Below are 115,343 nucleotides of genomic sequence, written 5' to 3' on the forward strand. Positions count from 1 at the left end.
ACGGGAACCTTTGAGGGGAAGATATCGACGGTCATTGATGAGGATGGGCAGCGGAGGGAAGTGATTATGGATGGAATACGATCATTTATCGTTCGAGCCGAAAGAGGGGCGATTGAATTCGGTCATCAACAAGGAGGCTTCGACGTAGCCGTCTATGTTGATGGCGAGAAAGTAGAAGAAACCAAGGAAGATATCCCTCTCCATAGCGGCTCTTATGCCTGCCATGGTGACAAGCTCACCTTGGCGCCCGTGGGGGATCGTAAATTTGAGATGGCTCGAGTGGCCACGACCCTGTGAGCTTGCGGGGCGCCGGGCAGTCTGTGGGCCTGCCCGGCAAAATGCGAAGGTGTAGGTAACCGGCCTCCGCGTTTCAGCAGGTGACCCGTCCCAGCGTGGTGCGTGCGGAGTAGGGAACGAACTCGATTCGTACAGAATCATTGCGCGGCAGGATAATTGCGACTCCTGTGGATGGCGTCCACTCCTGGGGGAGTAACACGTACTGGTTCGCTGATTGCATAAGGAGGGTGAGACCTTCGTAGCGATAGGGGTAGGCAGATTTTGTGTCGCGGCAGGAGATCTCGCGGACGCCAAGTGCTCCGATGCTGAGTCGGAGCTTGCTGTACACCACAGCGGTAGGGGAGCTAGCGAGCTGTGATGCCTGTTGTTCAGCGCGGCCACGGCCCACAGCAGCGGCGTAGTCGTTGGCAGCCCATATAAGGCTCAGCCCGACCAGTGCAAACACCACCCCATACTCGGCGACAGCGACCCATTCAGGGCGGCGGACTGGTGCTGCGGCGGGCGATGGCGGGGGCTGATTGCTTTCGTTGTCCGCGGCGTCGACTGTTTCGTCCTCGGATTCTCCATCGTCCTGAGCGGGCCGTGCTTCCTCCGATGGAAGTGCACGGTATAGATGAAAAGCGTAGGCGAGCAGAATTACTCCGAACGCGAGGCTCAGTGGAGCGGCCACGAGGTGGTGGCGGAGAAACACCCGCTCGTCGAGGGCGCTCCAGATGCCACCCAGAGCCAGCAGGAACCCTACGCCGGCCACGACAGGCATGAAGATCCGTAGTGCCAAGGGCCAGGCTTCGGACGTGAGGCGCGCACTGAGTAGCGCGTGACTCCAGAAGGCGATCAGGCTGCCCGCTGCTACGACGACCAACGGGACGAAGAGGACGTCCAGACTGCGCATCAGATAGTCGACCGTACCGAAACCCAGCATCGTTGAGTTGACACCGAAGTAGTCGAAGAACCAGTAGACGTGCCAGTAGCCAAAGTAGTAGAGCAAAGCGGTCACGAAACTGCTCGGGGCAACGACGGCACCGAAGAGGGTGCCGAGTCGTGCGAGACGATGGGACCCGGTAGAACCGGCTGTGTCATCAGTCATGACGGAGAGGGGGTGAGTGATTCTCCACTGCCTGGCGCTTCTGTGCTCCCACCGTCTAAGCCGCTTGAACCACTCGTCGTAACTCCACCTCCAGAGCTGGTTTCCCCTCCCGAAATGGTCTCACCTTCGGGGCTGTTCACGGGTGGGCAAGGGGCGCCGCCAATGATGACGACGGTGCCTCCGCGCTTGAACGGCTCTCCTGCAGCCGGTTCCATTTTCATGTACCCACAGGGGTTGCCGCTGGGGTCACTGAATTCGCGCTCTAGCGTGACGCATCCCGACAGCGTTCCACCACACTCTGTCTCGAATTGGCCTACCAGTTCCGGCCATACGCTCGGGGCATCTATGACGCCGTCGCCGTCGGTGTCGACGCCCTCGTCGTTGATGGGAAGCCCGTGCCGTCCCCATGGCGGGACGTGGAGCGGTGAGCCCGGCGCCTTTGGACGGCCACCACTTCCCCCGCCGCTGTCACTTCCTTCACCCTGTTTGCTTCCGTTGCCAGTGCTGCCGCTGCTCCCATCGCTCTTTCTGCTGCTCTCGTCAGTCTGTCCACCAGAACTTCCGGCTCGTGCTCCTGGGCTTACAGTGTTGCCGCTGCCTGGGTGATCATTATTGTTAGAGTTGCAGCCCACTAGTGCTAGGGCGAACAAGGGAATTAAAGCAAGACGTGCAACGCGTGTCGATGTCGACATATCTCCCCCGCTGGATCCAAAACCCGCCGCGGCTGGAGGATGGCATGCAAACCGTGCGACGTCGACGGTTTTGACCACCTTTTCACCTGAGGGATGCCGTTCTCCAGTAGGCGATCAGGATCATGGTCAAGCTCTTTCGGTCCAGGTCAGTGATGCTCCTTGCTTATTGCTGATACGGTCAAAACCGGAAGTCATTTCCGGCGCCTGCGCTCATCGAAAGATCGGCTTCGCCGACAGCTGTAACACCCGGGGGGTATGTCTTGGTCGAGGTGGTCAGGTGGCAGTGTGGCTGTCATGAGTGATGACGTGCCTGTTCGAGAGTCGGCGGGCGAGTGCCTGCGTCCGTGCGATTTATGCGGTCGGTCCGTCGTAATGGACTTGGTTGACGAGCGGGACTGCCTCGTGTGCGGCGAGGCAGCTGAAGATCAGCTGGCGAAGGCGTAGCGCAAGGTTCACCGGTAGGAGTGATCACCAGCATCTTGTGCCGTTTCGACGGAGAGGTCGGCTACGTCGACGGGCTGTCCCCCCGAGGTGTTGCAGCCGGTCTGCGATCGGACAGCCCGGACACCTGCACTTTGAGCTGTCCGGTCTATATGTGCAGGTGAGAGCCCTAAGCGGACAGCCGGACACGTGGGACACTGCTGTCCGTCGATGCGCCATGGGGCCCGGTGGCACTCTTGACAGTGGGCCATTGAGTGGAACGAGGGGAGCCGAAGTGCCGGAAGCCAGTCCGCGCGGAACCTACCTGGTCATTGCGGAGGCGCTGCGAACCGAGATCGCAGCGGGGCAGGGCAGTGACACCCTGCCGTCCGAGGCTGAGTTCATGGACAGGCACGGCGTCTCCCGTAACACGATCCGGCGCGCTCTCAAGGTTCTCGAAGCCGACGGTGTTGTCGAGTCTGCTCCCGGCATTGGGTGGCGTGTTGTTCGGGGAGGGGACCGCCGGTCTCTCGCGGAGCGGATGGCCGATGTGATCACGGAAGACTCACTGGCCGTGGGCGACACGTACCCGTCTGAGGCGAAGTTGTGTGAGCGGTTCGGAGCGTCCCGTACCGCGGTACGTCGTGTCCTAGCTCAGATGGAGGGAAACGGCCTGCTCGCCACGGTTCACGGCAAGGGGCGAACGGTGCGCGCACTCCCGACTGCAACTGTCCGGTCGTAGCCTTAGCCGCCATGGGACTGACTGAGTGGGCGTACTCGCTCTCCGAATCGCTGCTGTCCGATCCGCTTCCGCGTCGGTGGGAGCACTCGCTAGGGGTCGCCAAGCGCGCCCGCTCCCTGGCCCCGATTGTGGGTGGCGACGCTGAGCTGCTGGAAGTCGCGGCGGTACTGCATGACATCGGGTATTCGCCAGCCATCGCCGCTACAGGCTTCCACCCATTGGATGGTGCGCGGTTCCTCCGAGAGCAGGAAGGGGCAGACGAGCGGGTCGTTCGTCTTGTGGCTCACCACTCTTGTGCCCTGCTGGAAGCCGAAGAGCGCGGGTTGAGGCGGGAGCTGGAGGGTGAGTTCGAGCTGGAGCGCCCAGAGCTGGTCGATGCCCTGCTCTACTGCGACATGACGACGACGCCCGACGGGACGCAGACCACGCCGGCCGAACGGCTGGACGAGATCGTGCAGCGGTACGGCCCAGACACGATTGTCGGGCGGTTCATCCAGCGCGCGGCTCCCGAGATCCAAGCAGCGGCGAGGCGCGTCGATGAGCGGTTGGCGCAGGTCTCTGCCGACAGTCAGCCGATGTAAGGGGCTGGCCGTGCTTCGTCGAGGCCATGCTGGATGCGCAGCATCATCGACGGGTGAATATCCAGACCTCCGAGGTCCGCTGGGTCGACCCAGCGGACCTCTTTTGACTCGCTACTCGTGCGCAGGGAACCGCCGATGGCGTGGGCTCGGAAGCAGATGGAGAACTGTTGCCGGACCTCACCGTCGTCGTACGCCAGCACGTGTTCAGGGTCGGTGTAAAGACCCACGATGCTGTCCACTTCGACGTCAATGCCGGTCTCTTCCGCGACCTCCCGGACGACGGTGTCACTGATGCGCTCGCCGATGTCGTGGCCACCACCGGGCAGTGCCCACAGATCGTTGTCCGTCTTGTGGATGAGCAGCAACCGTCCCGAGCTGTCCGGGGGTCTGCCGCACGATCGGGTGACATCTGAACTGGCTTGCCCTGTGGGGCGGGTGGGAAGGATGTCGCTGTGCCCAAGCCTTATCCCGAAGAGTTCCGTGAGGACGTCGTGCGGGTCGCGAGGAACCGTGGCCCGGGGGTGACGGTGGAGCAGGTGGCCAAGGACTTCGGTGTCCATCCGATGACGTTGTGGAAATGGATGCGCCGGGCGGACATCGATGACGGGGCCAAGCCCGGGGTGAGCAGCCAGGAGAGCGCGGAACTGCGGGAAGCACGTCGGCGGATCAAGCTGCTGGAGCAGGAGAACGAGGTCCTGCGCCGGGCGGCGGCCTGTCTGTCGCAGGCGCATCTGCCGGGAAAAGGATCTACCCGCTCGTGAAGGAGCTGGCCGTGGACGGGGTGCCCGTCACGGTGACGTGCCGGGTGCTCAAGCTCGCCAGACAGCCCTACTACCGCTGGCTCGACAAGCCCGTGACCGACGCCGTGCTGGAGCAGGCGTACCGGGCGAACGCGCTGTTCGACGCCCACCGCGAGGATCCCGAGTTCGGCTACCGCTTCCTGGCCGATGAAGCCCGCAGCTCGGGGGCCGCGATGGCCGACCGGACCGCATGGCGGATCTGCCGGGACAACCACTGGTGGAGTGTGTTCGGCAAGAAGCGCGGCAGGACCAAGAAGGCCGGCCCGCCGGTGCACGACGACCTGGTCCGCCGCGACTTCACCGCCGACGGCCCGAACCGACTATGGCTCGCCGACATCACCGAACACGCCACCAACGAAGGGAAGTTGTACCTCTGCGCGATCAAGGACGTCTTCAGCAACAGGATCGTGGGCTACTCCATCGACACGCGGATGAAGTCCCGCCTGGCCGTGACCGCCCTGGACAACGCCGCGGCCCGGCGGGAACACGTCGACGGATGCATCCTGCACAGCGACCGCGGATCGCAGTTCCGGTCCCGGAAATTCGTGCGCGCGCTCGGCCGCCACCGGATGGCTGGCTCGATAGGGAGAGTCGGGGCAGCCGGCGACAACGCGGCCATGGAGTCCTTCTTCAGCCTGCTGCAGAAGAACGTCCTGGACCGCCGGAGCTGGACCACCCGCGAGGAACTGCGGATCGCGATCGTGACCTGGATCGAGCGGACCTACCACCGACGTCGCAGACAAGCCGCACTCGGCCGGCTGACCCCCGTCGAATTCGAGACCGTCATGACCACACCGGCCTTCCAGGCCGCGTGATCAAACCTGTCACCCGAACCTGCATCAGACCCGAGGGCGATGCCAGGTAGGACACGGTCTTAGTAAGGGGGCAGCGGAGGCTGCCCCCCAGAACGTTGAAGAGACCCCCTGCGCGGGGCGGTCTCTTCAACTGTGCTCGTTGAGCGCGCACGGCACCGGGGCCTCTTGGCGCTCGCTCCTCTCCCTAGTCGCTACGGCGAAACGAACATCGACTGGCGCGTAGCCTTCTGTGGTGAGTGGTACTAGCGAGGTGGTTGCGTGCCGGGATACAGCTCTATGCGCACGCTGTCGTCATCATCGATGACATACGTAGGGCCAGTGCGGTGGTCCCAGCCCATGGGAATCAGGTAGTAGCGCTTATCCCGTTCAACGAGAAGATGCAACCTGCTGTACCTGTATCGGTAGTGCTGACCTGCACCCAGGTCCTGGACAAGCGGGCCGGGGGACCCCGCCATAGTCAGGCGCTCGGTACTGAGAAGCACCACAGAAGTGCGCTGCACCAACTGCCTGGCCGTGCGTTCGGCGGCCTTTTCGCCCTGCTGGCTCCCCGCCATTCCGACAGCCCAGATCAGCAGCAGCGCTGCCATGGTGATGCTCGCACCTCGCTTCCAGGGCTGTCGCTGGGTGGGTGCAGCGAGGCTAAGGAGCAGGCCGCAGTCAACAACGAGGGGGGCCACCCAGCCATAGGGCTGGATGTGCGGCCACAGAGCCATGAGGCCCACTCCGAAAAGGACAAACAGAAGGCGCCCACGGACAACCGCCTTACCAACTCGTCGCATGTCGCGAGTGACCCGCGAAGGCAGGCCCAGGGAACTTAGGACCTCAGGGATTTGGGGAGCGACCGCCACCAGGATCATGGTGATGAGGACTGGCATTGTGAACAACTGCAGGCTCTTGAACGCAATCTCGGTGAAGCTCAGACCGAGCGAGAACGACTGCAGGCGGAAGTAGGAGTAGAAGGCGTTGTTGTACATCGCGCCGGCGTAGAACATCAGAGCTGTAAGTACGGACCCGGCGGCGACAACGGTGTTGATCCATTCGCTGGAGCTGGTCTCGGCAGGCTCTGGTGGCGGAGCGTTCCGCTGCGGCTGGGGCAACTGCCCGCGTGAAGCGAGCAGCTGCCGTCGACGGCGAACCCTTTGCGAAGTCGCCAGTGAGGCTGCGGGTGGCTCGTCAGCTCCTGAGAGCCTGTCTGTGCCGTTAATCTGCACACCTCGGCGGCGCGGAGCGGGTAGGGAAGATCGGTTTGGAGCAGGAGGGGTTGGCACGACGCCTCTAGAAAATTGGTGGAGAGGACGTTAGGCCAGACGAACTGATGCTCGGAGGATGGCTTCCAGGCTCGACTGAGTTCGTTTCGGTCGGAGGTTTGGAGCAGTTAGATCCCATGCTGCAGCCTCCCCCGCTGGGTTCCCCGCTAGGCCCCACATTTGGACCCGGATCGACCGGTCCTGTGCCGGTCGGCGGCGAGGACACCGGCAATACGCTTGGATCACCTGTGCTCACGCCAGTAGGGTCAGACGATTTACTACTCCCTAGTGTTGGCTCTGGCTTACTTCCGTGCTCCTCCTCGGTCGAACCTGAGGGGCGACCGGAGGGCATGTTGGAGCCAGTTGGGGCAGGGAGCTCTTGTTGCTTTGCGCAGCCAACTATTAGGGAGGCGATCAGTGTAATGCTGGCGGCCGTAAACGGAATTTTCCGTACTTTTAAGTGCATGGATTCCCCCGAAATCACAAGTCGAGCGTAGGGGGTGGAGTCCGAGGCGACCAGCGGTGGGTGCAAAACTACGCCATCGTCGCTACACCTTGAAGCGCGATCTGAGCGATGTGTGTACATTCGGGCGTCCCCCGCGTACTACGTAACCAAGGCGATCTTGGTGTAGTGGTGGTGCTAGTGGCTCGCATCGCTTGCCGGGGGATCGATGTGCCACCTTGCCGTCAGTAGACCGTTGTCCGCGGCAGGGCGGTCACTTGAACAGACTTCCGATGAGCGAGACATGTAAAGATCGGCGGATGATGCGGGTGGATGAGTTCTTCCCTGCCGGAGACGATGAGTCCGCAGTGCGGGTAGGCCATCGCAGAAGTCACGATTTTGCCGCCGTGCCTTGCGGCGGTATCTACCCAGATGACGCGGTTCCGAGGTGGGAGAGCGCGCTGACGGGCACGGAGAGCCTTGTCCGAGACGTGGTGCCCATGGTCAACGACGGCTTCACCGTTTTCGCTGTTTACGAGCGTGTCGGAGGTGCGTCGCGTGTATCGCAGATAGTGCGCGAACAGTGAGAGAGAACGAGAAGGAGCGGGAGTCAGTGAGACTGACTCCCGCTCTTTCGTCTAGACATCCGCCCAGCTCAGCGCGTGTTTCTTGCTGGCTGTGTGGCGAGTGCCCCCGGCAGGATTCGAACCTGCGCACACGGCTCCGGAGGGCCCTTCAGGCTTCGGTAAAGGTGCTGGTCACACGGACAAAACCAGTGTGTCGAGCTCATGCCGTCCACGGATGGTCCACGGCCTGGCGCTGCTAGCTGCGCCAGGCCGTGCGCTCCACCACGGTTCGTTCTCAGAGCAGGAACCAGTAGTTCCCGCCCGCGACACCGACGGTCGCAGCCAGGAGCATGAGGAAGGCCGGCGACACCGACAGAGAAACGGACAGGTCGAAATGCTTGCCGACGGACACGCGAACGTGCCGGGGAGTGGCAGCCTGGCGAGCCGGGGCCTGGAGACCGGCCTGGCTGTTCTGGCCCGCGTTGACGGACGTGACATGCTGGTGGTTCATAGGTAACCCCCTTCGTGGTGGGGCGTCGCCGCTCTCGCGGCCTAGGAACCTGATGACGGCGACGCCCCCGCCCACCCCGCCTGCTTGTGCAGAAGAGGACAAAAAAGGGGCCCCACTCCGGTAAGCCGGAGTGGGGCCCTCAATGCTACTGAGACGGTAGCGAGTTACCGAGAAGTAGGTCAACTCGCCGCACTTCCGCCGAAGTTGCTGACCCTCGCCTGCAACTACACGGCCTCTGCGACGACGCAAACGCCGGGAACTCCCTTCTCCCGCAGGGCTGAGCAAAGGCGATTGCGTTGAGGCTTCCTGCCGTGCGTGGAGGACAGGTTGTGACGGTCAGGCGATAACGCGTGAGCGGCGGCGCAGTAGCGCCAGGACTGCGACGGCCGCGAAAGTCATCCACGCTTTGCCGAGGATTTGTCCAGGCAGGTAATTGAAGGAGCCGAAGGCAAGGTGGAGGAACAAGAGGCTGTCGGCCAGAAGTCCGACGGCGTTCGAGGCCAGTATCGCGACCAGTAGTCCTCGCTTGCGCAGGGGTTCGTAGACGACGAAGTCCATGGTTTCAGCGACGGCGAAGGCGACCGCTGACGCAGTGGCGAGGCTGGGGTCAGCGAGAAGGTAGGAGAGGACGGTGCCGATGGCTATGGCGGCGAGGACGGCGCCTCGGCCGACCGCCTCCCGTGCAAGGTCGCGCAGGACAAGCGCCAGGCCTACGAGGTAGACGCCGGCAGGCGCCACGTAACCGAAGCCGACGGGTACCGCGCCGAAATGAGTGACGGCCAAGTTGGCGGCCGGAATAGTGGCGATGTAAGCGATGAGTGTGGCAATACCGGCAGGAGCGGGAGACTTCACGATCTACTTTCTGTCTCGGTGATGGGGTGCTGCGCTCGGCTCCAGCGGGGAACGGGCGGTGGGGCGAACGTGCAGACAGCACAGCACACGGCACTGACATTCCTAAGACGTCGGTCCGTGCTGCGGTGCTGGGGCAGCCCCTGATTCCGGCGGTGCAAGGTCTGCGTGGGGCAGGCGGCAATGCCGCGCCGAGGGGCTCGGGTGGGTCCCCCTACGGCGGGCGCCCCAGACAGGGGGGCCGGGCCGCTGTAAGGGTTGCCGGGCGCGTGCGTAACCGCCAGCGGAGGCGTCCCACGGGCTCGGGTGGAACCAGGCGCCTTGCCTACGCAGGCGCGGCGCGGGAAGGGGGATGGCACCCCCCTTCCCGTCCTGGGGCGCGTGCGTGGGTTCAGCCAGAGAAGGTCAGGCTGGCAATGGCGTCGTGGCTATGAATGCTTTCCAGATTCTTCGCCCTGATCACATGCTTTAGACCCTTTTCGCGGCATGCCAGGCTTATGTCGCGGATGATGTCTTCGACGAAAACGGGATGGTCGTAAGCCTGCATAGTGACGACGCGTTCGTCGGGCCGCTTGATGAGGGGCAGGACGGGGGCAGAACCGGAACTGCGCAGCAGATCGACGATTTCGTGGATCGCCAGGGGGTAGGGCGCGTCGGCGGTCCCAGTGACCGTGAGGGTGACTTCGCTGCGTTGGTTGTGGGCCCCGTAGTCGGAGATGGCCTTCGAACACGGGCACAGGCTGGTGACGTCGGTGGTCACTGTGGTCGCGACGGTGCAGGTGTCGGCTGTGATGCGGCCGGCGATGGTGACGTCGTGGGTTTGCCACGACTGCCGCTGACTTGCGGGTGCGGTCACGGCCGTGGCGACGGGCAGGGACAGAGCGATGGCCAAGGTCGGGGCTTCGAGCAGAGCGAGCCCTCGTTTGAGGGCGATGGGCAACTCCTGCGGGGCGAGGGTGGCCACCTCCTCGTGCACCAGGGCGATCATGCGGCTCATGTGGGTGCCGCGCCGGTCGGCCTGCAGGCCGACCGTGACGCTGATGTCGGCGATGCCCTGCTGGCGCGTGTGGCCGTCATCGAACGTGACGGGGTAGCGCAGGCCGCTGATCCCTACTTCGTCGATGGCTACGCCGCGGTGGTCGACCTCGTTTTGGATGTCGTGCATCCTGCTACTCGCCTCGGTAGGTGCAACCGGAGGTGCAGGTCTCGCGCACGGTGATCGCCGACAGGTCGGGGAGTTCTGCGGTCATCCGGTCCCAGATCCAGCGGGCCAGGTTCTCGCTGGTGGGGTTTTCCAGACCTTCGATGTCGTTCAGGTAGAAATGGTCGAGTTGTGCATCAATCGGCTTAAAAGCCTGCTTGATGTCGCCGAAGTCCATCACCCAGCCCGCCTCCGGATCGACGGGTGCCTCCACGTGCACGGTGACCTTGTAGGAGTGGCCGTGCAGTCGGGCGCACTTGTGGCCCTCGGGCACGCGCGGCAGGCGGTGGGCTGCTTCGAAGGTGAACTCGCGAAAGATTTCCATTACTGAATTCCCAGATACTTGTGCGTCTGGAGAGAGAGTGTCCAGCGCGGGTTCTTCATGCAGTACTCGACAGCGGCGCGGGTGTGGTCCTCACGGTGCGCGTCATCCAGCGGCTGCAGCCGGAGGTGCTGGAAGTCGAGCCCCTCGAACTGGGCCGGGTCGCCGCCGGCCTGGGGGTAGACCAGTTTCAGTTCATCCCCGCTGGTCAGGACCAGTTCGGAGCCGATCTTGGGGCTGACGCACAGCCAGTCGATGCCGCGGGGAGCCGGCCGGGTGCCATTGGTTTCCACCGCTACTTCGAAGCCACGGGCGTGCAGGGCGGCGATGGCGTCCTCGTCCAACTGCAACAGGGGCTCGCCACCGGTACACACCACGAACCGGTGGGCACGGTCGGTGCTGGGCCAGGCGGACTCGACGGCATCGGCGAGATCCTCCGCAGTGCGGAACCGGCCGCCTCCTTCTCCGTCGGTGCCGACGAAGTCGGTGTCGCAGAACTGACAGATGGCACGGGAGCGGTCCGCTTCCCGGCCGGTCCACAGGTTGCAGCGGGAAAAACGGCAGAAGACCGCCGGGCGCCCGGCGTGGCTGCCCTCTCCCTGCAGGGTGTAGAAGATCTCTTTGATCAGATAGGTCATGTTCAGGCGCTCTGGTACCGGACAGGGTCGGTGACGCCGGCTTCGGCGAAGCCCTTCAGGCGCAGCAGGCACGTGTCGCACTTGCCGCAGGCCTGGCCCTGGTCATCGGGGTCGTAGCAGGAGGACGTGAGGGAGTAGTCCACGCCCAGGCGCAGGCCTTCGCGCACGATGTCGGCTTTGGACATGGCGATCAGGGGGGAGTGCAGCGTCATCCGGGAGGTGCCCTCCACGCCGGCCCGGGTCGCCAGGTTCGCCATGGTGGCAAAGGCGTCCATGTACTCGGGGCGGCAGTCGGGGTAGCCGCTGTAGTCCACGGCGGTGACTCCCGTGAAGATGTCGCTGGCGCCTACGGTCTCGGCGAAAGCCAGTGCGAACGACAGGAAGATCGTGTTGCGGGCCGGCACGTAGGTGATCGGCACCCCGCCGTCCTCGACGTCATCCAACGACTCGTGCTTGGGAACCTCGATGTCGGCGGTCAGGGCAGAGCCACCGAAGACCCGCAGATCGATGTCGGCGATGACGTGCCGGGCCACCCCCTGGACCTCGGCAACGCGCTTGGCGGCTTCCAGTTCGATGCTGTGCCGCTGGCCATAGCGGAAGCTGAGCGCATAGGGAGTGAACCCCTGGTCCTTGGCGATGGCCAGCACCGTGGTCGAGTCCAGGCCGCCGCTCAGCAACACGATCGCGGGACGGTCCATGCTGTCACTCCCTTATCCGAAGTCCAGTTGCCTCAGTCGAGGCAGACGCAGCCTACCCCTCTAACTAGCGGCTACAGTAATCACAACAACAAACGAGTTACCGGAACCCAGGGGTCTAGCCGCAGTGAACGAGTTGCCGATCGTGGTCACCTGCACGGACCGGAAAGCGTCCCCTCCCACGGCAGACCTGCAGGCCCGCACTCTGATGGCTGCCGACCTGCCCCAGCGGGCCGAGGAGTGGGCGCACCGACTGCGCACCACACCGAGCAGGCATACGGCGCTGGAGGACCTGTACCGGGGAGACCAGTGGAAACGCGCCCTCGCGCTCACCCGCGCTGCATCCCAAGCAGGCTTCACCCCCCGCCTGTATGCAGCCTCCGCAGGCCTGGGCCTACGTCCAGTGTCTAGCTCTGCCCCCTCCTACGCCGCGACTTTCCTGCCCCGGCATGCAGATTCCGTGGCTTCCTCCAACGCCCAGACCTCCCAGTGGTGGGATCATCTGCAACGCTTGGACGGCACCCGCGACCTGCCCCAGATCGCCAGCGCCGCAGGACGCGCCCTCGTCGTGCTGTCTGCGCCCTATGCCCAGGCCATGCACCACGACCTGCTGGCCCTCGCTGATACCGCTACCGACGTCGTCCTGATCGGTGGCGCCACCGACATCGAGGGCATACGGCGCGTGCCCGCCAACGCTGGCCTGCGCCACGCCCTGGGCGGCACCCTGACCAGCCTCAACGTGCGCATGGCCGCTTCCTGGCTCGAGCACTGCACACCCGGACGCCTCACCGACCCCCCCGCCCGGCTGCGCTGGGAGAACTGGGTCGCGCAGACTGCCCGGCCTGAGCGCTACGACCGCAGACCGGTTACGGACGAGACCGTCATCGCCTTCATCGAAAAGGCGAAGATCACCTCTCCCGGCGCTTCCCGTACCGGCCTGCTGCGCCAGTTTCGAGACGAGGGGATGGCCTGCGAACAAAAGCGTTTCGCAGGCCTGTACGAATCAACGATTGGCCGCTGATGACTTCCACTGTGCTGAAACGCCGAGCCCTGCGGATCGAGCAGCACCCCACGATCCCGCTGTACGTGTTCACGCTGGCGGCAGAAGAGGTCCATGAGGTCGCCGATGTCGCCCGGATCTCCCGCGACGAGGCCGGCAAGCTCATCGGCTACCAGCGCCCCGAGAAGAAGCAGCACGTACGGCAGATCCTGGAATACCTCGACGGCGACGAGGTCCTCTTCCCCAACGGTCTGATCATGGCTCTGCCCGCCAGTGTGCGCTTCAAATCGAGCCCCGGCCCCAGCAGCAGCGACGGCCTGTGCACCTCCGGCACGTTGGAGATCACGTTGCCCGAGTCCCCCGACGCCCCCCGGCCTGCCTGGATCGTCGACGGCCAGCAGCGCAGCCTCGCTCTGGCCCGCACCCGCAACACCCGCCTGGCCGTCACCATCGCCGGCTTCGTTGCCGAAGACCTCGAAACCCAGCGGGACCAGTTCCTGCGGGTGAACACGGTCTCACCCCTGCCGACCAACCTGGTTACCGAGCTGCTCCCTGAGGTCGGCACTGCTCTGCCCACCAAGCTCTCCGCCCGTAAACTCCCCGCCGTCCTGGTCGAAGCCCTTAACCATGACAAGGACTCACCGTTTTGCGGACTGGTGCGCCGCCCCTCCACCACCGCCGAGCAAAAGGCTGACGCCGTCGTCACCGACAACAGCCTCACCACTGCCATCCAGGAGGCCCTCAACTCCCCGTCGGGAGCCTTCTTCCCCTACAAAAACCTCTCCAACAACACCGTGGACACCGCTACCATCCGCCAGATTCTCGTCACCTACTGGACTGCGGTACGCGACACCTTTCCTGACGCCTGGGGCCTGCCGCCCACGCAAAGCCGCCTCATGCACGGCGTCGGCATCCGCTCCATGGGACGTCTGATGGACCGCGTGATGATGGCCATAGACCCCGCCTCCCCCCGTGCACTGCAGCAGGCACGCGACGAACTCGCGCTGATTGCCCCGCACTGCTACTGGACCAAGGGGCGCTGGCCCGACCTGAACATCCCCTGGAACGAACTCCAGAACAATCCGCGTCACATCAGCACTCTGTCGAACTACCTCCTCCGTATCTATGTGCAGGAAAAGGCAAAAGCCGCGTGAAATTCTATTTCCCTGACAGCCAGGACCTGGTGAGCCCCACCTATGACTTCGTCAACGACGAGTACTCGCCTTACCGAGTCCGTCAGCGCGACGACGTCTACGCCCACCAGGCCGTGACGCCGATCCCATATGACGGGATCCTTGTCAGCAAGGCGGTTGTCGACGGATCCATGAAGGGTGCAGGGAAATACTCTACTCCGCAACGCGAGCGGCTTTACCGCCTGGGTGTGCGGAACTTCTTCCGCCTTCCCGAAACCTGCTCCACCATCGGTGACTGTGGCGCCTTCAACTACATCGACGAAGAACGTCCTCCGTACGAGGTCGATGAAGTCATCGATTTTTACGGCCGTTGCGGATTCGACGCCGGCATCAGCATCGACCACATCATCTTCGGTTACATCCCTCAAGAATCTGATACAGAACCAGAACCGGCCTGGGTGGAACGCCAGCAGATCTCCCTGGAGCTCGCCGAGAACTTTCTCGCTGCGACCAAAAAGAACGGCGCCCGCTTCGAACCTGTTGGCGCTGCCCAGGGATGGGGGCCGGATAGTTACGCCCACTCCGTCGCGCAACTGCAGAAAATGGGATACCGGCGTATCGCTCTCGGAGGCATGGTCCCTCTCAAGTCTCACGAGATCCTGGCCTGCTTGCGAGCCATTGATGAAGTACGCAATCACGACACCGAACTGCACCTGCTCGGCATCAACCGCGTTGACAGCATGGAGCAGTTCGCCCGCCACGGTGTGACCAGTTTCGACAGCACCTCGGTCTTCCGCCAGGCCTTCATGGACGACCGCAACAACTACCACACCGCCACCGACGCCTACACCGCCATCCGCGTTCCCCAAGTCGACGGGAACCCTGCCCTCAAACGCCTCATCCTCTCGGGAAGCGTCTCCCAGGCCGAGGCCATCACCGCAGAACGGGCCTGCCTGCGCGCCCTGCGGGAATTCGACGGCGAGGAAACCTCCCTTGAGGACGTCCTGACCGCACTCCAGGCGTACGAGTCCCTTGTGCTCGGCCCGAAGAAGAAGAGCTATCTCGCGCTCTACGAGCGCACCCTCAGCGACGCGCCCTGGCGCGCCTGCCCCTGTGCCCTGTGCGAGAAGCACGGCATCGAGATCGCCATATTCCGTGGAAGTGAACGCAACAAGCGTCGCGGATTCCATAATCTGACCGTACTCGAGGCCAAGATGCGCTCCCTCACCTTCGGGTAACCCCCTACTTTTCGTTTTTTGATATGTCTGGAGAGGCAATGGCCGACCGCTACGAACTCAGGCTCCCGGCGCTCGAAGTGCGCCAGGGTGACAGAAAAATCTACTGTTTCGCCGTTGACGGCAAGAAAATCCACAGCTTCGCCGCTGTTTCCCGCGTCCGACGCGACGACGACAGCAACCTCCAGGGTTACCAGCGCCCCGAGGTCCTCAGCCACATCCGCGGCATCCGCCGCTACCTCGAGTCCGACAACGCCATGCTCCCCAATGCCCTGGTCCTGGCCTTCGACGAGAACGTCCGCTTCGAGACCGGAGCGCGGCGCAAGGACGGCGTCGACTACTCCGTCCCCGGCGAACTGGTCATCCCCGTCGATGAATCCCTTCCCGACGAGGACAAGCCCGCCCTAATCGTCGACGGCCAGCAGCGCAGCGCCGCCATCCGCGACGCCGACCTGGTCGAATTCCCCGTCGCCGCCGTCGGGTTCATCGCCGACAACCACGACGATCAGCGCTCCCAGTTCATCCTGGTCAACTCCACCAAGCCGCTGCCCAAGGGCCTCATCCACGAACTCCTGCCTGAAACCAGCGGCCACCTCCCGCCCGCCTACGTCCGCAAGCGCCTGCCCGCCCAGTTGATGACCCGCCTCAACACCGACGGTCAGGGCCCCTTCTACGGCCGCATCGCCAGCCCGACCTCACCCGACGGCAACATCAAAGACACGGCCATCCTGCGCATGCTGGAGCACAGCCTCTTCGAGGGCGCCCTCTACCAGTACCGCAACCCCGAAGATGGCTCCGGCGACGTGGACCGCATGCTGCTGCACCTGCGCTCCTTCTGGACCATGGTCAAGGACACCTTCAGCGACGCCTGGAAACTGCCGCCCCGCCAGTCCCGCCTCACCCATGGCGCCGGCATCCAGGCTATGGGCTTCGTCATGGACAGCCTCACCGACGGCATGCAAGCAGAAGAAGTCGACTGCGACGCCGTACGTAACGCTGTTCTGGGCCTGATGCCGGTCACGGCCTGGACCTCAGGCCTGTGGCGCTTCCCTGACGGCGAACAGCGCCGCTGGAACGGCCTGCAGAACACCCCCAACGACATCCGCCTCCTGACCGACCTGCTCGTCCGCGCCGTACACAACTGACCTGACGTTCGCGGCGCCTGACTCCGGGGCACCTCGAGGGACGGCAATTCGCCCGCTACCGGTATCCGGTGGCGGGCGAATCCGTTTTCCTGGCCGCAGTGGCCCACTACTCCTGCGGTGCTGCCGCCGGTTCTCCACCGTCGTACACCAGCCTATGAAGATGCCGATTGACCCTGACGAGTGTCGGCCCGGGCTGTCGGCGGGACCGAGGCCCTGGGCGCTGGTGTTGATGAACCTGCAGCAAGATCTGGTAGCGATCGTCAACTCGATGACGGGCAGTTGGGTCACTCGAACGTAGCTGCCGACAGGTTGACGCCTCGTCCTGCCTCGCTTGTATCTATCCGTACGGCAGGTGTTGCGCTACCCCTTCTTCTGCCGGTCCCGCTGGACGGGGCCGGTCAGGTCTCCTCCTCGGCCCGGAGTCCCTGCAGTGTCACGGCATCGCAAGCGTCGCGGCGTTCCCGCAGCGTCAGTTGCTGATCACTTGCACTCGGTATTGACCGGACTAACCGTATGGGCTATGAAACTAAATGATCATCTTTATTGTGATCTCATTCCCGGCATCCCGGCATCCCGGCGGGACGGCATGGAAGGGTGGCGGCAGGGCGGCACCGGATGGAGTGGTGGCAGGCGGCCCGGGGTGTGGCTGCGGTGCGGTGACCCGGCGTCGACGCATCGAGATCGCCCAAGATGGTCTACCCGGCGGGGTCGTTGTCAGTGGTGCGGTTTACGCTTCAGCCGGCTGGATGTGAGCATCTTGTGAAGGAAGTGCGATGTCGGGGCTGAGGGTGGGGGATTTCGTCTGGTTCGCCAGCTGTTCGGCGTGCAGGTGCAACGCAATGCCCGTGGGAGGGAAGGGCATATTCATCCGCTTTGAGGTGATGGCGGAATATCTCAGGTGGTGGCGACGCGCGGTTCTCCATGGGGGATTGGCAATGCAGAGGCGCCACATGCCGCTGCGCGCCGCGTCAGGCGGCAGGCTGCACGGCGGAGTCGACCCGTGCTCAAGGGTCCTACCGTCGCGGTCCGCAGGCAGCACCTTGAGCCTCTGGGGCCGAGCCCACCTGCCGGCACTGCTGCTGCGCACCACTGGCCGAGAAGGGGGTGCGGCATGACGGACGAAGCTGTCGTGTGCCCCCGGTGCGGCGCCAATATGGTCATGCAATTCGCATCGCGGGGCGCCAACGCAGGCAACTGCTTCTGGGGCTGTTCACGGTTCCCGCAGTGCCGCGGATCGCGAACCATCGACGGCAGCCCGGGCAAGGCGGCGCCGGCCCGACCCCGCACGCCCAAGGCGAGCCGCCCGGTTCGCAGCAGCGACACCTCCCGCGGCCCGTCGCTGAACCGGGGTGACCTGTTGGTGTCCAGCGCCAACACGCTCGGGGCGGGGAAACTCGTGGGCAAGGACGGCGATGGCCTGATCCTCGAGTACTTCGATACCCCAGGACAGCATCCGGGCGAGCGCCGTCGCCACACCGTCCCGAGGGAGGGGCTCAAACGGTTCGCGCTGGCACCCGAGACGCGGGTGTTCTGGTCCACGGGCACCGCATGGCGCTCGGGACGCGTCATCGCCACCTCGGCCCATCGGGACATCCACGTACGGGCGCGCAACTGGGAGGGATACCTTCCCGAGAAGGACCTGTATGTCCGCTGGGACGAGCCGCTGGCAGACCCCGTCGGCTTTGCCAGCGCCGGACTGCTGGAATCGCCTCTGCTGGCCGACATGCGGCGCCCCTTTCTGCAGAGCACCCTGACGCAGCGCTCGGCGGCTCACGGCATGCGCGGTGTGCTCTCGAGCGGTATCGAGTTGTACGAGCACCAGGTCGAGACTGTGTGGCGTGTGTTGCAGGACCCGGTGCAGCGCTACCTCCTGGCCGATGAGGTCGGTCTGGGCAAGACGATCGAGGCCGGCCTCGTCGTGCGGGAACTTCTGCTGGATCAGCCCGACCTCACCGTGCAACTGATCCTCCCGCCGTTTCTCTTGGAGCAGTGGCGCCGCGAACTGTCGGGCAAATTCCGCACCGGCGACTTCCCGGGCGCCCGCATCGTGTACTCCCGCGACGACGCACCCGACACGTGGGAGCCAGCGGATCTCGTCGTGGTCGACGAGGCGCATCATCTGGCCCGCCTCGCGCACAGCGAGCAGCCCGAACTGTCCGGCCGCTACGCGCGCCTTGCCGAGGTCGCCGGGGCCAGCCCGCGCCTGCTGCTGCTGTCCGCGACGCCCGCGTTGCACAACGAACGCGCCTTCCTGGCCATGCTCAAACTGCTCGACCCGGCCGTGTACCGGGACACGACGCCCGAGGACCTGCGCCGGCGCATGCAGGCGCGTTCCGCGCTGGGCCGGCTGTTCCTCGGACTGCAGCCCCACTTTCCTGGCGTGCTGCTGAACAAACGCCTCACCGAGATCGGCGCCGCGTTCCCTGAAGACGCTGAAGTCGCCGCCCTGATCGACGAGGCCAGGCAGGCAGTGGGCGGACCGGACCGGCGGGTGCTGGCCGTGGCGATCGGCGCGCTGCGCACCTACGTGTCCGAGGTGTACCGGGTCCACCGCCGGATGCTGCGCACCCGCCGTACTGCTGCGCTGCACGAGTCGTACCGGGTCACCGGGCGTCTGCGCCCCCAGCAGGTTGTTCTCCCCTCGTCCGCTTTCGCCGGCCTTGCCTCCCTCTTGGACAACTGGCGCCAGGAGGCCCTTGCCGCGTGCGAGTTCGACGAGGAGGCCCGCCGCGAGGCAGCGTCGGCGTTCGCGACGGCCGTGGCTTTGTCCTTGGACCCGGACGCCCTGTGCGGGTGGGCCCAGTCCAGGGTGGCCGCCACGCCGGGCGAGCAGGACGCGCTCGACCGCATCGAGAGCGACCTGCGGTTCGTGGACCGTCGCCGCGACGTGACACGCCCGCTGGCCGATGCACTGACCTATCTGTTCAAAACACGTGAGCGTGTGGTCGTCTTCTGCCCGACACCGCAGTTGGCAGGGGAGCTGGCCAGCGCATTCAAGGAGCTGCTGCCCGGGGCGGTCTACCAGCACCTGGCGAGCGACTCGCCCGCAGTGTCCGAGCAGGCAGTCCGTTCTTTTGAGCAGAGCCGGACAGCAGCCGTCCTCGTTGCTGACCACTCAGCAGAAGAAGGACGAAACCTCCAGTTCGCCGATCTCCTCATTCACGTGGGCCTGCCGCCCAGGGCAAACCGTCTCGAGCAGCGGATCGGCCGATGCGACCGGTGGGACGCGCATCGCGAAGGCGGCGCCTGGCGCTCCTACTCGGTGGCGGAGACGACCGACACGAAGTCGTTTGCCGCAGCATGGATGCGCATCCTCAGCGAAGGGTTCGCCGTCTTCGACAAGTCCGTAGCCAGCCTGCAGCACGCGGTGGACGCCGCCACAGACGCTGCCTGGGACATGCTGTTCGAGCACGGCGCTGAGGCGGCACCCGAGGCCATCCGCACGGTCCACACCATGCTCGAGGACGAGGTCAAGCGCGTACAGGAACAGGACGCCCTGGACAGCATCGAAGCACCTACCGATGAGCGCTCCGTGTACGGCCGGATGATGGCCTCGGAGAGCGAGGCAGCCTCGTTTGCCGACGTCACAGATGCGCTGCTGTCCGCGCGGCGGGAGGCCGGGAACCTGCGGTTCACACCTGCCGGCGACCCCGCCCATGCGATCGGTAGCTACGAACCCATCAGCCGGTCGACAGCCGGACAGGTTCAGATCCCGCTGATACCCGCGGCGAGACTGCAGCGTGACTTTGTGCCGCTCACAGGACACCGCGGCACCTTCGTACGCAAAGTAGCCGTCGAGCACGAAGACGTCCGCCTCTACCGCTACGGCGATCAGTTCATTGATGCCGTGTCCGACTTCCTGTGGAACGACGACCGGGGCAGAGCCTTCGGCATGTGGCGATGGATCCCCACCTGGCCCTACGCAGAGCGCCTCGCCTACCGTTTCGACTACGCCGTCGAAGCACAACCGCTGCAGGCCAGTCCGGAAAGCGACGTACTCGATCAGTTGGCTGCAGCCTGGAGCAGCGACCTGGTGGACCTGCCGTCGCTGCGACGCCGGGCCGACGCGCTTTTCCCGCCGCTCATCGTGACCGTGTGGACTGACGCAAACGGCACCCCGATCACCGACGAGCGCCATCTCGGCGCCCTGCGGGCACGCTATGCAAAGCCCGCACCCGGGCAACTGGGAGGCGACTACGCACTCAACTCCGAGCGCATCACACACGCATACGAACTCATTCCGGCCAGACACTGGGAGCCGCGCTGGCGTGCCGCTGAGCACAGTGCTCAGCGCCTGGCCCATAGCGACGACGCCGTAAGCGAGACCCGCACACGGGCTCTGGCCCTCGCCGAGACCGACATAGCCACCCGACTGCGGCAGTTGCAACTGCGCGCCGCGCGGTCAGAGGGAAACGAGCGCGCCGAACTGGAGGAAGAAGTGGAAACGGAAGCGCTGGCGGGCCAGGAATTGCTGACAGCCCTCCAAACGCCTTCGCTCCGCCTGGACAGCACTGGTGTGGTCGTGGTCTCGGGCCGCAGCCTGGAGCAGGACGGCAGCGCGTGACCGCTCAACTCGACATCGTCCAGCGCATCGTTCTGGGAAAGGAAGCAGCAGCGGATCAGCTCACCGGCCCCCACCGGCGCTTCGCCGACGCCTGGCGCTCCGGCCTTGCCGGGCCCGCCCTCAGCGGCGACATTGCCGCTCTCCTGGCTCAGATGCTTCGCCACCAAGCTGGCGTGACGGGCCAGCGCCATCACAAACTGGAGATCAACCTTCACGAACGCGGAATCGAACTGCAGGCGCTCAAGCGAGCACACCTGCATGTCGAACGGTTCGGCGCCACACGACACACCGTGCGACTCGGCGACGCCTGGACACCTGACTGGCTTCACGGCGACCCCCGCTGGATCGATCTCGCCTGCGCAAGCCCCGGGCCGTTCATCGGCACCGACAACACGATGGTGGAGACCAGCGCCCGCCCGAACAGCCCGGTACCCGTCGATCCAGCCCTGCACGCGATCGCTCCCGACATCGACCACTACCGCTCACGCAGCCAAGCCAGCGCAGTGCGCACCGCCTCGCTGGCCGATCCAGCCTCCACCCTCCACGTCGTCCTGCCCACCGGCACGGGCAAATCCCTCGTCGGTCTGGCCCCAGGGCTGCTCCGTGCACGCGGAACCACCATCGTGGTGCTGCCCACCATCGCCCTGGCGCTCGACCAGGAACGCCACCTGCGCAAGCGATTCCCGACCTCGGTACTCCCTCGCGAACTGGCCTACCACAGCGACCGCATCAGCGAAGAACGCGCAGCCATCAAGGAACGCCTGCGCGAGGGAACTCAGCGGATCCTCCTTACCTCACCCGAAGCCCTCGTACGCGGATTCACCGCGACGCTGCGCACCCTTGCGACGTCCGGCCAACTCACCAACCTGGTCATCGACGAGGCGCACCTGGTGCGCCTGTGGGGCTTGAGTTTCCGTCCCGAGTTCCAGATCGTCGCCTCGCTCGTGGGCGAATTGCGAGAACTCGCCACCGGGGCCGGGCACCCTCCGCCACGCATCACACTCTTGTCCGCAACGCTGTCGGCGCCCAGCCTCCAACTCAACGATCAACTCTTCGCAGGCAGCGCCGAGTCACTGTTCGTCGGCTCGACCTTCCTGCGCTCCGAACTGCGATACTTCCTGGGCACCACCACGTCACCCGACGTCCGGATGGAACGCCTCATCGAAGCGATGCACCACCTTCCGCGGCCAGCGATCATCTACACCACCAAGAAGGAGCCCGCCAGGATCATCGCTGAGCGTCTGCGAACTGCCGGGTTTGCACGCACCCGCGTTTTCCACGGAGACCTCGGTTCTGCCGAGCGTCTTGGCATCATGCGCGGATGGTCCGGCGACGACGGGTCGACCACGACCGACATCGTGGTCGGCACCAGTGCCTTCGGCCTGGGAGTGGACCAGAGCGATGTACGAACCGTGGTGCATGCGTGCGTCCCGGCCTCAGTCGACCGCTTCTACCAAGAAGTCGGCCGCGCGGGACGCGACGGCCACGCGGCGCTGTCAGTCTGGCTTCCCGCTACGCCTGACGCGGCCGAAGGCCAGCAAGTCGAAAACGCGACCGTGATCGGGAACGTCAAGGCGTGGAACCGCTGGGAAGCCATGCGGGACCACCGCCTTCCCCCGCAGCCGGGCAAGGGCCTGATCCTGGACACCACAGTCGTACCCGGGCACGGCGATGAGCCCTCGGACGCCAACGAACTGTGGAACCGCAACACGCTCGTCCTCATGGAACGCGCCAACCTCATCACTATCGACAGGCCGGACCCCCCGGTCGTCGAACGCATACCCGGCGAGCCCGAGCAGGCCTGGCAAGCACGGTTCAGCAAGGAGTGGACTGCCTTCGTCAGCCACGTTCCGGTACGGCTCAGATCGCACGTGGCCAACCTGGACCGACAGACCCTCGAGGCTGCCCTGCAGCGGACCCGCACGGAGATCAAGAACGCCGAAGCCGCCTCAACGGCGCGCATCACCCGCCTGCTGGAAAGCAGAGAATGCTGGGGACGCGTACTGAGTGAGGAGTACACCTACACGGACATCGGCGCGATGCGGGCCAGCCAGAACGTGGCGCCCGCGTGCTCCGGATGCCCCGCAGAAGCGCACGTGCACCAGCCCACCTTGCACACCGCGCGTCCCCTCGTCGCAGAAGCGCTCATGCCCGATCTCGGCAGAAAACCCAGCACAGCCCTGGCGAACCTGGCCGCCGGCCACCGCAGCATCGTGGTCACCTACCCCAGCGGACGCCTCAGAACTGCCCTGAGCAACCTCATCCAGTCATGCGTCACCAACGGCGTACGCGGCATCGTCGCCTCAGCAGCGCTGCTCGGGCTCCCCGCCATCCGTACGGCCTCACGGTTCGCCGACGAGGGCATGGTGGCCGTGGACCCCCTGCGAACCGGCGGGATACCTGCGCGCCTCTCGGTACCGAGTTTGATCTTGATGGACCACGGGGAGACACCGCCCCTCTCATGGCTCGCCCCCACCAGCGGGCCACTACGCGTCGTAGTCGTCCCGGAAGACATGCCCGACCCGGCCTATCCAGATGCACTCATCAAGAGCATCCGCAGCCCTCACTGGACCATTGACGACTTCCTCAGGAGACTCTGATGGCTGTTTTGAACCCCCCGCGCACCCTCCCGGGCCTTGGCCGCGCCGTCATCAACTTCCTCACCGGATCCAAACGGGCCTGGACCGAGAAGGAGTTGATCGAGGCGTTCAGACCGCCAGGCCTGAACGAGGCCGCCTCCTCCTCTGAAGGTGTCGCGGACACCCTCTACACCTTCCGGGCGATCGGGATGCTCTGCCTTGATGCGGACGATGCCATTACCGTGAGCGACAGCGTCGCGGCCAGGGGCACCACGCTGGCCCCGGCGGCGTTCCGCCGGGCACTTCAAAGGCATGCCCTCGATCTGGACCGCGACGGTGACCCGTGGCAGACGGGCCCGGGGGAGAGCCTCACCGGTGGGGCACGTGATCTGCTGAGGGCGCTGTCGTGGTTCCTTGCACAGGATGCGCTGGGGCGCCCCGTGGCGTGGACCACTGGCGTTCAGGCCCTACAGCACGCGCAATTCCCGAACCCGGACCGTGAGACCTGGGCCATCACCAACGACACACGCTGGGGTTCCGCCGCCCGGTGGGGACAGGCACTCGGCCTCACGGCGCCTTCGCTTCTACAAGCCAAATCGGGACTCGTGCCCCTACCCGTTGTGGCGATCAATGACGTCCTGGACGAACTGCCCGCCGGACAGCTACCCATTGGTGACTTCCTGAACCAACTGGCGGCCAAACTGCCGGTGCTGCACGGTGGCCTCGTCCGCGCCTCCCTCGTGGCATCCCTTCCTGGCGGAGACCCCGACCCGGGCATCGCACAAGACTGCGCCGACAGTTCGGTGGGCCAGGCACTGCGCGTCCTGCAGGACCGCGGCCGGCTTGTCTTCGACACCCTGCCGGACGCCGACGGCATTCGGCTGTCGCGATTCGACAGCCAACGCCAAACGCACGTCACCCTGGTTCGAGGAGGAAAGCGATGACTTGGCGGGGCACTCTTCCTGCCGCCTGCTGGGAGGCCCGTGAGGCCCCGGCAATCATTCCGGTCGAGGCAGAGAGCACCTCCAACGGAGTGTTCCTCGCCACGCACACCTCGATCCCGATCGTCCTGCGCGACCAGGTGGACAGCGCCATCGGCGGCACCGTCGTCGACGAGCACGGCCTGCGGCGCGCCGTCGAGGAACTGCCCGCGGACCAGCCCATCATCCCCATCCTCGGGAAGTCGGGCACAGGCAAGTCACACCTGATCCGCTGGCTTCGCATCAACCTGAAGCCCGATGACTCGACCCGGCTGATCTTTGTCCCCAAACACCGCATGTCGCTACGCGGGATCCTCGAACTCATCCTGGAGCACGCCACCAGCGAACGTGCTGCGGAGTTGCGTGCCAAGGTTGCCGCTGCCACGGACGCCGCCGCGGACGAAACCACAGCACAACTTCGCCTGCGCAACGAGTTGGCCGTCCTGGTCGAGACCCGCGGAGCAGACAAAGACGGCACACCCGAGGAGAACGAACTCCGCGCCTTCCTTGCTTCCGCGGAGGGCCTGCCCGCACTGCTGGGAGACCCGGTCTTCCGCAGGCGGTTGCTCGCCGACAACGGCCCCATCGCACGCCTGGTCCGGGAAAAGCTCTCCGGCAAGGGATCGGAGGACAAGGAGGACGCGTTCGGTTTCAGCGCAGCAGACCTCGACCTCTCGGTCGATGATGTCAGCAAGGCCGGCGTCGACGCTGCCAGTGTCGCCAGCGCACTCGCCAGCGATGCTCCCCTGCGGGACCTGGCAGCGAAGATGCTCAACGAGCAACTTGGACCGGCGGTCAGCGAGGTCTTCGGCATCGGGGGAGACGACCTCAAGCAACTCCTTGTCGAACTGCGTCTCGACCTGCACAAGCAGGGACTGGACCTTCTCCTCTTGATCGAGGACTTCTCGATCTTCCAGGGCATCCAGGGTGGCCTTATCGACGCAATCACCTTGCTGCCCACCGAGACCCTGGCCCTGTGCCCGATGCGCGTCGTCATGGCCGTCACCACCGGTTACTTCGTCAATCAGATGCCGGAGACGGTGTACACGCGGACCTACAAGGTCTTCGACCTCGAACTCCCCGCCGACAAGACAGCCCCGTTCGATCCCGCAGGGTTCGCCGCCCGATACCTCAACGCGGTACGCGTCGGCTCCAAAGAGATCGACAAGCACCACTTGGAAGATCGAGAAGTCCTTGATCAGGAGACCGACGAACGCCCGGAGCCCAACCACTGCCTGCAATGCCCCGTCCGGGACAAGTGCCACCAAGCGTTCGGGGAGATTGGAGGCATCGGTCTGTTCCCGTTCAGCAAGACTGCACTGGACCGGGCCATCCGCAGCCAGTCCAAGGGCGACGCCTTCGTCGCGCGCGATGTGCTGACCCGCGTCCTGCGCCCCGTCCTCCAACGCGACCAGCTCGAAATCGACGAAGGCCGCTTTCCCAGCACCGGATTCGCGAACGACTTCCACACCGGTGCGCTGGACGTCCTCGACAACGTCGAGGACCACGTTCAGCTGAGCACGCCAGGTGATCCCGCACTTTCTGAGCGCCGCATTCGGATGGTCCGCTTTTGGGGTCCGGGCCACGGACCCCAGAACCTCCACCCGACGATTCACGAAGCATTCGCCATCCCGCCCCTGCCTGACCTCACCACCGATCAGCACACCCTCCCGCAGTCGCCGGCACGGCAAGAGCCCAGCCGACCCTCGGACAGGCCGCAGACTCCTCTTGGCGGGGACGTTGTATTCCCGCCCCCGCCCCCGGCTCCGGCTTCGGCTCCGGCTTCGAAGCCGTCTTTGGTCCAGGCGGTCGACGACTGGCACAAGACCGGCGAACTCATCCAGAGACACCGCACTGAACTCCGGAAGATCGTGCACGCCGCCGTCATCGGCTTTCTGGGACTCGAAGACGGATACGGAGGTGACAGCGGAGACTGGACCAAGGGAAGGGTGGAATTCACGCCGAGCTTTGTTGTGGACACCTCGATTGCACTGGACGGCAGTGGCCTGCAGACGGCCCTGGTCTCGATCGATCACCGCAACGTAGATGACGTCCGAGTTCTTCGTGCGCTCGCCTGGGTGAACGCAGAGGGGTCCTGGGAGGACGTGCCGCAAGGAGACGCGCTGCAGAGCCTGTGCATGAACAGGGTCCAGGAATGGGCGGACAGCGTGTCCGCTTTCCTCCTTCCTTCGGAAGATGACGACGCCGAACTGGGCCGGCTCGCGCACGCTCTTCTGACCGTCAGTAAGGCCCTGGGGGTCGCCGACTCGTACAAGAGCGATGCACTCAGCCGGGTCAAGGCGCTCTTCGTCAGTCCGCGGAAACTCGCTGATGCTGCGGAACGGCCCCTCACGCGACGATGGCAGGACCGCTTTATCGGGGCTGAATCGAAGGCGGATCGAGACCTTCTCCAGCAACGACTGCTGCGCCTGACGTCCTATCGTCAGGGCGCCGGCAAGCCGTTGGCTATTGATTTGCCCCGCCTGCTGCGAGCAATGCGCGACGATGCCGCTGCGGCGGCCTGGCCCGAGCACGTCCCCGAGCCCATCAGGAACGTGGTGGGCAACATCGAGAAGCGCATCACAATGCTGGATCCGCTGCTCGGCGAGACCCGACGGCTGGTACCCGACGTGAGCGATCTCGGCGGTGATGTCGCCGAGGTGGCTCATGCCCTCAACACCTTGCTCTCCGACCTGGCGGCGCTTGGCCAGTCAGCCAACTCGATCAACCCGTCCGCCCTCCACGACGCGGCGAAGTCGGTGAAAGCCAGTGATCTGAAGAAGGTGACGGACCTGAACGCGGGCCTTGACGCTTGGCCCACCCTCACCGCCGACCAGCGCCTGCGCCTGATGACCCTGGACGAGGGGCCGGCTCTGCGCATCCGCGCCTGGCTCGACCCTGCGCTGGAAGCGGTGAAGGTGCTGGAGCAAAAGCTTCAGGCCGGACCCGCCTCGGAAGCTCAGCGTGAGTACGACGAGACCCTCCAGCGGCTCGTGGCCGGGCTGGAGACCTTGAGCCGTGAGGTCATGGACGTGGCCGGACCTGAGGGGGGCGCATGACGCTTATTGAACAAGTTCAGCGTCTACGTGTGGCAGCGGTCGCTGCCCACGACGAGGACAAGATCAACCGCCGCACCGGCGAGTTGGCCGGACAGGCCGGGAACGTCGAGACCCTCATCGAGACGATCCAGCGCCTCAGCCGGGGCGTCGCCGAACTGCGCGCAGCCCATGCTGCCTTGGACACGGACCTCGGTCCGCAGGCCCCCCAACTGGCCGCAGACCTGCACGCGCTCGCCGAAATGCTCCCCAGCCAGGACGCCGATGCCCCACTGCAAGCGCTGAAGGTGCAGGTCAAAGCAGCCGATGGCTTCGTGAAGGGCCTTCGTAAGTCCGTTGAGCAGGCATGGACTGCTGAACGCGAGCGTGAAGTAGCGGTGATCAATGAGGAGCTCGTCGCTACGCTGAGCAAGAGCGGGATCGACGTGGAAGAGATCCGCATCAAGATTGAGAAGGCGCAAGGCGTGCTCAATGTCCTGAACAACCGCGCCGTCCCCGAGTCGGGTGACGTCGCCAGGCTGACCGCGGCGCTGGAGAGCCTCCAGGCATGCGGCCAGCAGATCGCCGCACTCGTTGACCCGGTCCTCGCCCGAGTGATCACGGGTGCCCAGGAAGCCGCCGGGACGCCCTTGAACTCCTTCACCCCCGAGGTCCTTGCCGGGCTGTCGAGGCTGGGAATCCTGGACCGCTTCTGGGTGAGGCTGCGGTGACTCCTGAGACCGAGAGCGAAATCCTCGGCGTCCTCGAAGCACACGAGGACCCCCTGCTGTCCTGGGGCGTTGTTGACGGCGGATTCACCGACGACGAACTGCACACCCACATCGATGACGTCCTCATGGAGCGCGGCGAACTCGACACCGCCCAGGAGACAATAGAGGCCCTCGAGGACAAGGGCCTGATCATCCGCGATGATGCGGTCTCGCCGTCACGGTGGCGTACCCGCAACGGCGAGACGCTGCGCCTGCTGGCCCGACTGCGCCAGATCTTCCCCTCCAACGACCCCGCGGCCTGGCGCCAAGGCGCCGCGCTCGTCTCGGACTTCCGCTACGCGCGGCGCCCGCGTGCCTACCCCCGGCGCGACCAGTCCAGACACGCCGTCATCGACGGCACCGATGCGCTCCACGACCTCTACCGCCAGGTCATCGATGCCATGACGTGGCGGGATCCCCAACACGCCGACCTCAGCGGGTTCCAGGTCCGTGCCAGCCGCCAGATCTTCACTGCCCTGCAGTCCAACATCACCACCGCCACCGTCGTGGGTGCCGGCACCGGTAGCGGCAAGACACTCGCCTTCTACCTGCCGGCCTTCGCCTACCTGACGGGACTCCAGGACAAGTCGGCATGGACGCGTGCGCTCGCCGTCTACCCGCGCAACGAACTCCTCAAGGACCAACTCAACACCGCATTCGCGAACGCCCGGCGGCTCGACCACCTATGGACGAAGACCAACGGCCGGCCCATGACCATCGGGGTACTCAACAAGGACACCCCAACCAGCACGAAGAGCCTGACGGCCTCCTACTCCGCATGGACGAAACGGGCCGAAGGCTTTCAGTGCCCTCACTTCACCTGTCCCGGTGACGGATACACCGTGTGCGGGGGCGCACTGTTCTGGTCCGAGCAGGACGCCAGGGCCAGAACGGAACGCCTGACCTGCAGCACCTGCAAGCGCGTGTTCGACGACTCCATGCTGGTCCTGACCCGGAACCGGATGAGCCAGCGGCCTCCGGACGTGCTGTTCACCACCACCGAGATGCTCAACCGCGGTCTGTCCGACCTGTCCCTGGGCGCACTGTTCGGTGTCGGCGCGGCCAAGAAGCCCCGCTTGATGCTGCTCGACGAGATCCACACTTACAGCGGTACCACCGGCGCCCAGGCAGCCCTCGTCCTGCGGCGCTGGCACCACTCTCTGCGCAGTCCGGTCACCTTCGTCGGCTTGTCCGCGACGCTGTCGAACGCCGTTCGCCACATGGCCGATCTGACGGGCGTTGACGACGGACTCGTCACCAACATCGAGCCGGGCGCAGACGAGATGGAGTACGAGGGCGCCGAATACATGGTCGCCGTACGCAGCGACCCGACCAGCGGTGCCTCCGTGCTGTCCACCACCATCCAGACGGCGATGCTCCTTCCGCGCGTCCTCGATCACCCGGCAGAGCGCACATCCCAGGGACTTCTGGGCACCAAGGCGTTCGTCTTCACTGACGACCTCGACGTCACCAACCGGCTCTTCTTCTACCTTCTCGATGCGGAAGGCCAGCGCTACCGCGCCCCCCGTACCCAGCAGTTCAAAGACCCCTTGGCATCCCTGCGACGTCCCGGGCAAGACGGCGTCCCCGACCAGCGGCGCGCCGGCCAGGTCTGGGACCTGCCGGTGAAACTGGGCCACAAACTCGACCGCCCGGGCCTCAACGTGAGCCGGACCACCTCGCAAGACGCGGGAGTCGACACCGCCTCCCAACTCGTCGTCGCAACTGCCTCGCTTGAGGTCGGCTTCGACGATCCGGACGTTGGCGCCGTGCTGCAGCACAAGGCGCCCCGCGGTGTCGCCGCATTCCTGCAGCGCAAGGGCCGTGCCGGGCGAAGCCGCCGCATGCGCCCGTACACCGTGGTGGTGCTCTCCGACTACGGACGCGACCGTGCCACCTACGAGGCCTGGGATGCGCTGTTCGATCCCGTCCTGCCCGAACTGGTGCTTCCCATCCGCAACCGGGCAGTCCTGCGCATCCAAGCCACCCTGGCGATGCTTGACTGGCTGGCAGCACAACTGCAGTCCGATTACCGGTACGCAAAGCTGTGGCGTGATTTGAAGGGTCTCGCCGATCCGAAGTACCCGGACAACCGCAAGGTCCAGCAGACAGCCGTCACCATTCTGCGCGATCTACTGCGCGATCCCGGCCGCCAGCGCAGCCTCCGTCTGTGGATCGAAGGCGCACTTCAGGTCTCCGAGGAGTTGGCCGCCGAGATTCTGTGGCATCCCCCTCGCCCGCTCATCCTGGCGGCCGTACCCACGCTGGCCCGAAGGCTGGACAGCGAGTGGGCTGTCGCGGAGGACTACACGTACGTCAAGGGCAAGGATTTGATGGGCAAGAATCCGCTGCCCGACTTCTTCCCCGAGAACCTCTTCAGCGAACTCGCACTTCCCGAAGGGTACGTGGTCATACCCCCGCAGCAGCCGTGGGAGAAGGAACCTGAACTGCAGGCGATGGGCCTGGCTCAGATGCTGCGCGAGTACGCGCCAGGACGAGTGTCACGGCGCTTTGCCACCCGCAACCTCGAGCACCGGCACTGGATCCCTGTGCCCTACGGCCAGCGCGAGACCGTCATGGATCTCGCCCCTGCCCTGCAGGCGCACCATCGGGAGGAGACCGCCACCGTCGAAGTCGGCGGTTTCCCTACCCCCATCCCCATCGTCCGCCCCGACAGGGTGGACCTCCAACTCGCACCGCCAGAACTCAAGGATGCTTCCAACGCGTCCCTGGTCTGGCGATCCCAGTTCCTGGAGAGGGGCCTCGGCCTGGTCGCCCGCCTTCCCCTGTCGGATCCTATCGGCAGCCTCATCGACGAAGCACGCTTCTTCCTGCACGCTCAAAACGCCCACGTCGAGGTCCGCCGTCTTGCCATCCAGAGCGAGGCCAGTTTGGTCTTCGCCCGCGGCGGCGAAGCCCGGGTCAAAGCACAGTTCTCGCTCGATGACGAGCGGGTCGGTCTCGGAGCCACCTACGACGTCGATGGCCTGCGCCTGACCATCACGGTGCCGGACGTGATTGCTCCACCGGGCGACCTCGACCCGGCCCTGCGCAGCGCCTGGTTCCAGCATGTTCTGACGAACGACCCCGAACTGCTGGAACAGATGAACAAGTTCCAACTGGAATGGCTGCACCAGACCATCGAATGCATGCTGCTGATGTCCGCCGTGAGTGACGGCACGTCGCTTCCCCACGCCTACCAGATGGTGCGGGAAACCTTCGCCGACCGGTTGACGGACACCCTGAAGGCGATGTTCCGCAGTTCTGACGTCGAAGAGAGCGAAAGCGCCACACTCGGCCGGGTCGGTGAGCGGCTGCGCCAACTCCTTGCCGACAAGGACATCATTGCCCGCCTGGACCACCTGACGGACCAGGTCTGGAACCCTGACCCCGCACAATTCCAAGCCTGGCTGCGCCAACGCGTCCTTGCCACCCTTGGACAGGCGGCCCTGTGGGCTGCCCGGGAGATCTGCCCCGAGCACGACCCCGAAGGCATCATCGTCGACATAGAACCCGGCTACGCCCCCGACGGCACATGGCGCCATGGCCAGGTCTGGCTCACCGAAGCCTCGATCGGCGGTGGCGGCTTCATCGAAGCGCTGGCCACACGCGTACGCCCCGACCCGCGGCGGTTCTTGCGGCTGATCATGAGAGCCGTCCAGCCTTCCACCACTGAACTGGTCGACGCGCACATGCGGCGGATCGTGCGCTACACGACCGAGCGCAGTGACTGGATCGACCTCGTTGCTGAATACCGGGGCTCGGCGACACAGGCGGACCGGGTGAAAAACCTTGACCGCATACGGGCGCAGTTGCGCGCCTCAGGCATCCACGGCGCGGAGCAGTCCGTCGTCTCGAGCCTGGCGAACCGCCTGCTCCGGCCCGGATCGACCGCACAGACGGATCAGGCACTGCGTACCCTCATTGACGAGTGGGAGATCCAAGAGCAACGCCTGGGTCTTGAAATCTCGCCGCGTACCTGGGCTTACCTGATGCGCCAGAGGCACGACCTGGACGCCGGACTGAGCCTGTCCGCGAACTCCTCAGACCGCCAGCGCATCGACGCCATCCAAAGCGCACTGTGGCCACGCGGATGGGCCATACGCGCCGGAGCACTGCAGTCGTGGAACCCCTACTTCGACAATCCGCCGGCCGCACCCGATCTCATCCGGGGACTGTTCACGTCCACAGACGACCTCATCAGCGTGACAGATCCCGACGCGGACAACCTGGTGCGCACGCGCCTGGCCCAACAGGGATCCGCCCAGCTCATCGCGCCTCCCGAGGACGTACCCGCCCTGGCAGACATGCTGGTGGATCTGTCGATCCGCGCCATCGAAACGGACTTCCTCCAAGTGTTCCCACGAGTCGTCGAGATCGACCACCGCTCCGAGGGCAGCGTCGTGGCCACCCTCGAACTTGCCGAGGTGTCCGCATGAGAAGGATCACCACCGCCGGGGCCGGCGAGACCCGGCAACTCACCGATCTGCTGCAGAACCTGCTGGTGTCTGAACTGCTGGCTCCGTCAAATCGCCTGTGGGTACTGTCTCCGTGGATCTCCGACATTGTCGTCATCGACAATGCATCCGGACAGTTCAAGAGCGTGCTCCCCGCCTTGCCGGCCCGGCCCATCCGGCTGACGGAGGTACTCATCGAACTCGCCCGCCGTGGCTCGGATGTCCGAGTGATCATGCGGGACGAGCCGCGCAACACCGTCACAGGACAACGCCTCACCGACCTCGCCCCGGTGGGGCCGCGGCCGACCCTGCTCATCCGGAACACCCTGCACGACAAGGGCATGGTGAGCGACAGATTCCACGTTCATGGTTCGATGAACTTCACCTTCTTCGGCCAGAGAGTGAACCAGGAAGGCGTCACCGTCGTATCCGACCCCGACCAGATCGCCCGCGCTTGGGTCGAATACCAGAACAGGTATCAATTGCCATGAGCGTTGATTTCAAGGAATTCTTCGGTCCAGGCAACGACATCACGCCCACACGGGTAGGACCGGACTTTCAACTCATACTCGATAATTTCATGGCAGGTATCCAGAAGCGCCAGATCGGATTCCTGCCGCGAAGTTCTCAAGGCCGCCTGTGGTGGTACGGCTTCGCACCCACCCCGCGCCAACAGCGCGAGACACTCGCTATCCTCGACAGTTGGATCGGCCCTACCTTCAGCGATCTGCCCCGCCACCGTGGTGCCCTCAACCCGACTGATCCATTCGACGCCGTACTGGAAAACGTATCTGTCAAGCCCCTGCGCTTTGAAGTACTGCCCCGCCGGACAGCGGACTCGGAGGAGTGGAAAGACGCGCGAGGCCAGGTACGCGACGCCCTGCTGGTGCTCACTAGACTCCTCAACGGTCGGCCGCCCTCGGAGTTCGATGCCCCCCGCACGACTGTCGAGGTTCTCGACGACCTCGGACACGCCATCGCTGCCCGCGACCGTACCGTCGCCTTGGCCTGCCTGCGCGAACTTGAGGCGACCGCCGATCTCGACCAGGCGAACCTAGCCTTCCTGCGACTACGACTTTTCGCCGGGCTCGAAGACTGGAAGGCCGTTCTCGCGGACCGGGACCTCGACCACGTCCTTGCCATGCGCCGCCCCCTGAGCGTCACTCAAGTGATCCAGCAGGCGGCCTATGCCAGCTGGTTCGCCCCGTACGACGCAGCAGGCAGAGAGGAAGAACTACTCGGTGCCGTTACTGCGCTCCCTGCAGCGTTCCGGCCGCTGTTCTCGGGCATGCCGAGAACGAGTCGGGCGCAGGCTGTCGTGGAGTTCCTCATCGAGGTCGAAGACGACGCCGGAGAGGACACACTCAACCGACTCCTCGACGAAGCCGGCACGATCGAACCCGGTTTGCCCGCCCACCTGCGCAATGTGCTGCACCTGCACCGAGAACAAAGTCCTCAGCACACTGACCTGTCCGTGCCGTCCGCTCCTGTGGATCAGCTCGACGCCCCAAGCGAATCGCCCCTGGAGCGCGCGACCGGGATGATGGCCCGGGGCGAACTTCAGGCAGCCATCGAACTCGTGCTGACACTCGAACCGAGCCTGCACGCGGCATACCTGCTCCTGACCTGTGCACGCGATCTGCAGTCACCACAGCAGGCAGCGTTGGCACTTGAGTACATCTCCACGCATCACCTCCAAGGCTTGATCGACGGAGCGAGCGCACGCCTGCGCGATGATCTCGCCTGGTTGGAGCAGTTCACCCAGGCCGGGCCTCGCTTGGACTGGCGCACCTGGCTGGATGCTCTGGACGGAGACCATGGCAGCGCAGCGCTGGCTGCCGGACCCGAAATCACCGATGGCTGGACGCCACTGAGCAGCAGTGCGCTGACCGCGTGGCTTCACGACGCGTCCGACGAGACACTGGGCAAACTCGGTGAATTCGGAGGCCAGTTCATGGCAGCGCACCGCGACATCTTTGCTGAAGACGGAGCGGCCGAACTCAGTGAACGCATCCTCGCCGGTCTCGCACTCAGCGGTAAGAACTCGGCCGGCGTCCGGGTGCAGACCCAAGCCCTGCTGGACTATCTACTGTCTGCCAACCCTGCCTCCGCGGTGTTCGCGTCGGCGGTCGAGTGGACCGAGTTGATCGTCTCCGCGAACGTCTCCGCTGTGACCACGACGTGGGCGATCGACATACTGCAGGCGGCGACAGCTACATCGGCAGCAGTAACGAGCCCCGCCGCCGTTGAATTGTTCTACAAAATCACCGACACGGTCAGGCCGTTCAAGACAGCACTGAACCCAACCGACCTTGAGGCCATCAAGCTCATAGCTGGCGAACTGGGAGCCGGTGTCCCGGAAGACTTGCTCGCCGACCAAGTACAGGACGCCGACCCCGGAGCGCCCTACCGCTACCTGCAAGACTCAAAGGTGGTGCTGTACTCCCTCACCGAGTCAGCCACCACCCGGGCTGCACAGATACTGCGCATCTTGGTGCCCAAGATCGACATCGAGACGAGCGCCGAACACGATGGCAGCAGCAAACTCGCCGCACAGGCAGCCAACGCTGACGTCTTTGTCGTGGTGACCGCATCGGCAAAGCATGCCGCCACTGATTTCATCGCTGCCAAGCGTGGGACACGGCCGGTAGTGCTCGTCAACTCGCGTGGCTCATCAGCGATTTTGCGTGAACTGGCGGAAGGGTAACCTTCCGCAACGCAGTGGGCTAACGCCTCTCCCGCAACGTTCGAGAAGTCCAGTCCGAGGCGACCGCCTCGGACTGGACTCCGGGGTCATCCCAGGAGGGCTAACTTGTGCAGGCGTGCGATGCCGAGCATCGCCGATGGACTTGCAGTTCTGGGACACGTGTCCGGAGGGCGCTTGAGTCTCAATCAACCGTGCTGGTCAGAGCAGTGCAAGCAGGTACTTGCTGTCACCTCGTCCACGGGTGGTCCACCGACTTTGCTCTCCATCGAAAGGCCAGTGGTGGCCTTCTGCGGCCAGCGCACGTCAGAACGGAAGGTCTGACAGGTCATAGCCCCAGTCCTCTTCCAATTCCATGTCAAGGGCTCCCTGGCCCATGGGGAAACGTGACTGCGTAGCTCTTACCAGCCAGTCGTACGTGCGGATCTGAATGTCCTCTGCCTCCGCGTACTGACTGCGCATGACACCGGTACCTCTTGCCCCATCTTCCCGCCCGATAATGATCAATCCTGGAGGTCTAGTCCGGATGCCGGGCAATCCGAGTCCTCCCTGGCTGACGCTCTTCTGCGCATTGTCGAGGTTGTTGGAAAGCCACTCGCGCCAATCTCTGATTTGCTGGATTGCTTTGCGTAGCGTCTCTGATGCTTGACGTGCATCTTGAAGAGACAACTCCGCAGTAGGCCGCTCAAGCTCTACCAGCAGCCAGCGCATACCCAAAGAGTTTTGACTTCCAATGAAGAAGTCGGCTACGTATTGTGTCCCGACCTGCACCTGTGGTCGTACGTACGTGCCATGATTTCCTCGAATTAGATGTCCAAGGATTTCAGGGTGCTGCTCGAGCGCGATCTGCATGGGGCGTTCGTGTCGCTTACGGTCTCCACCATCTGCCTTTTCCAAAGCAGCGACTAGCGCCGTTTGGGCTGCGAACGAAGGGTCGTCTTGAACCTTCCACTGATTCAGTGCCGCCAACTGTGCGCCGCCAATCAATTCTGGGGAAGAATTCCGAGCTGCCGCCTCCTGTCGCGCCTGGTAGGCAACTCTTTTATGTTCGCTATCAGAGATCCGGGTGATCCTGATAATTTCGTGCGGCCAGGCGCGCTGACCACGCCCGCCACGGAAATTAAGCTGCCCAGAGGTGCCGATTGAGGAGATAATATAGGAGCGTTCCTTGCCTGATTTACCAATGACGACGACGTCATCCCGCGATGGAGTCCACTTTTCGAGATATTCGGCAGCTCGTTTGGCTTGCATCGCCTCAAGCCATCCGTCGAGAAGGTCACGTTCACGAACCTCGGCAGGGAAGGCGACACCGGTCTCCGCTGCGACAGTACGCAGTAGTTCGATCTCGTTCTCGGTGGCCGCTTGAGTTCGCGGCAGCCCCAACGGCTCGCGCAAACGGGCTCGAAGCAAGGCCGCGGCCACTGGCGCCGGGACGTCTTGCCCAAAGCCGAGAGTGAGTAACCGGTTGAGTTGATTCTGCTCGTCGCTAGGACCAGCCCACTTCTGGCGAAGTTGGGTCGCCACCATTTTCCACTCTGCTGTAGCCATGAACGGTCCTTGTATAAATGGGGATGGTGCAGCGCGTTGTCCCCGGCCCCCCTGGTGAACCTGCTGCGCCAGCCTCCTGGCTCGATCAGCAGAAGGCTCTCATATGAGGACCAACTCATGGGCCTGATCCGACAATGCTGGATTCAGTGAAGACCCACCCGACAGGACGGGATGGACCGCCTGCAGCCCAGTAGCGACTCTTCCCCCTCGACCTGCCTGCGAAGTGGCAGGCCGAGTCGGGAGCGGACGCCTGAGCCGGCGGACAGGGCAGTGGGGGACAGCAAACGCGCTGCTGTACGACGGAGTGGGAAGGTGCGTGTCAGCCGGGCAGATGGCGGCAGCACTCGCAGGCGAGGGTGCCGAGGCGTCCTCCCGGGAGCCCCCTCCCCTCAAGGCATCATTCTTTTGGATCTTCCGGCTCGGCCTCCGGCTCCGTGCGCGCGCGCCGGGACTGGTACAAGTAGGCACCGATCAGCTGGATGAGCTCTTCGGCTCGCTCATTCTCGCCGGTCAGCGCACCGGTCAGCTTCCCGAAGGCCCCCTCGTTGAGCACGGCCGCGTCGGTGAGGGCCTCGCGCAGGTTGGGAGAGATGAGGAACTGGTCCTGGGCGTTGTTGTCGATCTGTTCGGCGATCAGCGGGTCCTCCTCGGCCATCCCGGCCGCGGCCGTGACGAAGCCGCCGATTTGCGGGTCCGCGAACTCGCCGCCGAACAGGCTGTTGATCTTGGCGATCACCTCTGACAGCAGCACCTGCTGTGGATCGCGGGCCACGGCGGTACCGATGCCAGTGACGCCTCGCAGCCCTGGCGTCTCCTGCTCTCCGGACAGGGCTATGGCCGCCTTGCCCTGGTCAATGTGCCGCACCCGCTTGAGGACTATCCCGGACAGGTCTACGTCGGCGCGGGGATCGTTGACTGCGAGCAGGCGCACCAGCTGGCGCAGGAACTCGGCGAGCTTCTCCAGGTCGGTGGTCGCGTAGTCGACGACCTGGGACATGAAGTCGTAGAGACGGACATAGGAGCCGCAGTCCTTGCGGAAGGTCCGCAGCTCGTTCAGTGCCTCGCTGTCGTCCCTCTCGGTGGCGTCGGCCCATCGGTTGGTGAACTCGTCGCGGGCCGGCGCGATCGCCGCCGCCAGTGCCGAGTGCCGCTGCTGGCCCCACCAGGCTTCGGCGTAGCGTTCGACGTCGGCGCGGGTGTAGATGCCGGGCTGGGCGAGCTTCGTGGCGAGCTGGTGGACGAGGTTGGGGTCGGTGGCAGTCTCGACGTGGGCCTCGGTGTAGTACTGCAGGAATGCATTCTGGATGTCGACGGGGTCGTTGACGAAGTCGAGGACGAACGTCTGGTCCTTCGCCTCGCCAGATGGGGCACGGTAGGTGCGGTTGAGGCGGGAGAGTGTCTGGACGGCGTGGACGTCGGGGAGTTGCTTGTCGACGTACATGGCGCACAGCAGCGGCTGGTCAAAGCCAGTCTGGAACTTCTCCGCCACCAACATCAGCCGGTAGTCGGGGCGCCGAAATTCCCGGGCGAGATCGGGTCCGAGGCCCGGGTTCAAGGACGCTTCGGTGGCATTCTCCAGGCCGTAGTCCTCATCGGTGATGTCACCGGAGAACGCGACGATCGTCTTGAGCTTGTAGCCCTTGGCGCGGATGAACTTGTCCGTCTCGATCTTGTAGCGGACGGCTGCTTGGCGTGAGGAGGTGACGACCATGGCTTTGGCCTGGCCGTCGAGGAGGCGCGCGACGTTCGCCCGGAAGTGCTCGACGATGATCTCGACCTTCTGCCCGATGTTGGACGGGTGAAGGTTCTTGAACCGCATGATCTTCTTGGTCGCGACCTTCGGGTCGACCAGTTGACCCTCATCGTCGCTGCTGATCGTGGTAACGACGCCATCGGCGCCGCGCTCCTCGATCTCGAACGCGGTCTTGTACGTCTGGTAACCACGCAGCACGTCGAGGATGAACCCCTCCTCGATGGCCTGCCGCATTGTGTACACGTCGAACGACTCGGGCTTGCCATCGTCGCTGGGACGCCCGAACAGCGTCTTCGTTCTGTGCTTCGGCGTGGCGGTGAACGCAAGGAACGACACGTTCGGCGACGAGGCTCGGGCAGCCGTCTCGGCGGATATCCGGTGCTCGCGCCTGGCGTGCTCGTCGTCGGCGGAAAGAAGCTCGTTGACGACGTCCTGGGTGTCGACCGCCTCGTCCTCGGCGACCTGCCCACCCTCGGTGAGGACCTTCTTCAGGGCGTTGGCCGTCTTGCCGGACTGGGAGGTGTGAGCCTCATCGACGATGACGGCGAACGCCTTGTCGTTGAGCGTCGTGTCGATCAGGCCCTTGACGTAGGGGAACGTCTGGATGGTGACCACGACGACCAGAGCAGGCCCGGTCAGCGCGTCGAGTAGGGCCCTGGACTTCGAGCCGCCGGAGCGGCGCACGGCGGCGGAATCGATGACCGCCACCGAGTCACCGGAGTCGTCGACCTGGCTTACGGCCTCCTGGAGCTGCCGGTCGAGGACCTTGCGGTCGGAGACAATCAGGACCTTGTCGAAGACCTTGCAATCGTCACCATCGTGCAGTCGGGCGAGGCGATGCGCGGTCCAGGCGATCGTGTTGGTCTTGCCCGAGCCGGCCGAGTGCTCGATCAGATACCGTCGCCCCGGCCCGCCAGCACGGACCTCGTCGACGATCCGCCGCACCGCACGCCACTGGTGGTAGCGGGGGAACAGCAGCGTCGTCGTTCGCTTGATCTTTCCTGTGGCCGGGTCCTCGTCCTCGTTCTTGCGCAGGAACATCAGCGAGCCGAGGATATGGAGCCAGTTGTGCCGATCGAGGACCTCCTCCCACAGGTAGGAGGTGGCCGCGCCGTTCGGGTTTGAGGGGTTGCCTTTCGCGCCGTCGGCGTGGCCCCGGTTGAACGGTAGGAAGTGGGTCTTGTCGCCTGCGAGCTTCGTGGTCATCCATACTTCGTCGTCGTCGACGGCAAAGTGGACCAGGGCGCGAGTGCCGAAGCCGAGGAGCGGCTGGCCCTTAGGTTGGCGATCCTGCTTGTACTGCTTGATCGCTGTGCGCCACTCTTGCTTAAAGAAAGACTTGAGCTCCAGCGTTGCCACCGGCAGCCCATTCACGAAGAACACTAGGTCGATCGACCGATTGTCGCCACGAGCCGACGAGAAATGCACCTGCCGCGCTACCCGTAGTCGTACCGACTCGTACGCCTTCGTCACCGTCGGATTCAGGGTGGTCGCCGGCGCGAACTGGCACATCCGGAAGTGCGCTGTAGCACCACGAGTGTGTGAGAATCGCCGCCGAAGCACGTTTAGCGTGCCGCCGCCCGAACCCATCGGAGTATCCAGACGCGCCACGAGTGCATCGAGCAGTGCGTCTTTATCGGCCTGCTCCGTCGAGGTACCGGCTTTGACGACCTTCTCGTACTCCTCGGACTGCGTGGACCTCAACCACCAGTGCACGTCCTCGGGCCACAGGGCGCGCTTTGTGTCGTATCCGTCATCCGACCTGCTGTACGCCCAGCTGTGGACGGCGAGATATTCGGCAATTTCAGTCTCGAACGCCTCTTCGCGAGTCTGATCTGCAGTCGCCATGCGTCAGCCAGCCTTCCCGGCGGTGCGTACGTCGAGTTGTCCGGCTACAGCGGCTGTGATGAGCGCAGCACGACGCTCCTTGGCGAAGTCGATGTGCTCCTGCGCCTTGGCGATGAGGGCATCAATCCGTGCGGTCTGGGCGTCCAGATGAGCGAGGATCCGACGCTGCTCATCGACCGGCGGGAGCGTCATCGGAAGGTTAACGATATCGGACTGACTGATATTCAGCATCGAGGAGCTTGCGCCGGTAGCTTGCATCTCTATCAGATCACGCCACTTGCGGCTTCCGAGCACGGCGGCGACGAATTGGGGGAGTGCCTGATCCTCGTTAAGGGTGAAGGCATAAAGCTTGTCACTCAGCATTAGCCGCGGGAAATCTCCTTCAACGACCGCTGCGCTTCCAACGAGGTCGCGAGTATTAGCGCGAGACACAATGAGGTCACCACGTTGTACGACGGTTCCGGGTCGAGGAGTTTCCTCTGCGGGGAGCTCTTTGTTCTCCATGGGGCGGAAGACTCCGCCGTTCACGGAACCGACCTTGAGAACAGCCCAGGAGTTGATTCCATCAGCAGGCCAGGAATAGCACTGCGGGCTCCAACCTTGACGCACCGACCGAACAACGTGCTTCAGCCTTGGACCGCTTGTGGCAACTTCCGACACAATGACATCGATCGCGGCACTTCGCCGTTCTCCGAGGAACTCTACCTCCCGCAGCATCTCCATGATTTCACCGGCGACGCGGCTGAGATCGGTGTCGATCTTCTCGAGCGGTCGGGGCGGGATGTACTGGTAGAAGTGTCGGGTGAATGGGATCTCGTAGCCGGTCTTCGTCTTGGACTTGTCAATCCAGGCATCGGTCACGTGTGGCTTGACCTCGGCCTCGAAGTAGGCGTCGATGGTTTCCTCGGCGGCATCGTGGGTCTTCGGGCGACCGCCCCAGCCGAAGGGAATTTTCTCGGTGTCGCGCAGAGCAGGGTCGGGTTCGATCTCGCCCTTGTGCGGGCCGGAGGTGTAGCGGCAGACGTCGGCGTTGTCATCGTGTTCACCGATCGTCTGCCACAGTGTCTTGCGCTGAGCCGCGGTCAGCGTGATTGGGCACTCACTCAGATGCTTGCCGAGGTCGTTAAGAAACTCCTCCCTGTTGAGGTAGACCTGCTCGCCGAAAGAGCCGAGGGCCTCAACCAAGCCCGCGATCTTGCCAAGGGTTTTATGGTTGGCGGCGTCAGTGATCCGATCGGCGGTGCACTGGAACCTGAGGCGTAGGGGGCGCTCGACGGTGGTCGTCCAATAGGCGAAGTCGCGGTTCTCGAAGATCTTCGAGGTGGCTGAAGCTTCGCGGGAGGCGAACGCCTGCACGATCGCGGCGCGAGCGGCGTCAGAGATTTCGACGCGCTTGGAGCCGATCGACTTGCCCAACTTAGAGCCGAGCCCGGTCGCGTCGATGAGCTGGACTGTGCCCATGCGCTCGGTAGGCTTGGCGTTCGAGAGGATCCACAGGTAGGTGGGGATGCCGGTGTTGTAGAACATGTCGTTGGGTAGAGCGACGATCGCTTCGACCAGGTCATTCTCGAGCAAGTGGCCGCGGATTTTGGATGGCCCGGATTCAGCGCCGCCGGTGAAGAGCGGCGAGCCGTTGAGGACGATGCCTGCCTTTCCGCCGCGGCCGTTCTCGTCCACGTCGCGCATCTTCGAGGCGACGTGGAGCAGGAACAGCATCGAGGCGTCCCCGACGGCGGGGAGGCCTGAAGCGAAGCGTCCTTGTCCGCCGCGTCCGTGTTCGGCGGTCACCTGGGAAGCGATTGCCTTCCAGTCGGTGCCGAACGGCGGGTTGGACAGGACATAGTCGAACTTGTGGTCCTCGAATCGGTCTACGACGAGAGTGTCGCCCTGCCGGACGTTGGTCGGATCTTGGCCCTTGATAAGCAGGTCGGCCTTGCAGATCGCGTAGGTCCGCGGGTTGATCTCCTGGCCGAACAGGGCCGTTGAGGCGGACGGGTTTAGGCCGTGGAGATGCTCGTCGGCGACGGTCAACATGCCGCCGGTGCCGACGGTTGGGTCATAGATGGACCGGACCTGGCCTCGGTCGCGCAGTGCCTCAGTGTCCTCGGCGTAGACGAGGTCGACGAGGAGGCGGACGACGTCGCGGGGTGTATAGAACTGTCCGGCGCCATCGTTGGCGGACTCGGCGAACCGGTAGATAAGGTTCTCGAACAAGTCGCCCATGTCCGCGTTCGAGACGGTCTCAGGGCTCAGGTCAACCCCCTGGAAGTGCTTGACGACAGGCGAGAGGCGGTCGCGGGCGTCGAGGGTGCGCAGAACGTTCTCGAAGTCGAAGGACTTAAACACGTCCAGGTTCGAAGAGAAGCCAGAGACGTAGTTGATGAGGTTGGCCGCGAGGTTGTTCGGGTCCTGCAGAGCCTTCTTCAGGGTGTAGTTGCTGGTGGTCCAGAAGTTCAGGCCCGGACTATCCGGGGTGCGCGTCTTGAGCTTCAGGTAGGTGCGACGCTGCTGATCACCGGGGTACTGGCTGATGATCTCGGCCATCGCCTCCCGGTGCGGTTCCATCACGCACTCCAGGCGACGCAGCACGGTGAACGGCAGGATCACCGAGCCGTATTCGGCTTCCTGGTAGGGGCCGCGCAGAGTGTCGGCGACGCTCCACACGAATTGGCTGAGGACGCTCACGCAGGTCTTCTCCGGTCTAAGGCTCGGGCGGTCACAGCTCTGCTCGACGGGAGCGTGCTGCGTTACCCGAACCCTATCCGCCGGGACCTGTACGAAGCAGGGCGATGGTCCAGGCGCCTAAAAGATGCCACCGCCGGCTCACGACGCCCGCTTGGCTGGCTCGTTGCTGTGATCGACCGCTGATGGCCACCACCCTCCGCCGTCGTTGCATCAGTACTGCCGTCACTGCCATCGATGTGTACGGCCCAGTAATGCCCGGGGGTGCAGCCTGTACTTCCTGACGAGAGGGGGCTGGTGTCGGCGTTCGAAGCTCAGCCGACGATAGTCAGCCACCCGCCGACGCATAGGCGTAGGCGAGCTGGCTGCGGCTAAGAAGGCTCGCTCTCCGTAATGTCGCGACCAGGTCTGTATGTCGACCCTCCTTGACCACAATGAGCCATGTCATTGTCCGGGAGGCCCAGAAGGTGCTCGCTGCGCCTCAAGAGCGTGTAGATTCCGAAGACTTTGCGCAGGAGTCCCCAAAGACGAGAAGAGGTATGACGATGCAACTGGGTAGGCGTCCAGACACTCTGTATGCGTCCCCGCCGGCCTAGGGCTGGTACAGACAACCCCTGGCGACGGCAGCATCTCGCAGCCTACGTCCTATCTGCTTCCTCCGGCCCTTCGAAGGAACTGAAGTGAAGTCCACGGAGGCATGGTCGGGCTGAGAAGTTGCCTCCGCGTCATCTATCGCGACGAGGCTCTCGTTCTGTATCTCTGCGACTGATAGGCCATATGTTCCGACAGAAATGAACTCCAGGTCCTCTGTCCAGCGCCGGTATGCTTCTGCAGGACCGACCCTCTCGCGCAGAGTAGACAGCAAATACTTGTCTCTTTCAGAGGGGACAAAGGCCTCGCTCGACGGCGACCCGTTAGGGAATTGGGACGGATGGACCTGTCGAAAGAGAGTCTCGTTCGCGTCCTGGAGAATGGAGGTCTCTGAAGACTGGGTCAATTCATACTCCCACTCTCAAGGAAGCGAACAAGTGTAGTCTCGTTGAACTCCATCTGCCTTTCGTGGAGTTCGTCCGTTACAGTATTGTCGGCACACAAGAACAATTGATCATCCGGCTCAATGGCGGCGCTCATCTCGACATCCCCACGCCGCCACTCCAGGACAATTGCCCCCTCCGAATTGGGGACGATGGCGACTTCCATTCCGAGTGCGACGAGGCGAGGGATGAGGTGCTCGACTTTCCTAGCCACCTCATGACTGGGCGCCTGGCTATCGGGACCCAGCCACGTGTCCGTCAGCTCGCGGATTTTCTGCAGCTGGAATAGTAGGGATTTTTCCTCAATCGATCGGATGGCCGTGATGGCGTCGACATTGAAAAGGTGGACGTTCTTTTGAGCGGCGTCAGGGGTCTCTCCCTCCACTAGGACATCAGGGGCGGTGACGCCGTCCGTAGCCAAAAATTCTTTGGCGGCCACAGCGAGATCGTGGCGAACCTGGTCTAGTTTGCAGATCGAAATGCCGGAGGAAGTCTTTAGCCGGAAACTCATGGCGGAACCGTCGTACTCGACGATTACCCCTTCAAGCTGAACTCGCTGGGGGGCTGGTACAAGCTCCTCTATTTCCTCAAGAATCTCACGTACTGCGAAGTCGACGGTTGCGCGCCTTGAGTCCTGCTTAGGGTCGCCTAGAATAATCGCTTCAGAATCTTGCAGGCTAGAACCAACTCGACGGATTGCCCTCATCGAATCAGCCGAGAAGTTAACGGGGGGCTGTCGAGTGCGTGCGATACTCTGCAAGGAGTCTGTAAGGGCATCGCGTGCTCTCGCATAGATGCCCGACCACTCATCCCAGTCCTCATCGCTGATTTTCCCTGCAGGGCGATGGAGAACCATTCGAGGTCTTGCACTGCCACTCAGGACGGCGATTAGGCGAAGGTCAAAAGCTTCGTTGAAGCCGTTAGGCAAACGGCGCCGGTCCGGGTTGCCTTCCAGCCACAGATCACGCGCCACCTTCAGTACGGCTTCACGAAAAAGCCCGACCTCGCGAGCCGTGTCAGCCGGCATACCAGGAGCGTCAAATCGGTCGCCAGTCAGCGAGAAAAAGGCGAAGTAGTCCTCTTCGCTTGCATCCATGATCGACTCCGTCCCCCAACTCACCCTCCTGCAGGGAGACGTCTGAAGTTATCAGGTTCCTCTGACAACGCCCCCCGCCAGTCACTCTGTACTAGCCATGGCCCCTAGGCAAGCAGGTTGCCACAAGCAATTGGTTCGGCGGCACACCGGTCAGCCTGAGGGCACGAGGGCGGTGGAGCGGCTTTGGGCTGGAGCTGCTTTGGCGCGAGTGATCATGGCCCCGTAAGCTTGCGGCGCGTCGGGCAGTCTGTGGACCTGCCCGGTAAAGCACGACGTTGGGGCCATGATCTTGGAGGCTCGCGCCAAAGTGGCTGCGTAAAGCCGCGGAGCCGACCACCCTAGCCACGACGTACCCCTTCTCTGGCATCAGGCGGCTGATTGCTGTGGCCGCGGCGCGGGCGCCGGCCGGGCTGGAGCGGGGCGGAGACATGAGCGCAGGCCCGGCCGGGGGCCGGGCCGCGCGCGGTGAGCGGAGCGAGCCGCCTTGAACCAGTAGAGAAAGTTTGAATCACGTCGTCCTCGTAGGGCTGCTGTGATCGTTCCGCTGGGTGCTCGCTAGCCGTTGGTGTAGAACGCTGGGTATGGGGAGCGAGCGGCAGGAACGAATGCGGGCGCTGGGGGCACAGCTTCGGGCTCTGCGTGTGGATGCCGGCCTGACGGGTGCCTTGTTGGCGCAGCGGGCAGGGGTGGGTCAGCCGACGGTTTCCAAGGTGGAGAACGGGCGGATGGTCCCCAGCCATGATGTTCTCGATCGCCTGTCCGGAGCTCTGGGCCTGGATGCTGCTGCCGTTGCGGAGTTGAGTGCTGCCCTGGCCGAAGTTGAGTCGGCTCCCTCGGCCGGTCTGGGCGAGACGCCGTTGGGCTCGAACGTTTCCGTAGATGCCGCTGTCGACCTGGCGGTGCGTGGAGCCCGGCTCGTTCGGTCGTTCCAGTGCGTTGTCCTGCCGGCCATGCTCCAGAGTGCGGAGTACGCCCGGCATGTCTTCGCGAGCACGCCCGGTGCGGATGCGGTTGAGGTGGGCAAGGCTGTTGCGGCTCGCGTGGAGCGACAGAGCGTCTTGTACGAGCCGGGGCGAGAGTCCGTCTTCGTCGTGACCGAGGGCGTGCTTCGGACGTGGCCCGGCAGTCCTGCCCTGATGCTTGCTCAGCTCGACCGGCTGCTTGCTGTGGAAAGCCTGACCACTGTGCGGTTCGGCGTAATCCCCTGGGACCGTCCGGTACCGGTCATGCCGCGGCACGGCTTCACCTTGTGCGATCGAGAGGCGGTGGTCGTTGAGACCTTCAGGGGCGAGCGGGCAGAGAAGGACCCGGACGTAGTCGCGTCGTACGAGGAGACGTTCGCTCGGTTCGAGGGGGCGGCTGTCTTCGGCGATGAGGCACGGGAACTGCTGATGCGGATCATGGGCGATCTGCGGGTCCTGCCCGAGGACGTCACTCCGTAGAGGAATAATTCCTCTGAATGCCTAGAAGCTTGGCTTCCCTAGGAATACTCTGCCTGCGTGCTGTCTAGCCCTCTAGACGAGGAGTGTTCCTCTTGCTTGCGAAGTGGTGCCGTCCGTTCCCTGGCCTGCCCCAACAGGTCGCTGAAGCCCGTTACTTCGTCGCCGCCCTGATGGAGGCTGAGGGGCCCCGCATGGTGGAGAGCGCCGTCCTCATCGTCAGCGAGCTGGCGTCCAATGCCGTTCGCCACTCTCGGAGCGGTCGCAAGGGCGGCTGGTTCCTCGTGATCGTCGTGCTCGACGACGACCGAGTACGAATCGAGGTGATCGATGAGGGGGGCTTCGACAGGCCCCAACTCCTCGCCGCCAATCACTGGGAGGAGGAGAGTGGGCGCGGACTGTTGCTGATGGCGGCCTGTGCCAAGGACTGGGGAGTGAAGGAACGGACGCACGGCCGGTCGGTCTGGGCCGAGCTCGCGCGAGCCGGGGAATGATCCCCGTAGTTCTGGCCGGCTGCGCTTCCTGCCTCCTGGGCGGCTGAGGGTGAGTCCTCGCGGGGTCCCCGGTTACCGGTCTGGCTTCTATGTGGTTGATGTTCGTACGGGACAGCGTCTCCCGCCCGAATCGTCTAGGGCCCTAGACTCCTGGGTGCGTCTAGGAGGTGTGGGCATGTCGGACGAGTTGCAACGGATCGCGGCCATCGATGATCCGTACTTGTTGCTGCGTGAGGTCACTACAAGGTTGGCCGATGCTCAGCAGGAGGTTACGGAACTCGCCCGGCTGCGTCGGCGCGTAGTGCAGGACCTGCATGCGCAGGGGCTGTCGTACGCGCAGATCGCGGGGAAAGCCGGCCTGAGCCGCGGGCGCATCCATCAGATCCGGCATACGGGACCGGCCCCTGAAGGGGCCTTCCTGGGGCGCGGCGCCGTCACTGTGGCCACCCCTCTGCGTCGCGATGATGAGCGTGGACGCACGGTGGTCGCTGTGGACGACGTCAGCTCCGGTAAACGGCTTGAGGATCTGGCGCGGTCGTACGGGCTCGACGTCCTCTCCGAGCACGTGTCGGTGAGCGGTGACATCGACCTCAACCGTGACGGCCTGGTCGTGGTCTGTGGCCCCCGGATGTCCCAGCAGATGTGGGACACCTATGGCCAAGATCCGGTGTTGAGCTGGCAGCAGGCGGACGACGGGCCGTGGACGGTGGTCGACGGGCGCACGGGCACCGTGTACCGGTCGGGGCAGGACAGCGATCCGGCCCGCCCGTACGACGTCGGATACCTCGGTAGACTGCGCCGGCCGGACGGAGCTGGCTCGTTGCTGGCCATCGCCGGAATCCATACGCAAGGCTCCCTTGGCGTCGTCCAGTTGCTCTCCTCTGACCTGAACAGCTTGTGGGGGCAGGTAGGCGAACAGCGCTTCTCCACGCTGGTGGGAGTCGAGTACGACCCCGAGACCGGCGAACCCCGCAGCGTCGAACTGCTCTGCCCGCTCTACCGCCACGACGAGGAGTCGGCGGCGTGACTATCGGGTTGGTCTCGTTCCCTGCCACGCCCGATGCTCCGAACGAGGACTTCGCCGCTGCCTCGCCAGGGGCCGCGGTCCTCCTTGACGGCGCAGGAGTGGCCGGGGGGTGGACCGGCTGTAAGCACGGTGTCGCCTGGTTCTCGTCGACGCTGGGCGGCGTCCTGCTCGGCACGCTCGTCGCGCAGCCTGGCCTCTCGCCGGCTGAGTGTCTGGGGCATGCGATTCTCGCTGTCCGGTCCCTGCATGAGGGTGACTGCGATTTGCACCACCCTGCCAGCCCAACCAGCACTGTCGTTGCCGTGAGAGCCCGTGCGGGAGCTCTGGAATACGTCGTCCTGGGAGACTCGGCGCTCCTCCTGGCCAGCCGTGACGGCATGGTCGACGTCGTCACAGATCGACGGTTGGACGAGGTGGGCAAGCGGCTGCGCGGTCCTGTCGACGCGTTGCCCACCGGTTCGTCCGAACATGCTGCCGCGCTCGCTGAGTACAGGAGCGCCCTGACTGGAGTGCGTAACCGGCCTGAGGGCTTCTGGATTGCAGGCCCGGACCAGGAAGCGGCTCAACACGCGCTCGCCGGTTCTGTCTCGCTGGACTCGTTGGCGTCCGTGGTGCTGATGAGTGACGGGGCCACCCGTCTCGTCGACCGGTTCGAACTCGCCACCTGGGATGAGCTGTTCGCGCTTGTCGCTGATTCCGGCCCTGCCGAGGTGATCCGTCAGGTGCGTGACGCGGAAGCCGAGGACCCTGCTGGTCAGCGCTGGCCGCGGGGCAAGGCGCGTGACGACGCCACGGTGCTGCACTGGGCGTTGCGATAGTCGCTGCGACCCGTCGTTTGTTTACCCCCCTAGACAGTTGACGGGTCGTCGGCTTACAGTTGCCGTCAACCCCCCTAGACAGTTGGGGAGACTCCTCCTCGTACTGTCTAGGGGGGTATCCAACCGAGATGGGCGCCGGAAGCGGCGTCACCGACTCAGTGAGGTCAACAGAATGCGTGTCATCCCCGTGGACACTTCGGCCGCGACGCTCCTCGTCACCAAGCTGCCCGAGGTGAAGGTGAAGGACCGGCAGACGGGCGAGATCGCCGTGGACCCGGTGACCAACGACCGGCTGATGGTGCTGGAGGTGGTGTTCATCGCCCAGGGCGGCTCGGACATGGTCAAGGTGACCGTGCCGGCCAAGGGCATCGGCGAGGGCCTGGTCATGGGTACGCCGGTGATCCTTTCCGGCCTGGTCGCACGGCCGTGGGAAAGTGAGTTCGGTGGTCGTGCGCGACACGGGATCGCCTACCGGGCCGATGCCGTCATGGCCAACGCCCCCGCCGCGGTGCAGGGCTGAACGCCATGACCGACTCCGTGTGGACGCTGCTCTTAGGGCTGGTGGCCCTGGCCGTGATCTTGCAGGTGCTGCGGCACCGCTTGCCGGTCGTCTTCTGGTGGCTCATCGGCTATCCGGTCGTCGCGCTGCGCGTGCTCGCCACTTACCGCGCCACCATGGACGCGTGCGGCCTGACCGTCCCGGCATCGGCTGTACGGCGAGCGACTGCTCGGATGATGGGGCGGGAGGCGTCCCCCGTCCCGCCGCGCCGGTCGCTTCCCCTGCCCACCGGCTCGGGGCTCGTGATGCGACTGCGCATGGCGACCGGGCAGGCGCCGGAGGACTTCACCGCTTCCGCCGATCGGTTGCGGCACGCCTGGGCGGCCCACGCCGTCCATATCCGCCCCACCAAGCCCGGACGCCTCGAACTGCGACTCATCGGCTGGGATGTACTCGCCAACGTGCGTCCCGCCCGGCGCCGGTTCTCCAGTGGACTGCTGACTCTGCCTCTCGCCCTGCGGGACGACGGGAGCTGGCACGTACGGGACTTCCGCACCGTGCCGCACGAACTGATCCTCGGTGCCACTCAGTCCGGCAAGTCCGTCTACCTGCGCAACCTGCTGTGCGGTCTGGCCCGGCAACGGGTCGTCCTCGTCGGCATCGACTGCAAGTGGGGCGTTGAACTGGCGCCATTCGCACCCCGGTTGTCCGCGCTCGCCGATACATCGGACCGAGCGAACGAACTCCTGGACGTCCTCCTAGAGGAGATGGAGGAGCGGTTCCGGCTGATCGGTGTTACCTCGGGAGCGGGCCCGGACGCCGTGCTCACCTCCGACGTCTGGGGCCTGCCCGACGCGGTCCGGCCCGTGCCGATCGTGGTCGTCGTCGACGAGGTGGCGGAACTCTTCCTCGCCGCGAGCCGCGATGACGAGAAGCGCCGGGATGCCATGGTGACCAAGTTGATCCGCATTGCTCAGCTCGGCCGCGCCGCGGGCATCTACCTGGAGGTGTGCGGACAGCGCTTCGGCTCCGAGCTCGGCAAGGGCGCCACCATGCTGCGAGCCCAGCTCACCGGCCGTATCTGCCACCGGGTCAACGACGAGTCTTCCGCGAACATGGCCCTTGCCGACATCTCCCCGGAAGCCGCGCTCGCCGCGACCGGCATTCCCGCCAACCGCCCGGGTGTGGCCGTCGTCGGCGACTCCTCGGGCGGCTGGTCCCGCGCCCGCTCTCCGCACCTGACGCTGGGCGACGCTGCGGCCGTCTGCCGAGCCACCGCGGACCTGGTCCCGGCCCTGCCTCGCCTTGCCGCCTTCCGGCCGGCCGTTGCTCCGCAGGCCGTGGAGAAGCCCACGCACTCCACCGCTACCGCCCCGCGCCCGGTGACCGAGTAGCGACACCTTTTCCCCCGGTCGGCGTGACCGCCTCGCGCCGCGTCCCTACCCCTCCCATGCCTCGAACCGGAAGGAGTCCGTGCCGATGCGTGCCTTCCTGGCCCGTGTGGACGCCGTGATCATCCAAGCCGTCATCGCGGGCGCCCTGTCCTTCTCCCACCTGCACGACCTCGCCGAGGCGGCCGGACAGGGCGGCTGGAAGGCGTGGGCTTACCCCGTCTCCGTCGACCTGCTTCTCGTCGCTGCCTGGCGGCGGATGCGTGATCAGCAATGTGCCGGGCTCCCGACCGGTGGTTCTCGGCTTTGGTTCCTGGTCGCCCTCGCGGCGTCCCTCGGCGCGAACATCGCCACCGCCGGACTCCTCGACCTGGCCGACGTCCCTGCCCTGCTCCGCGTGGTCGTCGCGGGCTGGCCGGCGGTGGCCTTCTTCGGCGGCACGTTGCTGGCCCACACGCCCCGCACTGCGGAGGGCGCCGACCGCGGTGCGTCGACTGGGTCCGAGGTGGGGGAGTCGATGCCGCTCGTCCCCACTCCCGCGATCGTCGAACCGACAGTCAGCGGCCCGGCGGAGCCCGATCTCATCCCGGCCTTGCAGCCCGCGGCTGACTCGGGCCCGCCACCGGTACCCGCCGCGACCTTCCACCTTCCGCCCGTCCTCGTCGACCGTGCCCAAGCGGTCGCCCGAGAGCTCCACTCCAGCACCGGCGAACCTGCCGACCCCGACACCGTCCGTGCCCGGCTCGGCCTGCCCGCGTCCATGACGTCGGCCGTCGCCGCGCACCTCTGACCAGGGAGACGCCCGCCATGACCTCGCGCTTCCGAGACGTCCGCCGCATCGGCCCCGTACAGGTCGCCTCGTACCTCTCCCGAGGCCGTACCCGACACGTCGCCGCTTGCACCGCCCCGCGCTGCGACTTCTCCGTCGAGTACGACAGCCGCGCCGCCGCCGAACTCGCCGCCCGTATCCACCGCTGCCGCGCCTGACAGGAGACGACTGACATGCACGTCCCGCTCTGGCTCGCCCTCCTCGCCGTCGGGGCCCTCGGGGTCCGGCTCGCCCGCCCGCCGTGGTGGCTCGTCGTCGTGCTCCTCCTGGGCGGCTACCTCGCCGCCGGGAGCTTCCTCGCCCCCGCCATCGACCCCGCCCTCAAATAGCACCCGCACGGAAGGGAGTCAGTTCCATGTTCAAGCCCAAGTACCCGCCCATGGACACCGCCCCGGTACCCGCCGCGCCGCCTTCGACCGTCCACACCTCGATTCCCCTCCAGCGCGCTGCGGCGCCTGCTCCCACAGAGGTGGTTTCGAACCGTCCTGCCGTGCAGCTCACCCCGGGAAGCGCGCTGACCCTCGTGGTGGGCGGCTCCGCTGTCGTCCTGGTCGTGGGAGCCGTCCTGGTCTCCATGCTCCTCGCCGTCGCAATCACCGCCGCCTCCGTAGCCGTCTGCGCGGTCACCGTCCGCTCGATCCTCAAGAGCGACCGCCGCTGATTTCACTTCGTCCGCGCCCTGGCTTGCCTGTGGTGTCTAGTCCCCTGGACAAGCCAGGCGCGGTCTCGGACTCGTTCCCTCAAGGAGGAACCCGCACATGCGCACCGAGGCTCCGACCGGAGCCGTCCGCCAGCTGGCGGCCCTCGCCCAGCTCGGCGACCTGAGCAACTACGCGCACCAGATCCAACGCCTTGGCGGCTGCGAGCGGCCCGTACGGATGGAGGGTCACCGCCTGGACGTCCTCGCCGCTACCGGCGAAATCGTCCGGGAGATCGCCGACCACGAGCTTCCCGCCGGACAACTCCTCATCCGGTGCAACAACCGCCGCGCGACCCGCTGCGCCGCCTGCGCCGAGGTCTACCGCAAGGACACCTTCCATCTCGTCACGGCGGGCCTCAGTGGAGGCAAGGGCGTCGGTCCCGCGGTCACCGAACACCCCCGCGTCTTCGCCACCTTCACCGCGCCGTCCTTCGGCCCCGTCCACAACCGGCCCGGTGGCGGCCGCTGCCGCTGCGGGCGCTTGCACGCGGACGGAGACGCCGAACTCGGCACCCCTCTGAACGCGGACCGCTACGACTACCGCGCCGCTGTCCTGTGGAACGCCCACGCCGGTGCCTTGTGGGCCCGCTTTGTCACCTACCTGCGCCAGCAACTCGCATCCCGAGCGGGCATCGGGCGCTCGGAGCTGCGCGACTGCCTCAAGGTGTCGTACGCCAAGGTTGCCGAGTACCAGCGACGGGGCGCCGTTCACTTCCACGCCGTGATCCGCCTCGACGGGCCGGACGGAGCCGAGGACGCCCCGCCGGCCTGGGCCACCACCCAACTCCTCACCGACGCCATCCGCTCGGCCGCCGCCCTCGCCGAGACGCCCGGCCCGCTCCTGGACGGCCGTGCCCACACCTTCCGATTCGGCGAACAGCTCGACGTCCGCCCCATCCAGTCCGCCGACTTCACCGGCCCCACCAACCTGAGCAGCCGCGCCGTCGCCGCCTACATCGCCAAGTACGCGACCAAAGGCGCCGAAAGCGCGGGCACCCTGGACCGCCCCATCCGCAACCCCGTCACCGACCTCATCGGTGCCGAAGTCAGCGACCACGCACGGCAGATGATCCTCACCTGCTGGCGCCTGGGCGCCCTGCCCGAGCTCGAAGAACTGCGCCTGCGTAAGTGGGCTCACATGCTCGGCTTCCGCGGCCACTTCTCCACCAAGTCCCGCGCCTACTCCGTCACCCTCGGCGCCCTCCGCCAGGAGCGGGCCGACCACAACGAGGCACGGACCCGCGAACGCGCCGCCGAGGCGGGCCACCCGCTGCCCGACCCGGACACCGTCCTCGTCCTCTCCCACTGGCGCTTCGCTGGCACCGGCCTGACCGCCGCCGAAACGTTGTTTGCCGCAGCACGACACCCCGCCCCCGAGACAGAAGGAGAACCGACGTGAGCCCGCATCGAGACGAGTTGATGACTGTTCGCCAGGTCCTGAACGAGCTGGGTGGGGTCTCCCGCCGGACGTTTTACCGCTGGCGTGAGCTGGGGCATGGACCAGCCGCATTCAAGCTGCCCAACGGGGAGCTCCGGGTGTGGCGGAGTGACTTCGCCACGTGGTTGCGAGAGTTGGAGGCCGCGGCGTGAAGTCTCTCGATGTGAAGGTGTGGGGCGTTCGTAAGCGGAACACGAAGAAGTCGTCTTATGACGTCCGATGGATCGTCGCTGGCAACGTCTTCTCCGAGCAGTTCCGAACCAAGGGGCTGGCGGACCACTACCGCTCCAAACTGCTTCAGGCCACCCACGGTGGCGAAGGGTTCGACACGGCCACTGGCCTTCCCGACTCGATGGTCGAAAAGGCGGCCTCGATGAGCTGGTACGCCTTCGCTCTGCGGTACCTCGCTATGAAGTGGCCTCACTCGGCTCCCAACACGCGCAGCGGGATCAACGAGTCTCTGACGGCAGTGACCATGGCTCTCCTGGACGACCGGCCGGGACAGCCTCCCGAAGAGCTGATCAGGAAGACGCTCCGCAACTGGGCTTTCGTCCTCCCCGGGCCGAGTGAGAGGGAGTTGCCCGACGACGTTGCGAACACCCTGAGCTGGGTGTCGAAAGCTTCGCGACCTCTGGCAGACCTCGGCGATGCCGCCCTTGCCAGGGCGGTTCTGGATTCTCTGAGGCTGAAGCTCGACGGGACTGCTGCGTCCGCGGAAACCGTCCGTCGCAAGCGTCGAACGCTGGTCAATGCGCTGCATTACGCGGTGGACCTTGGGGAGTTCAAAGAGAACCCGGTGACCCGGATTCGGTGGAAGAAGCCGAAGGTTGCTGGCGAGGTCGATCCGCGGGTGGTTGCCAACCCCGAGCAGGCACGGGCTTTGCTGACGGCCGTGTCGTACATCGGCGGGTATGGCCGGGCCCGCGGTCGTCGGCTCGTCGGTCTGTTCGCCTGCATGTACTACGGAGCCTTCCGGCCGGCCGAGGCCGTGGCGCTCACCGAGGCGGACCTGAAGCTTCCCGAATGCGGCTGGGGTACGGCGCTTTTGAACCGGACGCGGCCCAGCGTCGGCAAGCAGTGGACGGACTCGGGTGAGACTCACGATGACCGGGGTCTCAAGAATCGCCCTGCGGAGGAGGTCCGACTCGTTCCGATTCCGCCTCAGCTCGTCGTCATTCTCAAGCAGCATCTCGACACGTTCGGTGCCGCTGAGGACGGGCGGCTGTTCACGAACGAGCGCGGGGGAGTGGTCGGCTCGTCGACGTACTACCGCGTGTGGCAGGAGGCTCGGGCGCTGGCACTTTCGCCGGCTGCGGTCGCATCGCCGCTCGCTGCTCGACCGTACGACCTTCGGCACTCGGCTCTTTCGACCTGGCTCAACTCAGGGGTAGACCCGACGGAGGTGGCCGAGCGGGCTGGAAACAGCGTTGAGGTCCTGCTCGGCCGCTATGCGAAATGCATCGATGGGCGCCAGGAGATCGCCAACCGGAAGATTGAGGACCTTTTGAGCGAGTACGAGTGAGTGGACCGCTCGGCGAACAGCCCCCAGCCTTTTCGGGTTGGGGGCTTCGTCGTGTACTGGCCGTATCTCTTATGTCGCTGGTTGCTGGATACACCTGTCGCGTCGATTTCTCTTTCACTGGCGAGCGGGCGCCTCAGGAGTCCCGTCCGATTCGCCCTCTACGCATGTACGGGCGGAGTGCTGACCCTCGCTGTATGGGGGCTGCGAAGAAGTCGACGCGTCGGTTAGGCGGGGCACGGCTGATGTGCCCGTACTGCGGTCTGCCGCAGGAACGGGTACCGACGCTTGAACACGACTGGGTGTTGTTGGAGCCGGACATGACTCCGCTCGCTCACGTGGTGCCGGCGGAGCACCGGTGGATCGAGACGTTTGACGGGCGGGTGACGGTGTATGGCGTCTGTCCTCCCGATCCGTTTCAGCGGTGCCGCATCGAGCATCGGCTGGCCTGTCCCGAACAAGTACTGCCCGACATGTGGCCGTGGCTGACGAGCCTGCGAGGCGAGAACGCGCGCCAGGCCGAGCGTCTGAACGAACCCGAGCCGCCCCGCCCTCCCGAGGAGTGGCCGGACGCCGGATGACGAGCATCGGCTGAATTGCTGGGCTGACCTGGGGCGACGCTCCAAGATCCTGTCCACAAATAGTCCACAGACCCCGACATACGGCGGCTCTGGGTGGCATCCGCCTGCACATACGCGAAGACCCCGGCCTCAGCGTTTCCGCTGGTGACGGGGTCTTTGGGCACCTCATGATGGGTGCCCCCGGCAGGATTCGAACCTGCGCACACGGCTCCGGAGGCCGTTGCTCTATCCCCTGAGCTACGGGGGCGTGTCGGGCGCTTTGTGTGCGGCGACGGGTAGAACCCTACCAGCTCTTTCGGGGGTGATCGCCACGTGTTTTGGTCGGGGACGGGTGGTGTTGCGGAGAGTGAGGGGAGGGAGGGCGCGGGAGGGGCGGGGGAGTGTCGAACCGGTGGGTGGGGCCGTGGTGGGTGCCGGGGGCTGCACGGGGTGGAAGTGGGGAAAACCCGGACGCGGCGGTGGGCGCGGACCTACTCTCGAGTTGTGCAAGGCGCGTCCGGCCGAGTGCTTGTTGTGGACGACAACAAGGTCATCCGGCAGCTGATCAGGGTCAACCTCGAGCTGGAGGGTCTCGAGGTCGTGACCGCGGCTGACGGTGCCGAGTGTCTGGACGTCGTCCACCAGGTCCAGCCCGACGTGGTCACCCTCGATGTCGTGATGCCCCGGCTCGACGGTCTGCGCACCGCCGCTCGGCTGCGTGCCGATCCCCGGACGCGGAATCTGCCCCTCGCCATCGTCAGCGCCTGTACGCAGTACGAGGTCGAGAGCGGGCTCGACGTCGGTGTCGACGCCTTTCTCGCCAAGCCTTTCGAGCCTTCCGAACTCGTCAGTCTCGTGCGGCGGTTGATGGAACGACGCAAGGTGGGCGGCGTCATGGGCGGCGCCGTCGAGGAGGGCGAGCGCGCGGGGCGCACCGGGCATTGAGCCGACCGTAGTGGGCACGCGGGGCGCTCCGGGCATTGAGCCGACCGTAGTGGGCACGCGGGGCGCACCGGGTATTGAGCCGTGACGGGCGCGCTGGGCTTCAGCCGTAACCAGGTGTACTGGGTGTACCGGGCGTACGAGGCGGGCGGTCCGACCGCCGTTCGCCGACCGCCGTTCGCCGACCATCGACCGGGTCACCCCACGCCGCCGACCAGGTCACTGTGCACCGCCAACCGCCAACCGCCAACCGCCAACCGCCAACCGTGGACCGGGTCACTCCACACGGCTGACCGCCGACCGGGTCCCCCCACACCGCCGACCGCCCACCGCCGATCACCCCCGCCCAGGCCCGTCGCCCCCGCGCCGCCCCCGTCGAACCCCGTCCCACATCCCGGACCATCGTCCAAATGGGCTCGCATACCCACCCCCCTCCTCCCCTAGGCTTGTCCCGTGACCCCCGTCGAGCTCTCCCGTACCGTGCTGTGCGCGGTGCGTCGTGCTGTCGACGTGGGGGAACTGGGCGGTGTCTCCGTGCCCGGGAGCGTGGCCGTCGCGCCGCCGGGGCCGGGCGGGTGCGGGGACTACGCGACGAACATCGCCCTGCGGCTGGCCGGGCAGGCCCGCCGGCCCGCGCCGGAGGTCGCCGAGATCCTGCGGGCGCACATCGCCGCCGATCCCGGTGTCGCCGACGTGGCCGTCACCGGACCCGGTTTCCTCAACATCACCCTCGCGGGCGGCGCGTCCGCCGGCCTGGTGGAAGAGGTCCTGGAGCAGGGGCCGCGGTACGGGTACGGCGACACCCTCGCCGGGCAGGTCGTCGAGCTGCGCGTGCCCTACGACACCAGGGCCGAGGTGGTCGCCGACGCCCTCGTACGGATCGTCGCCACCCAGGGCGGACGTGCCGAGGTCCGTCACGCCGAGCCCGTGAACCTACGGCCCGTCCCCGCGCCCGAGGACCCCGCCCCCCTCGGCCACGACGCCGCCCGCTGGGCGCTGCTCCATCCCGCGCCCCACGACCGGCCCCGGATCAGCGCCGACCACCTCCTCCAGCGCGAGAGCAATCCCCTCTTCCGGGTCCGTTACGCCCATGCCCGCACCCGGGCCCTGCACCGCAACGCCGCCACCCTCGGCTACACCGGTGCCCCTTGCGGCGTTCCCGGCGGCACCCGTCGTGCGGACGCCCCGCCGCGGACGCCCGCCGCCGCTCCCGAGGCCTCCGGCGAGGCCGGTCTCCTCGCCGCCCTGGCCGGATACCCGCACGCCCTGCGCCTCGCCGCGCGGCACCGGGCGCCCGACCGGCTGGCGCGGCACCTCGTCGTGACCGCTGACGCCCTTCTCGGTTTCCAGCACGTCGTGCTGCCGCTCGGCGACGAGAAACCCTCGGCCGCCCACCGTGCCCGGCTCGCGCTCGCCGAAGCCGCCGGGGCGGTGCTGGCCGGCGGCCTGTCCCTGCTCGGCATCAGCGCACCCGAACATCTTTGACGAAGTAGAGAGAACCGCAGACATGAGCCGTTCCGCACACCCCGCCGGGCCCCGTCACGCCGACGTCCTCCCCGAGGGCCACTACAGCGCCCCGCCCGCCGACCTGAACGCCCTCGACCCGAAGGTGTGGTCGCACACCGTCAGTCGTACGGAGGACGGTGTCGTGACCGTCGGCGGTCTCGAAGTCACCGCGTTGGCGGAGGAGTTCGGCACTCCGGCCTACTTCCTCGACGAGAGCGACTTCCGCGAGCGGGCGCGTGCCTGGCGCACCGCGTTCGGGCACGACGCCGACGTCTTCTACGCGGGCAAGGCGTTCCTCTCGCGCGCCGTCGTGCGGTGGCTGTACGAGGAGGGGCTCAACCTGGACGTGTGTTCCGGGGGTGAGCTGGCGACGGCCCTGTCCGCCGGGATGCCCGCCGACCGCATCGCCTTCCACGGCAACAACAAGTCCGTCCACGAGATCCGTACCGCCGTCGAGGCCGGGGTCGGGCGGATCGTGCTCGACTCCTTCCAGGAGATCGTGCGGGTCGCGCACATCGCGCAGTCCCTGGGCAAGCGGCAGCGGGTGCAGATCCGGGTGACGGTGGGCGTGGAGGCGCACACGCACGAGTTCATCGCCACGGCACACGAGGACCAGAAGTTCGGGATCGCGCTCGCCGACGGGCAGGCCGCCGAGGCCGTACGGCGGACGCTCGCGCTCGACGCGCTCGAACTGGTCGGCATCCACTCGCACATCGGATCGCAGATCTTCGACATGGCCGGTTTCGAGGTCGCCGCCCGCCGCGTCGTCGCGCTGCTGGCCGCGGTGCGCGACGAGCACGGGGTCGAGCTGCCCGAGATCGACCTCGGCGGCGGTCTGGGCATCGCGTACACCAGTGACGACGACCCCCGCGAGCCGCACGAGATCGCCAAGGCGCTGAGCGAGATCGTGACGCGGGAGTGCGAGGCCGCGAGGCTCAGCACTCCGCGCATCTCCGTGGAGCCGGGGCGCGCCATCGTCGGGCCGACCGCGTTCACGCTCTACGAGGTCGGCACGGTCAAGCCGCTCGACGGGCTGCGCACCTACGTCTCGGTGGACGGCGGCATGTCGGACAACATCCGCACCGCGCTGTACGACGCCGAGTACAGCGTCGCCCTCGTCTCGCGCACCTCCGACGCCGAGCCGATGCTCGTGCGCGTCGTCGGCAAGCACTGCGAGAGCGGGGACATCGTGGTCAAGGACGCCTTCCTGCCGGCCGACCTCGCGCCGGGCGACCTGATCGCGGTGCCGGCCACGGGCGCGTACTGCCGGTCCATGGCCAGCAACTACAACCACGCGCTCCGCCCGCCGGTCGTCGCCGTGAAGGACGGCGCGGCGCGGGTGATCGTCCGTCGTGAGACGGAGGAGGACCTCCTGCGCCTCGACGTCGGCTGAGAGGAAGCCGGCTGAGAAGGAGTCGGCCGAGAGGAAGTCGGCCGAGAAGAAGAACGCAAGAAGAAGAACGCAAGAAGAAGAACGCAAGAAGAGCTCAAGGGCCGAGAGAAACAGTGCGTGCCCCGGCGATCCGGGGGCGACGGCAAGTGACAGGAGGTGACGTCAGGTGATCGGATGGACCGGATCGGCACGGTGTGGACCGGGACGGAAGATCTCCTGTCGTCACCTATCAGAAAAATGAAATGGACGTCTCACGATCCGGACGAAGGGTAGAAAGTCCCGTTCGGTGAGTGAGACTGGTCCAACCGAACACGGTATGAGGAAACGAGGTCGGATGATGCGTACGCGTCCGCTGAAGGTGGCGCTGCTGGGCTGCGGGGTTGTCGGCTCAGAGGTGGCGCGCATCATGACGACGCACGCCGACGACCTCACGGCCAGGATCGGTGCCCCCGTCGAGCTCGCGGGCGTCGCCGTCCGCCGGCCCTCCAAGGTGCGCGCGGGCATCGACCCCGCCCTGGTCACCACCGACGCCACCGCCCTCGTCAAACGCGGGGACATCGACGTGGTCGTCGAGGTCATCGGCGGCATCGAGCCCGCCAGGACGCTGATCACCACCGCGTTCGAGCACGGCGCCTCCGTCGTCTCCGCGAACAAGGCGCTGCTCGCCCAGGACGGCGCCGCCCTGCACGCGGCCGCCGTGGAGCACGGCAAGGACCTCTACTACGAGGCCGCCGTCGCCGGCGCCATCCCGCTGATCCGGCCGCTGCGCGAGTCCCTCGCCGGAGACAAGATCAACCGGGTGATGGGGATCGTCAACGGGACCACCAACTTCATCCTCGACAAGATGGACTCCACGGGGGCGGGCTATCAGGAGGCCCTCGACGAGGCCACCGCGCTCGGGTACGCCGAGGCCGACCCCACCGCCGACGTCGAGGCGTTCGACGCGGCCGCCAAGGCCGCCATCCTCGCCGGGATCGCCTTCCACACGCGGGTGCGCCTCGACGACGTCTACCGCGAGGGCATGACCGAGGTCACCGCCGCCGACTTCGCCTCGGCGAAGGGGATGGGCTGCACCATCAAGCTGCTCGCCATCTGCGAGCGGGCCGCCGACGGGGGCTCGGTGACGGCGCGCGTGCACCCCGCGATGATTCCGCTGACCCACCCGCTCGCCTCCGTGCGCGGCGCGTACAACGCCGTGTTCGTCGAGTCGGAGGCCGCCGGCCAGCTCATGTTCTACGGGCCGGGCGCCGGCGGCGCCCCGACCGCCTCCGCCGTCCTCGGCGACCTGGTGGCCGTCTGCCGCAACAGGCTCGGCGGCGCCACCGGTCCCGGCGACTCCGCGTACGCGCAGCTGCCCGTCTCGCCCATGGGCGAGGTCGTCACGCGGTACCACATCAGCCTCGACGTGGCCGACAAGCCCGGTGTCCTCGCCCAGGTCGCCACCGTCTTCGCCGAGCACGGGGTGTCCATCGACACCGTGCGCCAGTCGGGCAAGGACGGCGAGGCCTCCCTCGTCGTCGTCACCCATCGCGCGTCCGACGCGTCCCTCGCCGGTACGGTCGAGGCGCTGCGCGGCCTCGACACCGTTCGGGGTGTCTCCAGCATCATGCGGGTTGAAGGAGAGTAACCAGCAATGACCCACCAGTGGCGCGGAATCATCGAGGAGTACCGGGACCGGCTTCCGGTGTCCGACAGCACGCCGGTCGTGTCGCTCCGCGAGGGCGGTACGCCGCTCGTGCCCGCGCAGGTGCTCTCCGAGCGCACGGGCTGCGAGGTCCACCTCAAGGTGGAGGGTGCCAACCCGACCGGGTCCTTCAAGGACCGCGGCATGACCATGGCCATCACGCGGGCGAAGGAGGAGGGCGCGAAGGCCGTCATCTGCGCCTCCACCGGCAACACGTCGGCGAGCGCCGCCGCCTACGCCGTACGCGCCGGGATGGTCTGCGCCGTCCTCGTGCCGCAGGGCAAGATCGCGCTCGGCAAGATGGGCCAGGCCCTCGTGCACGGCGCCAAGATCCTCCAGGTCGACGGCAACTTCGACGACTGTCTGACGCTGGCCCGCTCGCTGTCCGACAACTACCCGGTGGCGCTGGTCAATTCGGTCAACCCGGTGCGCATCGAGGGCCAGAAGACGGCCGCCTTCGAGATCGTGGACATGCTCGGCGACGCGCCCGACATCCACGTCCTTCCGGTGGGCAACGCGGGCAACATCACCGCGTACTGGAAGGGGTACACGGAGTACGCCGCCGACGGTGTCGCCGGGAAGACCCCGCGCATGTGGGGATTCCAGGCGTCCGGTTCCGCGCCCATCGTGCGCGGCGAGGTCGTCAAGGACCCGTCGACGATCGCCACCGCGATCCGGATCGGCAACCCGGCCTCGTGGCAGTTCGCGCTGGCCGCGCGGGACGAGTCGGGCGGCCTCATCGACGAGGTGACGGACCGTGAGATCCTGCGCGCCTACCGGCTGTTGGCGGCGCAGGAAGGCGTCTTCGTCGAGCCCGCGTCCGCCGCGTCCGTCGCCGGTCTGCTGAAGGCCGCCGAGCAGGGCAAGGTCGACCCGGGGCAGCGCATCGTCTGCACGGTCACCGGAAACGGTCTCAAGGACCCCGACTGGGCCGTCGCGGGCGCTCCGCAGCCGGTCACGGTCCCGGTGGACGCGGCGACGGCGGCGGAGCGGCTCGGTCTGGCGTAGCGGCCGGATCCAGGTCCGGTCCGGCGCGAGAGCAGGAACGGTCCGGCACGGGTCGAGGAACGGTCCGACGCGAGTCGAGGGGCGGTCCGGCACAGGCCGGGGAGCGGTCCGGCGGACGTGCGGGCCGGTTCTCGCCGGAGCCGGGCTCGGAAAGGCGCGAAGTCAGGCCATATATGGCGTGAATCCGCCGGTTCCGGAGGGGTGAACGCCAACCCGCCGAACGGGGTCGGCGGCCCCGACGAGGGCCGTCCGGCCGGGGAGGACCCGCCGTGAGCGGGCGGAAAACCGTCTGAAAACAGATGGAAACCGTCCGCCCGTGAGGGTCATCCCCCTGCCGACCCGGCGGGGGGTGCACGAGGGGCTTACGACACGCATCGTGCGCCTCCTGTGCGCCCTATGTCGCCACAGAACCTTCCTTCGATAGGCTGTACCGAACCCGCCCGCCGCATATGCCGCGGTGTCGCGCCGTCTTCGCGGACTCCGGGTCCCGGTGCCCGTCCGTCACAGTTCATCTCGCAGTTCTTCGGAAATCCCGTACATCACGCAGCTCAAGGAGAGTCATCGAGCGATGGCCGGTCCAGCGTTCCGCGCCGCCGCCGTCCGGGTGCGCGTCCCCGCCACCAGTGCCAATCTCGGCCCGGGTTTCGACGCCTTCGGCCTGTCACTGGGGCTCTACGACGACGTGGTCGTCCGGGTGGCCGACTCAGGACTGCACATCGACATCGCGGGTGAGGGCAGCGAGACGCTGCCGCGCGACGAGAGGCATCTCCTCGTACGTTCCCTGCGCACCGCCTTCGATCTGCTGGGCGGACAGCCGCGCGGCCTCGAGATCGTCTGCGCCAACCGCATCCCGCACGGCCGGGGTCTCGGCTCCTCGTCGGCCGCCATCTGCGCCGGCATCGTCGCCGCCCGCGCGGTGACGATAGGCGGGGACAGCAGGCTCGACGACACCGCGCTCCTGGAGCTCGCGACCGAGATCGAGGGGCACCCCGACAACGTCGCGGCCTGTCTGCTCGGCGGTTTCACGCTCTCCTGGATGGAGTCCGGCGCCGCGCGGGCGATCAGGATGGACCCCGCGGACTCCATCGTTCCGGTGGTCTTCGTCCCCGGGAAGCCCGTGCTCACCGAGACGGCGCGCGGTCTGCTGCCGCGCACCGTCCCGCACGTCGACGCCGCCGCCAACGCGGGCCGTGCCGCACTGCTCGTCGAGGCGCTGACCAGGCGCCCCGAGCTGCTGCTGCCCGCCACCGAGGACCGGCTGCACCAGGAGTACCGCGCCCCGGCGATGCCGGAGAGCGCCGCGCTCGTGGAGCGCCTGCGCGCCGACGGCGTCCCGGCGGTGATCTCCGGCGCGGGACCCACGGTCCTCGCGCTGGCGGACCGCGCGTCGGCCGACAAGGTGGCCGATCTCGCAGGTCAGGGCTGGGCCGCCAACCGTCTGGACCTCGACGCCCAGGGGGCGTGCGTACTGCCCCTCGCACCTGTCGAGGTGGATTGACGACGCACGGTTGCCGGATTTCGAGAGGGGGAATGTTTGTTGGATCCGGTAGTGTTAACCTCAAGTCTGCACCCGACCCCACCATGGCGAGGTGCTTCGCGTCCCTGTCCGGGACACCCATTCTTCCGGGAGCCTCCCAAACTGCTACGTGCCTTGCATTGGGTGCCATGCGCTGAGCAGTGCTGAGCACGCTCCGGAACCGGCGTGACCGAGCCGATGACACCGAACCTCAGTGCCACGGCTCCGGAACCGTCATCATCTGCAATGTCTTCCGCCGCTTTGGCGGACCACCGCCCCGGCACGGTCCACACAGCAAGGGCCAATGCCGGACAGCACAACCGGTCGCCGAGCCAGACAGGCCGACGTCCGCTCCAGGGAAGGACCCTTCGTGAGCGACACCACCGATCTGATGGGCGCACGTGTCGAGGAGACCGCTGCCGCGCCCGCCACGGACGCCTCCGCGCCTGCCACCGGTGCCGGCTCCAGGCGACGCCGCGGTACCGGCCTCGAGGGCATGGTGCTGGCCGAGCTGCAGCAGGTCGCATCCGGCCTCGGCATCAGGGGCACCGCGCGGATGCGCAAGAGCCAGCTGATCGAGGTCATCAAGGAGGCGCAGGCCGGCGGAGGCGCTCCGGCCAAGGCGGCGTCCGACGCCGTCGAGACCAAGCCGAAGCGCCGGGCCACCTCGAAGGCCCGTACGGGTGACGAGGCCGCGGCCCCGGCCCCGGCTGCGGACAAGGCCGCCGAGAAGGCCGTCGCCCAGCAGCAGATCGAGATCCCCGGCCAGCCGGCCGGCGGTCCCTCCGGGGGAGAGGACGCCCCCGTCGAGCGCCGCCGTCGCCGTGCCACCGCCGAGGCGGGCAGCCCCGAGACGGTCACCGCCGAGGCGAAGAACGAGCCGAAGGCCGAGACGCAGGGCGAGGCCGAGGGCGCCGAGGGCCGTCGTGAGCGCCGCGACCGCCGTGACCGCGACCGGGGCGGCCGTGACCGCGACCGCCGTCCGGCCAAGGGCGACGAGCAGCAGGGCGGCCAGGGCGCCGGCCAGCAGCGCCCGGACCGTCAGGAGCGCCAGGACCGCCCGGACCGTCAGCAGCAGGGCGGCGGCCGTCAGGACCGCCAGCAGCCGCGCGACAACGGGCCGCAGGACGACGACGACTTCGAGGGCGGCCGCCGTGGCCGTCGCGGCCGTTACCGGGACCGCCGTGGCCGTCGTGGACGCGACGAGATCGCCGAGCCGCAGGTCGCCGACGACGACGTGCTGATCCCCGTCGCGGGCATCCTCGACATCCTCGACAACTACGCGTTCATCCGTACGTCGGGCTACCTGCCGGGTCCCAACGACGTGTACGTCTCCCTCGCCCAGGTCCGCAAGAACGGTCTGCGCAAGGGTGACCACGTCACCGGCGCCGTCCGTCAGCCCAAGGACGGCGAGCGCCGCGAGAAGTTCAACGCGCTGGTCCGCCTGGACTCGACCAACGGCATGGCCCCCGACTCCGGTCGTGGCCGTCCGGAGTTCAACAAGCTGACGCCGCTCTACCCGCAGGACCGGCTCCGCCTGGAGACCGACCCGGGTGTGCTGACGACCCGCATCATCGACCTCGTCGCGCCCATCGGAAAGGGCCAGCGCGGTCTGATCGTGGCCCCGCCGAAGACCGGCAAGACCATGATCATGCAGGCGATCGCCAACGCGATCACGCACAACAACCCCGAGTGCCACCTGATGGTCGTCCTGGTCGACGAGCGTCCGGAAGAGGTCACCGACATGCAGCGGTCGGTCAAGGGCGAGGTCATCTCCTCGACCTTCGACCGTCCGGCCGAGGACCACACCACGGTCGCCGAGCTCGCCATCGAGCGCGCCAAGCGCCTGGTGGAGCTGGGTCACGACGTCGTCGTGCTGCTCGACTCGATCACGCGTCTGGGCCGTGCGTACAACCTCGCCGCCCCGGCCTCCGGCCGCATCCTGTCCGGTGGTGTCGACTCGACCGCGCTGTACCCGCCGAAGCGCTTCTTCGGTGCCGCGCGCAACATCGAGGACGGCGGCTCGCTGACCATCCTGGCCACCGCGCTCGTCGACACCGGCTCGCGCATGGACGAGGTCATCTTCGAGGAGTTCAAGGGCACCGGCAACGCCGAGCTCAAGCTCGACCGGAAGCTCGCCGACAAGCGCATCTTCCCGGCGGTGGACGTCGACGCGTCCGGTACCCGCAAGGAAGAGATCCTGCTCGGCAGCGACGAGCTCGCCATCACCTGGAAGCTGCGCCGGGTGCTCCACGCGCTCGACCAGCAGCAGGCGATCGAGCTGCTCCTCGACAAGATGAAGCAGACGAAGTCGAACGCCGAGTTCCTGCTCCAGATCCAGAAGACCACGCCGTCGCCGGGCAACGGCAACGACTGACGTCCTCTCGACGAGGTCCTCGACGACCGGAGTTCGCAAGGCGGAAACGCAAAGGGCCGCCCCCGTCACCCAGGTGACGGGGGCGGCCCTTTGCGCTGTCTCGGACACGTGTACGATCGCGCCCTTGAACAACTGCTGATGCAGACCTGAACTCTTGAACTCTGAGGGGGGACTTGAGTGGATACGTCCACGTCCGGCGGCGGTCGGCACAGACGGCGGATACGGATCGCCGTCCCGGTCGCCGCGGCCGGCCTCGCCGCCGCCGTCGCCGGTGCGCTCCTGGTGTCGTCCGCGAACGCCGCGCCCAGCTCGTCGCTGCCCACGCCGACCGTGCGGCCCACCCACTCGACGCCGTCCCAGGCCGAGTTGGAGAAGCGTGTGGCGGGTGCCGTCGCCGGTGACGACGTCGCGGGCCGGACGACCCAGAAGGCGTCGCTGAGTGCCGGTACGAGCACGGCGAAGGTCGACCCGAAGATCATCGGCGGCACCACGACCACCATCTCCACGGCTCCGTGGATGGCGCAGCTCTGGTACTACGACGAGGCCAACGACATCGGCTTCTTCTGCGGTGGCTCCGTCGTCTCCCCGACGAAGATCCTCACCGCCGCGCACTGCGTCAAGGGCTACAACTGGAGCGCCAACGGCGCCGTCGTCACCGGCACCGCCCAGCTGGCGAGTGGCAGCACGCTTCCGTCGGGGGCCACGGTCACCGCTCCCCTGCGGCAGTGGAACCACCCGTCGTACAGCTCGACGACCATCGACAACGACATCGCGGTCATCACCCTGGCGAAGCCCGTCACGGCCAAGCCGATCCGCATGACGACGTCGGGCGACACCGCCTCGTACGCGTCGGGCACCGAGGCGACGCTCTACGGCTGGGGCCGCACCTCGTCCACCAGCCAGGACATCTCCCAGACGCTGAAGACGGCCAAGCTGCCGATCAAGTCCGACAGCACGTGCAACACGGCCATGAAGACGGTCCTCGACGGTGAGGACGCCTTCGTCGAGGGCCACATGGTCTGCGCGGGCACCGGGGCGACCGGCGCGAACGCCGGTACCACCACGGCCTGCAACGGAGACTCCGGCGGTCCGCTGATCGTCAACGACCGCATCGTGGGTGTCGTCTCCTGGGGTGTCGAGGACTGCGTCAAGAAGGGCGCGTACAGCGTCTTCTCGAAGGTCAGCACCTACGTCGGCGCCGCCTGGCCGCGCGTCGAGGACACCAACCTGAACGGCGACCACAAGGCCGACCTGTGGGTGCGCAGCTCGTCGACCAAGACCGGCTGGGAGAAGGACTCCAACGGCACCTCGTTCGGGGCGCGTCAGTCGTGGGGCGACTGGGACGGCGTGAACGTCGTGCTCCAGACCGACCTCAACCGGGACGGCTACCAGGACTTCGTGGTCCGCGAGAGCGCCACCGGTGACGTCCACTGGATGCACTGGCTGCCGTCGCTCGATGACTGGGCCGACGACAAGATCTTCACCAACTGGAAGACCCGCACCCGGATCATCGCCCCCGGCGACCTCACCGGCGACGGCCTGCCCGACATCCTCTCCGTCGACTCCTCCGGAGCGATGTGGGAGTACCCGGGCAACGGCAAGGGATCCTTCCCGACGCGCGTCCAGGTCGGCACCGGCTGGAACCAGTACAACTCCGTGCGCGGACACGGCGACTTCACCGGTGACGGCAAGGCCGACCTGCTCGCCCGTCAGTCGAGCACCGGCGACCTGTACCTGTACAAGGGCACCGGCAAGACCGGGTCCGGGGCGTTCTCCGCCCGGATCAAGGTGCGCAGCGCCTGGACCGGCTACAACGCCTTCGACGCCGTCGGTGACATCACCGGCGACGGCAAGGCCGACTTCCTGGCCCGCTCCTCCGGCAGCACCGGCACGCTCTACCTGTACGCCGGGACCGGAAAGGCCACCAGCGAGATCTTCTCGACGAGGAAGTCGGTGGGCACCGGCTTCCAGGCGTACGACATCTTCGGCTGACCGCGAGGGTGAGCGGGTCCTCCCCGCTCGCGCCGAACACACGGAGTGCCCACCACGTGACGTGGTGGGCACTCTGCGTCGTGCAACCCTTTCCCGGGTTTCCCCGTCTGACCGTACGGAGTGACCATGGAGCGGTACGCCTCGTCACGACCGGAGGGGCCTGGCCCTGAAAGCAGGGGGTAACCGACCGAGGACGCGAAGAGGAAGCCGAGGAGTCACATGCCCGCCGAGAGCACGCCGGAGCCCGCCATACCCGGGGATCCCGGCAGCAGCACCCCGCGCCGCCCGGAGGGCGGCCGCCGCAGCACGCGGAGCAAGGCCCTGATGATCACGGCCTGGACCGCGGCGGGTGTCGTGGCGCTCGGCGGCGCCGGAGCCGGCTACCTGTTCTTCAAGCTCAACGGCAACCTCAAGAGCGTCGACATCAACCAGGCGCTCGGCAGCGACCGGCCCCTGAAGATCGACAACGGCTCGCAGAACATCCTGGTCCTCGGCTCCGACACCCGCTCCGGCACCAACGGGAAGCTGGGCGGCGGCACCGACGACGGCAGCGCCCGCTCGGACACCGCGATGATCGTCCACGTGTACAAGGGCCACAAGCGGGCCAGCGTGGTCTCCGTCCCCCGTGACACCCTCGTCGAGCGACCCTCCTGCACCGACTCCGAGGGCACCGTCCACGGAGCGGTCTCGAACGCGATGTTCAACTCCGCCTACTCCACCGGCGGCGCCGCCTGCGCGGTGAAGACCGTCGAGTCCATGACCGGCATCCGCATGGACCACTACATCGAGATCGACTTCAGCGGCTTCCGGAAGCTGGTCGACGACCTCGGCGGCGTCACGGTCACCACGACGAAGGCCATCTCGGACAACGAGAGCCACCTGCGTCTGCCGGCCGGGTCGCACAAGCTCGACGGCAAGCAGGCGCTCGGCCTGGTCCGCACCCGGCACGGCGTCGGCGACGGCTCCGACCTCGGCCGCATCCAGCTCCAGCAGGCGTTCACGAAGGCGCTGGTCGACCAGGTCAAGCACATCGGGCTCCTGTCCAACCCGAAAAAGCTGTACGACCTCGCCGACACCGCGACCAAGACGGTGACCACCGACTCCGACCTCGGCAGCGTCACGAGCCTCGCCTCCTTCGCGGGCGGCCTCAAGGGCATCGGCTCGTCCCACATGACGATGGTGACGATGCCCGTCCAGTACGACCCCGCCGACGGCAACCGGGTCCTGGTCGACAAGGCCAAGGCCGAGCTGGTCTGGAAGGCGCTGGAAGCCGACCGGCCGATCCCGGCGGCCGCCACCGAGGGGACCGCCACCGGCGCCGCGAAGGGCGTCGTCAACCCCGGCTGACCTGCGCGCGGGCCCCGCGCCACCCCGTCCGCGGCCCCGGGGAATAGATCGCCGTGCCCCCTCGTTTTGGGGGATACGGCCAGTCCTGGCAGACTGGTACGTCGGCCCCGGTTCACGCGCCCGCATCCAGCGGAGGCGACCCGGCGCCCTCCCGAAACTAGGAGACACCTTGAAGCGCGACATCCACCCCGAGTACGTCGAGACGCAGGTCAGCTGCACCTGTGGCGCGTCGTTCACCACCCGTAGCACGATCTCCAGCGGCACCATCCGCGCCGAGGTCTGCTCCGAGTGCCACCCGTTCTACACGGGCAAGCAGAAGATCCTCGACACCGGTGGCCGTGTGGCCCGCTTCGAGGCCCGCTTCGGCAAGGCTGCCGCTGCCAGCAAGTAGCGAGCCCACAGCGCCGGTCTTCGGTGTTCCCCGTACGGGGGACGCCGGGACCGGCGCTTTGCGGTCCAGCCCCCTCCCCGGGCTCTCGACACGTTCGAGCAGGGGAACCCCACGCCGTACCTACGTCCCCGAGCCCTTCACGCAGCCGGGGACAGTCCATTGGAGCCGGAGATGTTCGAGGCGGTCGAGGAACTGATCGGCGAGCACGCCGATCTGGAGAAGAAGCTCGCTGACCCGTCGGTCCACGCCGACCAGGCCAACGCGCGCAAGCTCAACAAGCGCTACGCCGAGCTGACCCCGATCGTCGCGACGTACCGCTCCTGGAAGCAGACCGGGGACGACATCGGCACGGCCAAGGAGCTCGCCGCCGACGACCCCGACTTCGCCGCCGAGGTCAAGGACCTGGAGAAGCAGCGCGAGGAGCTCACCGAGAAGCTCCGCCTGCTGCTGGTCCCGCGCGACCCGAGCGACGACAAGGACGTCATCCTGGAGATCAAGGCGGGCGCCGGCGGCGACGAGTCCGCCCTGTTCGCCGGTGACCTGCTGCGCATGTACCTGCGCTACGCCGAGCGCATCGGCTGGAAGACCGAGATCATCGACTCCACCGAGTCCGAGCTCGGCGGCTACAAGGACGTCCAGGTCGCCGTGAAGACCAAGGGCGGCCAGGGCGCGACCGAGCCCGGCCAGGGCGTCTGGGCCCGGCTGAAGTACGAGGGCGGCGTGCACCGCGTGCAGCGCGTGCCCTCGACCGAGTCGCAGGGCCGCATCCACACCTCCGCCGCCGGTGTCCTCGTCACGCCCGAGGCCGAGGAGGTCGACGTCGAGATCCACGCGAACGACCTCCGCATCGACGTCTACCGCTCCTCGGGCCCCGGCGGCCAGTCCGTCAACACGACCGACTCCGCGGTGCGCATCACGCACATTCCCACCGGAGTCGTCGCCTCCTGCCAGAACGAGAAGAGCCAGCTGCAGAACAAGGAGCAGGCGATGCGTATCCTGCGCTCCAGGCTCCTCGCGGCGGCACAGGAGGAGGCGGAGCGGGAGGCCGCCGACGCCCGCCGCAGCCAGGTCCGCACGGTCGACCGCTCCGAGAAGATCCGTACGTACAACTTCCCGGAGAATCGCATCTCGGACCACCGCGTCGGCTTCAAGGCGTACAACTTGGACCAGGTGCTCGACGGTGAGCTCGACGCCGTCATCCAGGCCTGCGTCGACGCGGACTCGGCCGCCAAGCTCGCCGCCGCGTAACGGACGACCACAGTTCGGCGCCGTACGACCGGCGCCGTACACCTCACGACAACAGCTCAGCCCCGGAGGACCAGCGTGAACCTGCTGCTCGCGGAAGTGGCCCAGGCCACCCAGCGGCTGGCCGACGCCGGCGTGCCCTCGCCGCGCAACGACGCGGAGGAGCTCGCCGCCTTCGTGCACGGCGTGAAGCGGGGCGAGCTGCACACCGTCAAGGACGCGGACTTCGACGCCCGCTACTGGGAGGTGACCGCGCGCCGCGAGGCCCGCGAGCCGCTCCAGCACATCACCGGACGCGCCTACTTCCGCTACCTCGAACTCCAGGTGGGGCCCGGCGTCTTCGTGCCCCGTCCGGAGACCGAGTCGGTCGTCGGCTGGGCCATAGACGCCGTCCGCGCGATGGACGTCGTCGAACCGCTGATCGTCGACCTGTGCACCGGCTCGGGCGCCATCGCGCTCGCCCTCGCCCAGGAGGTCCCGCGCTCCCGGGTGCACGCCGTGGAGCTGTCCGAGGACGCCCTGCAGTGGACGCGCAAGAACGTCGAGGGATCCAGGGTCGACCTGCGCCAGGGGGACGCCCTCACGGCCTTCCCCGACCTCGACGGCCAGGTGGACCTGGTGATCTCCAACCCTCCGTACATCCCGCTCACCGAATGGGAGTACGTGGCGCCGGAGGCCCGGGACTACGACCCCGAGCTCGCCCTCTTCTCCGGCGAGGACGGACTCGACCTCATCCGCGGCATCGAGCGCACCGCGCACCGGCTGCTGCGGCCCGGCGGCGTCGTCGTCATCGAGCACGCCGACACCCAGGGCGGGCAGGTGCCCTGGATCTTCACCGAGGAGCGGGGCTGGGCCGACGCGGCCGACCACCCGGACCTCAACAAGCGGCCGCGGTTCGCGACCGCCCGCAAGGCGACGCCGTGAGCACGGCCCACGGAGCCCCGGCGCGCGGCGCCGTCGTGCGCCCGCGCACCGTGCCGTGCCGCGCCGCGTCCCCCCGCACCGCGTTTCTCCGCACCCCCAGCCAGCAGTACGTGTACGAGGAGGCCCGCTAAATGGCACGGCGATACGACACCAACGACGCGACCGACCGCACCACAGGTCTGCGTGAGGCGGCGTCCGCCGTCCGCCGTGGCGAACTGGTGGTCCTCCCGACGGACACCGTGTACGGCATCGGCGCGGACGCGTTCACCTCGGAGGCCGTCGCCGACCTGCTCGACGCCAAGGGCCGGGGCCGCAACATGCCCACCCCCGTCCTCATCGGCTCCCCGAACACCCTGCACGGCCTCGTCACGGACTTCTCCGAGATGGCCTGGGAGCTCGTCGACGCGTTCTGGCCGGGCGCCCTGACCCTGGTCGCCAAGCACCAGCCCTCGCTCCAGTGGGACCTGGGGGACACCCGGGGCACCGTGGCCATCCGTATGCCGCTGCACCCCGTCGCCATCGAGCTGCTCACCGAGGTCGGCCCGATGGCCGTCTCCTCCGCCAACCTCACCGGCCACCCGGCGCCGGAGGACTGCGACGCCGCGCAGGGCATGCTCGGCGACTCCGTCTCGGTCTACCTGGACGGCGGTCCGACCCCCGGCAACGTTCCCTCCTCGATCGTCGACGTCACCGGCAAGGTGCCCGTCCTGCTGCGCGCGGGCGCACTGTCGGCGGAGGAGCTCCGGAAGGTCGTACCCGACCTCGAGGTGGCGAATTGACAGCCCCCGAGCCCTCCGGGCTCCCGGCTCGGTCCGAGCAGGGAGCGCCCCCATGCGTGGCATAGGCACGCCGATCACCGGGACCGGCGGATCCCCGAGCGGGTCCTTCCGCATCCTCCACGTCAGCACCGGCAACGTGTGCCGCTCGCCGATCACCGAGCGGCTGACCCGGCATGCCCTGGCGGACCGGCTGGGCGACCCCCTGTGGGGCGGCCTCATCGTGGAGAGCGCCGGCACCTGGGGCCACGAGGGCGCGCCCATGGAGGCCAACGCCGCGACCGTCCTGACCGACTTCGGCGCGGACCCCTCCGGCTTCGTGGGGCGCGAGCTCCTCGACGACCACGTCATCCGCGCCGACCTGGTCCTGACGGCCACCCGCGACCACCGTGCCCAGGTCATCTCCATGGGGCACTCCGCCGGCCTGCGCACCTTCACGCTGAAGGAGTTCACCCGGCTGGTCCGCGCGATAGACACCGCGACCCTGCCGCCCCTCCAGGACGGCGTGGTCGAGCGCGCCGTCGCCCTGGTGCGGGCCGCCGCGGCGCTGCGCGGCTGGCTGCTGGCCCCGACCGCGGAGGCCGACGAGGTGCACGACCCCTACGGGGCGCCCCTGCCGTTCTTCCGGTCCATCGGGGACGAGATCAACGAGGCGCTGGACCCGGTCGTCACCGCTCTGACAGGGGTACCCGCGCGGACGTGACACCGGGCGCCCCACGGGTCCCGGTTCTACATTGGACGTAAGCGTCCCCCCGCAGATGTCCGGAGTCCACCATGCCGGTCGCCACCATGCCCGAAGCGGATGTCCTGGGCCGACAGGACCCCGAGCTCGCCGAGATCCTGCTCGGTGAGCTCGACCGGCAGTCGACCACGCTGCAGCTGATCGCCGCCGAGAACTTCACCTCGCCGGCCGTGCTGGCCGCGCTCGGCTCGCCCCTGGCGAACAAGTACGCGGAAGGCTATCCCGGCGCCCGCCACCACGGCGGCTGCGAGATCGTCGACGTCGCCGAGCGCCTCGCGGTCGACCGCGCCAAGGCCCTCTTCGGCGCCGATCACGCCAACGTCCAGTCCCACTCCGGGAGTTCGGCCGTCCTGGCCGCGTACGCCGCCCTGCTGCGCCCCGGTGACACCGTGCTGGCGATGGGCCTGCCCTTCGGCGGCCACCTCACCCACGGGTCGCCCGCGAACTTCTCCGGCCGCTGGTTCGACTTCGTCGGCTACGGCGTCGAGGCGGAGTCGGGACTGATCGACTACGAGCAGGTGCGCACCCTGGCCCGCGCCCGCCGCCCCAAGGCCATCGTCTGCGGGTCGATCTCGTACCCCCGGCACATCGACCACGCGCTGTTCCGGGAGATCGCCGACGAGGTCGGCGCCTATCTCATCGCGGACGCCGCCCACACCGTCGGGCTCGTCGCGGGGGGAGCGGCGCCGAACCCGGTGCCGTACGCCGACGTCGTGTGCGCCACCACGCACAAGGTGCTCCGCGGTCCGCGCGGCGGCATGCTCCTGTGCGGCGCCGAACTGGCCGAGCGGGTCGACCGGGCCGTCTTCCCCTTCACCCAGGGCGGCGCGCAGATGAACACCATCGCGGCCAAGGCCGTCGCGTTCGGCGAGGCGGCGACCCCGGCCTTCACGGCGTACGCGCACCAGGTGACCGCCAACGCGCGGGTGCTCGCCGCCGGGCTGGAGGCCGAGGGGCTCGCGGTCACCACCGGCGGCACCGACACCCACCTGCTGGTCGCGGACCCGGCGCCGCTCGGCGTCGAGGGGCGCACCGCGCGCGGCCGGCTGGCCGCCGCCGGTATGGTCCTCGACACCTGTGCGCTGCCTCACGGCGACATCCGCGGCCTGCGGCTCGGCACCGCGGCGCTGACCACCCAGGGGATGGGCGAGCCGGAGATGGCACGGGTCGCGGCCCTGTTCGCGGGGGTGCTGCGGGACGAGATCGACGGCCGGACGGCGCGGGAGGAAGTGCGGGAACTGACCGGAAGATTTCCGCCTTATCCGGACTGACCGGGGTACGCGTACCGGACCGCACGGCCACACGTGCAACCATCTTCGCTACCCGAAAGTCCTCAACCATATGCGTGCATCGCTAGGGTGTGGGGCTGTGATGGCCAGCGAGACCTGTGGGGAAGCCCGTGCGTGAATACCTGCTGACGCTCTGCATCACGGCCGCGGTGACGTATCTGCTGACAGGGCCGGTACGTAAATTCGCGATCGTGGCCGGAGCCATGCCGGAGATCCGGGCGCGCGACGTGCACCGTGAACCCACGCCGAGGCTCGGCGGCATCGCCATGTTCTTCGGGCTGTGCGCCGGCCTGCTGGTCGCCGACCACCTGAAGAACCTCAACGAGGTCTTCGCCAACTCGAACGAACCGCGTGCCCTGCTCTCCGGCGCCGCGCTGATCTGGCTGATCGGCGTGCTGGACGACAAGTTCGAGATCGACGCCCTGATCAAGCTGGGCGGCCAGATGATCGCCGCGGGCGTGATGGTCATGCAGGGTCTGACGATCCTGTGGCTGCCGATCCCCGGGGTCGGCCTGGTCGCGCTGACCCAGTGGCAGGGCACGCTGCTGACGGTGGCGCTCGTCGTGATCACCATCAACGCGGTCAACTTCGTGGACGGTCTCGACGGACTGGCCGCCGGCATGGTGTGCATCGCGTCCGCCGCGTTCTTCCTGTACGCCTACCGGATCTGGTACTCGTACGGCATCGAGGCCGCAGCCCCGGCGACGCTCTTCGCGGCGATCCTGATGGGCATGTGCCTGGGCTTCCTGCCGCACAACATGCACCCCGCGCGGATCTTCATGGGCGACTCCGGCTCGATGCTCATCGGTCTGGTGCTGGCCGCCGGCGCGATCTCCATCACCGGGCAGATCGACCCCGACGTGATGAACCTCTTCACCGGCTCCCCGCGCAACACCGTGCACCAGACGGTGCCGGTGTTCATCCCGCTGCTGCTGCCGCTGACGATCATCGCGATCCCGGCCGCCGACCTGGTGCTCGCCATCGTGCGCCGCACCTGGCGCGGGCAGTCGCCGTTCGCCGCCGACCGGGGGCATCTGCACCACCGCCTCCTGGAGGTCGGCCACTCGCACAGCCGCGCGGTGCTGATCATGTACTTCTGGTCGGCGCTGATCGCCTTCGGCGCCCTCGCGTACTCGGTCAACTCCGGGGCCATGTGGAGCGTGCTCGCCATCGCGGCGCTCAGCGCCGTCGGTCTCGTGCTGCTCCTGCTGCCGCGCTTCACACCGCGTGCCCCGCGCTGGGCCGAGCACTTCGTGCCGCCGCGCTACCGCCGTCGCAAGGCCGCCGCGGCGGCCGCCCCGGACGGGTCTCCCGTGACCCACGAGACGGCGTCGGCGGGCGAGCCGGACGAGGCGCGCGAGCACCGTGCTCCGGCGGCTGCGGGAGTCTCAGGAGCCAACGGAGCGACGGCGATCGGTGCGCGTCCGCGCCTTCTGGACCGGCGCGAGGCCGAGTCCTCGCGCTGAGCCGAAGGTAAGAATCTGACTAACGCGTGACCAAATCGTGGGGTAACAAAGCGCCCTAATACCAGACAAAGGGGCGCGTGAAATGCACAGACGCGCAGCTTCACTCTCATGTGTGACAGTTGGCACACCAACCAGGTAAAGACCTCATCAAATAGTTTGTGATACGGTTCACGAGAACCCAGGGCAGAGCCGAAGGACCCCAGTACGACGGTCCTTTGGCGTGAGGTTCTCTCTCAGCCCGGGACTACGCTCGTCCATGACGACACGCCCCCCTTACAAGCGGAGTTGCCGCCATGCCGTCCAATGACGCCCGGATCCTCCTTCAGGCCGCTGTGCCCACGGCTGCCGTCGGCGCGATTGCCGCCGTCGTCAGCGGTGCGGTCGCCGGCGGCAAGGGGGCGCTCGGAGCCGTCGTCGCGACGCTGGTGGTGGTCCTCTTCATGGGGCTGGGCCTCTACGTTCTGCAGCGCACCGCCAAATCGCTTCCGCACTTGTTCCAGGCGATGGGGCTCTTGCTCTACACGGCGCAGATTCTTCTGCTGTTCATCTTTGTCGCCGTGTTCAAGGACACCTCGCTGTTCAATCCCAAGTCCTTTGCGCTCACCCTGGTCGTCACCACCCTCGTGTGGATCGGCGCACAGGCGCGTGCCCATATGAAGGCCAAGATCCTTTACGTCGAACCCGACTCCTCGAAGGCCGAAAAGCCCGAGAACAAGGGTCAGTCGTCGTGAGAGGTAGGGCCGGGATAAGTGCACGTTGGAGATCCTGCTATCGTCCGGTGCCAACTGCGGCATCGCGGGCGCGGGCATCTGAGCTGACGCCTGTTCGATCGCGAGGCTTGATGCCCCTCTGCCGCCCCCACATCCGTAACACCAGCCCAGTGCCGAACCGCGGCCGTACGCCGCGCCGACACAACGAGGATGCCGTACCTATGCGCCACGCTGAAGGAGCCCGCGGTGAGTGCTGACCCGACGCAGGTGCTCGCCTTCGAGACCGACTGCCACATCTTCGACGGTTGTGGCTTCCCGGCACCCGGCCTGCACTCGTTCCTGTTCGAGCCCCTCTGGGGCGACGGGGACAGCAACCTGTACTTCAACAAGACGATGCTCCTGGCGCTGCTGGGCTCGCTTGTCATCGTCGGCTTCTTCTGGGCCGCGTTCCGCAAGCCGAAGGTCGTCCCGGGCAAGCTCCAGATGGTCGCCGAGGCCGGCTACGACTTCGTCCGCCGCGGCGTCGTCTACGAGACGATCGGAAAGAAGGAGGGCGAGAAGTACGTTCCGCTGATCGTCTCCCTGTTCTTCTTCGTCTGGATGATGAACCTCTGGTCGATCATTCCGCTCGCCCAGTTCCCGGTCACCGCGATCATCTCGTACCCGCTGGTGCTGGCCCTGATCGTCTACGTCCTGTGGGTCTCGCTGACCTTCAAGCGTCACGGCTTCGTGGGCTTCTTCAAGAACGTCACCGGCTACGACAAGTCGCTCGGCCCGGTCCTCCCGCTGGCCATGCTCATCGAGTTCTTCTCGAACCTGCTGGTCCGGCCGTTCACGCACGCCGTGCGACTCTTCGCGAACATGTTCGCGGGCCACACGCTGCTGCTGCTGTTCACGATCGCCAGCTGGTACCTGCTCAACGGCATCGGCATCGCCTACGCGGGCGTCTCGTTCATCATGACCATCGTGATGACGGCCTTCGAGCTCTTCATCCAGGCCCTGCAGGCGTACGTGTTCGTGCTGCTGACCTGCACCTACATCCAGGGCGCGCTGGCCGAGCACCACTGAGCGCCGCCCCTCCCACCACCCCGCATTCGTCCGGTGGCCACCCCCCACCGGTCCGTAAAGAAAAGGAAGAACTGGCATGTCCCAGACCCTTGCCGCTGTCTCCGGCTCGCTCGGCTCGATCGGTTACGGCCTCGCGGCCATCGGCCCCGGCGTCGGCGTCGGCATCATCTTCGGTAACGGCACCCAGGCCCTCGCCCGTCAGCCCGAGGCCGCCGGTCTGATCCGCGCCAACCAGATCCTCGGCTTCGCCTTCTGTGAGGCGCTCGCCCTCATCGGTCTGGTCATGCCGTTCGTCTACGGCAAGTGATCTTCGGATCCACGACAGCCCACTAGACGAAAGGCACTGACATGAGCCAGCTGCTCATTCTGGCGGCCGAGGAGACCGAAAACCCCCTCGTCCCGCCGATCCCCGAGCTTGTCATCGGCCTGCTCGCCTTCGTCATCGTCTTCGGCTTCCTGGCCTGGAAGCTCCTCCCGAACATCAACAAGGTTCTGGAGCAGCGTCGCGAGGCCATCGAGGGCGGTATCGAAAAGGCCGAGGCCGCGCAGACCGAGGCCCAGAGCGTTCTCGAGCAGTACAAGGCTCAGCTCGCCGAGGCCCGTCACGAGGCCGCGCGCCTGCGCCAGGAGGCACAGGAGCAGGGCGCCACGCTCATCGCCGAGATGCGCGCGGAAGGCCAGCGGCAGCGCGACGAGATCGTCGCCGCCGGCCACACGCAGATCGAGGCCGACCGCAAGGCCGCCGCTCAGTCGCTGCGTCAGGACGTCGGCACCCTCGCCACCGACCTGGCCGGCAAGCTGGTCGGCGAGTCCCTCGAGGACCACGCCCGCCAGAGCCGCGTCATCGACCGCTTCCTCTCCGAGCTTGAGGAGAAGGCCGAGGCGGCTCGATGACTGCACACGGAGCGAGCCGCGAGGCAACCGCAGCCGCACGTGGGCGTCTCGACGCGCTGACGGACTCGACGTCCGTGGACGCGGCCCGGCTCGCCGACGAGCTGGCCGCGGTCACCGCGCTGCTGCACCGCGAGGTGTCGCTGCGTCGGGTCCTCACCGACCCGGCGCAGCCCGGCGAGGCCAAGGCCGAGCTGGTCCAGCGCCTGATCGGCGGCCAGGTGGGCGGCGCCGCCGCCGACCTGGTGACCGGCATGGTGCGTTCCCGCTGGTCGCAGCCCCGCGACCTGGTGGACGCCCTTGAGGAGCTCACCGCCACCGCCGACCTCACGGCGGCGCAGCGGACGGGCAAGCTCGACGACGTCGAGGACGAGCTGTTCCGCTTCGGCCGGATCGTCGCCTCGAACACCGAGCTGCGCGCCGCGCTGACCGACCGGGCCGCCACCACGGCGGCCAAGAGCGAGCTGCTGCGCAGCCTGCTCGCCGGCCGGGCCGACGTGACGACCGAGCGTCTGGTGACGCGTCTCGTGACCGCGCCGCGCGGACGTAGCCTGGAAGCGGGACTCGAGTCCCTGTCCAAGCTCGCCGCCGAGCGCCGCGACCGCATGGTCGCCGTGGTCACCTCCGCGGTGCCGCTGAGCGACGGACAGAAGCAGCGCCTCGGCGCCGCCCTGGCCAAGCTCTACGGCCGCCCGATGCACCTCAACCTCGACGTGGACCCCGAGGTCCTCGGCGGGATCCGGGTGCAGGTCGGCGACGAGGTCATCAACGGCTCCATCGCGGACCGTCTCGAGGACGCCGCCCGCCGCATGGCGAGCTAGCAATAACAAAAGCAGTAAGCAATTACGGCCCTGGTTGGGCCGTGCAGAGGATTCACCTCTCATCGGGGGGAGTCCCCCATCCCCCCAAAGTGAAACTTCGGGCCCAACAAGGAGAGCAGGGAACCCAGATGGCGGAGCTCACGATCCGGCCGGAGGAGATCCGGGACGCACTGGAGAACTTTGTCCAGTCGTACCAGCCGGACGCGGCCTCGCGCGAGGAGGTCGGTACGGTCACCGTCGCCGGCGACGGTATCGCCAAGATCGAGGGTCTTCCCTCGGCCATGGCGAACGAGCTGCTGAAGTTCGAGGACGGAACCCTCGGCCTCGCGCTGAACCTGGAAGAGCGCGAGATCGGTGCGGTCATCCTCGGCGAGTTCAACGGTATCGAGGAAGGCCAGCCGGTGCAGCGCACCGGTGAGGTGCTGTCCGTCGCCGTGGGCGAGGGCTACCTCGGCCGCGTCGTCGACCCGCTCGGCAACCCGATCGACGGCCTCGGCGAGATCGAGACGTCCGGCCGCCGCGCCCTCGAGCTGCAGGCCCCCGGCGTCATGGTCCGCAAGTCGGTCCACGAGCCGATGGAGACGGGCTACAAGGCCGTCGACGCGATGACCCCGATCGGCCGTGGCCAGCGTCAGCTGATCATCGGCGACCGCCAGACCGGCAAGACCGCGCTGGCCGTCGACACGATCATCAACCAGCGCGACAACTGGCGCTCGGGCGACACCAAGAAGCAGGTCCGCTGCATCTACGTCGCCATCGGCCAGAAGGGTTCGACCATCGCCTCCGTGCGTGGCGCCCTCGAAGAGGCCGGCGCGCTGGAGTACACGACCATCGTCGCCGCCCCGGCGTCCGACCCGGCCGGCTTCAAGTACCTGGCGCCGTACACCGGTTCGGCCATCGGTCAGCAGTGGATGTACGAGGGCAAGCACGTCCTCATCATCTTCGACGACCTCTCGAAGCAGGCCGACGCCTACCGCGCCGTGTCCCTGCTGCTCCGCCGTCCGCCGGGCCGCGAGGCCTACCCCGGTGACGTCTTCTACCTGCACTCCCGTCTGCTGGAGCGCTGCGCGAAGCTCTCCGACGACCTGGGCGCCGGTTCGATGACGGGTCTGCCGATCGTCGAGACCAAGGCGAACGACGTGTCGGCGTTCATCCCGACCAACGTCATCTCCATCACCGACGGCCAGTGCTTCCTGGAGTCCGACCTGTTCAACGCCGGCCAGCGTCCGGCCCTGAACGTCGGTATCTCGGTCTCCCGCGTCGGTGGCTCCGCCCAGCACAAGGCGATGAAGCAGGTCTCCGGCCGTCTCCGCCTCGACCTGGCCCAGTACCGCGAGCTGGAGGCGTTCGCCGCCTTCGGTTCCGACCTGGACGCCGCGTCGAAGTCGCAGCTGGAGCGCGGTCAGCGTCTGGTCGAGCTGCTCAAGCAGCCTCAGTACCAGCCGATGCCGACCGAGGACCAGGTCGTCTCCGTGTGGTCCGCCACCACCGGCAAGATGGACGACGTCCCGGTCGCCGACATCCGCCGCTTCGAGAAGGAGCTCCTGGAGTACCTGCACCGCAAGGAACAGGGCCTCATGACCTCCATCAAGGAGGGCGGCAAGATGTCGGACGACACGCTCACCGCCGTCGCGGACGCGATCGTCGACTTCAAGAAGCAGTTCGAGACCTCGGACGGGAAGCTTCTCGGCGAGGACGCTCCGGCCGCCGCCAAGTGACGTAAGGAAGGGACCTGACTCATGGGAGCCCAGCTCCGGGTCTACAAGCGTCGCATCCGATCCGTCACCGCGACCAAGAAGATCACCAAGGCGATGGAGATGATCGCCGCCTCGCGCGTCGTCAAGGCGCAGCGCAAGGTGGCGGCCTCCACGCCCTACGCGACCGAGCTCACCCGCGCGGTCACGGCGGTCGGCACCGGTTCGAACACCAAGCACCCGCTGACCACGGAGGCGGAGACGGCGACCCGTTCCGCGGTGCTGCTCCTCACGAGCGACCGCGGACTGGCCGGCGCCTTCAACTCCAGTGCCATCAAGGCGGCGGAGCAGCTGACCGCCCGTCTCGAGGCCGAGGGCAAGAAGGTCGACACGTACATCGTCGGCCGCCGCGGTCTGGCCCACTACAACTTCCGCGAGCGCAAGGTCGTGGAGTCGTGGTCGGGCTTCACCGACGAGCCCACCTACGCGGACGCGAAGAAGGTCGCGGGTCCGCTGATCGAGGCCATCGAGAAGGACACGGCCGAGGGCGGCGTGGATGAACTCCACATCGTCTACACCGAGTTCGTCTCGATGATGACGCAGACGGCCATCGACAGCCGACTGCTGCCGCTTCGCCTCGAAGAGGTCGCGGAGGAGACGCCCCAGGGCGAGATCCTTCCGCTGTACGAGTTCGAGCCGTCGGCGGAGGACGTCCTTGACGCCCTGCTGCCGCGCTACGTCGAGAGCCGGATCTACAACGCGCTGCTCCAGTCGGCTGCCTCCAAGCACGCCGCCACGCGCCGCGCGATGAAGTCGGCCACCGACAACGCGGGAGACCTGATCACCACGCTCTCCCGACTTGCCAATGCGGCCCGCCAGGCCGAAATCACCCAGGAAATCAGCGAGATCGTCGGTGGCTCCGCAGCCCTTGCCGACGCGACCGCGGGGAGTGACAAGTAATGACGACGACTTCAGAGACGGCCGTTGCCACGGGCCGCGTCGCCCGGGTCATCGGCCCGGTCGTCGACGTGGAGTTCCCCGTCGACGCGATGCCGGACATCTACAACGCCCTTCACGTCGAGGTGGCCGACCCGGCCAACGCCGGCGAGAAGAAGACGCTGACCCTGGAAGTCGCCCAGCACCTGGGTGACGGCCTGGTCCGCACGATCTCCATGCAGCCCACCGACGGTCTGGTCCGCCAGGCCCCGGTCACCGACTCGGGCACGGGCATCTCCGTCCCGGTCGGCGACTTCACCAAGGGCAAGGTGTTCAACACCCTCGGTGAGGTGCTGAACTCGGACGAGAAGTACTCGGGCGAGCGCTGGTCCATCCACCGCAAGGCCCCGAACTTCGACGAGCTCGAGTCGAAGACCGAGATGTTCGAGACCGGCGTCAAGGTCATCGACCTTCTCACCCCGTACGTCAAGGGTGGAAAGATCGGTCTGTTCGGTGGTGCCGGCGTCGGCAAGACGGTGCTCATCCAGGAGATGATCTACCGCGTCGCCAACAACCACGACGGTGTCTCCGTGTTCGCCGGTGTCGGTGAGCGCACGCGTGAGGGCAACGACCTCATCGAGGAGATGGCGGACTCGGGCGTCATCGACAAGACCGCCCTCGTCTTCGGCCAGATGGACGAGCCCCCGGGCACCCGTCTGCGCGTGGCCCTCGCGGGTCTGACCATGGCGGAGTACTTCCGCGATGTGCAGAAGCAGGACGTGCTGTTCTTCATCGACAACATCTTCCGCTTCACGCAGGCCGGTTCCGAGGTCTCGACCCTGCTCGGCCGCATGCCCTCCGCGGTGGGTTACCAGCCGAACCTGGCCGACGAGATGGGTCTCCTCCAGGAGCGCATCACCTCGACCCGTGGTCACTCGATCACCTCGATGCAGGCGATCTACGTCCCCGCGGACGACCTGACCGACCCGGCCCCGGCCACCACGTTCGCCCACCTCGACGCGACGACGGTTCTCTCCCGTCCGATCTCCGAGAAGGGCATCTACCCGGCCGTGGACCCGCTGGACTCCACGTCCCGCATCCTGGACCCCCGCTACATCGCGGCGGACCACTACGCGGCCGCGATGCGCGTCAAGTCGGTCCTCCAGAAGTACAAGGACCTCCAGGACATCATCGCGATCCTCGGTATCGACGAGCTGGGCGAGGAGGACAAGCTCACCGTCCACCGTGCCCGTCGCGTGGAGCGCTTCCTGTCCCAGAACACCCACGTCGCCAAGCAGTTCACCGGCGTCGACGGGTCGGACGTCCCGCTGGACGAGTCGATCGCGGCCTTCAACGCGATCATCGACGGTGAGTACGACCACTTCCCGGAGCAGGCGTTCTTCCTCTGCGGTGGCATCGAGGACCTCAAGGCCAACGCCAAGGAGCTCGGCGTCTCCTGAACCTCGGTTCTGAAGTGAGGGGGCGGGACCACACCTCGCGGGGTGCGGTCCTTCCCCCTCCGTACGCCTACTAGACTTTGACCCAACACCCGGCAGCAACGCCGGGTGGTGACCCGAGGAGCCCACCTTGGCTGCTGAGCTGCACGTCGAGCTCGTCGCCGCGGACCGCAGTGTCTGGTCCGGCGAGGCCACCCTGGTCGTCGCGCGTACCACGTCCGGCGACATCGGCGTCATGCCCGGTCACCAGCCGCTTCTCGGTGTGCTGGAGTCGGGCCCGGTGACCATTCGTACGAGTGATGGTGGAACGGTCGTCGCCGCGGTGCACGGCGGTTTCATCTCGTTCGCCGACAACAAGCTGTCGCTGCTGGCCGAGATCGCCGAGCTGTCGGACGAGATCGACGTCCAGCGTGCGGAGCGGGCGCTCGAGCGCGCGAAGTCGGACGCCGACGCGTCCGCCGAGCGTCGCGCGGACGTCCGTCTGCGTGCGGTGGCGACCCGCTGACCATCGGTGCGACCCCGGCCCCGCAGGAGCCGGGGGAGCACTGTGCAAGGCTTTGACTCAGCCGCGGCTGGGACCGGATCACTCCGGCCCTGGCCGCGGCTGAGGCAAATCCGGATGTTTTTTCTTTTCCGTTACCTAGGAGACGAGGAGGTCGGTGTCGATGGTCCTCGCTCTGACTGTGTGCGGAGTGGTAGTGGCGCTCGTGGTGGTGGGGCTGTTCGTCTTCGGCCTCCGCCGCCGGCTCATCCAGCGTTCCGGCGGAACGTTCGACTGCAGCCTGCGCTGGGACGTCCCCGAGAAGGGTGACCCCAGCGGCAAGGGCTGGAGCTACGGGGTGGCCCGCTACAACGGCGACCGGGTCGAGTGGTACCGCGTCTTCTCGTACGCCCCCCGCCCGCGCCGTCTCCTCGAACGCTCGGCGATCGAGGTGGCCGGCCGCCGCGCGGCCGAGGGCGAGGAGGAGCTCGCCCTGCTCTCCGACGCGATCATCCTCGCCTGTCTCCACCGCGGGACGCGCCTCGAACTGGCGATGAGCGAGGACGCCCTCACGGGATTCCTCGCCTGGCTGGAGGCGGCCCCGCCCGGACAACGGGTGAACGTCGCCTGAGACGTCGTGAACGTCGCCTGAGGCATCCGCCTCGCTCCGAGGCCCGTCGGCTCCGCATGCCGTACGGGCCTTTCCTCTGCCCTCCGGGCGTCGCCCGGCGAGGGCCGGGGCCGTGATCGGCCCCCGGACACCCCCGGCTCCCCCCGGACACCTCCCCGGCCCCCCCGGGACACCCCTCGGAACAGCGAACCGCGGACAGACCCGGAGGTCTGCCCGCGGTTCGTGGTGCGTGGTGGATCGGTGCTCAGGCCGGGCCGGTGATCAGCTCAGGCCGCTGTTGATGGCGCTGACCAGTTCACCGTTGCTGGTGTCACCGCTGAACTCCCAGAAGAAGGCGCCGCCCAGGCCCTGGCTCTTGGCCCACGACATCTTCGTCCCGATGGTGGCCGGAGTGTCGTACGACCACCAGTTGTTGCCGCAGTAGGCGTACGCCGTGCCGGCGACGAGGCCCGTGGAGGGGCAGGACGTCTTGAGGACCTTGTAGTCCTCGATGCCCTGCTCGTACGTACCGGCCGCGGGGCCGGTCGCCGTGCCGCCGGGCGCGGACTGGGTGACACCGGTCCAGCCGCGGCCGTAGAAGCCGATGCCGATGAGCAGCTTGCTCGCGGGCACGCCCTTCGACTTGAACTTGGCGATCGCGTCGGCCGTGGTGAAGCCCGGCGTCGGGATGCCGCTGTACGAGGTGAGCGGGGAGTGCGGGGCGGTCGGGCCCTGCGCGTTGAACGCTCCGAAGAAGTCGTACGACATCACGTTGTACCAGTCGACGTACTGCGAGGCGCCCGCGTAGTCGGCGGCGTCGATCTTGCCGCCGGAGGTGCCGTCCGCCGTGGTGGCCGCGGTGACCAGGTTGTTCGAGCCGAACTTGGCGCGCAGGGCCTGCATCAGGTTCTTGTAGGCCGCCGCACCACTGCTGTCACAGGACAGGCCGCAGGCGTTCGGGTACTCCCAGTCGATGTCGATGCCGTCGAAGACGTCGGCCCAGCGCGGGTCCTCGACCAGGTTGTAGCAGGAGTTGGCGAAGGCGGTCGGGTTGGCCGCCGCCTGGGCGAAGCCGCCGGACCAGGTCCAGCCGCCGAAGGACCACAGGACCTTGATGTTCGGGTACTTGGCCTTCAGCTGACGGAGCTGGTTGAAGTTGCCGCGCAGCGGCTGGTCCCAGGTGTCGGCGACGCCGCTGACCGACTGGTCGGCGGTGAAGGCCTTGTCGTAGTCGGCGTACGAGTCGCCGATCGCGCACTGGCCGTTGGTGACGTTGCCGAAGGCGTAGTTGATGTGCGTGATCTTGGCGGCCGAGCCCGACGTCACCAGGTTCTTGACGTTGTAGTTGCGGCCGTAGATGCCCCACTCGGTGAAGTAGCCGAGCTTGACGTTCTTGCCGCCGGTGGGCGGCGGGTCGGTGGTGCCGCCGGTGGTGTGGACGGCGACGGAGCCGCTGACCGGGCCGGTCTGGTCGGCGGTGTCACGGGCCTGCACGGTGTACGAGTAGTCGGTGCCGGCCGTCAGACCGGTGTCCGTGTACGAGGTCGTCGTCACGGTCGCGACCTTGTTTCCGCCGCGCAGGACGTCGTAGTTCTTGACGCCCTTGTCGTCGGTGGCCGCGCTCCAGGAGAGCTTCACCGAGGTGTCGGTGATCGAGGAGGCGGTGGGGGTGCCCGGCGCGGAGGGCGCGCTGTCACCGGGGACGGTGGTCCCGCCGTCACAACTGCCGCCGTTCAGGGTGCAGTTGGACGGGGAGCCGGAGCCCGAGCCGTTGAAGCCGAAGGAGACGGAGGCGCCCGCGGCGAGCGTGCCGTTCCAGGACTTGTTCTTGGCCGTCCAGTGGTTGCCGGAGTTGGTGACGTCCGCGTCCCAGGCCGAGGTGACGGAGGTCCCCGAGGGGAAGTCCCACTGGATCGTCCACGAACTGATCGCGGTGGTACCGGTGTTCTTGACGGTCCACTTGCCTTCGAAGCCCGTGCCCCAGTCCTGGGTCTTGGCGTACGTGGCGGTGGCGCTGTCGGCCGCGTGAGCGGGACTCGCGAGACCGACCAGGCCGGCCAGGGGGAGCAGCAGGGTCGCGAGCCCGGCCGTCGCTCGTTGTCTGAAGCGCATGCAGCGCCTCCTCGGGGAGAGTCGGGGGAGGGGGGCGTGACTGAGCCTTCACACCCACGGTGCCGCGAGAATAGGAAGGTCTGGACCACAGGTCAATAGGTCTGGACCACTGTTTCGCTCTCGTGATGGAGACTCAACTCCGTTGAGCGGACGACACATTGACGGTCGCGCGCTTGATTCTGACGGACAGGCAGGCGGCTGACGTGGGCCTTCGCCTCCCCGTTCATGATCGGCCGGGACCCGGGCGGGAACGCCGAAGGGCGCCCGCGGCAGCGGGTCCGAAGTGACCTTCGGACCCGGCGCGGACGCCCTCCGTCCGGTTCGGTGGATGCTGTGGGTGCGGCGGATGCCGCGAACGTGACAGGTGCTGTGGGTGTGACGGGTGCTACGGGTATGACAGGTGCGGCGGGTGTGGCCGGGGAGCGCTCAGCGCTCCCCGCCCGGGACCCACAGCACGTCGCCGGTGTCCTTGTTCGCCGTGCGCGCCAGGATGAACAGGAGGTCCGAGAGCCGGTTGAGGTAGGTGGCGGTGAGCGGGTTCATCGCCTCGCCGTGGACCTCCAGCGCCGCCCAGGTCGAACGCTCGGCCCGGCGCACGACCGTGCACGCCTGGTGCAGGAGCGCGGCACCCGCGGTGCCGCCGGGCAGGATGAACGAGCGGAGTTTCTCCAGCCGCTCGTTGAACAGGTCGCAGTCCGCCTCCAGCCTGTCGACGTAGAACTGCTCGACCCGCAGCGGCGGGAACTTCGGGTCCTCGACCACCGGCGTCGACAGGTCCGCGCCCACGTCGAACAGGTCGTTCTGGACGCGGGTGAGGACCTGGACGACCTCGTCCTCCAGGCCGCCCAGCGCGATCGCCGTCCCGATCACCGCGTTCGCCTCGTTGGCGTCGGCGTACGCCGAGATCCGCAGATCGGTCTTGGCGACCCTGCTCATGTCCCCGAGGGCGGTGGTGCCCTGGTCGCCGGTCCTGGTGTAGATGCGCGTCAGATTGACCATGGGGCCAGCCTAATTACGCCCCGGCCCGCCGGAACGCCCGTGTGCCCACCGTCACGGCCGACGCCACGAGGGCGAGGGTCACCAGCACCCCGTGGAGCATGGGGGCCGTGGTGTACGAGCCGGTGTAGGCGTCCCGCACGGCGTCGACCGGGTAGCGCAGCGGCATGAGGTGCGAGAGGACGTCCAGCCAGCCGGGGGCGAGCGTCATCGGCAGCATCAGGCCCGACAGCAGCATGGACGGCATCGTGAGCGCGTTGACGACCGGTCCGAACTCCTGGGGCGTGCGGACCCGCAGGGCGAGGGCGTAGGACAGCGAGGCGAGGGAGAGGGCGAGCAGGGCGACGAACGCGAAGCCGGCCAGGACGCCGGCGAGCGGTGCCCGCAGGCCCATCACCAGTGCCGCGAGGACGAGCAGCACCGCCTGGAGGAGCAGGACGAGGGCGTCGCGCAGGACGCGGCCCAGCAGCAGCGCCAGGCGGCTCACCGGGGTGACCCGCATGCGCTCGACGATGCCCAGGTTCTTCTCGACGATGACGGAGAACCCGGCGAACGCGCCGCCGAACAGGCTGAGCTGGAGGAGCAGTCCGGGGACCAGGACCTGCCAGGAGGTGCCCCGGGCGCCGAGCGGCAGACCGGTCAGGAGCGGGCCGAACAAGAGCAGGTAGAGCAGCGGCGTCAGGACGCCGAAGAGCATCGCGAAGCGGGAGCGCAGGGTCTGGCGGGCATGGCGCCCGAAGATCAGGGCGGTGTCGTGCACGAGCATCGGCGGGTACGTCCTATACGGCTGCGGGGGTGGCACCGGCGGGCTCGGGGCGGCGGCCGGTGATGGCGAGGAACGTGTCCTGGAGGCTCGCGTCGAGGGAGCCGCCGTGGGCGAGCTTCAGCGCGGCGGGCGTGCCGTCGGCGGCCACGACGCCCCGGTCGACGATCACGATCCGGTCCGCGAGCGCGTCCGCCTCGTCGAGGTAGTGGGTGGTCAGGACGACCGTGGTGCCGTGGGTGTCGCGCAGCCGGCGGACGAGGTCCCACAGGTCCGCGCGGCTGCCGGGGTCGAGGCCGGTCGTCGGTTCGTCGAGGAAGAGCACCCCGGGGCGGTGGGTGAGGCCGAGCGCGATGTCCAGGCGTCGTCGCTGTCCTCCGGAGAGGGCGGCGGTCCTGCGCTCCAGCACCTCGGTGAGGCCGAGCTCGTGGGCCAGTTCCTCGGCCCGCTCGGCCGCCCGCGGCTTCGGCAGCCGGTACAGCCGCCCCTGGGTGACGAGTTCCTCCCGCACCGTCACCTGCGGGTCGACGCCGCCCGACTGGGCCACGTAGCCGCAGGCGCGGCGCACGCCGGCCGGATCGCGGACCAGGTCGCAGCCCGCGACGGTCGCCGCGCCGCCGGTGGGCGCGAGCAGGGTGGTGAGCATCCGGAGGGTGGTGGTCTTGCCCGCGCCGTTGGGGCCGAGGAGGCCGAGGATCTCGCCGGGCCGCACCGTCAGGTCGATGCCGCGCACCGCCTCGACCGGGCCGTGCTTCGTGGCGAAGGTGCGGGCCAGGCCGGCCGTACTGATGATTGCCATGCCCTCAAGAAAAACAGAGTCACTGAAATTTTGCAATGACTCCAAAATTTAAAGAGCACCAGCGAGAGCTACGATGCGTACATGACCGAAGGGCTCAGGGAGCGCAAGAAGCGGCAGACCCGGCAGTACATCTCCGACGTCGCCACGGGACTGTTCCTGGAGCGGGGCTTCGACGCGGTGAAGGTCGCGGAGGTCGCCGAGGCCGCGAACGTCTCCGTGAACACCGTCTACAACTACTTCCCGGCCAAGGAGGACCTCTTCCTCGACCGCTCCGCGGGCGTGGTCGACCGCCTCGCCCGCTGGGTGCGCGGCCGCGCGAAGGGCGAGTCGGCCGCCGCCGCCGTCCTGCGCGAGCTGCGCGAGGAGGTGGAGGCGGTCTCCCCCCGGATCGGCCTGGCGCCGGGCGTCGCCCGCTTCATGCGGGTCGTCGACGAGGCCCCCGCGCTCCGCTCGCGGCTCTGGGCGATCGGCCAGGAGGTCCTCCGGAACCTGGAGGAGGCCCTGCGCGAGGAGGTCGGCGCACCGCCCGGGGACCCGCTGCCCGGCCTCGTCGCCGGCCAGATCAACTGGGCGTACCAGACCGTCACGACGGTCATCGGCCGCGAGATGGGGGCGGGCCGCTCCCCGGGCGAGGTGTCGCGCGAGGTCCTCGTGCTCCTCGACGACATGGAGGAACTGCTGAGCCCGAAGGTCCTCGGCTACGCCGTACGGGCGGACGGATGACCCGGGCCGGTGACGCCGTGGACCGGACGTGACGGGTGTCTCACCCCCTGAGACCGTGACACGCGTTACTTACGGGTTTCACGCCCCCTTCCGAACGCTACTCTCCGCCGAAGAGGCATACACAAGCAGCGTGTTAAGGGAGTCTGAGTGGCTGGGAAGCTCGCCGTCATCGGAGCCGGACTCATGGGGTCCGGTATCGCCCAGGTCTCCGCACAGGCGGGCTGGGACGTCGTTCTGCGCGATGTCACCGACGAGGCGCTGAACCGCGGCCTCGACGGCATCAAGGCCTCGTACGACAAGTTCGTGAGCAAGGGCAAGCTGGAGGCCGCCGACGCGGAGGCCGCCCTCGCGCGCATCACGGCGACCACCGACCTGGACGCCGCCGCCGACGTGGACATCGTCGTCGAGGCGGTCTTCGAGAAGCTCGAGGTCAAGCACGAGATCTTCCAGGCGCTGGACAAGATCGTCCGCCCCGACACCGTGCTGGCCTCCAACACCTCCGCGATCCCGATCACCAAGATCGCGGCGGCCACGGAGCGCCCGGAGCGGGTCGTCGGCGTGCACTTCTTCTCGCCGGTGCCGATGATGCAGCTCGTCGAGCTGGTCCGCGGCTACAAGACCAGCGACGAAACGCTCGCCGCCGCGCGGGAGTTCAGCGAGTCCGTCGGCAAGACCTGCATCGTCGTCAACCGTGACGTCGCCGGCTTCGTGACCACCCGTCTCATCTCGGCCCTCGTCGTCGAGGCGACGAAGCTGTACGAGTCGGGCGTGGCCACCGCCGAGGACATCGACCTCGCCTGCCGGCTGGGCTTCGGCCACGCCATGGGCCCCCTGGCCACCGCCGACCTCACGGGCGTCGACATCCTGCTGCACGCCACCGGCAACATCTACACCGAGACCCAGGACGAGAAGTTCGCCCCGCCGGAGCTGATGCGCCGGATGGTTGACGCCGGTGACATCGGGCGCAAGAGCGGGCAGGGCTTCTACAAGCACTGAACGATCATGCGGCGACCGGGTCCCGGTCGCCGCATGTCCCACGGACGCCGTGCGCGCCTCCTGGATGTCACTCCATGAGGTGAATTCGGTATCGGTTCGCTTACAGACGGCAACCTCCGTGGCCCTCAGGCAGTCAGACCATGCACAACATGCAAACGCGAAGACGCGGAAACAGACACACGCGGAGTTACGAGACGCATTCTCGGGGAGCGCATATGTACATCAGGGGCGACCACGCCGAACTGGTCGTCGGGGGCCGCCTCGACGTACGCAGCGCGGCGGACGCCCGTACAGTCCTGCACTCGGCCGTCGACGACGGAGCCGGCGACCTGGTGCTGGACCTGTCGGAGCTGGACTCCTGGGACGCCACCGGGCTCGGCGTCATCATGGGGGCCCACCGACGCGCCGGGAGGTGCGGCCGGCGGCTCGTGCTGCGCGGCGTGCCGGCGCAGATGCAGCGCCTGCTGGTGGCCACCCGGCTGCACCGGATCCTGGCGATCGAGGGCGGCATCGGGGTCGAGTCCCTGCCCCGGGTGTGACCTGAGCGTTCCCCCGCTCCGCACGCGCGACCGCGTACGCGTCCCGACCGGCGCGCCAAAGGCGCCGCGTGCACAATCCTCATGAAGCCGTGACGGTTCGGACGGCGTGGTACCCCGCCTGTTCATGGATACTGTGCGAAGGTTTAGGGTTCGGCTGCCCGCCGACCGAAACCCTACGAGCGGGCACCGGACCAGAAGCGACCAAGCGCTGTGCAGCCAGGCCGGGAGGGCATCGGCACACGACGCTTTTGGGGGGCTTGGAACATGGACCCGATCAACCGGGGACCCGAGGGGTACGGCCACGAGGACGACGGTCAGGTGTCCCGCCCGCGTCCGCCGCGGGACCCGCTCGCGGCCGACCTCGGACAGCACAAACCCGCGCCCGTCCGCACGGTCAGGCTCGTCGCCGGCGAATTCGCGCTCACCGTCAACCCCGTCGACGGCAGCGAGATCGAGAACTGTCCGCCGCACGAGCGGCCGCAGTCGCCCGTCAAGCACGGCGCCGACGCCCGCGCCGAACTGGACCGGGCGGCCCGCCCGCCCGCCCCGCCCGGCCCGGCGCTGCCCCGGCTGCCGCTCCTCGAACGCCAGGAGGAGCGCGAGCGGCTCGTACGCCTCCTCGCACGCGGGCGCTCGGTACGCCTCACCGGCCCCTCCGGATCGGGCCGCACCGTCCTGCTGGACGCCGTCGCCGACGACTGCGTGGACCTCGCCCCCGACGGCGTCGTCCGCCTCTCCGGCCACGGGCGCACCGCGAGCGACGTGCTGCACGACCTCTTCGCCGCCGTCCACGAAGCCCCCCTGTACCGCCCGGACCACGACGAACTGCTCCGGCTCGTCCGCGAGATCGGAGCGGTCGTCGTCCTCGACGACGCGGAGATCGGCGGCAGCGCCCTCGACGTGCTGCTCGACGCCACCCCCGAGTGCGCCTTCCTGATCGCCGCCACCCCCGACGTACCGGCCCCGTCCGCCGGCGCCGAGCTCGAAGAGGTCGTCCTCGGCGGCCTCGACCGCAGCGGCGGCCTCGAACTGCTGGAGCGTGCCGTCGGACGCGTCCTGAGCGAGGACGAGTCGAACTGGGCGGGCGACCTCTGGTTCGAGTCCGAGGGACTGCCCCTGCGCTTCATACAGGCCGGAGCGCTGCTGAGGCAGCGCGACCGGCAGCAGGCCGGCGAGGAGGCCTTCGAGGACTACGGGGTCTTCCAGGAGGCCCCCGCCGACGTGTCCTTCGCGACCGGCGACGGCGTCGACCTGCCGCTGCCCTCCCTCGCCGAGGGCGCCGCGCCCGCCGCGCTGCTCGCCTCCCGGCTGAGCGAGTCGGCGCGCGCCACCCTGCGCCTCGCCGTCGCGCTCGGCGGCGAGGTGCCCCACCAGGCCCATCTGCCCGCGCTCGTTGGCGACACCCACGCCGACGCCGCGCTCGCCGAACTCGCGGGCGCCGCGCTCGTCTCCCCGGTCGGCTCGCGCTACCGGCTCGCCGCCGGGGTGCGGGCCCAGCTGGAGGCCTCCGGATACGCGGACGCCCTCCAGGAGAACGCGCTCGCCGCCGCCCGGCACTACACCTGGTGGGCCGGGCACCCCTCGGTCACCCCGGAGCGGGTCTGCGCCGAGGCCGACGCGGTGCTCGCCGCCCTGGACGTGCTCGTCCCGCTCACCACCGCCCCGCTGGACGAGGACGACGAGCCCGTCTCCGTCCAGCTCGCCCGCACGGCCGCGCCCGCCTTCGCCTCCGGACTGCACTGGAGCGCCTGGGAGCGCGTCCTGCGCCTCGGCGTCGAGGCCTCCGAGCTGGCCGGCGATCTCGGGGAACAGGCCTACTTCCACCACGAGTTGGGTGTCCTCGCGCTCTGCGGGCAGCAGCTGGACCGGGCCCGCGCCGAGCTGGAGGCCTCCGTCGCCCTGCGCGGCGAACTCGCCGACAAGCGCGGTACCACCGTCGGCCGCCGCGCCCTCGCGCTGGTCACCGACCGCTCCGGGACCCTGCAGCTCACCGGCGGGCGCACCCCGGCGGGCGAGGAGGTGCCCGACGCGCGCCACGACGAGTCGGTGTCGCCTCCCGGCGGTGTACCGGCCCTCTTCTCCCGGAGCGACCCCTCGGGCGACACCGTCACGGTGCTCGCCCACCCGGGCAGCTCCGGCGTCCCCGAGGCCGGGCCGAAGGGCGTCGCGGGGCGCCTGGTCACCGGCACCAGGCGCAACCTGGTGGCCGCGGGTGCGGGCGCGCTCCTCGTCGCCGTCCTCGGGACGGTGGTGGCCCTCGGCGTGACCTCGCAGCACGACGACGAGACCCCCTCGGAGAAGATCGGCGTCAACCCGTCGGTCACCCAGGACGCCCAGGACGACAGTCTGGGCGCGGACACGCCGAAGAAGGGCGACGACTCCTCTCCCGGCGCCGTGGCCACCCCCACCGACCCGGGCGCCGACGGCACGTACGGCACCTCGGACGATCCGACGCCCTCGGCCACGGCGAGCCGCCGCCCGTCCGGCGAGCCGAGCGCGACGCGCACCGGCACGGCCAAGCCCTCGAAGTCGCCGTCCGCGTCGCCGTCGAAGTCGCCCACGCACAGGCCGTCCTCGTCTCCCTCGAGGTCGTCGTCGAACCCCTCGCCGTCCGGGTCCTCCACGAAGTCGTCGAGTCCGTCGCCGTCCACCTCGCCGTCGGCCGGCACGTCGACGCCCCCGGCCACCACCGACTCCGCGAGCGGCCCGGTGGGGACCGGCGCGCCGCGCACGTCGGCCGGCAGCGCACCGGCGGGCACCGGCTCCGCCACGACGTCGCCGAGCGGCACGGTGATCTGACCGCACGGTCCGGACGTACGGCCGGACCGCACGGGAAGCGAGGAGAGGGCCGGGTCCGTCGGACCCGGCCCTCTGCCGTATACGAACCCGAGGGGCTCAGAACAGCCGCAGCTTGTCGTCCTCGATGCCGCGCAGGGCGTCGTAGTCCAGGACCGTGCAGCCGATGCCGCGGTCGGTGGCGAGGACGCGGGCCTGCGGCTTGATCTCCTGGGCGGCGAAGACGCCGCGGACCGGCGCGAGGTGCGGGTCGCGGTTCAGCAGCTCCAGATAGCGCGTGAGCTGCTCGACGCCGTCGATCTCACCGCGGCGCTTGATCTCCACGGCGACGGTCCGCCCCTCGGCGTCCCGGCACAGGATGTCGACCGGGCCGATGGCCGTCATGTACTCCCGGCGGATGAGCGTGTAGCCCTCGCCGAGGGTCTCGATGCGGTCGGCGAGCAGCTCCTGGAGGTGCGCTTCCACGCCGTCCTTGATCAGGCCGGGGTCCACGCCGAGTTCGTGCGAGGAGTCGTGGAGGATCTCCTCCATCGTGATGATGAGCTTCTCGCCCGCCTTGTTGATGACGGTCCAGACGCCTTCGTCGTCGCCGGACCCCTCCTTCAGTGTGCAGGGCGGCGACATCCAGTTGAGGGGCTTGTAGGCCCGGTCGTCCGCGTGGATCGAGACGCTGCCGTCCGCCTTCACGAGGATCAGGCGGGGCGCCGACGGGAGATGGGCGGTGAGCCGGCCCGCGTAGTCCACGGAACAGCGGGCAATGACGAGACGCATGGTCGGCAACGCTACTCGACCGGCGGTGGTGCACGCGATTCCTCCGCCCGTCCGCCCACGGCTGGACGCGAGGAAGAAATAATGGTTCGCCCCATTTGCCACCTGGGTATCCGTCGCCCCGTCCCGTCGGCGTTTTCGCGGGTCACCCCATTGATCCTGAAGGTTCCCCGTTGTGCCGTGGCCGATTGTCGGCCTACCGACTGTTCGCCATGTACCCATTCTCCTGGTGCCGTTACCTGCCGATGCTTACCGTATGAACGGGAGGTCGCGATACATGTACTCAGCGTGTTCGATATCGCGACCCCCGTCCCTGTCCGGCAACCCCCGTGATACGGGGGTGCGAGAGGAGTACCCATGTCGCTCGACGTCTCACCGGCCCTACTCCAACAGGCCGAGCGAGGCGAGGTCGACGAAGCTGACTTCGTCGACTGCGTCCGGACCTCCCTGCCCTACGCGTGGGAGATGATCAGCTCCCTGGTGGCCCAGCTGAAGGTGGACGGCGGCAAGTTCGCCGACAACCAGACGCCTCCGCCGGACGAGCAGGCACGTGGCCAGCTGCTGCGTGCGCTCGCGAGTGACGCGATACGCGGCGCGCTGCAGCGGCACTTCGGAGTGCGGCTGGCCTTCCAGAACTGCCACCGGGTGGCGGTGTTCCCACTGGACGACTCGGTGGACGACACGCTGGCACGCTTCACCTCGGTCCGCAGTCAGCTGCTCAACCAGTCCCCGGAGTTCAGGGACTGCTGACGCACTGATGCCGCACTGCTTGCCGCTCCGTACGCGGGAGGTGCATTGGTACTGGGGCGGCAAGCTCCCCGCGTGTCCGGCCCGCCGGGCCGGACGACGCACGGTCACCTGAGCTGGGGCAGCACCTCGGTCCCGAGCCGTCGTACGTTCTCCTCGGTCGCCGCCAGGTCGCCCGAACCCTCGACGAGCAGGGCGAACCGTCCGATGCCGGTCCGCTCCGAGGTCGCCGCGAGCCGGTCGGCGCACAGCCGCGGGGTGCCCACCGGGTGCAGTCCGCAGAGCAGTTCGGTGTACGCCACCGGGTCCCGCATCGAGCGGAGGCGGCCGTCGACCGTCACATGGGCGTCCAGTCCCTGCTTCAGCCAGCCCGGCATCGCCTTGACGAGCGTCTCGACGGCGTCGGTGCGGCGGTCCGCGATCTGGCAGACGCCGGCGGAGACATGGGCGGCCGTGCGGATCTCGTCCGCCGGACGGCCCGCCGCGCGCGCGTGCCGCCGCCACAGCGCGACCATTTCGGCCTTCTCCTCGTCCCCGACGTGCATGCCGAGGAGCATCGGCAGCCCGCGCTCGGCGGCGAGCCGGACGCTGGCCGGTGAGGTGCACGCCACGACGACCTCGGGTCCCGGAGCGCCGCTCAGCGCCTCCGACGGGCGGGGTACGACGGGGACTTCACGGAACGAGAACCGCTCGGAGGTACCGGCGACGGACGGCTCGCGCAGCCAGCGCACGAGCAGGTCGAGCGACTCCGGGAACCCCGTCTCGTACGCCGCGAGGCCCGCCCCGAAGACCTCCAGGTCGACCCACGGGCCACCGCGGCCGACCCCCAGCGAGAACCGTCCGCCGGACGTCAGGTGCAGCAGGGCGGCCTGCTCGCCGAGCGCCACGGGGTGGACGGTGGGCAGCACGCTGACCGCCGTGCCGACACGGATCCGGTCGGTGCGGCCGAGCAGATACGCGGCGAGCGTGACGGCCGACGGGCATGTCCCGTACGGCACGAAGTGGTGTTCGGCCAGCCAGACCGCGTCGAGCCCGGCCTCCTCGGCGACCTGGGCCGACCGCACCGCGCGGTGCAGGGCCTCTCCCTGGCCCTGTCCAGGGAACTGGGCCGCCAGTACAAAACTTCCAACGTGCATCGAACTTCCTGCTTCCTCGGCTCCGACAGGGAGCTCCCCCACCCGGCATAACCGCCTGACACGTGCCGAAGACACGGCCTTGCGGGGAGATTTGCGGATTGTCTGGGAATTGAGCTGTCCGAAGACCGCCCGAAGGCCGCCTGAGGAGTGTCCGAAGGGGGATCTGTGCGGGTTGGCGGTGTACGCGTACCCGTGTGTGTCCCGCGTAGGCTGGAGTCGGCCCCTGCTCCCTGTATAGCTCCGTGAGGTGTCCCTTGTCCCCGCGTCGCAACCGTCCGAAGGACGCCGGCTCGTCCGGCAGGAGCCCCGAGGAGGACTCGTCGGACCGTTACGGAGGCTGGCAGTCCACGGAGAGCTGGCAGGGCGACGACTGGAGCGTGCGTCATGTGGCGGGCGCGAGCGCGCAGGGCAAGACCTACCGCTGCCCCGGCTGCGACCAGTTGATCCCCTCCGGGGTGCCGCACGTGGTGGCCTGGCCCGAGCACTCGGGCGTGGACGAGCGGCGGCACTGGCACAAGGCCTGCTGGAACGCGAAGGACCGCCGCACCTCGCGGGTGCAGCGGTCCCGTAACGCGCCCAGGTTCTAGACGACTTCGGCCCGGCCGGTCTCAAGAAGCCGGGTGGGCGCGGTCGTCACACGTCCCGGCGCTCCAGGAGCACGAAGGCGGCGATGACGGCCGCCGCGGTGACCCCGGCGAGCAGACCGAGCTGGGCGCCGCCGTTGCCGCTCTCGCTGTCCAGCCGGAAGACGCGGGCGAGGGAGCTGATGGCGGCGTACTCCTGCATCTTCTCGCCGATGGTCCGCAGGGTGTCGGACATCATGAGGAACGCGGGCATGATCGAGGGCAGCAGCACGACGCCGAGCATCGTGGTGATCGCGCCCGCCGAGTGGCGCAGCATCGAGCCGACGGCGAGCGCGAGCATGCCGAGCAGCGAGACGTACAGCGCGCCCATGAAGACGGTGCCGGCCCACGGGACGTCGGAGTCGCCGCTGCTGTGCAGGCTCGACGTGAACAGGCCGACGAGCCCGATCGCGGACGCCGAGACGGTGAACGCGACCGCGAAGAAGATGATCAGCTTGGCGGCGAGCACCCGGTGCCGCTGCGGCGAGGCCGTGAACGTCGTACGGATCATGCCCGTGCCGTACTCGGAGGAGACCACCAGGACGCCCAGCGTGAGCAGGCAGAGCTGGCCGAGCAGCAGCCCGATGAACGCGGGGACCGTGAACGGGACGTCCTGGAAGTCCTCGTTCGTGGTCTGCACGGCGACCAGGAAGCCGATGCCGATCACCAGGAGCAGGAAGATGCCGAGCGTCCACATCGTGGAGCGCACCGACTTGATCTTCGTCCACTCGGAGTGGAGCGCGTGCCCGAGGTGGGTGCGGGTGACGGGGATCGGCGAGGTGTACGAAGTGCCGGGCGCCGCCTGCCAGTCGGGGGCAGCGGCGGCCTGCTGCGGCATCGGGGGCTGGGGCGTGCTCATCGGGCGTCCTCGGGCTTGGTCAGGTCGGCGGCGGGCGCGGGCGTGGGTGCGGACTCGGGCGCGGCTTCGGGAGCGGGCGCCGGAGCGGGAGCGGCGGCGGGCGCCGGGGGGCTCGCGGGGGCCTGCGCGTACGGGTTGACGTCCGCGGCGCCGGGGGCGGCCGGAGCGCCGTACGGGCCGGGAGCGCCCGCTCCGGGGGCCGCGGGAGCGCCGTAGGGCCCGGCCTGCGGCATGGCGAAGGGCTGTCCGCCCTGCTGGGGCGGCAGCGGCGCGTACCAGCCGGGCTGGCCCTGGCCCGCCACCGGCAGCTGCGGCGGCGGCACGGCGCCCGGCGGCAGCGGCTGCTGGAGTCCGGCCTTCTGGTCGACGGTCGAGCGGTAGTCGACGGCGCCCTGCGTCATCCGCATGTACGCCTCCTCCAGCGAGGCCTGGTGCGGCGACAGCTCCCACAGGCGGACGTCGGCGGAGTGCGCGAGGTCGCTGATCCGGGGGAGCGGCAGGCCGGTGACGCGCAGCGCGCCGTCCTGCTCGGGCAGCACCTGGCCGCCGGCCTCGGTCAGCGCGGCGGTCAGCTTCTCGCGCTGCTGCGGCTCGGTGTCGGGCGTGCGCACCCGGGCGAAGTCGGCCGAGTTGTGCGAGATGAAGTCCTTGACGCTCTGGTCGGCCAGGAGCTGGCCGCGGCCGATCACGATGAGGTGGTCGGCGGTCAGCGCCATCTCGCTCATGAGGTGCGAGGAGACGAAGACCGTACGGCCCTCGGCGGCCAGCGCCTTCATCAGGTTGCGGACCCACAGGATGCCCTCGGGGTCGAGGCCGTTGACCGGCTCGTCGAAGAGCAGCACCTGGGGGTCGCCGAGGAGGGCGGCGGCGATGCCGAGGCGCTGGCCCATGCCGAGCGAGAAGCCCTTGGAGCGCTTCCTCGCCACGTCCTGCAGACCGACGACCCCGAGCACCTCGTCCACGCGGCGGGCCGGGATGCCCGACAGCTGGGCCAGGCTCAGCAGGTGGTTGCGGGCGCTCCGGCCGCCGTGGACGGCCTTGGCGTCGAGGAGCGCGCCGACCTGGCGGGGCGCGTTCGGCAGCCTGCGGTAGGGGAAGCCGCCGATCGTCACCTGCCCGGAGGTCGGGTTGTCGAGGCCGAGGATCATGCGCATCGTCGTCGACTTGCCCGAGCCGTTGGGCCCGAGGAAACCGGTCACGGCACCCGGCCGGACCTGGAAGGAAAGGTTGTACACGGCCGTCTTGGCGCCGTAGCGCTTCGTCAGGCCGACTGCCTCGATCATTCTCCGCACCCATCGAAAGGTTCAGGACGTCGGGGCGCACGCCCCCGTAAGGGTTAGGAGGATATCCGGGCGCCGACGGTTCCGCTCAAGGGGAAGTAAAGTCAAGACCATCGGCCGGTGAAAGATCCAGTAGAGGGCAGAGTTTCGCACGGGTGTCCTGTCAGGTACTCGTCTTTCCTGGTCGGGAGGGAAAGGGAATTCGCGCCCGGGCGCCGGCGGAAAACCCGGAGCCCGTCCTACGCGTCCCGCTTCTTGAGCAGCGCGTAGCCGCCGATCAGGGCCGCGGCCACCCACAGCACCATGATGCCGAGGCCGCCCCAGGGGCCGTAGGGGGTGTCGTCGAGCGGGGGCACCACCCTGAGGATCCGGCTGCCGGCCTGGTCGGGGAGGTAGCGGCCGACCTTCTTGGTCGCGGACACGGCGCCCAGGATGTTGGAGATCAGGAAGAAGAACGGCATCAGGATGCCGAGCGAGAGCATCGGGGAGCGCAGCATCGCCGCGACGCCCATCGAGAAGACGGTGATCAGCGTCATGTAGAGGCCGCCGCCGATCACCGCGCGCAGCACCCCCGGATCGCCGATCGACGTCCTGTGCGTGCCGAGCGCCGCCTGCCCCACGAAGAACGTGATGAAGCTGGTGACCATGCCGACGGCCAGGGCGAGCGCGGCCGCGACCGTGATCTTGCTGAAGAGGAAGGTGCCGCGCTGGGGGACCGCCGAGAGCGAGGTGCGGATCATGCCGGTGCTGTACTCGTTGCCGACGACGAGCACCCCGAACACGATCATCGCGAGCTGGCCGAGGGTCATGCCCGCGAAGCTGACGGACGTCGGGTCGAAGGCCAGCCGGTCCCGCGAGCTCATGTTGTCCCACTCGTTGTTCGACACGACCGAGATGAGCAGGCCGAGCGCGACCGTGACGAGGGTCGCGAGACTCAGCGTCCACACCGTGGACGACACGGACCGGATCTTGGTCCACTCCGATCTGAGGACCTGGGTGGCCGCCATGGATCAGCCCTTCTTCCAGCCGTCGCCCCACTGCGGGGCGGGGGGCGTGCCCGGCGGGCCCGACGCGAGTTCCCGTCCCGGCGCGTCGGTGTGCGCGTGGTACTCCACCGACTCCGCGGTCAGCCGCATGAACGCCTCCTCCAGCGAAGCCTGCTGGGGGCTCAGCTCGTGCAGCACGATCTGGTGCTGCGCGGCCAGCTCACCGATGTGCTCCGGTTTCCCGTCGTCCACCTCCAGCGCCCCGCTGCCCGTCTGCACGACGGTGATCCCCGCGCCCTTCAGCACGTCGAGCAGCCGCTCGCGCTGGGGGGAGCGGATCCGGACGTAGCTGCGCGAGTTCCGCCGGATGAAGTCGGCCATCGAGGTGTCGGCGAGCAGCCTGCCCTGGCCGATGACGACGAGGTGGTCGGCGGTCAGCGCCATCTCGCTCATGAGGTGCGAGGAGACGAAGACCGTACGGCCCTGGGAGGCGAGGGATTTCATCAGGTTGCGGATCCAGTGGATGCCCTCGGGGTCGAGACCGTTGACCGGCTCGTCGAACATCAGGATCCGCGGGTCGCCCAGCAGCGCGCCCGCGATGCCGAGCCGCTGGCCCATGCCCAGCGAGAACCCCTTCGCCTTCTTCCGCGCGACCGCGGTGAGACCGACGGTGTCCAGCACCTCGTGCACCCGGGCCTTCGGGATGCCGTTGCTCTGGGCGAGGCACAGCAGGTGGTTGAAGGCGCTGCGGCCCCCGTGCACGGCCTGCGCGTCCAGCAGGGCGCCGATGTACTTCAGGGGGTCCCTGAGCCGGTCGTAGTGCTGTCCGTCGATCCGTACGTCGCCCGCGGTGGGACGGTCGAGCCCGAGCATCATCCGCATCGTCGTTGACTTGCCCGCGCCGTTCGGCCCGAGGAAGCCGGTCACGACACCCGGTCTGACGGTGAAGGTGAGGTTGTTGACCGCCACCTTCTCGCCGTACCGCTTCGTCAGCCCCTCGAGCTCGATCATGCGGCCACGCTAGGACGGCCCCCGGGGGCCTGCCACCCGACGACAAGGCCCGCGCCCTCGGGGGAGGGAGCGGGCCCTGGTGTCGTGCTGCGCGGTTACCGGGACTGCTGCGCCGGGACCCCGCGGGAGATCGGCTCGTCCTCGGCCGGACCGGTGGCGGCGGCCACCGCGGCGCCCGTGAGCGTCGCGAGCATCTCGCGGACGTTCGTGAGCTGCGCGTTGATCGAGTCGCGGCGGTTGGTGAGGGCGGCCAGCTCGCGCTCGGATTCCGAGCGGATGCGGTCGGCCTTGGCGTTCGCGTCGGCCACGATGTCCTCGGCCTGGCGCTGGGCCGTCTCCACCGTCTGGCGGGCGCGGCGCTCGGCGTCCGTGCGCAGCTTCTCGGCCTCCAGACGGAGCTGCTCCGCGCGGTGCTCGATCTCCGCGAGGCGCTTCTCGGCCTTGGCCTGCCGCGCCGCGAGGTCCCGCTCGGACTGCTCGCGGCGCTTGGCGAGGTTCGTCTCGAAGTCGGCGGCGGCCTGGGCGGCCTTGGCGCGGGTCTCCTCGAAGAGGGCGTCCGCCTCCTCACGCTTGGACGCCGCGTCCTTCTGCGCCTCGGAACGGAGCTGAGCGGCTTCGCTCGTGGCCTTCTCGACGATCCGGACGCCCTCGTCCTCCGCCTTGGCCTTGCGGTCCGCGGCGAACGACTCGGCGTCGTTGCGCACCTGCTGAGCGGCCGACTCGGCGAGCTCGCGGTGCTGCTCGGACGCGCGACGGGCCTCCTCGCGCAGGTCCTTGGCCTCCTCCTCGGCGAGGCGGAGGATCTTCTCGACGCGGGCGCCGAGACCGGCGTACGACGGCTCGGCGTCGCTCACCTGGGCCTGGGCGTTCTGCGTTTCGAGATGGAGTTCCTCGATGCGCTTTTCGAGGGCGGTGATACGGGCCAGAGCGCTGTCACGGTCGGAGACGAGCTTCGAGATGCGTTCGTCCACCTGCGCGCGGTCGTATCCACGCCGCACAAGCTCGAAGCCGTAGGGGGAAGTGTCGCTCATGGGGATCCTGTCGAATGAGACCGGTGAGGTGATAGGTGGAATCCTAGGGGGCAATGCGGTGTGTCATCGAGCGGATACGTGTTTGATCTGGAGAATGACACTCCTTTTGGGTGGCCGACTGTGGGAAGGCTTGCCAGAACCTGTGACAAACCTCCCACCGAGCACGTAATGTGCGCTTCTCGCCGGCCCGCCTGCCGCGCGCCTCCCGCTAGCCCTCCGACGCCTTGCCGCCCGAACGGGCCGCCCCCGCGGACGCCCCCGCCCTCACCCCGCCGTCCTTGCCGCCCGCCGGGGCCTCGAAAGACTCCAACGCCTCCAGGACGTCCTGGACACGGGAGATCTCCGTATTGATGTCCTCACGCCGGCGGACCAGGACCTCCAGGTCGCGCTTGCCCTCCTCGACGGCCGCCTTCGCCTCCTGGATGGCCTCGGACCTGATCTTCTCCGCCTCGGCGACCAGCGACGACTTCTTCTGCTCGGCCTCCTTGAGGAGCCCCTCGGCCTTGCGCACGGCGGCGATACGGACCTTGCTCGCCTCGGAGTTCGCCTCCGCCACCAGGTCCTTGGCCTTCGCCTCGGCCTTGGCGAGCTGCTCCTCCGCGGCCTTGATGAGCGCGTCGCACCGGTCGCCCGCGTTCTTCATCGCCTCGGACGACTCACGGCGCGCCCGCTCGTGCAGATCCTCGATCTCGGAGGTGACGCGGTCGCGCAGCTCCTCGGCGCGCTCCCGGATCGCCGTGGCGTCGCGGCGCGCGCCGACCAGCAGCTCGTCCGCGTCCGCACGGGCCCGCTCCACGAGCGTGTTGCCCTCGACCGTCGCCTCGGAGACGAGCCGCTCGGCCTCGCCGCGCGCCACACCGACCATCGTGTCGGCCTGCGACTCGGCGTCCGCCGTCGCCTTCTGCGCGTTCTGCTGTGCCTCCGAGAGCAGCTTGTCCGCCTCGGCGGCCGTCTCGGAGATGAGCGTGTCGACCTGCTCGGCCGCCTCGGAGCGCTTCTTGTTGGCCTCCTGGCGCGCCTCGTCCAGCAGCCGCTCGGCCTCCTCGCGCGCCGCCGCGGTACGCCGCTCGGCCTCCTCCGTCGCCCGCGCCTTGAAACGCTCGGCCTCGGTGCGGATCCGCTCCGCGTGCTGCTGCGCGGAACCGACCGCCTCGGCGGCCTCGGCACGCAGCCGCTCCGCGTCACCGGTCGCGTCCGAGACGAGCTCCTCGGCCTTGGCCACGGCCTCGGCACGTACCCGCTCGGCCTCGGCCGCGGTCTCGATCCCGAGCCGCTCGGCCTCCGCCGCCGCCTCGGTGATGAGCGTGTCCACCTGCGCGGCCGCGTCCGAACGCATCCGGTTCGCGTCCTCCCGGGCGTCCGCACGGGTGCGCGCGGCGTCCTGGTCGGCGTTCGCGATGGCGTCCGACACCTCGGTGCGCACCCGCTGGGCGTGATCGGCGGCGTCCGAGCGCATCCGCTCCGCCTCCGCGAGCGCGTCCGCGACCGTGCGCTCCGCGAGCGCGTTCGCGGCCTCCGCCGCCTCGCTCGCCTCGCGCCGCAGGCGCGCCGCGTCCTCGGAGGCCCGCTCGCGCTCGGCGTACGCGTCGGCGCGGACCCGGTCCGCCTCCTCCTGCGCCTCGGTCCGCGTGCGCTCCGCCGCGTGCTCGGCGGCCGAGCGCAGCCCCGTGATCTCCTCCTGGGCCTGCTCGTGCAGCCCGGCCACCGAGTCCCGCACCTGCTGCGCGGTCTGCTCGGCGTTGGAGACCATCTCGGTCGCCCGCCGCTCGGCCTCCTCGACGAGGCGTACGGCCTCGGCCTGCGCCTCCTCGACCCGCTTGCGCGCGGAGGCCAGGAGCTCCTCACTCTGCTCGCGGGCCCGCTCGCGCTCCTGGTCGGCCTCCTGGCGCGCCGAACCGAGGGTCTCCTCGGCCTCGCGGCGGCGCCGGGCGGCCTCCTCCTGCGCCGCGGCCAGCGTCTCGGCGCCCTCGGCCGCCAGGCGCTCGGCCGCGGCCTGCGCCTCGCTCCGCACCCGGTCGGCGCTGTCCTGGGCCTCCGACTTCAGCCGCTCGGCCTCCGCCGCGGCCTCCGAACGCAGCCGGACCGCGATGGCCTCGCCCTCGGCCCGGGACGCCGACGCGTCCGCCGCGGCCTCGTCGCGCAGCCGGTCGGCCTCCGCCGAGGCCTGCTCCTGGAGCGCCCGGATCCGCTCGGCGGACTCCGAACGCAGCCGGTCGATCTCCTCGGAGGCCTCGCGGCGGATCCGCTCGGCCTCCGCGCGCGCGTCGGTCAGCGCCTGCTCGGCGGCGGCCAGACGCTCCTCGGCCTCCGTGTGCTGCCGGGCCAGCCCCTCGGCGGCCTCGGCCTGACGGGCCTCTATGGCCCGCTCGGTCTCCTCGCGCTGCCGCTCGGCGGCGCGCTCCGCGTCGGCCACGATCGCCTCGGCCTGCTCGACGGCGTCCTCGCGGTGCTTCTCGGCCTCCGCGCGGGTCCGCTCCAGCGTCTCCTCGGCCTGCCGGCGCAGCGCCGTGGCGCGCTCGATGGCCTCGGTGCGGACCTTCTCGCTGTCCGCCGTGGCGGCCTGGCGCAGCTCGTCCGCGTCGGCCTTCGCCTTGCCGAGCACCTCCTCGGCGGTCCGCGCGCCCTCCTCGATCTGCTGGACGGCCTCGCGCCGGGCCTCGGCGCGGATGCGCTCGCCCTCGGCGACCGCGTCCGAACGCAGCTGCTCCGCCTCCCCGCGCAGCCGGCGGGCCTCCTCCTGGAGCTCGACGGTCTTGGCGCGGTACTCCTTGGTGTCGTCCTTCGCCGTGCCCTTGAGCTGCTCGGCGATGTCGTGCGCCTCGGCGCGCAGCCGGTCGGCCTCGGTCTCCGCCTCGGTGCGGATCCGCTCGGCCTCCTCGGCCGCCGCCTTCGTGGTCCGCTTGGCCTCCTCGGACGCCTTGTCGAGCACGTCCTCGGCGGTCCGGGCGGCCTTGGCGAGCTGGGAGGCGGTCTCCTCGGCGGTGAGGCTGCGCGCGCGCTCCTCGGCCTCCGCGACGATCGTCTCGGCCTTGCTGCGGGCGTCCGCGACGAGCTGCTCGGCCTCGGACTTGGTGGTCTCGGCCTCCTGGCTGGCCTCGCTGACCAGCCGGGCGACCTGCTCCTTCGCCGTCCGCGTGCGCTGTTCGTTGACCGACTCGGCGTTCGCGATCGTCTTGGCCGCGGCTTCCTTGGCCTCGTTCAGGACCTTGTCCGCCTCGGCCTGCGCCTCGCGCAGCGCCGTCTCGGCGGCGCTCATCCGCTGCTCGGCGGCCCGGCTCAGCTCGGAGGCCTGACGGCGGGCGTTGTCCGACTCGCTCGCCGTGGAGCTGCGCAGCTGCTCGGCGTGGTCGGTGGCCTCCTGGGCCTGCGTCGAGGCCGCGTTCAGCAGCCGCTCGGCGTCCGTGCGGGCACGGCGCAGCAGCGCCTCGGCCTCCGCGCGGGCCGCCTCGGCGTCGTTGGTGAGCCGCTGGCGCGCCTCGGCGACGATCCGCTCGGCCTCCGCGCGGGCCGCGGCGAGCGCCTGCTCGCCCTCGGCACGCGACTCGTCCACCAGGCGGCGGGCCTGGGACTCGGAGCGGGCGCGCAGCTGCTCCGCCCACGCCACGTTCTCGTTGACGTGCGACTCGACGGTCTGCCGGCGCTCGGCCAGCTCCTGGTCGAGCTGCTGGCGGCGGGTGACCGCCTCCTGGTGCAGCTCCGCCTGGAGACGGGCCGCCTGCTCGGCGTGCTCCTGGAGGAGACGCTGGGTCTGTGCCCGGGCCTGGCTGATCTCGCGCTCGGCGTCGACGCGCAGCTGGTCGGCCTGCATCTGGGCATTGCGGAGCATCTGTTCGGCCTGGTAGCCGATGTCGGCCCCGTCGTAGGCAGGACGGGTCGCGAGAGCGCGGCGCGCCTCGTGCAGCTTGGCGCGCAGCACCTCGACCTGATAGCCGCGGTCCTCGGCGTGCTGGACGGCCTTCTCCCGCTCGGTCTTCAGCCGTTCCATCTCGGCCTCGAACCGAGAGAGGTGGTCGACGTCAGCCGCCGGCTCTCGCTCCTGGCGTTCGTAGCCCCGCACTGCGCGGTCCCATCCGTCCCCTGGTCACGTAATTCGGAACGAGCACCGTTCTTCCGCCGAACGGGGCCCCCGGGGAATGGTGTCAGATCAACGGCCGAGCACGGGCTGCTGCCCCGACGCTCGCCCCCCGAAACCTGGACCCCGGCCCTTGGTCCCGCTCGCCGGAAGGCGTCGGGACCACGGCCGTCCCCCACGAAAGGCGACGGCCGACCCCAACCCTACCGGCCCAGATATACGGAGGTCAGTGCTCAGGCGACTCAACCGGCGCCGAAGTGACCAGTTCTGTCAGTACTCCGTGGCAATCCTTGGGGTGCAGGAACGTGATCCGGGACCCCATGGATCCGATCCGGGGCTGGTCGTAGAGCACCCGGACGCCCTTTTCCCGGATGTCGGCGGCGTCACCGTCGACGTCCGCGGTGCCGAAGGCGATGTGGTGCACGCCCTCGCCGTTCTTGGCCAGCCACTTGCCCACCGCGGAGTCCTCGCGGGTGGGTTCCAGGAGCTGGAGGTAGGAGGCGCCGCCGTCGGACGTCTCGTTGATCTTGAGCATGGCCTCCCGGACGCCCTGCTCCTCGTTGACCTCGGAGTGGAAGACTTCGAAGCCGTACGTCGCCCGGTAGAACTCGACGGTCCGGTCGAGGTCGAAACAGGCGATCCCGATGTGGTCGATTCGCGTCAGCATGGAAGCCAGTGCAGCGCTCCCGGCGTGGTTACGCAACGTGCGCGCGATCACACTGCGGGCCGGATGACGGGTGGCGTACCGCTCAGTACATTCTCAGTAAACCCTCGTTCACTCCTCGGCTGTGCAGCCGGTAAGGGGATCGCACCTCATGTCTGGAACGAACAGCAACACCTCGGTGATCGTCGCGGGCGCCCGTACGCCCATGGGACGGCTGCTGGGCTCGCTGAAGTCCTTCTCCGGGGCCGACCTCGGCGGCTTCGCGATCAAGGCCGCCCTCGACCGTGCGGGGATCGGCGGCGACCAGGTGCAGTACGTGATCATGGGCCAGGTGCTCCAGGCCGGGGCGGGGCAGATCCCGGCACGCCAGGCCGCCGTCAAGGCGGGCATCCCCATGAACGTCCCGGCGCTCACCATCAACAAGGTGTGCCTCTCCGGCCTCGACGCCATCGCCCTCGCGGACCAGCTGATCCGCGCCGGTGAGTTCGACATCGTGGTCGCCGGCGGCCAGGAGTCCATGACGAACGCCCCGCACCTGCTCCCGAAGTCCCGCGAGGGCTTCAAGTACGGCGCGATCGAGATGCTCGACGCCATGGCGTACGACGGTCTGACGGACGCCTTCGAGGGCATCGCCATGGGCGAGTCCACGGAGAAGCACAACACCCGTCTGGGCATCCAGCGTCCCGTGCAGGACGAGATCGCCGCCCTCTCCCACCAGCGCGCGGCCGCCGCCCAGAAGAACGGCATATTCGAGGCGGAGATCACACCCGTCGAGATCCCGCAGCGCAAGGGCGAGCCCGTCGTCTTCAGCAAGGACGAGGGCATCCGCGCCGAGACGACCGCCGAGTCGCTCGGCAAGCTGCGTCCCGCCTTCACCAAGGACGGCACCATCACCGCCGGCACCTCCTCCCAGATCTCGGACGGCGCGGCCGCCGTGGTCGTGATGAGCAAGGCCAAGGCGCTGGAGCTCGGTCTGGAGTGGATCGCGGAGATCGGCGCCCACGGCAACGTGGCGGGCCCGGACAACTCGCTGCAGTCGCAGCCCTCGAACGCGATCCTGCACGCCCTGAAGAAGGAGGGCCTGGAGGTCGAGGACCTCGACCTGATCGAGATCAACGAGGCCTTCGCCGCGGTCGCGGTCCAGTCAATGAAGGACCTCGGGGTTTCCACGGAAAAGGTGAACGTCAACGGTGGCGCCATCGCCCTCGGTCACCCGATCGGCATGTCCGGCGCCCGGCTCGTGCTGCACCTGGCCCTCGAACTGAAGCGGCGCGGCGGCGGCGTGGGCGCGGCCGCCCTGTGCGGCGGCGGCGGTCAGGGCGACGCCCTGATCGTGCGGGTGGCCAAGGCCTGACCCGCTTTCGTACGACCGACCTCTCGTGAACGGAGCTGTGATGCAGGACGTCTCCTCGCTGGTGACCCAGGCCAGGGAAGGGCGGCCGCGGGCGGTGGCCCGGCTGATCTCCCTGGTGGAGGGCGCGGCACCGCAGCTCCGTGAGGTCATGGCCGCGCTGGCCCCGCTGACCGGCAACGCGTACGTGGTGGGGCTCACCGGCTCGCCCGGCGTCGGCAAGTCGACCTCGACGTCGGCGCTGGTGACGGCCTACCGCCGGCAGGGCAAGCGGGTCGGCGTGCTGGCCGTCGACCCGTCCTCGCCGTTCTCCGGGGGCGCGCTCCTCGGCGACCGCGTCCGGATGTCCGACCACGCCTCGGACCCGGGCGTCTACATCCGCTCGATGGCGACGCGCGGCCACCTGGGCGGACTGGCCTGGTCGGCCCCCCAGGCGATCCGCGTCCTGGACGCGGCGGGCTGCGACGTGATCCTGGTCGAGACCGTCGGCGTCGGCCAGTCGGAGGTGGAGATCGCCTCCCAGGCCGACACCTCGGTGGTGCTGCTGGCCCCCGGCATGGGCGACGGCATCCAGGCGGCCAAGGCCGGGATCCTGGAGATCGGCGACGTGTACGTCGTCAACAAGGCCGACCGCGACGGTGCCGACGCCACCGCCCGCGAACTCAACCACATGCTCAGCCTCGGCGAGTCCCGCGGCCCGGGGGACTGGCGCCCGCCGATCGTCAAGACCGTCGCCGCGCGCGGCGAGGGCGTCGACGAGGTCGTCGAGGCCCTGGAGAAGCACCGGGCGTGGATGGAGGAGCACGGCGTCCTGGCCGAGCGCCGGCTCGCCCGGGCCTCCCAGGAGGTCGAGACGATCGCCGTCACCGCGCTGCGCCGCCGCATCGGCGACCTCCACGGCGACCGCCGCCTGAGCGCCCTCGCGGAACGCATCGTCGCGGGCGAACTGGACCCCTACGAAGCGGCGGACTCCCTGATCGAGGGCCTGAAGGAAAGCTGACCGGCACCGGCGACGCGTGGGCCCGGCGGCGCCCGGCCCCGCTCCGGGGCGCCGCTCCGGCCCGCGGCGGCGAATAGCCCCGGACCGGCGCTCGGGGCTCGACGGCCGCCGGCCCGGCCCGCGGCGCGGGTCCAGGACCCGACAGCGGGCCGAGCGGCGCCGCCGCCCCGAGGCCCGGCGGTGGGCCGGGCCGCACCGGAGGTCCGGGGGCCGACGCCGATCCGATCCGGATCCGCGTGACGTCGGGGACACTGCCCTGGAGGCGGGCGGGTGCGCGCACCCGGGCGGGGTGACGCGCCCCGGCGTGCTGACGTGCGACGCGGTGCGCCGTACACCGCCGGGTGCACCCGCCCGGACAGCACGCCCCCTCGCCGGGCAACCGTGCGCGGTACGCCGGGGGACGCCCCGGGAGGTGGCGCGCCAGGGGAGCGGAGCGATCGCGGTGCTTTCGGGTGCGGTGGTGTCCGAGAGCGCCCGTCGGACGGTGGGCCGGCGCGGCGCGATTCCGTTCGGCGGTGCGGGAGCTGACGGTGCGGTCGGGAAAATCCCTGGCCGACTCGGCGCGGGCGTTGTTACGTTGAGCGCATGTTCCTCCTCCTGGCGTAGGGCCCGCCCAGGTCCGCGACGGACGCAGCACCGTGGCTGTGGCGTCGCGGCACTCCGGCGACCCCTGTCCCGCCTCGGTGTTGAGGAACCTCACCCATGTCTGCGTCCCCCTCGCGGCCGTCCTACGCCGCGCTCTTCCGCATGCCCCACGCCCGCCGCACCTTCGCGGCGGCCATGACCGGCCGTCTCTCGTACGGCGTCGTCTCCCTGGCCATGATGCTCACCACCACCCGCGCCACCGGGTCGTACGCCGTGGCCGGCACGGTCATGGCTCTCTTCGGCGCGACGAGCGTGTTCCTGTCGCCCGCGCGGGCGGCGCTGATCGACCGGTACGGTCCCCGCCGTGCCCTGATCCCCATGGCCTCGCTCTACGCGGGCCTGCTCACGGCCTTCGCGGTCACCGCCTGGCGCCCCGGCGCTCCCGTGGCGGCGGTCGGCGCGCTCGCGGTCGCCGCGGGTGCCTGCACCCCGCCGCTCGGCCCCACGCTGCGTGCCGTGTGGGGCGAAGCGGTCCAGGACGAACGGGTGTTGCAGCGCGCCTACAGCCTGGACGGCGTCGTGGAGGAGATCCTCTTCGTCTCCGGCCCGCTGGTCGTCGGCGCGGTCGTGCGGACGGCTCCGCCCGCCGCCGCGGTCGTGCTCAGCGCCCTGCTGGTGTGGTCGGGAACCCTCGCCTTCGTGCTGTCCCCGCTCGTGGCGGGCGTCCGTCCGCCCGCGGCGCGAGGGGCGAGCGGAACGGCGCGCCGCGGGCGCCGCGGGCGAGGCGGCCGGGCCCTCGTCAGGCCCGTCGTCGCGGCGGCGGGCGTCGGTCTCTCCCTCGGCGCCGTCGACCTCCTGGTCATGGCGTTCGCCGAGCGGCACCACCACGGCGCGGGCGTGGTGGCCTGGGTGCTCGCCGCGCTGTCCCTGGGCAGCGCCCTGGGCGGTCTGCTGAACGGGGCGGTCGACTGGCGCGCCGCCCCCGGCGCCCGGCTGCCACTGCTGGCCGGCGCGCTCGGCCTCGCCCTGCTCGGGGCGGGGCTCGCCCAGAGCCTCGGGGCGCTGGCCGTGGCCGTGGCCTGTGCCGGCTTCTTCGTCGCCCCGGCCCTGACGACCTCGTACCTGATGGCCGGCGCGGCGGCTCCGCCGGGCTTTCGCACCCGGGCCGGCGCCTGGGTCAACACCGCGGTGAACGCGGGAAGTTCCGTGGGCACCGCCGGCGCGGGCCTGCTGGTCGGCCGGCTGCCCCTGGGGCTGTGCTTCGCGGTCTCGGGTGCCGTCGCGATGGCGGCGGCCCTGGTCTGCGCGCGGAACGCACGGACCCCGCGTCCGGATGCGGACGCGGGGTTCGAGGTGACGGACCGCGAGCGACTGCTCGGCTGAGTCGTGCCGTCGGGACCGGTGCCGCGGGCGAGGAGGACCCCGGTACTACGGCTTGCCGCGTTGTCCCAGCAGGTGTTCGGCGATCGGGCGCAGCGACTTGTGCAGGTCCTCGAGCGCCTCGGGCGACAGCAGATCGATGAAGTGCCGCCGCACGGACGCCACATGATGCGGGGAGACCTTCTTCATCGTCTCCATGCCGTGCTCGGTGAGGACCGCGTACAGCCCCCGCCGGTCGGACTCGCAGTTCTCCCGGCGCACCAGGTCCGCGTTCTCCATGCGCGTGATCTGGTGCGAGAGCCGGCTCTTGGACTGGAGGGTGGCGGACGCCAGGTCGCTCATCCGCATGCGCACGCCCTCCGACTCGGAGAGGTTCACCAGGATCTCGTAGTCGTTCATCGTCAGCCCGAACGGCTGAAGGTCCCTCTCAAGCTGGTACGTCAACAGCCTGTTGACCTCCAGGTGGGTGCGCCAGGCGCACTGCTCCGCATCGGTCAGCCAGCGCGTGGCCGTCTCGGTCTCCATAAATGAAGTCTACCTAAAATGTTGAAATGCGAACTAGTGAGGGGTTGTGTGACAGTGCGCACGTGTTCGACGCGCGTTCGACGTCACACTCCGCAGACTACCGCTCACAGCCCGAAGCGACGCTGGAGGTCTCCCAGCTGTCCGGGAAGGCGCGGTGCCCCGGCCTGCTGCCCGTGCTGACCGGGTACCCCTCCCGCGCCGGGTACTCCGGCCTGCTGCGGGACCGCCCCCGTGGCCTGCTCGGCCATCAGGATCTCGGTGGACTGGAGCAGCACCGTGCCCGCCCCCACGAACTCGAACTGGTGCTCCTCGCCGGAGGCCCCTCCGAGGCCCGTCATCGCACGTAGACCGCCCATCACGCCTGTCATGTACCCGTGGTCGTAGTGGTGGCACGGGGAGGGGCAGTCGGCCCATCCGACGAGGGCCTGCGGGTCCACCCGGATCGGGGGTTCCATGAACACCACCGGACCGTTGGACGCGGCCACGAACTTGCCGGTTCCGATCAGTGTCAGAAAGCCCGGCACGATCGACTGCTTGAGTGCGAGACTTGGCTGAAAAGCGAGCAAGTTGCCGGAGCGAATGGTCAGGTTGCCGTCGTCGAGGTCGTACGAATTGACGTCGAACGCCCGGTCGGCGAGCAGCATCTTGCCCGAGCCCTGCGCCACGACCCAGTCGCTCGCGTGCAGTGGCGAATGGAACGACGTACGGACAAGACGGTCAAGTCGACCGTGCCCGATGCCGTTGAACTCCATGGACCCGTAGTAGGCGATCATCTTGCCCTTCTGCAGGAACCACTGGCTCCCCTTGAGCTCCACGCAGAAGGTGTACTTGTTGACGTTGTCGTCGACCGGCAGCGTCATCGGATCGTGGACCACCGGACCGCCGGGGACTCCGTACCCGCTCACAGCTTCTCCTCCGAGGCCTGGACGTACACCGAACCGCTGCCGCTCAGCTCCAGCTGGAACGCCTCGCCCGAGCCGCGCCCCACCATGTCGCGCCAGCCCAGCGCGGTGGACAGCTTGTTGCGCACGTCGCCGTGGTGCGCCACGTACGCCTGCGGGTCGACGTGCACCGGCCGCTGCGGGGTGATCGGGATCTCGAAGACTCCGCCGTGCGCCATCACGGCCACGGCCCCGTGCCCCTTGAGCGTGGTCGTGAAGAGCCCCTGGCCCGTCACCTGGCCCCGCACCATGCCCATGACGCCGCCCTGCGAGCCCAGGAACATCGTGCCCTGCTGCAGCGTCCCGTCGAAGGCCAGCAGCCGGTCCGCCTCGACGTACAGCGTGTCGCCGGTGAGGGTGATCACCTGGACGTGGTGGCCGCCGTGCCCGAAGAGCACCGTGCCCGAACCCTCCACGGTCATGAGGGGGGTGGCCTCGTTGGCCAGACGGCGGCCGATCATCGACATCACCCCGCCCTGCCCGCCCTGGACGTTGGGCGTGAACGACACCTCGCCCTTGTACGCGAGCATCGCGCCGCGCTGACTGAACAGCCGCTGCCCCGGCACCACCGTCGCCTCGACCATCTTCGAGTTCACCTCGCGGAACGCCATCTCACACATCCCCCGCGATCGTGTTGCGCTCACTGGGCTGGACGTAGACCAGCCCGTCGCCCTCGAAGCGCATCTGGAACGCCTCGCCGCCGCCCTCGCCGAGGAGCGTGCGGAACGTCACACCGGACTGCAGCGACTGCCGTACGTTCCCCTGGTGCGCGATGTAGGCGCCCGGGTCGACCGTCAGCGGGTACTGCGCGCTGACCCGCAGCACCACCGCGGGTCCGTCCGAGGTGATCGCCGCCTGGCCGTGTCCCTCGACGGTGGTCGTGAACAGACCGTTGCCCTGCGAGGCGCCGCGCAGCCCCGTGAACGTCGTGCCCGTGCGCAGGCCGGTGTCCGTGGCGAGCAGATTGCTCGACTCCACGTACAGCTTGTCCCCCTGGAGGGACACCAGGTTGATCTCCGAGGCCCGGTCCGCGAACCAGCAGGTGCCGTGCCCCTTCACCTCCATCACCGTCATCTGCTCGCCGGTGAGGCGCCGGGTCACCATCCCCCGGATCCCCTCACCGCCCCCGCTCAGCTTCTTGAAGGCCATCTGACCGTCGTACGCGACCATGGAGCCGTTCTTCGCCTTCACGGCGTCCCCGGTCATGTCGAC

General features: G+C 68.0%; 95 protein-coding genes, 1 tRNA gene and 1 pseudogene (2 of these 97 running past the window's edge). 66 read left to right on the top strand and 31 right to left on the bottom strand.

Annotated features, from left to right (window positions below; translation table 11 throughout):
- Window positions 1-297, top strand: partial view of a hypothetical protein gene (locus tag ACICHK_RS26870; protein WP_406838886.1) — the 3' end only. 342 nt of this gene lie to the left of the window's left edge; only the last 297 of its 639 coding nucleotides appear in the window; its start codon lies beyond the left edge, outside the window; it ends in the stop codon at window positions 295-297.
- 73 nt (window positions 298-370) lie between these two features.
- Here the strand turns inward: ACICHK_RS26870 and ACICHK_RS26875 are convergent, their stop codons facing one another.
- Window positions 371-1,384 carry a hypothetical protein gene (locus ACICHK_RS26875; protein WP_406838887.1) on the bottom strand — a complete coding sequence of 338 codons (1,014 nt, stop codon included), beginning with the start codon at window positions 1,382-1,384 and terminating at the stop codon, window positions 371-373.
- A 1,407-nt stretch (window positions 1,385-2,791) separates the two neighbouring features.
- Here ACICHK_RS26875 and ACICHK_RS26880 point away from each other — a divergent pair.
- Window positions 2,792-3,238, top strand: a complete 447-nt coding sequence (locus tag ACICHK_RS26880; RefSeq protein ID WP_406838888.1) for a GntR family transcriptional regulator — start codon at window positions 2,792-2,794, stop codon at window positions 3,236-3,238.
- Window positions 3,239-3,249: 11 nt separating this feature from the next.
- A complete protein-coding gene (locus tag ACICHK_RS26885; protein ID WP_406838889.1) occupies window positions 3,250-3,819 on the top strand; it encodes an HD domain-containing protein in 570 nt (189 codons plus the stop codon).
- On the opposite strand, the gene ACICHK_RS26890 is transcribed toward ACICHK_RS26885, so the two are convergent.
- Window positions 3,807-4,184 (bottom strand): NUDIX hydrolase, encoded by a 378-nt coding sequence (locus ACICHK_RS26890; RefSeq protein ID WP_406838890.1) that lies wholly within the window; start codon window positions 4,182-4,184, stop codon window positions 3,807-3,809. The two genes, ACICHK_RS26885 and ACICHK_RS26890, sit on opposite strands and share 13 nt — an antisense overlap.
- Before the next feature lie 87 nt (window positions 4,185-4,271).
- Between ACICHK_RS26890 and ACICHK_RS26895 the strand changes: the two genes are divergently transcribed.
- Window positions 4,272-5,434, top strand: a protein-coding gene (locus tag ACICHK_RS26895; RefSeq protein ID WP_406838891.1) for an IS3 family transposase whose coding sequence is annotated in 2 segments (ribosomal slippage) — window positions 4,272-4,556 and window positions 4,559-5,434 — 1,161 coding nt in all. Because the reading frame shifts where the segments join, the coding sequence is not laid out codon by codon here.
- 242 nt (window positions 5,435-5,676) lie between these two features.
- On the opposite strand, the gene ACICHK_RS26900 is transcribed toward ACICHK_RS26895, so the two are convergent.
- The 7 genes from ACICHK_RS26900 to queC form a co-directional block, all read right to left on the bottom strand.
- Entirely contained in the window at window positions 5,677-6,408 is a 732-nt protein-coding gene (locus ACICHK_RS26900; RefSeq protein WP_406838892.1) for a hypothetical protein, read from the bottom strand.
- A 1,576-nt stretch (window positions 6,409-7,984) separates the two neighbouring features.
- On the bottom strand, window positions 7,985-8,200 hold the full coding sequence (locus ACICHK_RS26905; protein WP_406838893.1) for a hypothetical protein: 216 nt from the start codon (window positions 8,198-8,200) through the stop codon (window positions 7,985-7,987).
- Between the two features lie 336 nt (window positions 8,201-8,536).
- Window positions 8,537-9,052, bottom strand: coding sequence for a VUT family protein (locus ACICHK_RS26910; RefSeq protein WP_362646550.1), 516 nt, complete (start codon window positions 9,050-9,052; stop codon window positions 8,537-8,539).
- Between the two features lie 388 nt (window positions 9,053-9,440).
- Window positions 9,441-10,214, bottom strand: a complete 774-nt coding sequence (locus ACICHK_RS26915; protein ID WP_406838894.1) for a GTP cyclohydrolase I FolE2 — start codon at window positions 10,212-10,214, stop codon at window positions 9,441-9,443.
- Between the two features lie 4 nt (window positions 10,215-10,218).
- The gene (gene queD / locus ACICHK_RS26920; protein WP_406838895.1) at window positions 10,219-10,575 is read right to left on the bottom strand and encodes a 6-carboxytetrahydropterin synthase QueD; all 357 of its coding nucleotides are present in this window, start codon (window positions 10,573-10,575) and stop codon (window positions 10,219-10,221) included.
- On the bottom strand, window positions 10,575-11,210 hold the full coding sequence (gene queE, locus ACICHK_RS26925; RefSeq protein WP_406838896.1) for a 7-carboxy-7-deazaguanine synthase: 636 nt from the start codon (window positions 11,208-11,210) through the stop codon (window positions 10,575-10,577). Before queE ends, queD begins: the two co-directional genes overlap by 1 nt.
- A gap of 2 nt (window positions 11,211-11,212) precedes the next feature.
- Complete coding sequence (gene queC, locus ACICHK_RS26930; RefSeq protein WP_266701356.1) at window positions 11,213-11,908, bottom strand: 7-cyano-7-deazaguanine synthase QueC; 696 nt, start codon at window positions 11,906-11,908, stop codon at window positions 11,213-11,215.
- Between the two features lie 457 nt (window positions 11,909-12,365).
- Between queC and ACICHK_RS26935 the strand changes: the two genes are divergently transcribed.
- The 12 genes from ACICHK_RS26935 (at window position 12,366) to dpdD (ending at window position 35,510) form a co-directional block, all read left to right on the top strand.
- Window positions 12,366-12,926 carry a hypothetical protein gene (locus ACICHK_RS26935; RefSeq protein ID WP_406838897.1) on the top strand — a complete coding sequence of 187 codons (561 nt, stop codon included), beginning with the start codon at window positions 12,366-12,368 and terminating at the stop codon, window positions 12,924-12,926.
- Window positions 12,926-14,059, top strand: a complete 1,134-nt coding sequence (gene dbpB / locus ACICHK_RS26940) for a DGQHR domain-containing protein DpdB (RefSeq protein WP_406838898.1) — start codon at window positions 12,926-12,928, stop codon at window positions 14,057-14,059. The genes ACICHK_RS26935 and dbpB (ACICHK_RS26940) overlap by 1 nt, the downstream gene beginning before the upstream one ends.
- Window positions 14,056-15,276 (top strand): tRNA-guanine transglycosylase DpdA, encoded by a 1,221-nt coding sequence (gene dpdA, locus ACICHK_RS26945; protein ID WP_352312733.1) that lies wholly within the window; start codon window positions 14,056-14,058, stop codon window positions 15,274-15,276. Before dbpB (ACICHK_RS26940) ends, dpdA begins: the two co-directional genes overlap by 4 nt.
- 23 nt (window positions 15,277-15,299) lie before the next feature.
- On the top strand, window positions 15,300-16,418 hold the full coding sequence (gene dbpB, locus ACICHK_RS26950) for a DGQHR domain-containing protein DpdB (protein WP_406838899.1): 1,119 nt from the start codon (window positions 15,300-15,302) through the stop codon (window positions 16,416-16,418).
- A 1,111-nt stretch (window positions 16,419-17,529) separates the two neighbouring features.
- Window positions 17,530-20,982 (top strand): protein DpdE, encoded by a 3,453-nt coding sequence (gene dpdE / locus ACICHK_RS26955; RefSeq protein WP_406838900.1) that lies wholly within the window; start codon window positions 17,530-17,532, stop codon window positions 20,980-20,982.
- The gene (gene dpdF, locus ACICHK_RS26960; RefSeq protein WP_406838901.1) at window positions 20,979-23,582 is read left to right on the top strand and encodes a protein DpdF; all 2,604 of its coding nucleotides are present in this window, start codon (window positions 20,979-20,981) and stop codon (window positions 23,580-23,582) included. The genes dpdE and dpdF overlap by 4 nt, the downstream gene beginning before the upstream one ends.
- On the top strand, window positions 23,582-24,505 hold the full coding sequence (gene dpdG, locus ACICHK_RS26965; protein WP_406838902.1) for a protein DpdG: 924 nt from the start codon (window positions 23,582-23,584) through the stop codon (window positions 24,503-24,505). The genes dpdF and dpdG overlap by 1 nt, the downstream gene beginning before the upstream one ends.
- Window positions 24,502-27,600 (top strand): protein DpdH, encoded by a 3,099-nt coding sequence (gene dpdH / locus ACICHK_RS26970; protein WP_406838903.1) that lies wholly within the window; start codon window positions 24,502-24,504, stop codon window positions 27,598-27,600. The genes dpdG and dpdH overlap by 4 nt, the downstream gene beginning before the upstream one ends.
- Window positions 27,597-28,307, top strand: a complete 711-nt coding sequence (locus ACICHK_RS26975) for a hypothetical protein (protein WP_361742918.1) — start codon at window positions 27,597-27,599, stop codon at window positions 28,305-28,307. Before dpdH ends, ACICHK_RS26975 begins: the two co-directional genes overlap by 4 nt.
- Window positions 28,304-32,785, top strand: a complete 4,482-nt coding sequence (gene dpdJ / locus ACICHK_RS26980; protein ID WP_406838904.1) for a protein DpdJ — start codon at window positions 28,304-28,306, stop codon at window positions 32,783-32,785. The genes ACICHK_RS26975 and dpdJ overlap by 4 nt, the downstream gene beginning before the upstream one ends.
- Window positions 32,782-33,294: a phospholipase D-like domain-containing protein DpdK gene (gene dpdK / locus ACICHK_RS26985; RefSeq protein ID WP_361742924.1), complete on the top strand. Its 513-nt coding sequence runs from the start codon at window positions 32,782-32,784 to the stop codon at window positions 33,292-33,294. The genes dpdJ and dpdK overlap by 4 nt, the downstream gene beginning before the upstream one ends.
- On the top strand, window positions 33,291-35,510 hold the full coding sequence (gene dpdD / locus ACICHK_RS26990; RefSeq protein ID WP_406838905.1) for a protein DpdD: 2,220 nt from the start codon (window positions 33,291-33,293) through the stop codon (window positions 35,508-35,510). The genes dpdK and dpdD overlap by 4 nt, the downstream gene beginning before the upstream one ends.
- Window positions 35,511-35,813: 303 nt before the next feature.
- Here the strand turns inward: dpdD and ACICHK_RS26995 are convergent, their stop codons facing one another.
- From ACICHK_RS26995 to ACICHK_RS27010, 4 genes are all read right to left on the bottom strand, one after another.
- Entirely contained in the window at window positions 35,814-37,055 is a 1,242-nt protein-coding gene (locus ACICHK_RS26995) for a Shedu anti-phage system protein SduA domain-containing protein (RefSeq protein WP_406838906.1), read from the bottom strand.
- A gap of 397 nt (window positions 37,056-37,452) precedes the next feature.
- The gene (locus ACICHK_RS27000) at window positions 37,453-40,656 is read right to left on the bottom strand and encodes a type I restriction endonuclease subunit R (protein WP_406838907.1); all 3,204 of its coding nucleotides are present in this window, start codon (window positions 40,654-40,656) and stop codon (window positions 37,453-37,455) included.
- Between the two features lie 3 nt (window positions 40,657-40,659).
- The gene (locus tag ACICHK_RS27005) at window positions 40,660-43,341 is read right to left on the bottom strand and encodes an N-6 DNA methylase (RefSeq protein WP_406838908.1); all 2,682 of its coding nucleotides are present in this window, start codon (window positions 43,339-43,341) and stop codon (window positions 40,660-40,662) included.
- Window positions 43,342-44,331: 990 nt separating this feature from the next.
- The gene (locus ACICHK_RS27010) at window positions 44,332-45,468 is read right to left on the bottom strand and encodes a hypothetical protein (RefSeq protein ID WP_406838909.1); all 1,137 of its coding nucleotides are present in this window, start codon (window positions 45,466-45,468) and stop codon (window positions 44,332-44,334) included.
- A 581-nt stretch (window positions 45,469-46,049) separates the two neighbouring features.
- Here ACICHK_RS27010 and ACICHK_RS27015 point away from each other — a divergent pair.
- The 14 genes from ACICHK_RS27015 to ACICHK_RS27080 all read left to right on the top strand — a co-directional run bounded on the left by ACICHK_RS27015 (window position 46,050) and on the right by ACICHK_RS27080 (window position 56,203).
- Complete coding sequence (locus tag ACICHK_RS27015) at window positions 46,050-46,910, top strand: helix-turn-helix domain-containing protein (protein ID WP_406838910.1); 861 nt, start codon at window positions 46,050-46,052, stop codon at window positions 46,908-46,910.
- A gap of 170 nt (window positions 46,911-47,080) precedes the next feature.
- On the top strand, window positions 47,081-47,401 hold the full coding sequence (locus ACICHK_RS27020) for an ATP-binding protein (RefSeq protein ID WP_406841329.1): 321 nt from the start codon (window positions 47,081-47,083) through the stop codon (window positions 47,399-47,401).
- A 175-nt stretch (window positions 47,402-47,576) separates the two neighbouring features.
- The gene (locus tag ACICHK_RS27025) at window positions 47,577-48,428 is read left to right on the top strand and encodes a sigma-70 family RNA polymerase sigma factor (protein ID WP_121405971.1); all 852 of its coding nucleotides are present in this window, start codon (window positions 47,577-47,579) and stop codon (window positions 48,426-48,428) included.
- Window positions 48,425-49,246, top strand: coding sequence for a protein phosphatase 2C domain-containing protein (locus ACICHK_RS27030; RefSeq protein ID WP_406838911.1), 822 nt, complete (start codon window positions 48,425-48,427; stop codon window positions 49,244-49,246). The genes ACICHK_RS27025 and ACICHK_RS27030 overlap by 4 nt, the downstream gene beginning before the upstream one ends.
- A gap of 172 nt (window positions 49,247-49,418) precedes the next feature.
- Window positions 49,419-49,766 carry a hypothetical protein gene (locus ACICHK_RS27035; RefSeq protein WP_406838912.1) on the top strand — a complete coding sequence of 116 codons (348 nt, stop codon included), beginning with the start codon at window positions 49,419-49,421 and terminating at the stop codon, window positions 49,764-49,766.
- 5 nt (window positions 49,767-49,771) lie between these two features.
- Entirely contained in the window at window positions 49,772-51,139 is a 1,368-nt protein-coding gene (locus tag ACICHK_RS27040) for an FtsK/SpoIIIE domain-containing protein (RefSeq protein ID WP_406838913.1), read from the top strand.
- An 85-nt stretch (window positions 51,140-51,224) separates the two neighbouring features.
- On the top strand, window positions 51,225-51,926 hold the full coding sequence (locus ACICHK_RS27045; protein WP_406838914.1) for a DUF2637 domain-containing protein: 702 nt from the start codon (window positions 51,225-51,227) through the stop codon (window positions 51,924-51,926).
- A gap of 17 nt (window positions 51,927-51,943) precedes the next feature.
- The gene (locus tag ACICHK_RS27050) at window positions 51,944-52,123 is read left to right on the top strand and encodes a mobile element transfer protein (protein ID WP_406838915.1); all 180 of its coding nucleotides are present in this window, start codon (window positions 51,944-51,946) and stop codon (window positions 52,121-52,123) included.
- A 15-nt stretch (window positions 52,124-52,138) separates the two neighbouring features.
- Window positions 52,139-52,294, top strand: a complete 156-nt coding sequence (locus ACICHK_RS27055; protein ID WP_183117007.1) for a hypothetical protein — start codon at window positions 52,139-52,141, stop codon at window positions 52,292-52,294.
- A gap of 26 nt (window positions 52,295-52,320) precedes the next feature.
- Window positions 52,321-52,626, top strand: a complete 306-nt coding sequence (locus ACICHK_RS27060) for a SpdD protein (RefSeq protein ID WP_406838916.1) — start codon at window positions 52,321-52,323, stop codon at window positions 52,624-52,626.
- 97 nt (window positions 52,627-52,723) lie between these two features.
- Entirely contained in the window at window positions 52,724-54,064 is a 1,341-nt protein-coding gene (locus ACICHK_RS27065) for a replication initiator (RefSeq protein ID WP_406838917.1), read from the top strand.
- Window positions 54,065-54,084: 20 nt separating this feature from the next.
- The gene (locus tag ACICHK_RS27070; RefSeq protein ID WP_406841330.1) at window positions 54,085-54,255 is read left to right on the top strand and encodes a helix-turn-helix transcriptional regulator; all 171 of its coding nucleotides are present in this window, start codon (window positions 54,085-54,087) and stop codon (window positions 54,253-54,255) included.
- The gene (locus tag ACICHK_RS27075; RefSeq protein ID WP_406838918.1) at window positions 54,252-55,625 is read left to right on the top strand and encodes a tyrosine-type recombinase/integrase; all 1,374 of its coding nucleotides are present in this window, start codon (window positions 54,252-54,254) and stop codon (window positions 55,623-55,625) included. The genes ACICHK_RS27070 and ACICHK_RS27075 overlap by 4 nt, the downstream gene beginning before the upstream one ends.
- Window positions 55,626-55,819: 194 nt before the next feature.
- Entirely contained in the window at window positions 55,820-56,203 is a 384-nt protein-coding gene (locus ACICHK_RS27080; RefSeq protein WP_406838919.1) for a DUF6083 domain-containing protein, read from the top strand.
- Window positions 56,204-56,378: 175 nt separating this feature from the next.
- On the opposite strand, the gene ACICHK_RS27085 is transcribed toward ACICHK_RS27080, so the two are convergent.
- Window positions 56,379-56,450: transfer RNA gene (locus tag ACICHK_RS27085), tRNA-Arg, on the bottom strand.
- Between the two features lie 182 nt (window positions 56,451-56,632).
- Here ACICHK_RS27085 and ACICHK_RS27090 point away from each other — a divergent pair.
- The 27 genes from ACICHK_RS27090 to ACICHK_RS27220 all read left to right on the top strand — a co-directional run bounded on the left by ACICHK_RS27090 (window position 56,633) and on the right by ACICHK_RS27220 (window position 85,469).
- Entirely contained in the window at window positions 56,633-57,127 is a 495-nt protein-coding gene (locus tag ACICHK_RS27090; RefSeq protein WP_406838920.1) for a response regulator, read from the top strand.
- A 450-nt stretch (window positions 57,128-57,577) separates the two neighbouring features.
- Complete coding sequence (nrtL, locus tag ACICHK_RS27095; protein WP_151472294.1) at window positions 57,578-58,609, top strand: ArgS-related anticodon-binding protein NrtL; 1,032 nt, start codon at window positions 57,578-57,580, stop codon at window positions 58,607-58,609.
- Between the two features lie 22 nt (window positions 58,610-58,631).
- Complete coding sequence (gene lysA / locus ACICHK_RS27100; protein ID WP_406838921.1) at window positions 58,632-60,023, top strand: diaminopimelate decarboxylase; 1,392 nt, start codon at window positions 58,632-58,634, stop codon at window positions 60,021-60,023.
- Window positions 60,024-60,357: 334 nt separating this feature from the next.
- Window positions 60,358-61,650, top strand: a complete 1,293-nt coding sequence (locus ACICHK_RS27105; RefSeq protein ID WP_192582612.1) for a homoserine dehydrogenase — start codon at window positions 60,358-60,360, stop codon at window positions 61,648-61,650.
- A 6-nt stretch (window positions 61,651-61,656) separates the two neighbouring features.
- Window positions 61,657-62,715 carry a threonine synthase gene (thrC, locus tag ACICHK_RS27110; protein WP_103550977.1) on the top strand — a complete coding sequence of 353 codons (1,059 nt, stop codon included), beginning with the start codon at window positions 61,657-61,659 and terminating at the stop codon, window positions 62,713-62,715.
- 568 nt (window positions 62,716-63,283) lie between these two features.
- On the top strand, window positions 63,284-64,213 hold the full coding sequence (gene thrB / locus ACICHK_RS27115; protein ID WP_103550976.1) for a homoserine kinase: 930 nt from the start codon (window positions 63,284-63,286) through the stop codon (window positions 64,211-64,213).
- A gap of 388 nt (window positions 64,214-64,601) precedes the next feature.
- Window positions 64,602-66,608, top strand: coding sequence for a transcription termination factor Rho (rho, locus tag ACICHK_RS27120; protein WP_151472292.1), 2,007 nt, complete (start codon window positions 64,602-64,604; stop codon window positions 66,606-66,608).
- A gap of 177 nt (window positions 66,609-66,785) precedes the next feature.
- On the top strand, window positions 66,786-68,600 hold the full coding sequence (locus tag ACICHK_RS27125; RefSeq protein WP_406838922.1) for a trypsin-like serine protease: 1,815 nt from the start codon (window positions 66,786-66,788) through the stop codon (window positions 68,598-68,600).
- A gap of 219 nt (window positions 68,601-68,819) precedes the next feature.
- Entirely contained in the window at window positions 68,820-69,947 is a 1,128-nt protein-coding gene (locus tag ACICHK_RS27130) for an LCP family protein (protein ID WP_406838923.1), read from the top strand.
- Between the two features lie 169 nt (window positions 69,948-70,116).
- Window positions 70,117-70,338: a 50S ribosomal protein L31 gene (gene rpmE / locus ACICHK_RS27135; RefSeq protein WP_037624960.1), complete on the top strand. Its 222-nt coding sequence runs from the start codon at window positions 70,117-70,119 to the stop codon at window positions 70,336-70,338.
- A 171-nt stretch (window positions 70,339-70,509) separates the two neighbouring features.
- The gene (gene prfA / locus ACICHK_RS27140; RefSeq protein ID WP_037624958.1) at window positions 70,510-71,586 is read left to right on the top strand and encodes a peptide chain release factor 1; all 1,077 of its coding nucleotides are present in this window, start codon (window positions 70,510-70,512) and stop codon (window positions 71,584-71,586) included.
- A 75-nt stretch (window positions 71,587-71,661) separates the two neighbouring features.
- Window positions 71,662-72,507, top strand: coding sequence for a peptide chain release factor N(5)-glutamine methyltransferase (prmC, locus tag ACICHK_RS27145; RefSeq protein WP_151472290.1), 846 nt, complete (start codon window positions 71,662-71,664; stop codon window positions 72,505-72,507).
- Window positions 72,504-72,638 carry a hypothetical protein gene (locus ACICHK_RS27150; protein WP_406838924.1) on the top strand — a complete coding sequence of 45 codons (135 nt, stop codon included), beginning with the start codon at window positions 72,504-72,506 and terminating at the stop codon, window positions 72,636-72,638. Before prmC ends, ACICHK_RS27150 begins: the two co-directional genes overlap by 4 nt.
- Window positions 72,639-73,286, top strand: a complete 648-nt coding sequence (locus ACICHK_RS27155; RefSeq protein ID WP_103550972.1) for an L-threonylcarbamoyladenylate synthase — start codon at window positions 72,639-72,641, stop codon at window positions 73,284-73,286.
- A 52-nt stretch (window positions 73,287-73,338) separates the two neighbouring features.
- Complete coding sequence (locus ACICHK_RS27160) at window positions 73,339-73,986, top strand: protein-tyrosine-phosphatase (protein WP_151472289.1); 648 nt, start codon at window positions 73,339-73,341, stop codon at window positions 73,984-73,986.
- Window positions 73,987-74,057: 71 nt separating this feature from the next.
- A complete protein-coding gene (gene glyA, locus ACICHK_RS27165; RefSeq protein WP_406838925.1) occupies window positions 74,058-75,296 on the top strand; it encodes a serine hydroxymethyltransferase in 1,239 nt (412 codons plus the stop codon).
- 128 nt (window positions 75,297-75,424) lie between these two features.
- Window positions 75,425-76,780: an MraY family glycosyltransferase gene (locus ACICHK_RS27170; protein ID WP_406838926.1), complete on the top strand. Its 1,356-nt coding sequence runs from the start codon at window positions 75,425-75,427 to the stop codon at window positions 76,778-76,780.
- Window positions 76,781-77,073: 293 nt separating this feature from the next.
- Complete coding sequence (locus ACICHK_RS27175; RefSeq protein ID WP_406838927.1) at window positions 77,074-77,511, top strand: hypothetical protein; 438 nt, start codon at window positions 77,074-77,076, stop codon at window positions 77,509-77,511.
- Between the two features lie 225 nt (window positions 77,512-77,736).
- Window positions 77,737-78,558: a F0F1 ATP synthase subunit A gene (gene atpB, locus ACICHK_RS27180; protein WP_151472285.1), complete on the top strand. Its 822-nt coding sequence runs from the start codon at window positions 77,737-77,739 to the stop codon at window positions 78,556-78,558.
- A 76-nt stretch (window positions 78,559-78,634) separates the two neighbouring features.
- Window positions 78,635-78,865, top strand: a complete 231-nt coding sequence (gene atpE, locus ACICHK_RS27185) for an ATP synthase F0 subunit C (RefSeq protein ID WP_024884520.1) — start codon at window positions 78,635-78,637, stop codon at window positions 78,863-78,865.
- A gap of 41 nt (window positions 78,866-78,906) precedes the next feature.
- Entirely contained in the window at window positions 78,907-79,452 is a 546-nt protein-coding gene (locus ACICHK_RS27190) for a F0F1 ATP synthase subunit B (RefSeq protein WP_151472284.1), read from the top strand.
- On the top strand, window positions 79,449-80,270 hold the full coding sequence (locus ACICHK_RS27195) for a F0F1 ATP synthase subunit delta (protein WP_406838928.1): 822 nt from the start codon (window positions 79,449-79,451) through the stop codon (window positions 80,268-80,270). The genes ACICHK_RS27190 and ACICHK_RS27195 overlap by 4 nt, the downstream gene beginning before the upstream one ends.
- A gap of 128 nt (window positions 80,271-80,398) precedes the next feature.
- Window positions 80,399-81,988 carry a F0F1 ATP synthase subunit alpha gene (atpA, locus tag ACICHK_RS27200; protein ID WP_151472282.1) on the top strand — a complete coding sequence of 530 codons (1,590 nt, stop codon included), beginning with the start codon at window positions 80,399-80,401 and terminating at the stop codon, window positions 81,986-81,988.
- Window positions 81,989-82,009: 21 nt separating this feature from the next.
- Window positions 82,010-82,924: a F0F1 ATP synthase subunit gamma gene (locus ACICHK_RS27205; RefSeq protein ID WP_406838929.1), complete on the top strand. Its 915-nt coding sequence runs from the start codon at window positions 82,010-82,012 to the stop codon at window positions 82,922-82,924.
- On the top strand, window positions 82,924-84,360 hold the full coding sequence (gene atpD / locus ACICHK_RS27210; protein ID WP_406838930.1) for a F0F1 ATP synthase subunit beta: 1,437 nt from the start codon (window positions 82,924-82,926) through the stop codon (window positions 84,358-84,360). Before ACICHK_RS27205 ends, atpD begins: the two co-directional genes overlap by 1 nt.
- A gap of 127 nt (window positions 84,361-84,487) precedes the next feature.
- Entirely contained in the window at window positions 84,488-84,862 is a 375-nt protein-coding gene (locus ACICHK_RS27215) for a F0F1 ATP synthase subunit epsilon (RefSeq protein WP_037624931.1), read from the top strand.
- Window positions 84,863-85,022: 160 nt separating this feature from the next.
- Entirely contained in the window at window positions 85,023-85,469 is a 447-nt protein-coding gene (locus ACICHK_RS27220; RefSeq protein WP_037624930.1) for a DUF2550 domain-containing protein, read from the top strand.
- A 261-nt stretch (window positions 85,470-85,730) separates the two neighbouring features.
- Here the strand turns inward: ACICHK_RS27220 and ACICHK_RS27225 are convergent, their stop codons facing one another.
- From ACICHK_RS27225 to ACICHK_RS27240, 4 genes and pseudogenes are all read right to left on the bottom strand, one after another.
- Window positions 85,731-87,560 carry a glycosyl hydrolase family 18 protein gene (locus ACICHK_RS27225; RefSeq protein ID WP_406838931.1) on the bottom strand — a complete coding sequence of 610 codons (1,830 nt, stop codon included), beginning with the start codon at window positions 87,558-87,560 and terminating at the stop codon, window positions 85,731-85,733.
- Between the two features lie 426 nt (window positions 87,561-87,986).
- A complete protein-coding gene (locus tag ACICHK_RS27230) occupies window positions 87,987-88,559 on the bottom strand; it encodes a cob(I)yrinic acid a,c-diamide adenosyltransferase (RefSeq protein ID WP_103550959.1) in 573 nt (190 codons plus the stop codon).
- 13 nt (window positions 88,560-88,572) lie between these two features.
- Window positions 88,573-89,322, bottom strand: coding sequence for an ABC transporter permease (locus ACICHK_RS27235; RefSeq protein WP_406838932.1), 750 nt, complete (start codon window positions 89,320-89,322; stop codon window positions 88,573-88,575).
- Between the two features lie 13 nt (window positions 89,323-89,335).
- Window positions 89,336-90,037 (bottom strand): annotated as a pseudogene (locus ACICHK_RS27240) (ABC transporter ATP-binding protein); the annotation flags it as partial.
- Window positions 90,038-90,199: 162 nt separating this feature from the next.
- Between ACICHK_RS27240 and ACICHK_RS27245 the strand changes: the two are divergent.
- From ACICHK_RS27245 to ACICHK_RS27260, 4 genes are all read left to right on the top strand, one after another.
- Window positions 90,200-90,841: a TetR/AcrR family transcriptional regulator gene (locus tag ACICHK_RS27245; protein WP_406838933.1), complete on the top strand. Its 642-nt coding sequence runs from the start codon at window positions 90,200-90,202 to the stop codon at window positions 90,839-90,841.
- Window positions 90,842-90,988: 147 nt separating this feature from the next.
- Window positions 90,989-91,837, top strand: a complete 849-nt coding sequence (locus tag ACICHK_RS27250) for a 3-hydroxyacyl-CoA dehydrogenase family protein (RefSeq protein ID WP_151472275.1) — start codon at window positions 90,989-90,991, stop codon at window positions 91,835-91,837.
- Between the two features lie 215 nt (window positions 91,838-92,052).
- On the top strand, window positions 92,053-92,376 hold the full coding sequence (locus ACICHK_RS27255) for an STAS domain-containing protein (RefSeq protein ID WP_037624916.1): 324 nt from the start codon (window positions 92,053-92,055) through the stop codon (window positions 92,374-92,376).
- 264 nt (window positions 92,377-92,640) lie between these two features.
- The gene (locus tag ACICHK_RS27260) at window positions 92,641-95,175 is read left to right on the top strand and encodes an ATP-binding protein (RefSeq protein ID WP_406838934.1); all 2,535 of its coding nucleotides are present in this window, start codon (window positions 92,641-92,643) and stop codon (window positions 95,173-95,175) included.
- A gap of 96 nt (window positions 95,176-95,271) precedes the next feature.
- On the opposite strand, the gene nucS is transcribed toward ACICHK_RS27260, so the two are convergent.
- Complete coding sequence (gene nucS, locus ACICHK_RS27265) at window positions 95,272-95,943, bottom strand: endonuclease NucS (RefSeq protein WP_103550986.1); 672 nt, start codon at window positions 95,941-95,943, stop codon at window positions 95,272-95,274.
- A gap of 354 nt (window positions 95,944-96,297) precedes the next feature.
- Here nucS and ACICHK_RS27270 point away from each other — a divergent pair, with 354 nt between their 5' ends.
- Window positions 96,298-96,690 (top strand): SCO5389 family protein, encoded by a 393-nt coding sequence (locus tag ACICHK_RS27270; RefSeq protein WP_151472273.1) that lies wholly within the window; start codon window positions 96,298-96,300, stop codon window positions 96,688-96,690.
- Between the two features lie 104 nt (window positions 96,691-96,794).
- Here the strand turns inward: ACICHK_RS27270 and ACICHK_RS27275 are convergent, their stop codons facing one another.
- On the bottom strand, window positions 96,795-97,823 hold the full coding sequence (locus ACICHK_RS27275; RefSeq protein ID WP_406838935.1) for an LLM class flavin-dependent oxidoreductase: 1,029 nt from the start codon (window positions 97,821-97,823) through the stop codon (window positions 96,795-96,797).
- Between the two features lie 254 nt (window positions 97,824-98,077).
- On the opposite strand from ACICHK_RS27275, the gene ACICHK_RS27280 reads away from it, so the two are divergent.
- Entirely contained in the window at window positions 98,078-98,410 is a 333-nt protein-coding gene (locus ACICHK_RS27280) for an ATP/GTP-binding protein (RefSeq protein WP_103550952.1), read from the top strand.
- A gap of 46 nt (window positions 98,411-98,456) precedes the next feature.
- Here the strand turns inward: ACICHK_RS27280 and ACICHK_RS27285 are convergent, their stop codons facing one another.
- From ACICHK_RS27285 to mce, 7 genes are all read right to left on the bottom strand, one after another.
- Complete coding sequence (locus ACICHK_RS27285) at window positions 98,457-99,305, bottom strand: ABC transporter permease subunit (protein ID WP_151472271.1); 849 nt, start codon at window positions 99,303-99,305, stop codon at window positions 98,457-98,459.
- Window positions 99,302-100,588, bottom strand: coding sequence for an ABC transporter ATP-binding protein (locus tag ACICHK_RS27290; RefSeq protein WP_406838936.1), 1,287 nt, complete (start codon window positions 100,586-100,588; stop codon window positions 99,302-99,304). The genes ACICHK_RS27285 and ACICHK_RS27290 overlap by 4 nt, the downstream gene beginning before the upstream one ends.
- A gap of 236 nt (window positions 100,589-100,824) precedes the next feature.
- Complete coding sequence (locus ACICHK_RS27295; RefSeq protein WP_406838937.1) at window positions 100,825-101,592, bottom strand: ABC transporter permease; 768 nt, start codon at window positions 101,590-101,592, stop codon at window positions 100,825-100,827.
- A 3-nt stretch (window positions 101,593-101,595) separates the two neighbouring features.
- Complete coding sequence (locus tag ACICHK_RS27300) at window positions 101,596-102,582, bottom strand: ABC transporter ATP-binding protein (protein ID WP_406838938.1); 987 nt, start codon at window positions 102,580-102,582, stop codon at window positions 101,596-101,598.
- Window positions 102,583-102,677: 95 nt separating this feature from the next.
- Complete coding sequence (locus tag ACICHK_RS27305; protein WP_151472267.1) at window positions 102,678-103,613, bottom strand: cellulose-binding protein; 936 nt, start codon at window positions 103,611-103,613, stop codon at window positions 102,678-102,680.
- 208 nt (window positions 103,614-103,821) lie between these two features.
- Window positions 103,822-107,670 (bottom strand): polarized growth protein Scy, encoded by a 3,849-nt coding sequence (gene scy / locus ACICHK_RS27310; RefSeq protein WP_406838939.1) that lies wholly within the window; start codon window positions 107,668-107,670, stop codon window positions 103,822-103,824.
- A 241-nt stretch (window positions 107,671-107,911) separates the two neighbouring features.
- Window positions 107,912-108,352 (bottom strand): methylmalonyl-CoA epimerase, encoded by a 441-nt coding sequence (gene mce, locus ACICHK_RS27315; protein ID WP_151472265.1) that lies wholly within the window; start codon window positions 108,350-108,352, stop codon window positions 107,912-107,914.
- Window positions 108,353-108,500: 148 nt separating this feature from the next.
- Between mce and ACICHK_RS27320 the strand changes: the two genes are divergently transcribed.
- The 3 genes from ACICHK_RS27320 to ACICHK_RS27330 all read left to right on the top strand — a co-directional run bounded on the left by ACICHK_RS27320 (window position 108,501) and on the right by ACICHK_RS27330 (window position 112,668).
- Window positions 108,501-109,703, top strand: coding sequence for an acetyl-CoA C-acetyltransferase (locus tag ACICHK_RS27320; RefSeq protein ID WP_151472264.1), 1,203 nt, complete (start codon window positions 108,501-108,503; stop codon window positions 109,701-109,703).
- A gap of 40 nt (window positions 109,704-109,743) precedes the next feature.
- Window positions 109,744-110,700, top strand: coding sequence for a methylmalonyl Co-A mutase-associated GTPase MeaB (gene meaB, locus ACICHK_RS27325; protein ID WP_151472333.1), 957 nt, complete (start codon window positions 109,744-109,746; stop codon window positions 110,698-110,700).
- A 702-nt stretch (window positions 110,701-111,402) separates the two neighbouring features.
- On the top strand, window positions 111,403-112,668 hold the full coding sequence (locus tag ACICHK_RS27330) for an MFS transporter (protein ID WP_406838940.1): 1,266 nt from the start codon (window positions 111,403-111,405) through the stop codon (window positions 112,666-112,668).
- Between the two features lie 45 nt (window positions 112,669-112,713).
- On the opposite strand, the gene ACICHK_RS27335 is transcribed toward ACICHK_RS27330, so the two are convergent.
- The 4 genes from ACICHK_RS27335 to ACICHK_RS27350 all read right to left on the bottom strand — a co-directional run.
- Window positions 112,714-113,190: a MarR family winged helix-turn-helix transcriptional regulator gene (locus ACICHK_RS27335; protein ID WP_103550943.1), complete on the bottom strand. Its 477-nt coding sequence runs from the start codon at window positions 113,188-113,190 to the stop codon at window positions 112,714-112,716.
- Window positions 113,191-113,294: 104 nt separating this feature from the next.
- The gene (locus tag ACICHK_RS27340) at window positions 113,295-114,095 is read right to left on the bottom strand and encodes an AIM24 family protein (RefSeq protein WP_151472262.1); all 801 of its coding nucleotides are present in this window, start codon (window positions 114,093-114,095) and stop codon (window positions 113,295-113,297) included.
- Window positions 114,092-114,742: an AIM24 family protein gene (locus tag ACICHK_RS27345; RefSeq protein WP_406841331.1), complete on the bottom strand. Its 651-nt coding sequence runs from the start codon at window positions 114,740-114,742 to the stop codon at window positions 114,092-114,094. Before ACICHK_RS27345 ends, ACICHK_RS27340 begins: the two co-directional genes overlap by 4 nt.
- A gap of 1 nt (window position 114,743) precedes the next feature.
- Window positions 114,744-115,343, bottom strand: the 3' portion of a protein-coding gene (locus tag ACICHK_RS27350) for an AIM24 family protein (RefSeq protein ID WP_103550940.1). Its footprint extends 33 nt past the window's final position; only the last 600 of its 633 coding nucleotides appear in the window; its start codon lies beyond the right edge, outside the window; its stop codon occupies window positions 114,744-114,746.

Source organism: Streptomyces sp. AHU1, from assembly GCF_045343905.1.
In the GTDB taxonomy this organism is placed as follows: Bacteria; Actinomycetota; Actinomycetes; order Streptomycetales; family Streptomycetaceae; genus Streptomyces; species Streptomyces triticiradicis.

What these genes read in the sequence shown, in the direction of transcription:
- ACICHK_RS27010 (WP_406838909.1), bottom strand. Translation starts at nt 45,468, where the DNA reads ATGGATGCAAGCGAAGAGGACTACTTCGCCTTTTTCTCGCTGACTGGC.
- thrC (WP_103550977.1), top strand. Translation starts at nt 61,657, where the DNA reads ATGACCCACCAGTGGCGCGGAATCATCGAGGAGTACCGGGACCGGCTT.
- ACICHK_RS27335 (WP_103550943.1), bottom strand. Translation starts at nt 113,190, where the DNA reads ATGGAGACCGAGACGGCCACGCGCTGGCTGACCGATGCGGAGCAGTGC.
- ACICHK_RS27025 (WP_121405971.1), top strand. Translation starts at nt 47,577, where the DNA reads ATGTCGGACGAGTTGCAACGGATCGCGGCCATCGATGATCCGTACTTG.
- ACICHK_RS27055 (WP_183117007.1), top strand. Translation starts at nt 52,139, where the DNA reads ATGCACGTCCCGCTCTGGCTCGCCCTCCTCGCCGTCGGGGCCCTCGGG.
- ACICHK_RS27235 (WP_406838932.1), bottom strand. Translation starts at nt 89,322, where the DNA reads ATGCTCGTGCACGACACCGCCCTGATCTTCGGGCGCCATGCCCGCCAG.
- ACICHK_RS27270 (WP_151472273.1), top strand. Translation starts at nt 96,298, where the DNA reads ATGTCGCTCGACGTCTCACCGGCCCTACTCCAACAGGCCGAGCGAGGC.
- atpA (WP_151472282.1), top strand. Translation starts at nt 80,399, where the DNA reads ATGGCGGAGCTCACGATCCGGCCGGAGGAGATCCGGGACGCACTGGAG.
- ACICHK_RS26915 (WP_406838894.1), bottom strand. Translation starts at nt 10,214, where the DNA reads ATGCACGACATCCAAAACGAGGTCGACCACCGCGGCGTAGCCATCGAC.
- ACICHK_RS27230 (WP_103550959.1), bottom strand. Translation starts at nt 88,559, where the DNA reads ATGGTCAATCTGACGCGCATCTACACCAGGACCGGCGACCAGGGCACC.
- thrB (WP_103550976.1), top strand. Translation starts at nt 63,284, where the DNA reads ATGGCCGGTCCAGCGTTCCGCGCCGCCGCCGTCCGGGTGCGCGTCCCC.
- queE (WP_406838896.1), bottom strand. Translation starts at nt 11,210, where the DNA reads ATGACCTATCTGATCAAAGAGATCTTCTACACCCTGCAGGGAGAGGGC.
- dbpB (WP_406838898.1), top strand. Translation starts at nt 12,926, where the DNA reads ATGACTTCCACTGTGCTGAAACGCCGAGCCCTGCGGATCGAGCAGCAC.
- prfA (WP_037624958.1), top strand. Translation starts at nt 70,510, where the DNA reads ATGTTCGAGGCGGTCGAGGAACTGATCGGCGAGCACGCCGATCTGGAG.
- queC (WP_266701356.1), bottom strand. Translation starts at nt 11,908, where the DNA reads ATGGACCGTCCCGCGATCGTGTTGCTGAGCGGCGGCCTGGACTCGACC.
- ACICHK_RS27065 (WP_406838917.1), top strand. Translation starts at nt 52,724, where the DNA reads ATGCGCACCGAGGCTCCGACCGGAGCCGTCCGCCAGCTGGCGGCCCTC.
- ACICHK_RS27175 (WP_406838927.1), top strand. Translation starts at nt 77,074, where the DNA reads ATGCCGTCCAATGACGCCCGGATCCTCCTTCAGGCCGCTGTGCCCACG.
- ACICHK_RS27040 (WP_406838913.1), top strand. Translation starts at nt 49,772, where the DNA reads ATGACCGACTCCGTGTGGACGCTGCTCTTAGGGCTGGTGGCCCTGGCC.
- atpD (WP_406838930.1), top strand. Translation starts at nt 82,924, where the DNA reads ATGACGACGACTTCAGAGACGGCCGTTGCCACGGGCCGCGTCGCCCGG.
- ACICHK_RS27105 (WP_192582612.1), top strand. Translation starts at nt 60,358, where the DNA reads ATGATGCGTACGCGTCCGCTGAAGGTGGCGCTGCTGGGCTGCGGGGTT.
- ACICHK_RS27330 (WP_406838940.1), top strand. Translation starts at nt 111,403, where the DNA reads ATGTCTGCGTCCCCCTCGCGGCCGTCCTACGCCGCGCTCTTCCGCATG.
- ACICHK_RS26875 (WP_406838887.1), bottom strand. Translation starts at nt 1,384, where the DNA reads ATGACTGATGACACAGCCGGTTCTACCGGGTCCCATCGTCTCGCACGA.
- ACICHK_RS27300 (WP_406838938.1), bottom strand. Translation starts at nt 102,582, where the DNA reads ATGATCGAGCTCGAGGGGCTGACGAAGCGGTACGGCGAGAAGGTGGCG.
- ACICHK_RS27290 (WP_406838936.1), bottom strand. Translation starts at nt 100,588, where the DNA reads ATGATCGAGGCAGTCGGCCTGACGAAGCGCTACGGCGCCAAGACGGCC.
- atpE (WP_024884520.1), top strand. Translation starts at nt 78,635, where the DNA reads ATGTCCCAGACCCTTGCCGCTGTCTCCGGCTCGCTCGGCTCGATCGGT.
- ACICHK_RS27155 (WP_103550972.1), top strand. Translation starts at nt 72,639, where the DNA reads ATGGCACGGCGATACGACACCAACGACGCGACCGACCGCACCACAGGT.
- ACICHK_RS27285 (WP_151472271.1), bottom strand. Translation starts at nt 99,305, where the DNA reads ATGAGCACGCCCCAGCCCCCGATGCCGCAGCAGGCCGCCGCTGCCCCC.
- nucS (WP_103550986.1), bottom strand. Translation starts at nt 95,943, where the DNA reads ATGCGTCTCGTCATTGCCCGCTGTTCCGTGGACTACGCGGGCCGGCTC.
- meaB (WP_151472333.1), top strand. Translation starts at nt 109,744, where the DNA reads ATGCAGGACGTCTCCTCGCTGGTGACCCAGGCCAGGGAAGGGCGGCCG.
- ACICHK_RS27015 (WP_406838910.1), top strand. Translation starts at nt 46,050, where the DNA reads ATGGGGAGCGAGCGGCAGGAACGAATGCGGGCGCTGGGGGCACAGCTT.
- ACICHK_RS26885 (WP_406838889.1), top strand. Translation starts at nt 3,250, where the DNA reads ATGGGACTGACTGAGTGGGCGTACTCGCTCTCCGAATCGCTGCTGTCC.
- ACICHK_RS27000 (WP_406838907.1), bottom strand. Translation starts at nt 40,656, where the DNA reads ATGGCGACTGCAGATCAGACTCGCGAAGAGGCGTTCGAGACTGAAATT.
- ACICHK_RS26905 (WP_406838893.1), bottom strand. Translation starts at nt 8,200, where the DNA reads ATGAACCACCAGCATGTCACGTCCGTCAACGCGGGCCAGAACAGCCAG.
- ACICHK_RS27345 (WP_406841331.1), bottom strand. Translation starts at nt 114,742, where the DNA reads ATGGCGTTCCGCGAGGTGAACTCGAAGATGGTCGAGGCGACGGTGGTG.
- dpdG (WP_406838902.1), top strand. Translation starts at nt 23,582, where the DNA reads ATGGCTGTTTTGAACCCCCCGCGCACCCTCCCGGGCCTTGGCCGCGCC.
- glyA (WP_406838925.1), top strand. Translation starts at nt 74,058, where the DNA reads ATGCCGGTCGCCACCATGCCCGAAGCGGATGTCCTGGGCCGACAGGAC.
- ACICHK_RS27225 (WP_406838931.1), bottom strand. Translation starts at nt 87,560, where the DNA reads ATGCGCTTCAGACAACGAGCGACGGCCGGGCTCGCGACCCTGCTGCTC.
- dbpB (WP_406838899.1), top strand. Translation starts at nt 15,300, where the DNA reads ATGTCTGGAGAGGCAATGGCCGACCGCTACGAACTCAGGCTCCCGGCG.
- ACICHK_RS27295 (WP_406838937.1), bottom strand. Translation starts at nt 101,592, where the DNA reads ATGGCGGCCACCCAGGTCCTCAGATCGGAGTGGACCAAGATCCGGTCC.
- ACICHK_RS26975 (WP_361742918.1), top strand. Translation starts at nt 27,597, where the DNA reads ATGACGCTTATTGAACAAGTTCAGCGTCTACGTGTGGCAGCGGTCGCT.
- ACICHK_RS27160 (WP_151472289.1), top strand. Translation starts at nt 73,339, where the DNA reads ATGCGTGGCATAGGCACGCCGATCACCGGGACCGGCGGATCCCCGAGC.
- dpdK (WP_361742924.1), top strand. Translation starts at nt 32,782, where the DNA reads ATGAGAAGGATCACCACCGCCGGGGCCGGCGAGACCCGGCAACTCACC.
- ACICHK_RS27260 (WP_406838934.1), top strand. Translation starts at nt 92,641, where the DNA reads ATGGACCCGATCAACCGGGGACCCGAGGGGTACGGCCACGAGGACGAC.
- ACICHK_RS27060 (WP_406838916.1), top strand. Translation starts at nt 52,321, where the DNA reads ATGTTCAAGCCCAAGTACCCGCCCATGGACACCGCCCCGGTACCCGCC.
- queD (WP_406838895.1), bottom strand. Translation starts at nt 10,575, where the DNA reads ATGGAAATCTTTCGCGAGTTCACCTTCGAAGCAGCCCACCGCCTGCCG.
- ACICHK_RS27195 (WP_406838928.1), top strand. Translation starts at nt 79,449, where the DNA reads ATGACTGCACACGGAGCGAGCCGCGAGGCAACCGCAGCCGCACGTGGG.
- ACICHK_RS26995 (WP_406838906.1), bottom strand. Translation starts at nt 37,055, where the DNA reads ATGGCTACAGCAGAGTGGAAAATGGTGGCGACCCAACTTCGCCAGAAG.
- ACICHK_RS27035 (WP_406838912.1), top strand. Translation starts at nt 49,419, where the DNA reads ATGCGTGTCATCCCCGTGGACACTTCGGCCGCGACGCTCCTCGTCACC.
- dpdH (WP_406838903.1), top strand. Translation starts at nt 24,502, where the DNA reads ATGACTTGGCGGGGCACTCTTCCTGCCGCCTGCTGGGAGGCCCGTGAG.
- ACICHK_RS27245 (WP_406838933.1), top strand. Translation starts at nt 90,200, where the DNA reads ATGACCGAAGGGCTCAGGGAGCGCAAGAAGCGGCAGACCCGGCAGTAC.
- ACICHK_RS27070 (WP_406841330.1), top strand. Translation starts at nt 54,085, where the DNA reads ATGACTGTTCGCCAGGTCCTGAACGAGCTGGGTGGGGTCTCCCGCCGG.
- ACICHK_RS27050 (WP_406838915.1), top strand. Translation starts at nt 51,944, where the DNA reads ATGACCTCGCGCTTCCGAGACGTCCGCCGCATCGGCCCCGTACAGGTC.
- dpdE (WP_406838900.1), top strand. Translation starts at nt 17,530, where the DNA reads ATGACGGACGAAGCTGTCGTGTGCCCCCGGTGCGGCGCCAATATGGTC.
- ACICHK_RS27320 (WP_151472264.1), top strand. Translation starts at nt 108,501, where the DNA reads ATGTCTGGAACGAACAGCAACACCTCGGTGATCGTCGCGGGCGCCCGT.
- ACICHK_RS27190 (WP_151472284.1), top strand. Translation starts at nt 78,907, where the DNA reads ATGAGCCAGCTGCTCATTCTGGCGGCCGAGGAGACCGAAAACCCCCTC.
- ACICHK_RS27045 (WP_406838914.1), top strand. Translation starts at nt 51,225, where the DNA reads ATGCGTGCCTTCCTGGCCCGTGTGGACGCCGTGATCATCCAAGCCGTC.
- dpdD (WP_406838905.1), top strand. Translation starts at nt 33,291, where the DNA reads ATGAGCGTTGATTTCAAGGAATTCTTCGGTCCAGGCAACGACATCACG.
- ACICHK_RS27205 (WP_406838929.1), top strand. Translation starts at nt 82,010, where the DNA reads ATGGGAGCCCAGCTCCGGGTCTACAAGCGTCGCATCCGATCCGTCACC.
- ACICHK_RS27130 (WP_406838923.1), top strand. Translation starts at nt 68,820, where the DNA reads ATGCCCGCCGAGAGCACGCCGGAGCCCGCCATACCCGGGGATCCCGGC.
- ACICHK_RS27220 (WP_037624930.1), top strand. Translation starts at nt 85,023, where the DNA reads ATGGTCCTCGCTCTGACTGTGTGCGGAGTGGTAGTGGCGCTCGTGGTG.
- ACICHK_RS26900 (WP_406838892.1), bottom strand. Translation starts at nt 6,408, where the DNA reads ATGTACAACAACGCCTTCTACTCCTACTTCCGCCTGCAGTCGTTCTCG.
- ACICHK_RS27275 (WP_406838935.1), bottom strand. Translation starts at nt 97,823, where the DNA reads ATGCACGTTGGAAGTTTTGTACTGGCGGCCCAGTTCCCTGGACAGGGC.
- ACICHK_RS27020 (WP_406841329.1), top strand. Translation starts at nt 47,081, where the DNA reads ATGGAGGCTGAGGGGCCCCGCATGGTGGAGAGCGCCGTCCTCATCGTC.
- mce (WP_151472265.1), bottom strand. Translation starts at nt 108,352, where the DNA reads ATGCTGACGCGAATCGACCACATCGGGATCGCCTGTTTCGACCTCGAC.
- ACICHK_RS27255 (WP_037624916.1), top strand. Translation starts at nt 92,053, where the DNA reads ATGTACATCAGGGGCGACCACGCCGAACTGGTCGTCGGGGGCCGCCTC.
- ACICHK_RS27080 (WP_406838919.1), top strand. Translation starts at nt 55,820, where the DNA reads ATGGGGGCTGCGAAGAAGTCGACGCGTCGGTTAGGCGGGGCACGGCTG.
- lysA (WP_406838921.1), top strand. Translation starts at nt 58,632, where the DNA reads ATGAGCCGTTCCGCACACCCCGCCGGGCCCCGTCACGCCGACGTCCTC.
- ACICHK_RS27305 (WP_151472267.1), bottom strand. Translation starts at nt 103,613, where the DNA reads ATGAGCGACACTTCCCCCTACGGCTTCGAGCTTGTGCGGCGTGGATAC.